The 113,933-nt window shown below is 69.9% G+C and carries 106 protein-coding genes, 1 tRNA gene and 1 pseudogene (2 of these 108 only partly in view); 76 read left to right on the top strand and 32 right to left on the bottom strand.

The window, feature by feature from the left end; genetic code table 11:
* Nucleotides 1-507, bottom strand: the 5' portion of a protein-coding gene (locus ACZ39I_RS22300; RefSeq protein ID WP_467246064.1) for a carbon-nitrogen hydrolase family protein. Its footprint begins 369 nt before the window's first position; the window shows 507 of its 876 coding nt (coding positions 1-507); its start codon is at nt 505-507; the stop codon falls past the left edge of the window.
* Between the two features lie 869 nt (nt 508-1,376).
* Between ACZ39I_RS22300 and ACZ39I_RS22305 the strand changes: the two genes are divergently transcribed.
* The 3 genes from ACZ39I_RS22305 (at nt 1,377) to ACZ39I_RS22315 (ending at nt 3,305) form a co-directional block, all read left to right on the top strand.
* The gene (locus tag ACZ39I_RS22305) at nt 1,377-2,264 is read left to right on the top strand and encodes a hypothetical protein (RefSeq protein ID WP_467246065.1); all 888 of its coding nucleotides are present in this window, start codon (nt 1,377-1,379) and stop codon (nt 2,262-2,264) included.
* Nucleotides 2,265-2,349: 85 nt separating this feature from the next.
* Nucleotides 2,350-3,006: a DUF433 domain-containing protein gene (locus tag ACZ39I_RS22310; RefSeq protein ID WP_467246066.1), complete on the top strand. Its 657-nt coding sequence runs from the start codon at nt 2,350-2,352 to the stop codon at nt 3,004-3,006.
* Between the two features lie 29 nt (nt 3,007-3,035).
* A complete protein-coding gene (locus ACZ39I_RS22315) occupies nt 3,036-3,305 on the top strand; it encodes a hypothetical protein (RefSeq protein WP_467246067.1) in 270 nt (89 codons plus the stop codon).
* A 289-nt stretch (nt 3,306-3,594) separates the two neighbouring features.
* Here the strand turns inward: ACZ39I_RS22315 and ACZ39I_RS22320 are convergent, their stop codons facing one another.
* Nucleotides 3,595-4,788 (bottom strand): pyridoxal phosphate-dependent aminotransferase, encoded by a 1,194-nt coding sequence (locus ACZ39I_RS22320; RefSeq protein WP_467246068.1) that lies wholly within the window; start codon nt 4,786-4,788, stop codon nt 3,595-3,597.
* A gap of 130 nt (nt 4,789-4,918) precedes the next feature.
* On the opposite strand from ACZ39I_RS22320, the gene ACZ39I_RS22325 reads away from it, so the two are divergent.
* The 18 genes from ACZ39I_RS22325 to ACZ39I_RS22410 all read left to right on the top strand — a co-directional run bounded on the left by ACZ39I_RS22325 (nt 4,919) and on the right by ACZ39I_RS22410 (nt 23,392).
* Nucleotides 4,919-5,221 carry a hypothetical protein gene (locus ACZ39I_RS22325; protein ID WP_467246069.1) on the top strand — a complete coding sequence of 101 codons (303 nt, stop codon included), beginning with the start codon at nt 4,919-4,921 and terminating at the stop codon, nt 5,219-5,221.
* A gap of 401 nt (nt 5,222-5,622) precedes the next feature.
* Nucleotides 5,623-6,147 carry a DUF2617 family protein gene (locus ACZ39I_RS22330; RefSeq protein WP_467246070.1) on the top strand — a complete coding sequence of 175 codons (525 nt, stop codon included), beginning with the start codon at nt 5,623-5,625 and terminating at the stop codon, nt 6,145-6,147.
* A 129-nt stretch (nt 6,148-6,276) separates the two neighbouring features.
* Nucleotides 6,277-7,917, top strand: a complete 1,641-nt coding sequence (locus tag ACZ39I_RS22335) for a polyamine aminopropyltransferase (RefSeq protein ID WP_467246071.1) — start codon at nt 6,277-6,279, stop codon at nt 7,915-7,917.
* An 82-nt stretch (nt 7,918-7,999) separates the two neighbouring features.
* Nucleotides 8,000-8,758, top strand: coding sequence for an SRPBCC domain-containing protein (locus ACZ39I_RS22340; protein ID WP_467246072.1), 759 nt, complete (start codon nt 8,000-8,002; stop codon nt 8,756-8,758).
* A 13-nt stretch (nt 8,759-8,771) separates the two neighbouring features.
* The gene (locus ACZ39I_RS22345; protein WP_467246073.1) at nt 8,772-9,563 is read left to right on the top strand and encodes an aldose epimerase family protein; all 792 of its coding nucleotides are present in this window, start codon (nt 8,772-8,774) and stop codon (nt 9,561-9,563) included.
* A gap of 10 nt (nt 9,564-9,573) precedes the next feature.
* Nucleotides 9,574-10,122, top strand: a complete 549-nt coding sequence (pyrE, locus tag ACZ39I_RS22350) for an orotate phosphoribosyltransferase (protein ID WP_467246074.1) — start codon at nt 9,574-9,576, stop codon at nt 10,120-10,122.
* A 139-nt stretch (nt 10,123-10,261) separates the two neighbouring features.
* Nucleotides 10,262-11,293: a class II fructose-bisphosphate aldolase gene (gene fbaA, locus ACZ39I_RS22355; RefSeq protein WP_403656010.1), complete on the top strand. Its 1,032-nt coding sequence runs from the start codon at nt 10,262-10,264 to the stop codon at nt 11,291-11,293.
* A 66-nt stretch (nt 11,294-11,359) separates the two neighbouring features.
* Nucleotides 11,360-12,829 (top strand): MFS transporter, encoded by a 1,470-nt coding sequence (locus tag ACZ39I_RS22360; protein ID WP_467246075.1) that lies wholly within the window; start codon nt 11,360-11,362, stop codon nt 12,827-12,829.
* Nucleotides 12,830-13,020: 191 nt separating this feature from the next.
* The gene (locus ACZ39I_RS22365; RefSeq protein WP_352387627.1) at nt 13,021-13,434 is read left to right on the top strand and encodes a DUF3151 domain-containing protein; all 414 of its coding nucleotides are present in this window, start codon (nt 13,021-13,023) and stop codon (nt 13,432-13,434) included.
* Nucleotides 13,435-13,580: 146 nt separating this feature from the next.
* A complete protein-coding gene (locus tag ACZ39I_RS22370; protein ID WP_467246076.1) occupies nt 13,581-14,423 on the top strand; it encodes a tryptophan 2,3-dioxygenase family protein in 843 nt (280 codons plus the stop codon).
* Entirely contained in the window at nt 14,416-15,624 is a 1,209-nt protein-coding gene (gene kynU, locus ACZ39I_RS22375; protein ID WP_467246077.1) for a kynureninase, read from the top strand. Before ACZ39I_RS22370 ends, kynU begins: the two co-directional genes overlap by 8 nt.
* A 169-nt stretch (nt 15,625-15,793) precedes the next feature.
* A complete protein-coding gene (locus ACZ39I_RS22380) occupies nt 15,794-16,720 on the top strand; it encodes an alpha/beta hydrolase (protein ID WP_467246078.1) in 927 nt (308 codons plus the stop codon).
* A 192-nt stretch (nt 16,721-16,912) separates the two neighbouring features.
* A complete protein-coding gene (locus tag ACZ39I_RS22385) occupies nt 16,913-17,941 on the top strand; it encodes an alpha/beta hydrolase (protein ID WP_467246079.1) in 1,029 nt (342 codons plus the stop codon).
* A 97-nt stretch (nt 17,942-18,038) separates the two neighbouring features.
* Nucleotides 18,039-19,217, top strand: coding sequence for an acyltransferase family protein (locus ACZ39I_RS22390; RefSeq protein ID WP_467246265.1), 1,179 nt, complete (start codon nt 18,039-18,041; stop codon nt 19,215-19,217).
* A gap of 10 nt (nt 19,218-19,227) precedes the next feature.
* Complete coding sequence (locus ACZ39I_RS22395) at nt 19,228-20,580, top strand: sensor histidine kinase (RefSeq protein ID WP_467246080.1); 1,353 nt, start codon at nt 19,228-19,230, stop codon at nt 20,578-20,580.
* A complete protein-coding gene (locus ACZ39I_RS22400) occupies nt 20,577-21,260 on the top strand; it encodes a response regulator (protein WP_467246081.1) in 684 nt (227 codons plus the stop codon). The genes ACZ39I_RS22395 and ACZ39I_RS22400 overlap by 4 nt, the downstream gene beginning before the upstream one ends.
* A 99-nt stretch (nt 21,261-21,359) precedes the next feature.
* Nucleotides 21,360-22,730, top strand: a complete 1,371-nt coding sequence (locus ACZ39I_RS22405; protein WP_467246082.1) for a sensor histidine kinase — start codon at nt 21,360-21,362, stop codon at nt 22,728-22,730.
* A complete protein-coding gene (locus tag ACZ39I_RS22410; protein ID WP_467246083.1) occupies nt 22,727-23,392 on the top strand; it encodes a response regulator transcription factor in 666 nt (221 codons plus the stop codon). Before ACZ39I_RS22405 ends, ACZ39I_RS22410 begins: the two co-directional genes overlap by 4 nt.
* Before the next feature lie 38 nt (nt 23,393-23,430).
* Here ACZ39I_RS22410 and ACZ39I_RS22415 read toward each other — a convergent pair whose 3' ends face one another.
* A complete protein-coding gene (locus tag ACZ39I_RS22415; protein ID WP_467246084.1) occupies nt 23,431-24,528 on the bottom strand; it encodes a DNA polymerase III subunit beta family protein in 1,098 nt (365 codons plus the stop codon).
* A gap of 135 nt (nt 24,529-24,663) precedes the next feature.
* The gene (locus ACZ39I_RS22420) at nt 24,664-25,164 is read right to left on the bottom strand and encodes a hypothetical protein (RefSeq protein ID WP_467246085.1); all 501 of its coding nucleotides are present in this window, start codon (nt 25,162-25,164) and stop codon (nt 24,664-24,666) included.
* A gap of 699 nt (nt 25,165-25,863) precedes the next feature.
* On the opposite strand from ACZ39I_RS22420, the gene ACZ39I_RS22425 reads away from it, so the two are divergent.
* From ACZ39I_RS22425 to ACZ39I_RS22440, 4 genes are all read left to right on the top strand, one after another.
* Complete coding sequence (locus tag ACZ39I_RS22425) at nt 25,864-26,250, top strand: type II toxin-antitoxin system RelE/ParE family toxin (protein WP_467246086.1); 387 nt, start codon at nt 25,864-25,866, stop codon at nt 26,248-26,250.
* Nucleotides 26,247-26,561 (top strand): helix-turn-helix domain-containing protein, encoded by a 315-nt coding sequence (locus ACZ39I_RS22430; protein WP_467246087.1) that lies wholly within the window; start codon nt 26,247-26,249, stop codon nt 26,559-26,561. The genes ACZ39I_RS22425 and ACZ39I_RS22430 overlap by 4 nt, the downstream gene beginning before the upstream one ends.
* 207 nt (nt 26,562-26,768) lie before the next feature.
* On the top strand, nt 26,769-27,983 hold the full coding sequence (locus ACZ39I_RS22435; RefSeq protein ID WP_467246088.1) for a cytochrome P450: 1,215 nt from the start codon (nt 26,769-26,771) through the stop codon (nt 27,981-27,983).
* A 133-nt stretch (nt 27,984-28,116) separates the two neighbouring features.
* Nucleotides 28,117-28,572: a DUF5707 domain-containing protein gene (locus ACZ39I_RS22440; protein ID WP_467246089.1), complete on the top strand. Its 456-nt coding sequence runs from the start codon at nt 28,117-28,119 to the stop codon at nt 28,570-28,572.
* 77 nt (nt 28,573-28,649) lie between these two features.
* On the opposite strand, the gene ACZ39I_RS22445 is transcribed toward ACZ39I_RS22440, so the two are convergent.
* From ACZ39I_RS22445 to ACZ39I_RS22455, 3 genes are read right to left on the bottom strand one after another with little or no spacing between them, the layout of a single operon-like run.
* Nucleotides 28,650-28,895, bottom strand: coding sequence for a hypothetical protein (locus ACZ39I_RS22445; RefSeq protein ID WP_467246090.1), 246 nt, complete (start codon nt 28,893-28,895; stop codon nt 28,650-28,652).
* Between the two features lie 45 nt (nt 28,896-28,940).
* A complete protein-coding gene (locus ACZ39I_RS22450) occupies nt 28,941-30,509 on the bottom strand; it encodes an ABC transporter permease (RefSeq protein WP_467246091.1) in 1,569 nt (522 codons plus the stop codon).
* Complete coding sequence (locus ACZ39I_RS22455) at nt 30,506-31,402, bottom strand: ABC transporter ATP-binding protein (protein ID WP_467246092.1); 897 nt, start codon at nt 31,400-31,402, stop codon at nt 30,506-30,508. The genes ACZ39I_RS22450 and ACZ39I_RS22455 overlap by 4 nt, the downstream gene beginning before the upstream one ends.
* 74 nt (nt 31,403-31,476) lie before the next feature.
* On the opposite strand from ACZ39I_RS22455, the gene ACZ39I_RS22460 reads away from it, so the two are divergent.
* The gene (locus tag ACZ39I_RS22460; protein ID WP_467246093.1) at nt 31,477-31,971 is read left to right on the top strand and encodes a GbsR/MarR family transcriptional regulator; all 495 of its coding nucleotides are present in this window, start codon (nt 31,477-31,479) and stop codon (nt 31,969-31,971) included.
* Between the two features lie 132 nt (nt 31,972-32,103).
* Here the strand turns inward: ACZ39I_RS22460 and ACZ39I_RS22465 are convergent, their stop codons facing one another.
* The gene (locus ACZ39I_RS22465) at nt 32,104-33,612 is read right to left on the bottom strand and encodes an APC family permease (RefSeq protein ID WP_467246094.1); all 1,509 of its coding nucleotides are present in this window, start codon (nt 33,610-33,612) and stop codon (nt 32,104-32,106) included.
* Nucleotides 33,613-33,761: 149 nt separating this feature from the next.
* On the opposite strand from ACZ39I_RS22465, the gene ACZ39I_RS22470 reads away from it, so the two are divergent.
* The 5 genes from ACZ39I_RS22470 to ACZ39I_RS22490 all read left to right on the top strand — a co-directional run bounded on the left by ACZ39I_RS22470 (nt 33,762) and on the right by ACZ39I_RS22490 (nt 39,618).
* The gene (locus tag ACZ39I_RS22470; protein WP_467246095.1) at nt 33,762-35,153 is read left to right on the top strand and encodes an ethanolamine ammonia-lyase subunit EutB; all 1,392 of its coding nucleotides are present in this window, start codon (nt 33,762-33,764) and stop codon (nt 35,151-35,153) included.
* Entirely contained in the window at nt 35,150-35,923 is a 774-nt protein-coding gene (gene eutC / locus ACZ39I_RS22475) for an ethanolamine ammonia-lyase subunit EutC (RefSeq protein WP_467246096.1), read from the top strand. The genes ACZ39I_RS22470 and eutC overlap by 4 nt, the downstream gene beginning before the upstream one ends.
* Nucleotides 35,924-36,075: 152 nt before the next feature.
* Nucleotides 36,076-36,324 (top strand): hypothetical protein, encoded by a 249-nt coding sequence (locus ACZ39I_RS22480; RefSeq protein ID WP_467246097.1) that lies wholly within the window; start codon nt 36,076-36,078, stop codon nt 36,322-36,324.
* Complete coding sequence (locus tag ACZ39I_RS22485; RefSeq protein ID WP_467246098.1) at nt 36,321-37,073, top strand: ABC transporter ATP-binding protein; 753 nt, start codon at nt 36,321-36,323, stop codon at nt 37,071-37,073. The genes ACZ39I_RS22480 and ACZ39I_RS22485 overlap by 4 nt, the downstream gene beginning before the upstream one ends.
* Nucleotides 37,074-37,077: 4 nt before the next feature.
* Nucleotides 37,078-39,618, top strand: coding sequence for an ABC transporter permease (locus tag ACZ39I_RS22490; RefSeq protein ID WP_467246099.1), 2,541 nt, complete (start codon nt 37,078-37,080; stop codon nt 39,616-39,618).
* A 39-nt stretch (nt 39,619-39,657) separates the two neighbouring features.
* Here the strand turns inward: ACZ39I_RS22490 and ACZ39I_RS22495 are convergent, their stop codons facing one another.
* Nucleotides 39,658-40,506: a diacylglycerol kinase family protein gene (locus ACZ39I_RS22495; RefSeq protein WP_467246100.1), complete on the bottom strand. Its 849-nt coding sequence runs from the start codon at nt 40,504-40,506 to the stop codon at nt 39,658-39,660.
* Nucleotides 40,507-40,694: 188 nt separating this feature from the next.
* Here ACZ39I_RS22495 and ACZ39I_RS22500 point away from each other — a divergent pair, with 188 nt between their 5' ends.
* The 4 genes from ACZ39I_RS22500 to ACZ39I_RS22515 all read left to right on the top strand — a co-directional run bounded on the left by ACZ39I_RS22500 (nt 40,695) and on the right by ACZ39I_RS22515 (nt 46,743).
* Nucleotides 40,695-41,978: an adenylosuccinate synthase gene (locus ACZ39I_RS22500; protein WP_467246101.1), complete on the top strand. Its 1,284-nt coding sequence runs from the start codon at nt 40,695-40,697 to the stop codon at nt 41,976-41,978.
* 149 nt (nt 41,979-42,127) lie between these two features.
* A complete protein-coding gene (locus ACZ39I_RS22505) occupies nt 42,128-43,942 on the top strand; it encodes a bifunctional metallophosphatase/5'-nucleotidase (protein WP_467246102.1) in 1,815 nt (604 codons plus the stop codon).
* A 198-nt stretch (nt 43,943-44,140) separates the two neighbouring features.
* Nucleotides 44,141-45,403: a DUF3500 domain-containing protein gene (locus ACZ39I_RS22510; RefSeq protein WP_467246103.1), complete on the top strand. Its 1,263-nt coding sequence runs from the start codon at nt 44,141-44,143 to the stop codon at nt 45,401-45,403.
* Nucleotides 45,400-46,743, top strand: coding sequence for a HupE/UreJ family protein (locus ACZ39I_RS22515; protein WP_467246104.1), 1,344 nt, complete (start codon nt 45,400-45,402; stop codon nt 46,741-46,743). The genes ACZ39I_RS22510 and ACZ39I_RS22515 overlap by 4 nt, the downstream gene beginning before the upstream one ends.
* Before the next feature lie 15 nt (nt 46,744-46,758).
* On the opposite strand, the gene ACZ39I_RS22520 is transcribed toward ACZ39I_RS22515, so the two are convergent.
* Together ACZ39I_RS22520 and ACZ39I_RS22525 are read right to left on the bottom strand one after the other, a co-directional pair.
* Nucleotides 46,759-47,052, bottom strand: a complete 294-nt coding sequence (locus tag ACZ39I_RS22520) for an SCO4225 family membrane protein (protein WP_467246105.1) — start codon at nt 47,050-47,052, stop codon at nt 46,759-46,761.
* 122 nt (nt 47,053-47,174) lie between these two features.
* Nucleotides 47,175-47,324: a hypothetical protein gene (locus tag ACZ39I_RS22525; protein WP_467246106.1), complete on the bottom strand. Its 150-nt coding sequence runs from the start codon at nt 47,322-47,324 to the stop codon at nt 47,175-47,177.
* 117 nt (nt 47,325-47,441) lie between these two features.
* Here ACZ39I_RS22525 and ACZ39I_RS22530 point away from each other — a divergent pair, with 117 nt between their 5' ends.
* A complete protein-coding gene (locus ACZ39I_RS22530) occupies nt 47,442-47,735 on the top strand; it encodes a hypothetical protein (protein ID WP_467246107.1) in 294 nt (97 codons plus the stop codon).
* A 3-nt stretch (nt 47,736-47,738) separates the two neighbouring features.
* On the opposite strand, the gene ACZ39I_RS22535 is transcribed toward ACZ39I_RS22530, so the two are convergent.
* The 3 genes from ACZ39I_RS22535 to ACZ39I_RS22545 all read right to left on the bottom strand — a co-directional run bounded on the left by ACZ39I_RS22535 (nt 47,739) and on the right by ACZ39I_RS22545 (nt 50,680).
* Nucleotides 47,739-48,389, bottom strand: a complete 651-nt coding sequence (locus tag ACZ39I_RS22535; protein WP_020124023.1) for a hypothetical protein — start codon at nt 48,387-48,389, stop codon at nt 47,739-47,741.
* A 143-nt stretch (nt 48,390-48,532) separates the two neighbouring features.
* Nucleotides 48,533-49,234: a GntR family transcriptional regulator gene (locus ACZ39I_RS22540; protein ID WP_467246108.1), complete on the bottom strand. Its 702-nt coding sequence runs from the start codon at nt 49,232-49,234 to the stop codon at nt 48,533-48,535.
* Between the two features lie 90 nt (nt 49,235-49,324).
* On the bottom strand, nt 49,325-50,680 hold the full coding sequence (locus ACZ39I_RS22545) for an aminotransferase class III-fold pyridoxal phosphate-dependent enzyme (protein WP_467246109.1): 1,356 nt from the start codon (nt 50,678-50,680) through the stop codon (nt 49,325-49,327).
* A gap of 140 nt (nt 50,681-50,820) precedes the next feature.
* Between ACZ39I_RS22545 and ACZ39I_RS22550 the strand changes: the two genes are divergently transcribed.
* From ACZ39I_RS22550 to ACZ39I_RS22560, 3 genes are read left to right on the top strand one after another with little or no spacing between them, the layout of a single operon-like run.
* Nucleotides 50,821-51,426, top strand: coding sequence for a type 1 glutamine amidotransferase family protein (locus ACZ39I_RS22550; protein WP_467246110.1), 606 nt, complete (start codon nt 50,821-50,823; stop codon nt 51,424-51,426).
* Nucleotides 51,423-51,881: a MarR family winged helix-turn-helix transcriptional regulator gene (locus ACZ39I_RS22555; protein ID WP_467246111.1), complete on the top strand. Its 459-nt coding sequence runs from the start codon at nt 51,423-51,425 to the stop codon at nt 51,879-51,881. Before ACZ39I_RS22550 ends, ACZ39I_RS22555 begins: the two co-directional genes overlap by 4 nt.
* 47 nt (nt 51,882-51,928) lie before the next feature.
* Nucleotides 51,929-52,180 (top strand): hypothetical protein, encoded by a 252-nt coding sequence (locus ACZ39I_RS22560; RefSeq protein ID WP_467246112.1) that lies wholly within the window; start codon nt 51,929-51,931, stop codon nt 52,178-52,180.
* Between the two features lie 25 nt (nt 52,181-52,205).
* Here the strand turns inward: ACZ39I_RS22560 and ACZ39I_RS22565 are convergent, their stop codons facing one another.
* A complete protein-coding gene (locus ACZ39I_RS22565) occupies nt 52,206-52,931 on the bottom strand; it encodes an SLATT domain-containing protein (RefSeq protein WP_467246113.1) in 726 nt (241 codons plus the stop codon).
* A gap of 241 nt (nt 52,932-53,172) precedes the next feature.
* Between ACZ39I_RS22565 and ACZ39I_RS22570 the strand changes: the two genes are divergently transcribed.
* The 4 genes from ACZ39I_RS22570 (at nt 53,173) to ACZ39I_RS22585 (ending at nt 55,408) form a co-directional block, all read left to right on the top strand.
* Nucleotides 53,173-53,520: a YbaB/EbfC family nucleoid-associated protein gene (locus ACZ39I_RS22570; RefSeq protein WP_352387694.1), complete on the top strand. Its 348-nt coding sequence runs from the start codon at nt 53,173-53,175 to the stop codon at nt 53,518-53,520.
* 95 nt (nt 53,521-53,615) lie between these two features.
* Entirely contained in the window at nt 53,616-54,215 is a 600-nt protein-coding gene (gene recR / locus ACZ39I_RS22575) for a recombination mediator RecR (protein ID WP_351419838.1), read from the top strand.
* Nucleotides 54,208-54,861, top strand: a complete 654-nt coding sequence (locus ACZ39I_RS22580) for a DUF5063 domain-containing protein (RefSeq protein WP_467246114.1) — start codon at nt 54,208-54,210, stop codon at nt 54,859-54,861. The genes recR and ACZ39I_RS22580 overlap by 8 nt, the downstream gene beginning before the upstream one ends.
* A 130-nt stretch (nt 54,862-54,991) precedes the next feature.
* Complete coding sequence (locus tag ACZ39I_RS22585; protein WP_467246115.1) at nt 54,992-55,408, top strand: SsgA family sporulation/cell division regulator; 417 nt, start codon at nt 54,992-54,994, stop codon at nt 55,406-55,408.
* 22 nt (nt 55,409-55,430) lie between these two features.
* Here the strand turns inward: ACZ39I_RS22585 and ACZ39I_RS22590 are convergent, their stop codons facing one another.
* Nucleotides 55,431-56,150, bottom strand: a complete 720-nt coding sequence (locus tag ACZ39I_RS22590; RefSeq protein WP_467246116.1) for a TSUP family transporter — start codon at nt 56,148-56,150, stop codon at nt 55,431-55,433.
* A gap of 117 nt (nt 56,151-56,267) precedes the next feature.
* Between ACZ39I_RS22590 and ACZ39I_RS22595 the strand changes: the two genes are divergently transcribed.
* Both ACZ39I_RS22595 and ACZ39I_RS22600 read left to right on the top strand, forming a co-directional pair.
* Entirely contained in the window at nt 56,268-56,459 is a 192-nt protein-coding gene (locus ACZ39I_RS22595) for a hypothetical protein (protein WP_467246117.1), read from the top strand.
* A gap of 111 nt (nt 56,460-56,570) precedes the next feature.
* Entirely contained in the window at nt 56,571-57,071 is a 501-nt protein-coding gene (locus ACZ39I_RS22600; RefSeq protein WP_467246118.1) for an SgcJ/EcaC family oxidoreductase, read from the top strand.
* On the opposite strand, the gene ACZ39I_RS22605 is transcribed toward ACZ39I_RS22600, so the two are convergent.
* Nucleotides 57,037-58,377 (bottom strand): sensor histidine kinase, encoded by a 1,341-nt coding sequence (locus ACZ39I_RS22605; protein ID WP_467246119.1) that lies wholly within the window; start codon nt 58,375-58,377, stop codon nt 57,037-57,039. The genes ACZ39I_RS22600 and ACZ39I_RS22605 overlap by 35 nt on opposite strands.
* Nucleotides 58,374-59,057, bottom strand: coding sequence for a response regulator transcription factor (locus ACZ39I_RS22610; RefSeq protein ID WP_352387716.1), 684 nt, complete (start codon nt 59,055-59,057; stop codon nt 58,374-58,376). The genes ACZ39I_RS22605 and ACZ39I_RS22610 overlap by 4 nt, the downstream gene beginning before the upstream one ends.
* 203 nt (nt 59,058-59,260) lie before the next feature.
* Between ACZ39I_RS22610 and ACZ39I_RS22615 the strand changes: the two genes are divergently transcribed.
* From ACZ39I_RS22615 to ACZ39I_RS22630, 4 genes are all read left to right on the top strand, one after another.
* Entirely contained in the window at nt 59,261-60,538 is a 1,278-nt protein-coding gene (locus ACZ39I_RS22615; protein WP_352387718.1) for an aspartate kinase, read from the top strand.
* Nucleotides 60,535-61,587: an aspartate-semialdehyde dehydrogenase gene (locus tag ACZ39I_RS22620; protein WP_467246120.1), complete on the top strand. Its 1,053-nt coding sequence runs from the start codon at nt 60,535-60,537 to the stop codon at nt 61,585-61,587. The genes ACZ39I_RS22615 and ACZ39I_RS22620 overlap by 4 nt, the downstream gene beginning before the upstream one ends.
* Nucleotides 61,588-61,961: 374 nt before the next feature.
* The gene (locus tag ACZ39I_RS22625) at nt 61,962-62,618 is read left to right on the top strand and encodes a SigE family RNA polymerase sigma factor (protein WP_467246121.1); all 657 of its coding nucleotides are present in this window, start codon (nt 61,962-61,964) and stop codon (nt 62,616-62,618) included.
* A gap of 131 nt (nt 62,619-62,749) precedes the next feature.
* On the top strand, nt 62,750-63,781 hold the full coding sequence (locus tag ACZ39I_RS22630; RefSeq protein ID WP_467246122.1) for a hypothetical protein: 1,032 nt from the start codon (nt 62,750-62,752) through the stop codon (nt 63,779-63,781).
* Nucleotides 63,782-63,831: 50 nt separating this feature from the next.
* Here the strand turns inward: ACZ39I_RS22630 and ACZ39I_RS22635 are convergent, their stop codons facing one another.
* Together ACZ39I_RS22635 and ACZ39I_RS22640 are read right to left on the bottom strand one after the other, a co-directional pair.
* On the bottom strand, nt 63,832-64,641 hold the full coding sequence (locus tag ACZ39I_RS22635; RefSeq protein WP_467246123.1) for an SURF1 family protein: 810 nt from the start codon (nt 64,639-64,641) through the stop codon (nt 63,832-63,834).
* A gap of 43 nt (nt 64,642-64,684) precedes the next feature.
* The gene (locus tag ACZ39I_RS22640; RefSeq protein ID WP_467246124.1) at nt 64,685-65,059 is read right to left on the bottom strand and encodes a nuclear transport factor 2 family protein; all 375 of its coding nucleotides are present in this window, start codon (nt 65,057-65,059) and stop codon (nt 64,685-64,687) included.
* A 151-nt stretch (nt 65,060-65,210) separates the two neighbouring features.
* On the opposite strand from ACZ39I_RS22640, the gene ACZ39I_RS22645 reads away from it, so the two are divergent.
* The gene (locus tag ACZ39I_RS22645) at nt 65,211-67,025 is read left to right on the top strand and encodes a S9 family peptidase (RefSeq protein WP_467246125.1); all 1,815 of its coding nucleotides are present in this window, start codon (nt 65,211-65,213) and stop codon (nt 67,023-67,025) included.
* Nucleotides 67,026-67,229: 204 nt separating this feature from the next.
* On the opposite strand, the gene ACZ39I_RS22650 is transcribed toward ACZ39I_RS22645, so the two are convergent.
* Entirely contained in the window at nt 67,230-69,089 is a 1,860-nt protein-coding gene (locus ACZ39I_RS22650) for an NAD-binding protein (RefSeq protein ID WP_467246266.1), read from the bottom strand.
* 223 nt (nt 69,090-69,312) lie between these two features.
* On the opposite strand from ACZ39I_RS22650, the gene ACZ39I_RS22655 reads away from it, so the two are divergent.
* The 3 genes from ACZ39I_RS22655 to ACZ39I_RS22665 all read left to right on the top strand — a co-directional run bounded on the left by ACZ39I_RS22655 (nt 69,313) and on the right by ACZ39I_RS22665 (nt 72,410).
* Nucleotides 69,313-70,338 (top strand): permease, encoded by a 1,026-nt coding sequence (locus tag ACZ39I_RS22655; RefSeq protein ID WP_467246126.1) that lies wholly within the window; start codon nt 69,313-69,315, stop codon nt 70,336-70,338.
* Entirely contained in the window at nt 70,335-71,045 is a 711-nt protein-coding gene (locus tag ACZ39I_RS22660) for a TIGR03943 family putative permease subunit (protein WP_467246127.1), read from the top strand. The genes ACZ39I_RS22655 and ACZ39I_RS22660 overlap by 4 nt, the downstream gene beginning before the upstream one ends.
* Nucleotides 71,046-71,174: 129 nt before the next feature.
* Entirely contained in the window at nt 71,175-72,410 is a 1,236-nt protein-coding gene (locus tag ACZ39I_RS22665) for an amidohydrolase family protein (RefSeq protein ID WP_467246128.1), read from the top strand.
* A gap of 150 nt (nt 72,411-72,560) precedes the next feature.
* Here ACZ39I_RS22665 and ACZ39I_RS22670 read toward each other — a convergent pair whose 3' ends face one another.
* On the bottom strand, nt 72,561-76,514 hold the full coding sequence (locus tag ACZ39I_RS22670) for an nSTAND1 domain-containing NTPase (RefSeq protein WP_467246129.1): 3,954 nt from the start codon (nt 76,512-76,514) through the stop codon (nt 72,561-72,563).
* Nucleotides 76,515-76,868: 354 nt separating this feature from the next.
* Between ACZ39I_RS22670 and ACZ39I_RS22675 the strand changes: the two genes are divergently transcribed.
* Entirely contained in the window at nt 76,869-77,228 is a 360-nt protein-coding gene (locus tag ACZ39I_RS22675) for an ArsR/SmtB family transcription factor (protein WP_352387738.1), read from the top strand.
* A 37-nt stretch (nt 77,229-77,265) separates the two neighbouring features.
* On the top strand, nt 77,266-79,884 hold the full coding sequence (gene mgtA, locus ACZ39I_RS22680; protein WP_467246130.1) for a magnesium-translocating P-type ATPase: 2,619 nt from the start codon (nt 77,266-77,268) through the stop codon (nt 79,882-79,884).
* Nucleotides 79,885-79,889: 5 nt separating this feature from the next.
* On the opposite strand, the gene ACZ39I_RS22685 is transcribed toward mgtA, so the two are convergent.
* Together ACZ39I_RS22685 and ACZ39I_RS22690 are read right to left on the bottom strand one after the other, a co-directional pair.
* Nucleotides 79,890-80,120, bottom strand: a complete 231-nt coding sequence (locus ACZ39I_RS22685) for a hypothetical protein (protein ID WP_451473085.1) — start codon at nt 80,118-80,120, stop codon at nt 79,890-79,892.
* 299 nt (nt 80,121-80,419) lie between these two features.
* The gene (locus ACZ39I_RS22690) at nt 80,420-81,439 is read right to left on the bottom strand and encodes a DMT family transporter (RefSeq protein ID WP_467246131.1); all 1,020 of its coding nucleotides are present in this window, start codon (nt 81,437-81,439) and stop codon (nt 80,420-80,422) included.
* A 98-nt stretch (nt 81,440-81,537) separates the two neighbouring features.
* Between ACZ39I_RS22690 and ACZ39I_RS22695 the strand changes: the two genes are divergently transcribed.
* The 3 genes from ACZ39I_RS22695 (at nt 81,538) to ACZ39I_RS22705 (ending at nt 85,073) form a co-directional block, all read left to right on the top strand.
* Entirely contained in the window at nt 81,538-82,455 is a 918-nt protein-coding gene (locus ACZ39I_RS22695; protein ID WP_467246132.1) for a LysR family transcriptional regulator, read from the top strand.
* A 184-nt stretch (nt 82,456-82,639) separates the two neighbouring features.
* Nucleotides 82,640-84,076, top strand: a complete 1,437-nt coding sequence (locus ACZ39I_RS22700; protein ID WP_467246133.1) for an MFS transporter — start codon at nt 82,640-82,642, stop codon at nt 84,074-84,076.
* A 127-nt stretch (nt 84,077-84,203) separates the two neighbouring features.
* On the top strand, nt 84,204-85,073 hold the full coding sequence (locus ACZ39I_RS22705) for a helix-turn-helix transcriptional regulator (RefSeq protein WP_352387746.1): 870 nt from the start codon (nt 84,204-84,206) through the stop codon (nt 85,071-85,073).
* An 87-nt stretch (nt 85,074-85,160) separates the two neighbouring features.
* On the opposite strand, the gene ACZ39I_RS22710 is transcribed toward ACZ39I_RS22705, so the two are convergent.
* The 4 genes from ACZ39I_RS22710 to ACZ39I_RS22725 all read right to left on the bottom strand — a co-directional run bounded on the left by ACZ39I_RS22710 (nt 85,161) and on the right by ACZ39I_RS22725 (nt 89,576).
* Complete coding sequence (locus ACZ39I_RS22710) at nt 85,161-86,090, bottom strand: 3-oxoacyl-ACP synthase III family protein (RefSeq protein WP_467246134.1); 930 nt, start codon at nt 86,088-86,090, stop codon at nt 85,161-85,163.
* 22 nt (nt 86,091-86,112) lie between these two features.
* Nucleotides 86,113-87,081, bottom strand: a complete 969-nt coding sequence (locus ACZ39I_RS22715) for an aldo/keto reductase (protein ID WP_467246135.1) — start codon at nt 87,079-87,081, stop codon at nt 86,113-86,115.
* A 34-nt stretch (nt 87,082-87,115) separates the two neighbouring features.
* A complete protein-coding gene (locus tag ACZ39I_RS22720; protein ID WP_467246136.1) occupies nt 87,116-87,412 on the bottom strand; it encodes a carboxymuconolactone decarboxylase family protein in 297 nt (98 codons plus the stop codon).
* A 517-nt stretch (nt 87,413-87,929) separates the two neighbouring features.
* Nucleotides 87,930-89,576 carry a PIN-like domain-containing protein gene (locus ACZ39I_RS22725; protein ID WP_467246137.1) on the bottom strand — a complete coding sequence of 549 codons (1,647 nt, stop codon included), beginning with the start codon at nt 89,574-89,576 and terminating at the stop codon, nt 87,930-87,932.
* 473 nt (nt 89,577-90,049) lie between these two features.
* Between ACZ39I_RS22725 and ACZ39I_RS22730 the strand changes: the two genes are divergently transcribed.
* A complete protein-coding gene (locus ACZ39I_RS22730; protein ID WP_467246138.1) occupies nt 90,050-91,726 on the top strand; it encodes an SRA domain-containing endonuclease in 1,677 nt (558 codons plus the stop codon).
* 3,186 nt (nt 91,727-94,912) lie between these two features.
* Nucleotides 94,913-96,025 (top strand): hypothetical protein, encoded by a 1,113-nt coding sequence (locus ACZ39I_RS22735; protein ID WP_467246139.1) that lies wholly within the window; start codon nt 94,913-94,915, stop codon nt 96,023-96,025.
* On the opposite strand, the pseudogene ACZ39I_RS22740 reads toward ACZ39I_RS22735, so the two are convergent.
* Nucleotides 96,022-96,222: pseudogene (locus ACZ39I_RS22740) on the bottom strand (methyltransferase); the annotation flags it as partial. The gene ACZ39I_RS22735 and the pseudogene ACZ39I_RS22740 overlap by 4 nt on opposite strands.
* Before the next feature lie 94 nt (nt 96,223-96,316).
* On the opposite strand from ACZ39I_RS22740, the gene ACZ39I_RS22745 reads away from it, so the two are divergent.
* From ACZ39I_RS22745 to ACZ39I_RS22755, 3 genes are all read left to right on the top strand, one after another.
* The gene (locus ACZ39I_RS22745; RefSeq protein ID WP_467246140.1) at nt 96,317-97,363 is read left to right on the top strand and encodes a hypothetical protein; all 1,047 of its coding nucleotides are present in this window, start codon (nt 96,317-96,319) and stop codon (nt 97,361-97,363) included.
* Nucleotides 97,364-97,479: 116 nt separating this feature from the next.
* Nucleotides 97,480-97,932 carry a GntR family transcriptional regulator gene (locus ACZ39I_RS22750; RefSeq protein WP_467246141.1) on the top strand — a complete coding sequence of 151 codons (453 nt, stop codon included), beginning with the start codon at nt 97,480-97,482 and terminating at the stop codon, nt 97,930-97,932.
* A complete protein-coding gene (locus ACZ39I_RS22755) occupies nt 97,929-98,831 on the top strand; it encodes a phosphotransferase enzyme family protein (RefSeq protein ID WP_467246142.1) in 903 nt (300 codons plus the stop codon). Before ACZ39I_RS22750 ends, ACZ39I_RS22755 begins: the two co-directional genes overlap by 4 nt.
* Here the strand turns inward: ACZ39I_RS22755 and ACZ39I_RS22760 are convergent.
* Nucleotides 98,828-100,210: a hypothetical protein gene (locus tag ACZ39I_RS22760; protein WP_467246143.1), complete on the bottom strand. Its 1,383-nt coding sequence runs from the start codon at nt 100,208-100,210 to the stop codon at nt 98,828-98,830. The genes ACZ39I_RS22755 and ACZ39I_RS22760 overlap by 4 nt on opposite strands.
* Before the next feature lie 815 nt (nt 100,211-101,025).
* Here ACZ39I_RS22760 and ACZ39I_RS22765 point away from each other — a divergent pair.
* The 13 genes from ACZ39I_RS22765 (at nt 101,026) to ACZ39I_RS22825 (ending at nt 112,992) form a co-directional block, all read left to right on the top strand.
* Nucleotides 101,026-101,319 carry a hypothetical protein gene (locus tag ACZ39I_RS22765; protein WP_467246144.1) on the top strand — a complete coding sequence of 98 codons (294 nt, stop codon included), beginning with the start codon at nt 101,026-101,028 and terminating at the stop codon, nt 101,317-101,319.
* A complete protein-coding gene (locus tag ACZ39I_RS22770; protein WP_467246145.1) occupies nt 101,316-101,645 on the top strand; it encodes a hypothetical protein in 330 nt (109 codons plus the stop codon). Before ACZ39I_RS22765 ends, ACZ39I_RS22770 begins: the two co-directional genes overlap by 4 nt.
* Nucleotides 101,645-102,025: an RRQRL motif-containing zinc-binding protein gene (locus ACZ39I_RS22775; protein ID WP_467246146.1), complete on the top strand. Its 381-nt coding sequence runs from the start codon at nt 101,645-101,647 to the stop codon at nt 102,023-102,025. The genes ACZ39I_RS22770 and ACZ39I_RS22775 overlap by 1 nt, the downstream gene beginning before the upstream one ends.
* Nucleotides 102,026-102,029: 4 nt before the next feature.
* Complete coding sequence (locus ACZ39I_RS22780; RefSeq protein WP_467246147.1) at nt 102,030-103,040, top strand: hypothetical protein; 1,011 nt, start codon at nt 102,030-102,032, stop codon at nt 103,038-103,040.
* Nucleotides 103,041-103,242: 202 nt separating this feature from the next.
* Nucleotides 103,243-103,560 carry a hypothetical protein gene (locus ACZ39I_RS22785; protein ID WP_467246148.1) on the top strand — a complete coding sequence of 106 codons (318 nt, stop codon included), beginning with the start codon at nt 103,243-103,245 and terminating at the stop codon, nt 103,558-103,560.
* Nucleotides 103,561-103,574: 14 nt separating this feature from the next.
* Entirely contained in the window at nt 103,575-103,805 is a 231-nt protein-coding gene (locus ACZ39I_RS22790) for a hypothetical protein (RefSeq protein ID WP_467246149.1), read from the top strand.
* A 268-nt stretch (nt 103,806-104,073) separates the two neighbouring features.
* Nucleotides 104,074-105,462 carry a hypothetical protein gene (locus ACZ39I_RS22795; protein WP_467246150.1) on the top strand — a complete coding sequence of 463 codons (1,389 nt, stop codon included), beginning with the start codon at nt 104,074-104,076 and terminating at the stop codon, nt 105,460-105,462.
* Between the two features lie 2 nt (nt 105,463-105,464).
* Nucleotides 105,465-107,639 (top strand): hypothetical protein, encoded by a 2,175-nt coding sequence (locus ACZ39I_RS22800; RefSeq protein ID WP_467246151.1) that lies wholly within the window; start codon nt 105,465-105,467, stop codon nt 107,637-107,639.
* A 234-nt stretch (nt 107,640-107,873) separates the two neighbouring features.
* A complete protein-coding gene (locus tag ACZ39I_RS22805; RefSeq protein WP_467246152.1) occupies nt 107,874-108,179 on the top strand; it encodes a hypothetical protein in 306 nt (101 codons plus the stop codon).
* Nucleotides 108,180-108,336: 157 nt separating this feature from the next.
* Entirely contained in the window at nt 108,337-109,164 is an 828-nt protein-coding gene (locus ACZ39I_RS22810; protein ID WP_467246153.1) for a bifunctional DNA primase/polymerase, read from the top strand.
* 2 nt (nt 109,165-109,166) lie between these two features.
* Nucleotides 109,167-110,642, top strand: a complete 1,476-nt coding sequence (locus ACZ39I_RS22815; RefSeq protein WP_467246154.1) for an ATP-binding protein — start codon at nt 109,167-109,169, stop codon at nt 110,640-110,642.
* Nucleotides 110,643-111,089: 447 nt separating this feature from the next.
* A complete protein-coding gene (locus tag ACZ39I_RS22820; RefSeq protein ID WP_467246155.1) occupies nt 111,090-111,425 on the top strand; it encodes a helix-turn-helix domain-containing protein in 336 nt (111 codons plus the stop codon).
* 58 nt (nt 111,426-111,483) lie between these two features.
* On the top strand, nt 111,484-112,992 hold the full coding sequence (locus ACZ39I_RS22825; RefSeq protein WP_467246156.1) for a tyrosine-type recombinase/integrase: 1,509 nt from the start codon (nt 111,484-111,486) through the stop codon (nt 112,990-112,992).
* A gap of 120 nt (nt 112,993-113,112) precedes the next feature.
* Here the strand turns inward: ACZ39I_RS22825 and ACZ39I_RS22830 are convergent.
* Nucleotides 113,113-113,186, bottom strand: a tRNA-Pro gene (locus ACZ39I_RS22830).
* Nucleotides 113,187-113,220: 34 nt separating this feature from the next.
* Nucleotides 113,221-113,933, bottom strand: partial view of a Pr6Pr family membrane protein gene (locus tag ACZ39I_RS22835; protein WP_467246157.1) — the 3' portion only. 73 nt of this gene lie beyond the right edge of the window; the window shows 713 of its 786 coding nt (coding positions 74-786); the start codon falls outside the window, past its right edge; it ends in the stop codon at nt 113,221-113,223.

Below are 113,933 nucleotides of genomic sequence, written 5' to 3' on the forward strand. Positions count from 1 at the left end.
CTCCGGGTAATGGATCTCCATGCCGAGCAGGCAGCCGAAGCGCACACCGTCGACCTCGAAGGTCACCGGTGAGACGCCCGGCGAGTACATGTACGACACCTTCGTCTTCGACAGCAGGCGCTCGTCGTACCGCGTGACGACACCGCCGCGATCGGAGATGACGTACAGGCTGTTGTGTGGACGGTTCGGGCCGGTCAAGCGGTGCACCGAGGCGATCACCGTCCACAGCCGCAGCTCGCGGGCCAGCTCGGCGATCGCCGCCAACTCCGATTGGAGCACCGACCACCGGCACCGGCCCCAGTCCGCGGGGCCGACCGCGTCCGGGCCGTCGACGGACATGACGTGCTTGCCGGGAAAGCAGATCGCGCCTTCCGGGAAATGCACGATCCTCGCCCCCTGAGCACTGGCCTCGCGCATCAGAGCACGGACCTCACGCCCGCTTTCGCACAGCGCTTCAACATCTCGGGGGTCTTCGCGTACGGGGGTCTGCGCCACGGCGAGCCGCACGCTTTTGGGAGTCCTTGCTTCCGACATGACGTCTCCTGAGGGAGTCGGACGGAAGTGCCGGAGGGCGGACGTGTAGGACTCGCCGGTCTTGGCGGCGCGGGCACGGACCTGGTGCTTGAAGTTCCTACGGGCTGTCATCGCGGCCTTCCACGCCTTGAGCGACGGCTCCCCAGCAACCTCGCCCGAGGCGATCGGGCTGCGACAACGACCTGAGACGCTGGTCCCTTTGCCTCCGCTGGGAGACCGCGCTGGGGTCGGTCGCGGGAGGTTCGGCGTAGGCCACGCAGTCGGTCATCATGCCGTCGCGCACATCCTCCGTCAACATCCTCCGACCTGTTCCGCGCACGGTCGAGCGGCCGACCGCTGGGGCGATCCGACCCTTGAATGACCCGGTCAAGAAGGTGGAGCCGCCGTCGCCGAGCGGACCCTGAGGCCGGAGGAGCGGGAGTCACCGTGATCCAGGAAGTTGAGGTGGCCCATCGGCGGTCACAGCGTGAAGCGCACTGCGTGGAGGTGGCCGACGGATTCCAGGAGGACGTCTTCCCGACCCGTGAAGCGAGTTGAAGGCCGGGCAGCACCGTCACTGAGGCGGCCGGGCCCCGGTCGCCGGCCGTCTTCCGCGCTCACCGGGCCCTTGTCCGCGAGGGTCCGGCGGGCCGCTGACCTCCTGAAAGGACCGGGGGAAAGAACTTCCCACCCACCCACCCTCCCCGGTCGGGAAGCCCGCGTCACCCGTCCGAGTGACCAGCTTGCAGGGGCGGGATGCGGACGGTTACGTTCGCCGCGACAACCGCAAACAGATACGGCCCCCGGCCGGGACGGCAATCCCGATCGAGGGCCTCACCGATCAGGAAGTGAACCCCTTCCCGATGGCTGACCCGCAGTCTAACGCGCGTCTGCGCGCCGACGCCGGAGCTCCGACCTCCGGCGTGATCCACGTCCGCACCCGCCTCACGGCCGACTTCACCGTGATCTCCAACGCCCTCGCCCAGCGACGCGGCAGCGCGGTCACGGTCGGCGTCGCGGCCTACATCTCCTCCCTGCCGGACAGCTCGTCCGTGACCATCTCAGCCCTGTGCGAGCACTTCGACGAGGGCGAGATCCTCATCTCGAGGGCACTCAGGGAGTTGGAGGCGGCCGGTTACCTGGAGCGCCGCCGCGAGCGAACGTCCACCGGGCAGGTCCGTACCCGGACGTACTTCTACGACGTTCCCGGCGGTGATGTCGACCCGGACCCGGATGGGCCTCCCGAGCCGCCGAAGTCGCGTACCACCCGAAAGCAGACCCCCTCCACTGCGGTCACACCCGCGTCCACGCCTGCGGAGGAAACGGTGGCCGCGCCCGCACCGGCCGAGGCGGAGGTACCGACCCCGCCGGCCGGCGCCGACCCACGGGCCGTCGCCGTACTCACCGCCCTGCGCCGGGTGGACCCCCGCCTCATCCTGTCCGCGCAGGAGGCCGCCCGCCTCGCCCCCGCCGTCACCCGGTGGCTCGCGGCAGGTCTCCTGCCCACGCAGATCACGGACCACCTCACCGCACGACTCCCCGACCACTTCCTGACCCGCCCGGCAGGCATCCTCGCCTACAGGCTCAAGGAGACTCCGCTGCCGGTGCCGGCCAGAAGCGCGGAACCCCCCGGACGTCCGGCCGTCGTACCCATGCAGAACTGCGACGGCTGTGACCGGGGATTCCGATCGGCAGAACCCGGGCGTTGCGGGGACTGCCGAGCCGGGGACCAACTCCGTGCGGCCGGCTGAGCCAATGACCGGGTGTGCGGTCCACCCCCAGGTGGGAGGCTTGATGTGGCACGATGCGAAATCGGGCGCCAGGAGGAGGTGGGGCATGGCCGACAGGTTCAAGGACGGGCTGCTGACGCCCGCGGAGACCGCCTCCTACCTTGAGATTCCGCAGTCGACTCTCACCTCGTGGCTGAAGGCCAAGGCCGCCGGAGCACCCCTTGTCCACCAGGTCGAGCCGGCACGGAGGGGGCAGCCGTCGGTGCCGTTCATCGCGGTGGCCGAGGCGCACGTCCTTCGTTCTCTGCGCTCCTTGGGGCTCCGCATGAGCGAGATCAGGGAGGCGGCCGCTGCCGTCCGGGATGCCTTCGACACCCCCTACGGCCTCGTGTCCGAACGGATCGCCACGGACGGCGTGGACATCTTCATCGCGCACGGTTGGGGGGATCTCCGCAGAGCTCGCGACGGCCAGGTGCCCATCCAGGAAGTGGTCTCGGACTATCTCCGCTACCTGACCTGGGAGCCGGGCGACGACTTCCCGTCCAGCCTGCGGCTGAGGCAGTACCCGGACTCCGTGCCGGTCGTGATCGATCCACGGTTCGGCCACGGTCTCCCCGTGGTGGCCGCCAACCGCGTCACGGTCCAGGCCATCACCGACCTGTGGGAGGCCGGGGAGACCGTCGAGGACATCGCGTACGACTACGACATGACGCCTGAGCAGGTGGACGCCCTCTGCCGGGCCGTGGTGCACCTTGCCGCCTGAGTTCTTCCTCGACCGGAACCTCGGTCGCCGTGTCGCGGAAGGACTCAGGGCCTGCGGGATGGATCACTTACGGTCTTGCCCGGTCCTGGGTTCCGCTGTCGAAGGACGGGCGGATCAAGACCCGGGACCTGGAGATCCGTGAGGCGGTGCTGTTCTACCTGGACAACCAGCAGCTTCGCAGCGTCGAGATGGTCGGACGTCGCGTTGCACTCCGTGATGCGATCCACCAGGCCGTCGAGAAGGGCGGCCCGGCGGCCTACGCCGTTCGACACGACCGCGTCGAGCGCACCTGGCCATGACGGGAGGGCGTTCTTGGCAGCGCCCAGCAAGGGCGTGAGCGAGCGCATTGCCCCCTGTTGCGGTGTAGGACGCGGGCTTGCCATGGACCGCGGTGGCGGCCGGTCTGTTGACCGGACCCGGAAACGAGAGGCGGAGCGCAGACGATGGACTCCGAATCAGTGTCAAGAACCTCACCCCTCGTCCCAAGGAGTGGAAAGCCCGTCTACGTCGGCGAGGGTGCAGCGGACGCCGAAGGGGGCAACTACCAGCACGACAGCGTGCTGCGGCGGGTCGGCAACGGCGACCTGGTCAGCGGGCGAATGCCTTGCGGAGTCGTTCCGTCGCGTCCGTCAGGACTTCCGTGCGCTTGCAGAACGCGAACCGTACGAATGGCGCCCCCTCCTCGCGGTGGTCGTAGAAGACCGCGTTCGGGATGGCGACGACGCCCGCGCGTTCCGGCAGGGCGCGGCAGAAGGCGAAGCCGTCGCTCTCGCCGAGGGGGCGGATGTCGGTGGTGACGAAGTACGTGCCGGCCGGCTTGAAGACCTTGAAGCCCGCGTCCGCGAGGCCCGCCGCCAGCAGGTCACGCTTGGCCAGCATGTCCTCGCGGAAGGCGGCGAAGTAGCTGTCGGGGAGGGCGAGCGCCTCGGCGACCGCGTACTGGAAGGGGCCGGAGGACACGTACGTCAGGAACTGCTTCGCCGAGCGGACCGCGGAGACCAGGCCGGGCGTCGACGTGATCCAGCCGACCTTCCAGCCGGTGAAGGAGAACGTCTTGCCGGCGGAGCCGATGGAGACCGTGCGCTCCCGCATCCCCGGGAAGGTCGCGAGGGGGAGGTGCTCGGCGTCGTCGAACACCAGGTGCTCGTACACCTCGTCCGTGACCACCAGCAGGTCCCGCTCCACGGCCAGCTCGGCGATCGCCGTCAGCTCCTCGCGGGTGAGGACCGTGCCGGTGGGGTTGTGCGGGGTGTTGATGAGGAGCAGGCGGGTCCGGTCGGTGACCGCGGCGCGCAGTTCGTCGAGGTCCAGGCGGAAGCTGCCGTCGTGCGGCCGCAGGGTGACCGGGACCCTGGTCCCGCCCGCCATCGCGATGCAGGCCGCGTAGGAGTCGTAGTACGGCTCGAACGCGACGACCTCGTCACCCGGCTCCACCAGCGCGAGCAGGGCGGCGGCGATGGCCTCCGTGGCGCCGACCGTGACCAGCACCTCGGTGTCGGGGTCGTAGGCCAGGCCGTAGCGGTGCTCCTGGTGCGCGGCGACCGCCGTGCGCAGCTCCGGGACGCCCGGGCCCGGCGGGTACTGGTTGCCGCGTCCGTCGCGCAGCGCCCGCACGGCCGCCTCCCTGACCTCCTCGGGGCCGTCCGTGTCGGGGAACCCCTGCCCCAGGTTGATCGAGCCGGTCCGCAGAGCAAGGGCGGACATCTCGGCGAAGATCGTCGTCCCGAACTCGGCGAGGCGGCGGTTGAGCAGGGGGCGCGCGCTGGAAGTCATGCCGGTCATCCTGCGCCCAAGCTCTGGAGTTCCTCAACTCTGCTTTGGCCCGTGAGACGGAAGGGCATCTCCAGCTCACGCAACCGGCGAGGCGCCCACGGGGGGTCGCTTCGAGGGGGTAACGGAAGGAGGGTGAGCCATGGTCTTCGGCTTCATCCTGGTGGTGTTCCTGGTCGTGGTCCTGTGCCTTGCGGGTGTGGTGGCCACGGTGTTCCGGAACGGCTCGACGCGTCGGCGTATGCGGGCCCACAGCGGCGGCGGCAGTGCGGGGGCGGCCGGCGGCAGCTGGTGGGCCGGGGGAGACGGCGGCGGATCGGACTCCGGTGGCGGCGGCCACCACGGCGGTCACTCCTGCGGCGGCGGGTCGTCCTGCAGCAGCGGGTCGTCCTGTGGTGGCGGGTCGTCCTGCGGCGGCGGGGGCGGATGCGGGGGAGGCAGCTGACACGGGGCAGCTGAGCTCCGCAGGGGGAACCGCATCCGAAACCGGGGGAGCGGGGGAACGCGGGGGCGTGGGGCCGGACCTGGGTCGGGCCGCCCGCCCCCGCTTGTCGTTTTTTCAACTCCGGTGCTCCGGCGCACGCTCCGGCCGCCGTGGCGTGCGCCGTGGTTGAACAGTTGAGCTGGGGAGCCCACGCAGGGATGGAAACCCCCCGAAGTTGGGTAAAAACCCTGTGACGGCACCGCCGTTCATGATTCCCTCTACACCACCAACGCAGCCCCTCGGACGTCCTGCGGACACCTCCTGACCTCCCGACTGGGCTGACCGGGCCGATCCCCCCACAGTCGCCCGGGTGCGCCGGTACCCCACACCACCCTTTCTTTGCGTGCTAGCGGAGCCGACCCATGCTCACGACCCTGAACACCTCGTACACCGACACGCGCGCGGCCGACCTCGCCTGGGCCCTGGGGCGTGAACCGCTGCCCGCCCTCGCCGAGCTCGACCTCGAGATCGGCGGGACAAAGCTGCAGTTGAGACTCCTCGGCGCGTCCCACCAAGTGCTCCTGGAGGAGGACCGGGGCACCTGCTCGGAGACGGTGGCGTGCATCGCCGGCAGCAGTACGCCGCTGCCGCTGGGCGTGGCCAAGCGGGTGGGGAACTGGGAGTACGAGTTCGCCGCGCGCGTGGAGGTCCTGTCACCGGGCGAGTTCGCGGGCCGGGCACAGGAGTTGCTCGCGCTGGTGTCCGACCATCCGCACGGCCTCGCCGGCGTCTTTCCCGGCAGCCCCCACGCGTTCACCGCGCTGCTGGCCCAGTGGCACGAGGGGCAGGTGCACTGGCGGACCTGGCACGCGTATCCGCAGGACGGACAGTTGGTGGCCACGCGGACCCGCGTCGGGGTCAGGGTCCCGGTGGGGACGACGGGTTGAGCGACGGGACGACGGGTTGAGCGACGGGACGTCGGGTTGAGCGACACAAACCCCTGTTTCCCCGGTTCACTCCCGGTTCCACACGTGTGGGTGACGAAGCGTGCCGGAGCCGTGACGTAACGTCGCATCGTGATCGAGCCGCACGCCCCCGCCCCACCCGGCGCTCCGCCCTCCTGGGCCGGGCCCGCGCGGCTGCCGGTCCGGCAGCGCACCGGGCGGTTTTTCGTGCTCGCGTGCGTCTTCGTCTGTGCGGCCTGCGGACTGGTGTACGAGCTCGAACTGGTCGCTCTCGCCTCGTACTTGACCGGCGACTCGGTCACCCAGGCGTCCGTGGTGCTGTCCGTCATGGTCTTCGCGATGGGCATCGGCTCGCTGCTCGCCAAGCGGCTGCGCCGGCACGCGGCGGCCGCCTTCGGCGCGATCGAGGCGCTCCTCGCACTGGTCGGCGGGTGCAGCGCGATGGCGCTGTACGCCGTGTTCGCGTGGACCGGTGACTGGGGCGGGCTGTGGGCGAGCGGCCCGCGCTGGCTCCTGGTCGCCTTCTCCCTGGCCATCGGGCTGCTCATCGGCGCCGAGGTCCCCCTGCTGATGGAGCTGATCCAGCGCATCCGCCGCCAGGACGCCGGCGGCGCGGTGGCCGACCTGTTCGCCGCGGACTACGTCGGCGCCCTGGTCGGCGGCCTGGCCTTCCCGTTCCTCCTGCTGCCCCTGCTGGGCCAGTTGACCGGCGCGATGCTCACCGGCGCGGTCAACGCGGTCGCGGGCGGCGCCCTGGTCCTCGGCCTGTTCCGCCGCGACCTGACCCGCCGGGCCCGCTGGCTGCTGCTGGTCGCCAACCTCGCCGTGCTCGGCGTCCTCGCCACCGCCACCGTCCTCGTCGACGACTTCGAGCGGGCCGCGCGGGAGGCGGTCTACGGCAAGGACGTGCGCGTCGCCCTGCAGACCGGCGTCCGGGAGATCGCCCTCACCGGCGGCACCGGCGGCCGCCCCCTCGACCTCTACGTCGACGGCCGTCTGAGGGTCGGCGGCCGCGACGAGGACCGCTATCACGAGGCCCTCGTCCACCCCGCGATGGACGGCCCCCACGCGCGCGTGCTCGTCCTCGGCGGCGACGACGGCCTCGCCGCCCGCGAGGTGCTCAGGTACTCCGGGGTGCGGCGGGTCGACATCGTGGCACTGGACCCCGCGGTGGTCGACCTGGCCCGCCACGACCCGGCGCTCTCCCGGCTCAATAGCCACGTCTACGGCGACGCCCGCCTCCACGTCAGTACGGCGGACGCCTTCCGCCGGCTGCGGACGCCGGCGCCCGTGCCCTCGTACGACGTGGTGATCGCCGACCTGCCCGACCCCGGTGGCACCGCGAGCGCCAAGCTGTACTCGGAGGAGTTCTACGGCCTCGTCCGCCGCGTCCTGGCCCCCCGCGGCCGTCTCGTCGTGCACGCCGGGCCGGTCGCCTCCCGCCCCCGTGTCTTCTGGACGGTGGAGGCCACCGTGCGCGCGGCGGGCCTGCGCACCACGCCCTACCGCGTCGGTGGCCGCGACTCCGGCTTGGCCGCGGGACCCGCCCGCACGGCCGGGGCGTCCCGCGCCCCCCGCGACTGGGGCTTCGTGCTGGCGTCGCGGGGACCGCGCCCGGCACTGGCCCTTGCCCCCCGGGGGCCCCGGCCGACGACCCTGACGGAGGAGTCCCTGCGGGCGGCGGTGCGGGCGGCACAGGCGACCAGGATCCGGGGCCTCGGGGCGTCCACATTGGTGCATCCGCGCTACTGATCCGCGCCGCGGGACGGAACGGCGCTGTCACTTTCCACCAACGGGGGTGCAGGACCGTCGCCCCTGGGTAGGCTCGGCAACCATGGAGCATGAGGTGTTCGTTCCGGTTCCGGTCGAGCGGCTGAGGCAGACCCTGGGGGACCCCGTCAGGGTGGCCCGAGCGGTCCCCGGGCTCCAGCAGGACGCCGGCGCGGACCCCGTCACCGGGCGCCTGAAGGTGCGGGTCGGCAGCCACTCCATCACCTACCGGGGCACGGCACACGTCGTGGCCCGGGACGACGGTTCCTACGCCGTCGAGGGCGAGGCCGGCGAGACCCGCGGCACCGGCTCGGTCAAGCTCGCCCTCACTCTGCGCCTGCGCGAAACGGACGGCGGCACGACCCTCACCTTCGACGGCACGGCCACGGCGGACGGGCGCGTCACCGAACTTCCCCAGGACGCGGTGGGCTCCGCGGTCGTACGCCTGCTGAACCGTTTCGCGGAGGCGCTGGGCGAGACGACGGAGGAACCGGAGCGGGCGGCGCCGGCGGAGCCGGTGGAAACCGAGGAGGCTTCCGAGACGCCGGAGGCCGTGGACACCCCCGAAGAGCCCCCCGCCCCCCTCGTCGAGGACTTCACGGAGCCCGTCCATCCCCCGGCCGAGGCCGCCCACGCCCGCCGCACGATGATCGGCCGCAGCGCGGAAGAGGTCGACCACGCGCCCCCGAGAGGCCGCTACGCCCCCGTCCCCGCTCCACAGACGGTCGCCTCGAGCCTGCCCCTGCGCTGGGCGGCCCCCGCGGCGGCGGTGGCCCTGGCATCGGCGATCGTGGTGGGAAGGGCCCTGAGAAAACGCCGTTGAGTAGGGTCGTCCCGTGAGCCAAGAAGACATCACACTGACCGCGGGCGACGCGGAAGTGACCTTGCAGCCGGGAAACGGCGGACGGGTCGGGGGACTTCGAGTCGGAGGCGTCCAACTGCTGCGCCAGGGCGAGCGGTTCGGCTGTTTCCCGATGGTCCCCTGGTGCGGTCGCACCCGGGACGGACGGTTCCGTGACGGGGCCGACGTCCGCCAGCTGCCGCTCAACTCCCCGCCGCACGCCATCCACGGCACGGCCCGCGACGGCGCCTGGACCGTCGCCCGCAGCAGCGCCGACGAGGCGGTCCTCACGTACGACCTCGTCGAGCCCTGGCCCTACGCGGGCCGCGTCACCCAGATCGCGGCACTCACCCCGGACGCCCTGACCCTGACGATGTCCGTGGAGACGTACGACTCCTCCTTCCCGGCCCAGATCGGCTGGCACCCCTGGTTCAACCGCACCCTCGACGGCGGCGAGCCCGTGCGGCTCGACTTCACCGCCGCCTGGCAGGAGGAGCGCGGCGACGACCACCTGCCCACCGGCAACCGCCTCGAGCCGAAGCCGGGCCCCTGGGACGACTGCTTCGGCATGCCCGGCGGTGTCGACGTCACGCTCACCTGGCCCGGACAGCTGGAGCTGAAGGTCGCCAGCCGCGAGGAATGGGTCGTGGTCTACGACGAGCAGGAGGCCGCCGTCTGCGTGGAGCCGCAGACCGGGCCGCCCAACGGCCTGAACACCCTGCCGCGCCTGGTCACACCCCTGGAGCCGCTGGAGGCCTCGACGACCTGGAGCTGGCGCCGCCTCTAAGCTGACAGGCATGACTGACGCACGCGCCGCCCTGAAGCAGCAGATTCTCGACAAGGCCGTGGTGCACGGCAAGGTGACCCTGTCCTCGGGCCTGGAGGCCGACTACTACGTCGACCTGCGCCGCGTCACCCTCGACGGCGCGGCGGCCCCGCTGGTCGGACAGGTGCTGCTGGACCTGACCGCGGACCTGGAGTTCGACGCGGTCGGCGGCCTGACGATGGGCGCCGACCCGGTCGCCGGCGCCATGCTGCACGCGGCCGCCGCGCGCGGGAAGCGCCTGGACGCGTTCGTCGTGCGCAAGGCGGCCAAGGCGCACGGCATGCAGCGGCGCGTGGAGGGCCCCGACATCGCGGGCCGCCGGGTCGTGGTCGTCGAGGACACCTCCACTACCGGTGGCTCCCCGCTCGAAGCGGTCGCGGCCGTGCGCGAGGCGGGCGCGGAGGTCGTCGCGGTCGCGACGATCGTGGACCGGGCGACGGGCGCCGCGGAGAAGATCGAGCAGGGCGCGGGAGTGCCGTACCTCTTCGCGTACTCGAAGGACGAGCTGGGCCTGGACTGACCACGGACCGATCGCGGGATGGACCATCCGGCCAAGTCTGGAAAGATGAGGCCGACGATGACGTCGAACCCCCACACAAGGTCTAGGTCAGGGCCGTAAGCACCCAGTACGCCAACCCGCAGATACAAGGAGCGGACAGATGCCCATCGCAACCCCCGAGGTCTACAACGAGATGCTCGACCGGGCGAAGGCAGGCAAGTTCGCCTACCCGGCCATCAACGTGACCTCGACCCAGACCCTGCACGCTGCGCTGCGCGGCTTCGCTGAGGCCGAGAGCGACGGCATCATCCAGATCTCGACCGGCGGGGCCGAGTTCCTGGGCGGCCAGTACAGCAAGGAGATGGTCACGGGTTCCGTGGCCCTCGCCGAGTTCGCGCACATCGTCGCCGAGAAGTACCCGGTCACCGTCGCCCTGCACACCGACCACTGCCCCAAGGACAAGCTCGACGGGTACGTACGCCCGCTGCTCGCCGTGTCCGAGGAGCGCGTCAAGGCCGGCCGCAACCCGCTGTTCCAGTCGCACATGTGGGACGGCTCGGCGGAGACCCTCGCCGACAACCTCTCCATCGCCCAGGAGCTCCTGGAGCGCGCCCGCGCCGCGAAGATCATCCTCGAGGTCGAGATCACCCCGACCGGCGGCGAGGAGGACGGCGTCACCCACGAGATCAACGACTCCCTCTACACGACGGTCGACGACGCGATCCGTACCGCGGAGGCGCTCGGTCTCGGTGAGAAGGGCCGCTACCTGCTGGCCGCGTCCTTCGGCAACGTCCACGGCGTGTACAAGCCGGGCAACGTCGTGCTCCGCCCCGACCTGCTGAAGGAGCTGAACGACGGCGTGGCCGCCAAGTTCGGCAAGCCGGCCGGGTCCCAGCCGTTCGACTTCGTCTTCCACGGCGGCTCCGGCTCCACGGAGGAGGAGATCCGCACCGCGCTGGAGAACGGCGTCGTCAAGATGAACATCGACACCGACACCCAGTACGCCTTCACGCGTCCGGTCGCCGATCACATGTTCCGCAACTACGACGGCGTCCTGAAGGTCGACGGCGAGGTCGGCTCCAAGAAGACCTACGACCCGCGGACCTGGGGCAAGCTGGCCGAGGCTTCGATGGCCGCCCGTGTCGTCGAGGCGACGCAGAACCTGCGCTCGGCGGGCACGAAGATCAAGTAAGGCCCGCTGAGGCCGATTGCGGTGAGCCCGGTGCCACGGCACCGGGCTCGCTGTATACCTGGGGTCATGTCCGACGTCCGGCTGGCCTCGCCGCAAGGCAAGTGGATCCTGCTCACCACCGTCCTCGGCTCCAGCATGGCGCTGCTGGACTCGACCGTCGTCAACGTCGCCCTGCCGGCCATCGGCCGTGACCTGGACGCCGACCTCGCCTCCCTCCAGTGGACGGTCAACGCGTACATGCTGACGCTGGCCGGGCTGATCCTGCTCGGGGGTTCCCTCGGGGACCGGTACGGCCGCCGCAGGGTCTTCGTGGTCGGGGTGGTGTGGTTCGCGGCCGCCTCCCTGCTGTGCGGCCTCGCCCCGAACGTGGGCGTCCTCGTCGCCGCCCGGGCCCTCCAGGGGGTGGGCGGCGCCCTGCTCACACCGGGGTCCCTGGCCCTGATCCAGGCCTCCTTCCACCCCGACGACCGGGGCCGGGCCGTCGGCCTGTGGTCCGGGTTCGGCGGTGTCGGGGCGGCCGTCGGCCCCTTCGTGGGCGGCTGGCTGGTGGACGGGCCGGGCTGGCGCTGGGTGTTCCTGCTCAACGTCCCGCTGGCCCTGCTGTGCGCGCCGATCGCCGTACGGCACGTGCCGGAGTCGGCGGACGGCCGGTCCGACCACGGGCGCTTCGACGTGCTCGGCGCGGTCCTGGGCGCGCTGGCGCTCGCGCTGGTGACGTATGCGCTGATCGAGGCGCGTTCCGGGTTCGTGTTGGTCGCCGTCACGGCGGTCGCGGGCGTGGCCGCAGGGGTGGCCTTCGTCGCCGTGGAGAAGCGGCGCCCCGATCCGATGATGCCGCTCGGGATCTTCGCGTCCCGGCAGTTCACCGCGGTCAACCTGGTGACCCTGTGCGTGTACGGGGCCTTCGGCGGGTTCTTCTTCCTGGGTGCCGTCCAGCTCCAGGTGGTGGTCGGCTACTCGGCCCTCCAGGCCGGTACGGCCCTGCTGCCGACGACCGTCCTGATGCTGCTGTTCTCCGCCCGCTCGGGCGCCCTGGCCGACCGCATCGGGCCGCGCATCCCGCTCACCGTGGGCCCGCTGCTGTGCGCGGCGGGGATGCTGCTGATGCTGCGGGTCGGGCCGGGGGCGTCGTACCTGCTGGATGTGGTCCCGGCCCTCCTGGTCCTCGGCACCGGCATGGTCACGCTGGTCGCCCCGTTGACGGCGACCGTGCTGGGCTCGGTGGACGCCTCGCGGGCCGGGCTGGCCAGCGGCATCAACAACGCGGCCGCCCGGGCGGCGGGCCTGATCGCGGTGGCCGCACTGCCGCTGGTCACGGGGATGGGGGAGGAGGCGTACCGGTCGCCCACGGCGTTCGACAGTGCGTTCGAGCGGGCGATGGCGGTGTGCGCGGGGGTGCTCGTGGTGGGGTCTGTGGTGGCCTTCGCGACGGTACGGTCGCTGCCGCCGGGGTGTCGTCGGCCGGAGTGCCGTACGTACGGGGCCGTGCTGTCGCCGCCGCTGGAGGGGGAGAGGACACGGGGGCGACTGTCGTAGAGCGGCTGCAGGTGTGTTGTGGCTGGTCGCCCGTGCGGAGCCGCATATCGATACGGTCCCGCGCCCCTGGGCGGGTGCAGTGAGGCATGTCGAGCTGTACCCACGGTTCGGGGCGGCTCCGCCGCGTCTGCGCCACCGGCCCCCACGGACCCGTAGCGGGCAAGCCGTCCCCGGCGAGGGACACTGGACCCATGTCCATTCACGAGAACCTTCTCGGGGGCCCGCCCCCGACTCACCTCCCCGACGACCCGGAGCCGCGTGAGCTCCTGGCGAACGGCACCGCCCCCGCGGACGTCGCCGCGAAGTACCCGACCTCCTCGCTGGCCTGGGCGCAGCTGGCCGACGAGGCGTTCGACCGGGGCAGCGTCGTGGAGTCGTACGCCTATGCCCGTACGGGCTACCACCGCGGCCTGGACTCGCTGCGCCGCAGCGGCTGGAAGGGGCACGGCCCGGTGCCCTGGGAGCACGAGCCGAACCGCGGCTTCCTGCGCGCCCTGCACGCCCTCGCCCGTGCCGCGGGTGCCATCGGCGAGCAGGAGGAGTACGAGCGCTGCACGCAGTTCCTGAAGGACTCCTCGCTCACGGCGGCCGAGACGCTGGGCTGATCCGTCACCGTTCTCCGGGCCCGCCTGTGTGACCAGGCGGGCCTTGCCATTTCCGGGGAGCATGGAAGAGGATGCCCGGCGGGGACCGGGGCCCCGTGTCGGTAACGGCAGGGCGGACCGCTACCCGGAGTACACAGGAGACAGCGATGTCGTCCCACGAGGCTCAGGAAACGTACGAGCCGGAGACCCCGCATCTCGACTTCCAAGGCACGACGCCGTACGAGGACTACGTCAAGGCGGACGTGCTCACCCACCTCCAGCACACCCTCTCCGACGATCCCGGAGAGATGGTCTTCCTGGTCACGACCCAGGTCATGGAGCTGTGGTTCACCGTCATCGTGCACGAGTGGGAGACCGCGGCGGCCGCGCTGCGCTCCGACGACGTGCCCACGGCCGTTGCCGCGCTGAAGCGTTCCGTGCGGGAGCTGGAGGCGCTGAACGCGTCCTGGAAGCCGCTCGGCCAGCTGACGCCCGCGCAGTTCAACTCCTACCGCTCGGCGCTCGGCGAGGGCTCCGGCTTCCAGTCGGCGATGTACCGGCGCATGGAGTTCCTGCTCGGCGACAAGTCCGCGTCCATGCTCGTCCCGCACCGGGGCGCGCCCCGCGTCCACGCCGAGCTGGAGAAGGCGCTGCACGAGCCGAGCCTGTACGACGAGGTGCTGCGGCTGCTCGCCCGGCGCGGGCACGCGATCCCCTCCGCTGTCCTGAACCGGGACGTCTCACGCCGGTACGAGCCGTCGCAGGAGGTCGAGGCCGCCTGGACGGCTCTCTACTCCGGCCCCGAGCACGACGAACTCGCCCGCCTGGGCGAGGCGTTGACGGATGTCGCCGAGCTGGTGTGGCGCTGGCGCAACGACCATCTCGTCGCCACCCGCCGCGCGATGGGCTCCAAGACCGGCACCGGCGGCTCCGCCGGGGTGGCCTGGCTGGAGAAGCGCGCGCAGAAGAACGTGTTCCCGGAGCTGTGGACGGCGCGGTCCCATGTCTGAACTCGCCTTTAAGGCACAGGAGTTGGATGCAGGCGACGAACTGGCGCGCCTGCGCGCGCAGTTCGTCCTCGACGACGTGGTGTACCTGGACGGCAACTCGCTGGGCGCGCTCCCGGCCGCCGTCCCAAGGCGCGTCGAGGATGTCGTACGCCGCCAGTGGGGGTCCTTGCGGATCCGGTCCTGGGACGAGAGCGGCTGGTGGAGTGCACCCGAGCGGATCGGCGACCGGATCGCCCCGCTGGTCGGGGCGGAGGCCGGGCAGATCGTGGTCGGCGACTCGACCAGTGTCAACGTCTTCAAGGCACTCGTGGGTGCGGTGCGGCTCGCGGGCGGCCCGGCTGCCGGTCGTGACGAGGTGGTCGTCGACGCGACCACCTTCCCCACGGACGGCTACATCGCCGAGTCCGCGGCCCGGATGACGGGTTGCACCCTGCGGGCGGTGACCCCGGCCGAGGTGCCGGGCGCGCTGAGCGGCCGTACGGCGGCCGTCCTGCTCAACCACGTCGACTACCGCACCGGACGCCTGCACGACCTGCCCGGTCTCACGGCCGCCGTGCACGCGGCGGGCGCGATCGCCGTCTGGGACCTGTGCCACAGCGCGGGCGCCCTGCCGGTCGGTCTCGACGCGCACGGCGTCGACCTCGCCGTCGGCTGCACCTACAAGTACCTGAACGGCGGCCCCGGTTCACCGGCGTACCTCTATGTGCGCCGCGAACACCAGGACCGCTTCGACTCCCCGCTGCCGGGATGGACCTCGCACGCCGACCCCTTCGGCATGAGCCCGTCCTACGTTCCCGCCGAGGGTGCGCTGCGGGGCCGCGTCGGCACTCCCGACATCCTCTCCATGCTCGCGCTGGAGGCGGCGCTGGAGGTCTGGGACGGGGTCTCGGTCGAGTCGGTGCGCGCCAAGTCCCTCGCCCTGACGGACTTCTTCCTGGAGTGCGTCTCGTCGTACGTCGACGAGGGCCGCGTCGAGTGCGTGACCCCGCTGGCCCACGGGCAGCGGGGCAGCCAGGTCGCGCTGCGCTGCGCGGACGCGGGCGAGGTGATGAAGCGGCTCGTCGAGCGGGGTGTGGTGGGCGACTTCCGGCACCCGGACGTGCTGCGGTTCGGCTTCACGCCGTTGTACGTCGGGTTCGCGGACGTGGAGCGGGCGGCGCGGGTGCTGGCTCGGGTGCTGGGGGAGACGCTCGTCCGCTGACAGGTGTGTCGTGGTGTCGGGCCGGGGTGACGTACACCCCGGCCTTCGTCGCCGCCACCGCCGCGTCCGGGCACGTCATCGGCCTGATAGCGTCCCGGCCAACGGCCGGATTCTCCTCCAGGATGCTTCACGGTCCGTCAGATACGTTTCAGCGCTGAGAGGTTGGAGCATGCCGGACGACGCCGCAGAAGCCCGTGCCGTGGCCGAAGCCCGTGCCGTGGCCGAGGAGGAGTCGGCCTTCTCGCACCCGGCGGTCGACCCCGACGCCACCGCGGCGTACGGCGACGATCCCGACCAGGTGATCGACTTCTACGCCCCGCGCGTGGCGGTGTCCCCCGGGGGCGGTCTCGCGCCACTGGTGGTCGTCCTGCACGGCGGGGCGTGGCGGGCGCCGTACGACCGGCGGCATGTGACACCGTTCGCGGACTTCCTGGCCCGGCGGGGATTCGCGGTGGCCAATGTGGAGTACCGGCGGGGCGGGGTCTCCCTTCCGGGGCAGGACGCTGCCGCCGGCGCTGGTGACGGCGGCCCCGTCGCCGGGCGCTGGCCCGAGACCTTCGACGACGTGGCCGCCGCGATGGACGCGCTTCCCGGGTTCGTGCGGGAGTTCCTCCCGCAGGCCGATCCGCGCCGCATGGTGGTCACCGGTCACTCCGCGGGCGGCCACCTCGCGCTGTGGGCCGCGGCCCGGCACCTCCTGCCGGCCGACGCCGCGTGGCGCATCGACCGGCCGGCACCCCTGCGCGGGGTCGTCGCCCTCGCCCCGATCGCCGACTTCACGGTCGCCGACAAGCTGGACGTGTGCGGCGGGGCGTGCCGTCAACTCCTGGGCGGTGAGGAGGGGTTCAGCGCGCGCGTGCCGTACGCCGACCCGGCTCTGCTGCTGCCCACCGGCATCGCGACGACCCTCGTCCAGGGCCGCAGCGACACGGTCGTCCCGCAGGCGGTCGCCGAGGCGTACGCGGACGCGGCGGCCAAGGCGGGCGAGGTGGTCGGTCTGACCCTGCTGGAGGACGTCGGCCACTTCCCGCTGATCGACCCGGCGGCGGACGCGTGCGCGGTGGTGGCGGAGGAGATCGCGCAGTTGGCGTGGTGACGGCGGGCCCCGGCAGCCGTTTCCGCCCCTCCTGGGTGCTGTGTCCGCCCCTCCCGGTGATACCCGTAATACCTGAGAGCTACGGCGCCAAAGAGCTCCCTGGCGTGACGCGGACGACAGCCGTGGCTCCGTAACTTCCTTTGCAGGCAGGCCCGATGGCCGGGCGTGTCCGCAGGGGAAGGGGCGGGGACCGTGGGGAGCAGCTGGAGGGGCCGGCTCGAGCGCCGCCGCCGTGACGCGCGGCAGGACAGGGGAGAGGACCGGCGCTCCCCTCGTTGGCGCCGGGCCCTCCTCGCCACCGTCATCACCGCCGCGGTGGTGGTCCCGCTCTCCGCCGCCGCCCGCCCGGAGATCCCGGCCCCGCTCCCCGCGACCCTCCCGAAGCCCACCGCCACCAACCTCGACGAGATCTACGCCGCCAACAGCGCCGTCGCCGCCGAGGCCGCCCGCATGGCCGCGGCCCACGGCGACAGCCACCGCGCCGCGGCGGACCGGGAGCTGGCCGCCCCGAACCGCCACCTGCTGACCTTCGACGGCCGGGGCACCGGAAGGGCGACGGAGGTCTTCGGCGACCTCGCCCGCGCCGACCATGTGGCCGTCCTGGTCCCCGGCTCCGACACCTCCCTGGACACCTACGACCGCTTCCGGGCGACGGCGGCGTCCCTGCGGCGGCAGCTCACCGGCACCGCTGCCCACGGCACCCGGACCGCGGTGGTCGCCTGGCTCGGCTACCGCACCCCGGACACCGTCAGCACCACGGTCCTGACCACCGGCAGGGCCGACGAAGCGGCCCCCGACCTGCGCGCGTTCATAGGCCGGCTCCGGGGTGTCGTCGCCGGCGACACCACCGTCTCCCTCGTCTGCCATTCCTACGGCACGGTCGTCTGCGCGAGGGCCGCCGCCCACCTGGACATCGACGACCTGGCCCTCGTCGGCAGCCCCGGCACGGGCACCGGCACCGCCCCGGCCCTGCACACCCCCGCCCGGGTCTGGGCGGCCAGGGGCAAGGACGACTGGGTCGGCGAGGTCCCCCACGTCAGGAGCAATCTTTTCGGCGTCACCGTCGGCTTCGGCACCGACCCGGTCTCCCCGGCCTTCGGCGCCCGGGTCTTCGCCGCCGGAAAGGGCGGCCACAGCGACTACTTCAGCCCGGGCTCGGTCTCCCTGACCAACCTCGCCCGGATCGTCCTCGGCGACACCACGGAGGTGACCCGTGCCTGAGACCCACCACACCCGGGGCGGCGTACGCGCCGGCATACGTCACAGAGGTGACGGCATAGGCAGGGGTGCTCACGGCATACGCCAGGGCGTTCACGGCATACGCCGGGCCGCCGACCGGATCGACGAGGTGACACCTCCCGAGCGGGACCGTGCCGTCGACGCCCTGCGCGCCTTCGCGATCCTCGGTGTGGTCCTCGGCCACTGGCTGGTGACCGCCCTGGTCGCCGACGGGGGCGCCCTGCACACCGCGAGCCCGCTGCAGCACATGCCGTGGCTGGCCCCGATCTCCTGGGCGTTCCAGACGCTGGCCGTGTTCTTCCTGGTCGGCGGCCATGTGGCGGCGCGCGGCTACATCTCGGCACGGGCCCGCGGGACGACGTACGGCGAGTGGCTGACGAGCCGTCTGTCACGGCTGTTCAAGCCGGTGGTCGCGGTCCTCGCCCTGTGGACGGTGGCGGCGACGGCCCTGCTGCTGACGGGAGCCGAATTCGAGACGGTCCGCACGCTGGTCAAACTCGCCCTGTCCCCGATGTGGTTCCTCCTGGTCTTCAGCGCGCTGACGGCCGCGACCCCGCTGCTGCTGCGGCTCCATCCGCTGTGGCCGCTGGCCGTCGTCCTGCACGTGGACATCGTGCGCTTCGGGCTGGGTGGGCCCGACTGGCTCGGCTGGGTGAACCTGGCGGCCGGCTGGCTGGTGCCGTACACCCTCGGCGCGGCCTGGACGCGGGGCGAGCTGGAGGGACGGCACGTGGGATGGGTGCTGTTCGGGGGCGGTGCGGTGGCGACCGCGGTGCTCGTCGGGTGGGCGGGGTATCCGGCGCCGATGGTCGGCGTGCCCGGCGCCCAGGTCTCCAACCTGAACCCGCCGACGCTGGCCGCCGTCACCTTCGGTCTGGCCCAGTGCGGTCTGGCCCTGCTGCTGCGCGACCCGTTGCGCGGCGGCATGCGACGCCCCGTGGCCTGGGCGGCGGTGGCGCTGGTCAATCTCTCCGCGATGACGGTCTTCCTGTGGCACCAGACGGCGCTGATGGCCACCACGGCCACCGGCCTCGTCCTCGGCAGGCTCCCCGGTCTGCACACCGTGCCCGACTCACTGGGCTGGGTGCCGGCCCGGCTCGCCTGGCTGCCGGTGTTCGCCCTCGTCCTGGCGGTGTGCCGGTCGGCCTTCCGGTCCCTGGAGCAGGGACCGCGCCGGGCCGCGGACCGTCCGTCACGGGTGATCCGGGTTCACCGCCGTACCGATCGGGTGGCAACGGAGGAGGCGCGTCGTGCCTAGGGTGGTCGGCGTGAGGGAGACGGGGGTCCAGCAGGTGGTCGTGGGTCGGGTGCAGCGCTGGCTGCGGGTGCTGCGCGCCGACCTGTGCACGCTCCGGGCCGATCCGCTGCCGCCGTCCGTCTGGCTGCGCTGGCTGCCGCACGGTGTGCTGTGCATGGTGGCCTTCGGGGTCACGTTCGGCGCCGTGGCGCAACTCTCGGACAACGGCGGGGTGGGACACACACTCGCGTTCGCGATCGGTCTCGCACAGGGCGGCGCCGTCGTGTTCGCGCTGTGGCGGCCCGTCCCGGCGTGGTGGTTCTCGAACATGGCCATGGTGGTCGGCGCCATCGAGGTGCGCCGGCAGTTGCTGGCCGGTGGCGCCCACGACTTCACCTGGTCCTGGACCACCGGTGGACTCATCGGACACATGGCCGTGCTGCTGCTGCTCGCCCTGCGGGTGCCCACCCGTGTGGCCTTCGAGGCACTGGCGGTGACCCTGCTTCTCACGTACTTCATCGAGGGAGTGCTGGGCGCGGCCGACTTCCAGCCCACCGGGGTACTCGCGGCCACCCTGTTCGCCGTCGTGGTGGTGCTCGGCACCGCCCTGCGCGGTCGCCGTGAGGCCAGCAAGGCGCTCGTCGAGCAGACCACGCTCACCGCCGAGGAGCGGGCCCGCCGCACCCTGCTGGAGGAGCGCAGCCGGATCGCGCGCGAGCTGCACGACGTCGTCGCCCACCACATGTCCGTGATCTCGATCCAGGCGCAGGTCGCCCCGCACCTCGTCGAGAACCCGTCCGATGAGTTCCGCGAGAACCTCGACGGCATCCGGCAGAACGCGCTGGAGGCACTGACCGAACTGCGCCGGGTGCTCGGTGTGCTGCGGGCCGAGCACCCCGAGACGCCCGAGCAGGCCGCCGACCCCGCCACCGGCACCGCCCCGCACGCGCCGCAGCCCACGCTCGACCGGCTCGACGCGCTCGTGGAGAACACCCGGGCGGCCGGAACGGCCGTCGAGGTCGATGTGCAAGGTGCCCGGCGGCCGCTGCCGCCCGGCGTGGATCTGTCGGCGTACCGGATCGTGCAGGAGGCGCTGAGCAACGTCCTGCGCCACGCGCCCGGCGCGACCGCCTCCGTCGCGCTCGTCCACTACGTGCATGGGGTGGACGTGCGGGTCGTCAACTCGCGGCCCACCCGCAGCGTGCCGTCCTCCCCGGGCGCGGGGCACGGCCTGCTCGGCATGCGGGAGCGGGCCGCGATGCTCGGCGGCACCCTGCGCGCCGGCCCCCGCCCTGACGGCGGCTACGAGGTGGCCGCGTATCTTCCGACGGCACCCCCGGGCGCGCCCGACCAGCTCACCGACCCGAAGGACACCACCGCATGACGAGCGGCACGAGCGGCAGCATCCGCGTACTCATCGCCGACGACCAGCAGATGGTCCGGCAGGGCTTCAGCGTGCTGCTGGGCGCCCAGCCCGGCATCGACGTGGTCGGGCAGGCGGTCGACGGACTGGACGCGATCGCCAAGGTCGACGAACTCGTCCCGGACGTCGTCCTGATGGACATCCGCATGCCCGAGCTGGGCGGCATCGAGGCCACCCGCCGCATCACCGGGGAGCGCCCGGAGATCCGGGTCCTGGTGCTGACCACGTTCGACCTCGACGAGTACGTCTACGAGGCGCTGCGGGCCGGCGCCTCCGGGTTCCTGCTGAAGGACGCCTCCGCGGAGCAGCTCGCCGAGGCCGTGCGGGTGGTGGCGGCCGGGGACGCGCTGCTCGCGCCCGGCATCACCCGGCGCCTGATCGCCGAGTTCTCCCGTCTCGACAACCGGCCCCGCGCCCCCCTCAAGAGGCGGGTCGGCGAGCTGACCGAGCGGGAGACGGAGGTCCTCGCCCTGATCGCGCAGGGCCTGTCGAACGCGGAGATCGCCGAGCGGCTGGTCGTGGCCGAGCAGACGGTGAAGACCCACGTGGGGCGCATCCTGGTGAAGCTGGGCCTGAGGGACCGTACGCAGGCGGCGGTGTTCGCGTACGAGTCGGGGCTGGTGCGGCCGTCGGGCTACTGATCAGCGACCCTCCGGTACCCGTAGTACCTGAGAGGGATGCCGAAGGACCCGTCTCGTTGGTGACGACGGTGACAGCCGCCCACGCCTACCTTTTTGACTGTGACCGAGACGACCGAGACATACATGACACCCCCGCACGGCGACAGCGGCGAGTTCGACGCGTACCAGCCCCGCAGCCCGGAGTTCAGGGCCGCCGTGGACGCCCTGCGTGGCCTGCGGCAGGACTTGATCAGCAATGCCCTCGCCTATCGCCCGCTGCCCCCGATGCGCGTCGACAGGGGGCTCTCCCGCAGGTTGCCCGGCCGAGCGCGGGAGTACGCGGCCTGGACACCGCACGTGCTGATCACCGCGGCCGGCCTGCTCGCGATGCTCATCGGCTCGGCCAACAGTGACACCGGCGAGGTCACCAGTCTCTTCGTCGGCGTGCTCGCCCTGGCCCCGGTACTGCTGACCATGGTGCGGCCGGTCCTGGCCTTCTGGGTCTCGATGGGCGCGACCGCGGTCACCTACGCGGTGGCTTTCACCGCCTGGGACGAGTGGCCCTGGCTGGAGGGCAGCTTCGCCTGCCACCTCATGGTGCTCACGCTGGTGGCCATACGCACCAGGCCGCGCACAGCGGCGTGGATGTGGCTGCTGACCGGGGTCTACGGCCTGATGTGGGAGGGAGTCTTCAGCGGCGAGCACTACAACAGCTCCGACACGGTGCAGCTGCTGTTCGTCTCCGCCCTGTCCCTGCTCGCCGTCAGCGTCTGGCACATACGCCGTGACGCCCAGGAGACGGTGACCGCCCAGCAGACGGTGACCGCGCACGAGCGCTCCCGCCGCACCCTCCTGGAGGAGCGCACGACCATCGCCCGCGAGCTGCACGACGTGGTCGCCCACCACATGTCGGTCGTCGCCATCCAGGCGGAGGCCGCGCCCTACCGGGTGGAGAACCCGCCCCCGGAGCTGGAGAAGGCGTTCGCCACGATCCGGGAGAACGCGGTGGCGGCCCTGACCGAGCTGCGCCGGGTCCTCGGAGTGGTCCGCGCCGAGGACTACGAGGCACCGGACGCCCCGCAGCCCACCCTCGCCGACCTGGACGCCCTGCTCGGCAACGTGCGGGAGGCTGGCCTGAGCGTCGACAAGGCGGTCACCGGGGCGGTGCGCGAACTCCCGCAGGGCGTCGAGCTGTCGGCGTACCGGATCGTGCAGGAGGCACTGAGCAACACCTTGCGGCACGCCCCGGGGGCGAGCGCACGGGTCGAGATCGGATACGTCCTGGGCGGCCTGGGCCTGCGCATAGTCAACGGCCCGCGGCCCGAGCTGTCGCTGCTGAAGCCCTCGCCCGGCGCGGGCCACGGCATCACCGGCATGCGGGAGCGGGTCTCCATGCTGAACGGCGAGATGACGGCGGGCGCCACGGACGAGGGCGGGTACGAGGTGGCGGTGTTCCTCCCGGTGCCGCTCAGGGACGAGGGTGAAGCATGACGATCCGGGTCCTGGTCGCGGACGACCAGATGATGGTCCGTGAGGGCTTCTCCGTCCTCCTGAACGCGATGCCGGGCATCGAGGTGGTCGGCGAGGCCGTCAACGGCCGTGAGGCGGTGGACCGGGTCCGTGAACTCGCCCCCGACGTGGTCCTGATGGACATCCGGATGCCTGAGCTGAACGGCATCGAGGCGACCAGGGAGATCGTCGCGGCGGACGGCACGGCGAAGGTCCTGGTCCTGACGACCTTCGACCTCGACGAGTACGTCTACCAGGCCCTGCGCGCGGGAGCCTCGGGCTTCCTCCTCAAGGATGCCTCGGCCCGTCAACTCGCCGAGGGGGTAAGGGTGGTGGCCTCCGGGGAGGCCCTCCTCGCCCCCTCCGTCACCAGACGCCTGATCACGGAGTTCTCCAAACTCGCCGAGTCCCCGAGGCTCATGGCCTCGGCCCACACGGCCTACGGCGACCTCACCGACCGCGAGACGGAGGTCCTGATCCTCATCGCCCAGGGCCTGTCGAACTCGGAGATGGCCGAGCGCCTGATGGTCGCCGAGTCGACGATCAAGACCCACGTCAGCCGCATCCTGGTGAAGCTGGGGTTGCGGGACCGCACCCAGGCGGCGGTGTTCGCGTACGAGGCGCGGCTGGTGACGCCGGGATAGCGGGCGCGCAGAGGTCCTCTTGGCGACGTGGTGCGGCGTCAGTCCTCCAGGCGGACCGGCATCAGCATCGAGAAGCCGCTCTCGTCGTCGGGTCGGCGGATCGCGATCGGGGCCGTGGGGGCCGTGAACTCCAGGACCAGCCGGTCGCGGCCACCGGCGGCCAGCGCGTCCAGCAGGAACTCGCGGTTGACCGCGACGCGGTCCGGGCCGCCGGCGTCGGCGTCGGAGCAGAGGGCCACCGTGCCGTGGTCCGTCACCCTGAGCACGCTGAGGTCATGCGTTCCGGTCTCGTCGCGGCGGACAGGGCCTGTCTCCAGGGCCTCCCGGAAGTCCGCGACCTCGACGAGGGCGCGGCGGTCACCGGCCTGGGGGAGGAGACGACGGTAGTCGGGGAAGTCGTGGTCGAGACACTGGCCGGCCGCCTGCCTGTCCCCGGCCTCCAGCGTCACGCGGTCCCCGTCGAGGGAGAGCCGCACGGACCCCTCTCCGTGCGCCAGCGCCCGCATCGCGTCGGCGAGCGGGGTGGGCACGATGACCTGTACCCGGCTCCCGTCATGCCCGTCATGCCCGTCATGCCCGTCGTGCCCGTCGACGCTGGCCCGCGCGACGGCCATGCGGTACCGGTCGGTGGCCACGAGATGCAGGGCCTTGCCCTCGATGTCGAACAGAACCCCGCCGAGCATGGGCAGTTCCGGGTCGGTGCTCGCCGCGAAACGGACGGTGTCCAGCGCGGCCGCCAGCTCGGACGCGGCGAAGGTCAGCCGGACGGTGCCGGCACGGAGCGACGTCATGAGGTTCTCCCGTTGATCGAGTAGGGCGCGGAGTGCGGAGAACTCGGTGCGGGCATCGGACAGCCCCAGTTCGAGGCGGTGCAGATGGGCCGTGAGCAGTTTCCGGACCAGATCGGTGTCCGCCCCGGACCAACTGGCCAGCACCAGCCTGATGTCCGCCAGCGGCATCCCGGCCCGGCGCAACCCGGCCAGCAACCGGGCCTCTTCGAGCTGCTCGGGCTCGTACCAGCGGTACCCGCTCACCGGATCCACCCAGGCCGGCACGAGCACACCGGCACGGTCGTAGAACCGCAGGGCGCTCACCCCCAGCCCGCTGTCGCGAGCCATCTCGCCAATGCTGCGCATGTCGTTCTCCACGGCCTGAACTCTGGGCCCTGCACAAGGTCGAGGGTCAACCCGGCTCAGTGGGGACCGGCGGGCGAGGTGCCACCGCTGCTCGTTCAATCGCGGGTGGGGTCTGTTTCCTGGACCAGGCGGAGTTCAGGCGAGCTTCTTCAGCTGCGCCTCGATGACGTCCTGGGGGACGGTCGGGGGCCCGAAGGGGCTCAGGGACATGAAGGTGGCAACGGTGGACTCGCGGCGGACGACCAGGACGGTGACGGGGATGCTGGGTCCCCCGCTGACGACCACCTGGGTGGCGTCGAAAGCCAGGGTTTCGTCCCCGTAGCCGGAAACCGACCGGGCCTGAGTATCGGAATAGCCCAGACCAGGACCAGGGTGGGCAGGGGACGGGCGCATCTCGGCGGTGGCGCACTTCGGCAGAGCCGTACGCAGATCGGTCATAACCGTGCGGGCGTCGGCAAGGGTGTAGGACGTCAGGCTGACACTGGCGTGCTGCCCGAGATCGTCGGAGTCGGACACGACGTCCTGGCTGACCTGGGCCGTGAAATCCCGCAGGCCACCCAGTTGTGCGGCCGCGTACACGGCTTGGCAGGGTGCGGGCGTGACGGCGCGGTAATCCGTGAGCACGTCACGGTCCACCGGCCTGCCCTGGCCCGTGACGGTTGTGACGGTGTAGCCGGGGACGTCGTCTGCGGTGAGCGCCAGGCGGTCGAGGCTCTTTTGATCGAGCCTGCTCCCGGAGGCGGAGGATCCGGCTGACCGTGGCGGCGCCGAGCTCGCCGGGGATGTGGACCCGGCAGCCGCAGACTCCTTGGGTCCCCCGGCGTGACCTCCGCTGTCCGTACCGCACGCGCCGGCCAGTGCCAGCACTGACACGACACCCACCGCCGCGACGAAGGATCTCCCTGCCGTAGAAGCGTTCACCATTGCCCCCGTCCCCGGGCGCCCATCCGGAGCACCCACACAAGAAACCCCGGCGTGCGCCGGGGCCGAAACTCTCCGGAGCCTAGCGGGGGAAGTGGTGAAATGGCCTTCGGCCGACTCGATTTGAGATCGGGAGGCAAGCCGGCGGCTGGCGTGCCGTGCGCTTACCGCACGGGCGACTTCAAGGCCACGTCCCTGGCGGCCTCATCGACCTGGAACTCCGATCTGAGTAGCGGCTCCCCCTCAAGGGAACGACGGCCGGGCGCCCGGATTCATCGAGTGCAAGTACAAAAGCACTACCGGCCCCACACCGGGCAGGACCCCGACCCAACCTCCCCCAACCCCCGCGTGGGCATCCTCGGGCTTCGCGGGGATCTCTCGCATATAACACCTGAGCCATATAGCATCGACGCTATGGCCGGTGAGCGGTACACGATCGAGATCGAGCCAGAGGTCCGCCTCTGGCTGGAGAACCTACCCGCCCACCACTACGTGATAGCCGAGCAGAAGGTCGATCGCCCTGCCGAGAACGCGACCACCCTCGGTGAGCCCTACAGTCGCCATCTCGGCGGCAAGCTCCGAGAGCTGCGTTTCGACCTCGGCGACAACGCTCAGCGCATCACCTACTGGCTCGCCCCGGACCATCGTGTCGTCCTGCTGACCGTCTTCCGTAAGACGAAGATGCGCGAAACGGCGGAGGTGGACCGCGCCCGCGCTGTCCAGGCCACATGCGAAGCCAGCCACGCACCGGCCACCGAGCACGACATCTACAGCCGCCCGATCAAGGAGGAACTGCCGTGAACCACGCTGAGTGGAAGACCCGCCGCCACCGCAAGCTCCTCGGTGAAACAGTGGAGGAGAACACCGAGTACGACCGCCTGTACGAGGAGGCCGAACTGGCCCATGACCTCGGTCAGCTGGTCTACGACCGGCGAACAGGCTTGGGCCTGTCGCAGACCGAACTCGCTGAACGCTGCGGGATGAAGCAGCCCCAGATCTCCCGGATCGAGGGCGGCGGCACCGTCCCCACCATCCCGCTGCTGCGACGTCTGGCACGCGCCCTCGACGCCGACCTGACCATCGAACTCACGCCGCACCACCATGCGGCCTGATCGACCCGCCAAGACCGGCGCCCCGGAGATGTGACCTGGTCAGTGACGGATCGGCAGGCAGCTGGGAGACATCAGGCAGTGCGGTGGTCCACCTGATCACCGTGGTAGCCCCTGTGCTCTGCTACGACCCCCGCCTTCACCGCCCTCATCGACCACCTGAAAGAACACCCCTGGTCAGAAGCCCGTCTCCCGGGCTAGCGTCCGCGTATGACCGCCTTCGATCCCTGGGACCCGGCGTTTCTCGCCGACCCCTACCCCGCCTACGCAGAGCTCCGCGCCAAGGGCCGGGTGCAGTACTACGAGCCCACCGACCAGTGGCTCGTCCCGCACCACGCCGACGTCTCCGCGCTGCTCAGGGACCGCAGGCTCGGGCGGACGTACCAGCACCGGTTCACGCACGAGGACTTCGGGCGTACCGCACCGCCGGCGGAACACGAGCCGTTCCACACGCTCAACGATCACGGGATGCTCGACCTGGAGCCCCCGGACCACACCCGGATCCGGCGTCTGGTGTCGAAGGCGTTCACGCCGCGTACCGTCGAGCAGCTGCGGCCGTATGTGACCGACCTGGCCGGTGAGCTGGTGGACCGGCTCGTCGCGAAGGGCGGCGGTGATCTGCTGACCGATGTCGCCGAGCCGCTTCCCGTCGCCGTGATCGCCGAGATGCTGGGGATCCCGGAGGTGGACCGGGGGCCGCTGCGGCCCTGGTCGGCGGACATCTGCGGGATGTACGAGCTCAATCCGCCGGAGGACGTGGCGGCGCGGGCCGTACGGGCGTCGGTCGAGTTCTCCGACTACCTGCGCGACCTGATCGCCGAACGGCGCAAGGAGCCCGGGGACGACCTGGTCTCGGGGCTCATCGCCGCGTACGACGAGGGTGACCGGCTCACCGAGCAGGAGATGATCTCCACCTGCGTCCTGCTGCTCAACGCCGGTCACGAAGCCACCGTGAACGCCACGGTCAACGGCTGGTACGCCCTGTTCCGGAACCCGGAGCAGCTGGCCGCCCTGCGCGCGGACCACTCCCTCGTCCCGCGGGCCGTCGAAGAGCTCATGCGCTACGACACCCCCCTCCAGCTCTTCGAACGCTGGGTCCTGGACGAGATAGAGATCGACGGGACGACCATCCCGAGGGGCGCCGAGATCGCCCTGCTCTTCGGCTCCGCCAACCACGACCCGGCCACCTTCCCGGACCCGGAGCGCCTCGACCTCACCCGCGCCGACAACCCGCACATCTCCTTCAGCGCCGGCATCCACTACTGCATCGGCGCCCCCCTGGCCCGTATCGAACTGGCCGCCTCCATGACGGCCCTGCTGGAGAAGGCCCCGGCGCTGACCCTGGCCGCGGAGCCGCGGCGCAAGCCGAACTTCGTGATCCGGGGGCTGGAGGGACTGAGCGTCCACACCGGTACACGCGGCTGAGGCAACAGCCGTTACTCAGGCCGCAGTTGAGTACGCGCGCTCATACCCGGCGCTCGCCGCGCGACCAGTATGGGGTGCACGGCGCCGACGAGGGCGCCGGTGGGATCCAACTGAGCCTGTAGGAGAATTTCTCATGTCGCGTCGCATCGTCGTCTCCGTCGCTGCCGGTGTCGTCGTCCTCGGAGGTGCCGGTGCCTTCGCCCTCGCCTACGCCGGGGACCAGTCGCCGACGCTGGCGCACAGCACCGCCCGCTACACCGCTCCCGCCGCCGACCGCGACGGCTCGTTGACCTTCACCACCGACGTCACGGCGTCCTCCGATGTCAAGAGCGTGAAGGTGCTGGCCTGGCCGGCGAACTCGGAGTTCGCGAAGAAGGGGCTGACGGCCAAGGACATGGCCGGTGTCGAGTCGGCCGTCTGCAAGTCCTCGGGCGGGGACGTCGAGCGGTGCACCTACAAGGTCGCCGTCACCCGCGCCGATGCCGAGGGCTCCCCGAAGGGCCAGTGGCACGTGGCCGTCCTGGTCACCGCCAAGGACGGCGACACGACCCTGGACACCAAGGCGGCCGACTTCAAGAAGGTGGCCTGAGCCGGACGCACTGATCCGGACGTACCGCGTCCCGTCTGTGATCGGGCCCCGTGCCCCGCACGCACAGGGCCGCCCGGTCAGTCCTCCTGGGGCCGTCGCCGGCCTGTCAGCCGCACCAGCAGAGTGAGGACCAGGAGGGGCAGAAACGCTCCCCCCAGCAACACGAACGGCAGTTCCGTGAAAAGGACCGAGAGGTCCATACCCTCGTTCTCGAAGGCATCGCCCAGGTGGCGCCGGGTGCGGGACGTGGACAGCCACAGCAGGGGGGCCGAGGTCGCCCCCGCCGCCGACAGCGCGCAGCCCCCGCAGGTCATTCCGTCCATTCGCCGCTTCATGCCTGAAGGGACGAGCATTGCCCGGCACGTGGTTCAGGTCGTCAGATCCCGGCGCCGCAATCCCACCAGGCCCCCGGCCACCAGTACTCCCGCCAGCCCGAGCAGGACCAGTACCGGCCCCCACTCCATCTCTCCTCCCGGCAGCTTCGGCAGGTGGCCGAAGGGGGAGAGGTCCAGCACCGCCTGCGGGACGTCCAGCGCCGGGCCGACCCAGCCGATCAGCAGCACCGCCCCGGCGACTCCCCAGGCCAGGGGAGCGACGCGCGGGGCCAGGCCGTACAGCAGGACCGCCAGTCCGCCGACAACCCACACCGCGGCCACCTGCACCAGGCACGCGCCGAGGACGGGACCGACCTCCTTGCCGTAGCCCACGGCGAAGCCGAGACCCGCCAGCAGCATGATGAGCGCCGAGCCTCCGAAGGCGATCACCAGGTGGCCCGAGGCCCACCGCAGTCGGCCCACTGCGTTCGCCAGCACCGGTTCCGCCCGCATCGACGTCTCCTCGCCGTGCAGCCGCAGGACCGAGGCGACGACGTACAGCGCGGCCACCAGCCCCAGCATCCCCGTCATCGAAGCGAGGAAGGCATCCGTGATGCCGGACCGCCCGCCCATCCGCTCGAAGACCTCGCGGGCCTTCTCGTTGTCGCCGACCAGGTCGGCCACGCCGTCCGTGAGGCCGCCGTAGACCACCCCGGCGAGGAAGAAGCCGACCGACCAGCCGAGCACGCTGCCTCGCTGGAGCCGCCAGGCCAACGCTCCTGCCGTGCTCAGGCGGCCGACAGAAGGTCCCGGGCGCGTCGGCGCGAAGCTCATGCCCGCGTCTCTGCGGCCCGCGAGGACGTAGGCCAGTGCGCCCTGGCCCGCGCTCGTCGCCGCGAACAGCAGCAGCACCCACCAGCGTTCACCGGCGAAGGGGCGCAACTGCGACAGCCAACCGAGCGGCGACAGCCAGGTCAGGACGGACGACCCGTCGGTGGACGCCGCGTCCCCCGACGCCCTCAGTACGAAGGCCACGCCCAGCACTCCCGCCGTAAGGCCCCGAGCCAGCCGCGCGCTCTCCGTCAGCTGCGCCACGATCGCGGCCGTCGTGGCGAAGAGCATGCCCACGGCCCCCAGCCCCAGGCCGAGCGCCAGGGCACCACCCACTCCCTGGCCCGCCAGGCCCGCCGCGACCAGCAGTGCCAGCACACCGCTCGCGACCGCCGCCGCCAGCAGCGCGGCCGTCAGTGAGGCGCGACGCCCCACCACGCCGGAGGCGATCAGCTCGTGCCGCCCGCTCTCCTCCTCGTCACGGGTGTGGCGTACGACGACCAGGAGACCGGTGACGGCCGCGAGCGCCCCCGCGTAGACGCCGACGCGCCAGGCGGTGAGGGCGCCGAGGGAGTCGTCGAAGGCGGGGCCGATCAGCGCGCGGAAGGAGGAGTTGGTGGCCACCTGGTGCAGCAGGTCGGCGCGCTCGGCCTCGGTGCCGTACATGCCCTTGAGGGTGTTCGGCATGGACAGGACCATCAGGGTGTTCACCGCCACCCACACCGGGATCATCAGCCGGTCGCGGCGCAGGTTGAAGCGGAGCAGGACGCCCGTACCCACGAGGGAGGTCATGACGCCGCCCCCTCGTTCTGGTAGTGCCGCAGGAACAGTTCCTCGAGAGTGGGGGGTGTCGAGGTCAGGGACCGTACACCGGACTCGGTCAACGACCGGAGTACGGCGTCGAGTTTGTCCGTGTCGACCTGGAGCCGGACCCGGCGGTCCTGGACGTCGAGGTCGTGGACGCCGGGCAGATGGGCCAACCCGTTGGGGGGACCGGCCAGTTCAGCCGCCACACTCGTCCGCGTCAGGTGGCGCAGGTCGGCCAACGAACCCGTCTCGACCGTCCGACCGCGCCGGATGATGCTCACCCGGTCGCACAACTCCTCGACCTCGCTGAGGATGTGGGACGACAGCAGGACCGTACGGCCGCGCTCCCGCTCCTCCTCGACACAGCGTTGGAAGACCTCCTCCATCAGCGGATCCAGGCCCGAGGTCGGCTCGTCCAGGATCAGCAGATCCACGTCCGAGGCGAACGCGGCGACCAGGGCGACCTTCTGGCGGTTGCCCTTCGAGTAGGTACGGCCCTTTTTCGTGGGGTCCAGTTCGAAGCGCTCGATCAGCTCGGCACGCCTGTCGGGATCGAGTCCGCCGCGGAGACGGCCGTAGAGATCGATGACCTCGCCGCCGGAGAGGTTGCGCCACAGCGTCACGTCCCCGGGGACGTAGGCGATCCGGCGGTGCACCTCGACCGCGTCGGCCCACGGGTCGAGGCCGAGTACCTGCGCGGCGCCGGAGTCGGCGCGCAGCAGGCCGAGCAGGACGCGGATGGTGGTGGACTTGCCGGCGCCGTTGGGGCCGAGGAAGCCGTGCACCTCGCCGGTGGTCACCTCCAGGTCGAGGCCGTCGAGGGCCCGGGCGCCGCCGAACGACTTGTGGAGACCGGAGACGGTGATTGCCTTCGTCATGCTTCGGAACGTACGCTTCTTTCAGAAATTTGTGAAGTTAAGGAAGCGTGTGAATCCCCGTTAGGCTGGTGGCCATGACGGAGTCCAAGGCGGGGCAACGGGACCCGGAGGCGGTCTCACGGTTCGTGGAGCGGTTCGCGGCGCAGCTCGTCGAGGCGGGGCTGCCGCGGATGCCGGCGCGGGTCTTCTCCGCGCTGCTCGCATCCGACAGCGGTGCGCTGACCTCCGCGGAGCTGGGCGGGCAGCTTCAGATCAGCCCGGCGGCCGTCTCGGGGGCGGTGCGCTACCTGGCGCAGGTGCACATGCTGTCGCGCGAGCGGGAGCCCGGCTCGCGGCGGGAGCGGTACCGGGTCCACTCCGACCAGTGGTACCAGGCGGTCACCAACCGTGAGGCGATCATCAAACGCTGGGAGGACGCCCTGCGCGAGGGGGTGGCCAGCCTGGGTGCCGAGACTCCGGCGGGGCACAGGCTGGCCGAGACCCTGGCGTTCTTCGAGTTCATCGAGAAGGACGTCGCCGAGATGATGGAGCGATGGCTGGCCCACCGCGCCAAGCTCTTCGGGACCTAGGGCCCTTCTGATGGATCTCCGCGGCGTCGCGACGCCCGGCACGCACGCTCACCGCCGCACGCTGATCGCACGCACCGAACGCCGCTCCGTCTTCCACGGAGATCCATCAGAAGGGCCCTGGACCCGGGCCGGCTACCGCTCCTTCGTCTCCTCCAGCACCGTCCGCCCCAGCAGCAGATACCGCTCGGGCGACCGCCGCTTCAGGTACTGCGCGTATCCGATGCCCAGGGCCGCGACCGCCGCCACCAGCCACGGCGTGGCCTTCAGGACCAGGGAACCGGACTCCGTGCCGGCCGCCGCGCTCATGTTGGAGACCAGCAGGACGACCACGGCGAGCATGGCGATGCCGCCGACCAGCGGGGCCGTGAGGGTCCGGAACCAGTGGCGGCTCTCCGGGTGGTGCGTGCGGAAGTACGCCAGCACCGCGAAGGAGCACACGGCCTGCACGATCAGGATGGCCATGGTGCCGAGGATGGCGAGCAGGACGTACGTGCCGCTGTACGGGTCCTTGCCGGCCGCCCAGAACGCCAGCAGGAGTACGGCGGTCACGACTGTCTGGACCAGGCCCGCGACGTGCGGGGAGCCGTGCCGGGGATGGGTGCGGCCGACCGTGTTCTTCAGCGAGGGCAGCACGCCCTCGCGGCCCAGCGCGTACATGTAGCGGGCGGCGCAGTTGTGGAAGGCCATGCCGCAGGCCAGCGAGCCGGTGATCATCAGCCACTGCATGACGTCGACCGCCCAGTGGCCGACGTACTGCTCGGTCGGGCCGAAGAAGAGCTGGAGGGGGTTGTCGGTGGCGACCTTGACGGCGTTCGACTCGCCGGTGCCCGAGATGGCCATCCAGGAGACGAACACGTAGAAGACGCCGACGCCCAGGACGGAGATCATCGTCGCCTTGGGGATGATCTTCTTCGGGTTGCGGGACTCCTCGCCGTACATCGCCGTCGACTCGAAGCCGACCCACGACCAGAAGGCGAAGAACAGACCGAGGCCGGCCGAGGTGCCCTTGAAGGCGTTGACCGGGTTGACCGGGTCGAGGCTGAAGCCGTTCGGGCCGCCGCCGTGGAAGGCGACCGAGACCGCCATCGCGGCGAGGATCGTCACCTCGGTGGCGAGGAGGACGACGAGGAGCTTCTCGGCGACCGAGACACCGAACCAGGTGCCCACCGCGTTGACCGCGAGCATCAGGATCGCGAACGCCCACCAGGGGATGTGCACCCCGGTCTGGTCCTTCAGCGTGCCCGTCGCGAACGTCGAGAAGATGCCGATGAGCGCCGGCTCGAAGACGACGTACGCGAAGGTGGCCAGCAGTCCCGACGCGAGGCCCACCGTGCGGCCCAGGCCGTAGGAGATGAAGCCGTAGAAGGCGCCCGTCGAGGTGATGTGCTTCGCCATCGAGGTGAAGCCGACGGAAAAGATTGCCAGGACGACCATTGCGACGAGATAACTCGCGGGCGCCCCGATGCCGTTGCCCGCCGACACCATGAAGGGCACGTTGCCCGTCATCGCGGTGATCGGCGCGGCGGTCGCCACGGCCATGAACACCACGCCCAGCAGGCCGATGGCGTTGGGCTTCAGCCGGTGAACCGTGCCTTCCTCTTCTGTGTTCGCCGCCGGGGCGACTCCCTCGTCCACTGCCATCGGGTGGCCCCTCTCCTTGTCCGTCCACTACGTTCCGAACCGGAACTCTGTAGACCGAATAAGTCGGGCAAGGGTCTCGGGGCGTTAAATGTTTGTCAACCAGACCTTTAGAAATCTGACCGCAACACGCGGCTCGTAGCGTCCTCGCCATGAGCTACACGTCCGTACTCGGCGGTCGACACCACCGCTTCGACACCCTCGCCCGTCTGCTCGCCGCCGCGAGTCCCGAACGCTCCGGCGACCGGCTGGCCGGACTCGCGGCCGCCTCCGAACAGGAGCGGGTGGCCGCGCGCTGGGCGCTGGCGGACGTACCGCTGGCCACGTTCCTGGCCGAGCCGCTGATCCCGTACGAGACGGACGACGTGACCCGGCTGATCCTCGACACGCACGACGCGGCGGCCTTCGCCCCGGTGGCGGGGCTGACGGTGGGCGAGTTCCGGGAGTGGCTGCTGTCCCCCGGCGCCGACGCGGAGGCGCTGGCCGCCCTCGCGCCCGGGCTCACGCCCGAGATGGTCGCCGCGGTCTCCAAGCTGATGGGCAACGCGGACCTGGTCGCGGTGGCCCGCAAGGTGCGCGTGGTCACCGCGTTCCGCTCGACGATCGGGCTGCCGGGACGGCTGGCGACCCGGCTCCAGCCCAACCACCCGACCGACGACCCGGCGGGCGTGGCCGCGGCCCTCCTCGACGGACTGCTGCTCGGCTCCGGCGATGCGGTGATCGGCATCAACCCGGCCACCGACAGCCCGAAGGCCGTACGGGACCTGCTGGAACTGCTCGACGGCGTGATCCAGCGATACGCCATCCCCACCCAGTCCTGCGTGCTGTCCCATGTGACGACGAGCGTGGACCTCATGGCTCGGGGCGCCCCGGTGGACCTGGTCTTCCAGTCGATCGCGGGGACGCAGGCGGCGAACGCGTCCTTCGGGGTGACGCTGGGGCTGCTCGACGAGGCGTACGAGGCAGCCCTCGCCCTGGAGCGGGGCACGGTCGGCCAGAACGTCATGTACTTCGAGACCGGGCAGGGCAGCGCCCTGTCGGCGGGCGCGCACCACGGGGTGGACCAGCAGACGGTGGAGGCGCGGGCGTACGCGGTGGCGCGGCGCTACGACCCGCTGCTCGTGAACACGGTCGTCGGCTTCATCGGCCCGGAGTACCTCTACGACGGCCGGCAGATCCTGCGCGCCGCCCTGGAGGACCACTTCTGCGGCAAGCTGCTCGGCCTGCCGATGGGCCTCGACATCTGCTACACCAACCACGCCGACGCGGACGACGACGACATCGCCACGATGCTCACCATGCTCGGCGTGGCCGGCGCGTCCTTCGTGATCTGCACCCCGGGCGGCGACGACATCATGCTCAACTACCAGTCCGCCTCCTACCACGACGCGTTGTACCTCCGGGAGGTCCTGGGCCTGCGCCCGGCACCGGAGTTCGAGAGCTGGCTCGACTCGATCGGGCTGCTGGACGAGAAGGGCGGGATCCGGGAGACGACCGGGGCGACCCACCCGCTGACGGCCATCGGGAAGGAGCTGGCGGCATGAGCGAAGTGGCCGTACAGGCAAGTGACGAAGTGGCCGTACAGACAAGCGAGTTGTGGTCGTCGCTGCGGCAGCGCACCCAGGCCCGCATCGGCCTCGGCCGGGCCGGCTCGGCCCTCCCCACCCGGCACCGCCTCGAACTCCAGGCGGCGCACGCGGCCGCCCGGGACGCCGTGCACTCACCGTTCGACCCCGACGTGATCGCGGCGGGTCTGACCGGGACGCCGACCGTACGGGTGCGCAGCTCGGCTCCGGACCGGCTCACCTACCTCCAGCGACCGGACCTGGGCCGCCGCCTCGATGCCACGGACCGGGCCCATCTGCCCGTGGGGGAGTGGGGCGTGGTCTTCGTCGTCGCCGACGGGCTGTCCAGCCGGGCGGTGCACGAGCACGCGGCGGCCGTCGTACGGCGGACGGTGGAGCGTCTGCCGTCGTGGTCCGTCGCTCCCGTCGTCCTCGCCGAGCAGGCCCGCGTGGCGCTGGGTGACGACATCGCCTCCGCGATGGGGGCGGACATGGTGGTGGTGCTGGTCGGGGAACGTCCGGGGATGTCGGCGGCGGACTCGCTGGGCGCGTACCTGACGTACCGGCCGGTGCCGGGCGTGACGACCGACGCCGACCGCAATTGCCTGTCCAACATCCGGCCTCCGATGGGGCTCTCCTACGAGGGGGCGGCGGCAAAGCTGGCGGGACTGATGGCGCGGGCACGGGAACTCGGGGCCACGGGGGTGGCCCTGAAGGACGAGTCGGACGTGGCGGTGCCACTGGCGTAGGGGCGCTCAGCGAGTCGCCGACCAGGCGGGAAGTACAGCCTGCTGTACCCCGAACCGGGCGGACTGCGGGATCGGCCCAGGGGGGTCCTGGTCCATAGCGTCGGTGTGGTGACGGCAGGAGCCGTACGCCTGGCGCGAGTTGAGGAAGCGCGATGACGCACCCGAACCCCTACCGGATGACCGACCCGCCCGCCGACAGCCCGTCCGCCGACGCCCCGAGCGGCGTCTCCCGCGGGGACGTCCTGCGCTCCGTGCTGTGGGCGGTGGTGGTGGTCAGCACCGTCGCCAACATGGCCGCCTCCTTCGGCGGTGCCCGCACCTGGGTGCACCTGCTGTGCGGTGCCGTCACCGTGCTCTGTGCCGGCACCCTGGTCGTGCGCAACCTGCGGGGACACAAGTGAGCGCCCCCGTCGTGCCGCTCACCGCGCGGCAGACGCCCGCCATCGCGCTGGAGCGGGTGAGCAAGACGTACGCGGGCGGCGTACGGGCCCTGGACGACGTGTCGCTCAGCGTGCGGCGCGGCACGTTCCTCGCCGTGATGGGGCCCTCCGGCTCCGGCAAGAGCACCCTGATGCACTGCGCCGCCGGGCTCGACTCCCCGACCACGGGCAGTATCCGCATCGACGGCCACGAGATCGCCGGGCTCAACGAGACCCGCCGCACCGAACTGCGCCGCGAGCGCGTCGGTTTCGTCTTCCAGGCCTACAACCTGATCCCCTCGCTCAGCATCGAGGACAACATCACGCTGCCGCTGCGCCTCGCGGGCCGCCGTCCCGACGCCGACTGGCTGCGCACCCTCGTCGAGCGGGTCGGTCTGGCCGACCGGCTCACCCACCGCCCGGCCGAGCTCTCCGGCGGTCAGCAGCAACGGGCCGCCGTCGTACGGGCGTTGGCGGCCCGCCCGGCCGTCGTGTTCGCGGACGAGCCGACCGGCGCGCTCGACCTGCGCAGCGCCCACCAGGTCCTCGACCTGCTGCGCGCCCTCGTCGACGACCTGGGGCAGACGGTCGTGATGGTCACCCACGACCCCGCCGCCGCGGCCCAGGCCCACCGCACCCTCGTCATGGCCGACGGCTGCGTGGTCGACGCCCTGGACGCGCCCACCGCGCCCGAACTCGCGGACCGGCTCGTCGCGTTGGCGGGGCGGTAGCACGATGTTCCACCTCGCGGTCCGCATGGCCGCCCACCGGATCACCGCCCTGCTCGCCGTGGCCTGCGCGGTCCTCGGCGGCGCCACGCTCATCACGGCCACCGCCGTCCTCGCCGAGTCCGGCCTGCGCTCCCACCTGCCGCCCGGCCGCCTCGCCGGCGCGGACGTCGTGGTGGCGGCCGACCAGGAGTTCCGTCCGAGCGGCGACCTGCCCCTCGCCCTGCCCGAGCGGGCCACCGTCCCGGCCCCGCTCACCGACCGGCTGGCCGGGCTGCCCGGCGTCACCGCCGCGGTCGGCGCCGTCGACTTCCCGGCGGCTCTCGTCGACGCCCACGGCCGTGTCGTACCGGCCGGGGACGACCCCGGGACGGCGGGCCACGGCTGGTCCTCGACGAAGCTGCTGGCCGCGCCGCACGTCGAGGGCCGTGCCCCGGCCGGTTCCGGCGAGATCGCCGTCGACACCGCCACCGCGGCGGCGGCCGGGATCGAGCCGGGCGACCGGGTCGAGGTCGTCGCGGACGGCCGCGCCGCCACGCCCTACCGCGTCTCCGCCGTGGTCGGCACACCGGGCGCGGGCGTCTTCTTCGCCGACGCCACCGCCGTACGGCTCGCCGGCCGGGCCGGCGACGGGCCGCGCGCCGGCACCGTCGACCTGATCGGCCTGACGACCGCGCCCGGTGCCGCCGACCGGGTCGCCGAGGCGGTCCGCGAGCAGGTGGCCGGTACCGGCCTGAAGGTCGTCACCGGAGGGGACCGGGGCAACGCGGTCTCGCCCGGCATCGGCGCGGCCCGCTCGCTGCTCGTGCTCCTGTCCGGTTCGCTCGCCGGGATCGTCCTGCTCATCACCGGGTTCGTCACGGCGGGCGCGCTGGGCGTGGCCGTCGCCGGGCAGCGCCGCGACCTGGCGCTGATGCGGGCGGTGGGCGCGACGCCGAGGCAGATCCGGCGACTGGCCGCCGCGCAGTCGTCCGTCGTGGCGGGCGTGGCCCTCGTCCCCGGCGTGGCGCTCGGCTACTTGCTCGCGGGCCGCTTCCACGACGTACTGGCCCACCGAGGCGTCCTGCCCGCCGAACTCCCCCTGACCATCAGCCCGTTGCCCGCCTTCGCCGCCTTCGTGCTGACCGCCGCCTCCGTGCAGCTGTCCGCCCGGGCCGCGTCCTGGCGCACCTCGCGGATGCCGGCCACCGAGGCGGTCGCCGAGTCCCGCAGCGAACCGCGCACCCCGTCCCGCGTGCGCACCCGCATCGGCCTGCTGCTCGTCGCCGCCGCGAGCACTATGTCGGTCGTCCCGCTGTTCTCGCGCACCGTCATCGGCGCCTCGGCCACGTCCCTCGCGGGCATCCTCGGCGCGATCGGCCTGGCCCTGGCCGGGCCCGCCCTCATCAAGGCGCTCGGCGACGCCGCGGCCCGGCGCACCCGTGCCGGGGCCTCCGCGCCGACCTGGCTCGCGATGGCCAACCTCCGCGCCTACGCCCAGCGCAACGCCGGGATCGTCAGCCCCCTCGCCATGGCGGTCGTCTTCGTCCTGACGTACACCTTCGCCCAGACCACCGTCATGGCCGCCACCTCCCACGACACGGACACCGGCACGCTCGCCCAGTATCGGCTCACCGCGCCGGCGCTCGGCGGTCTGCCCGAGGGCACGCTCACCGCCGTACGGAACACGCCGGGCGTACGGGCGGCCGCGCCGGTCACCACGACCACGGCCGTGTGGCAGTACGAGCAGTTCGGGGAGCCCGAGACCGAGGCCGCGTCCGCGATGATCCTCACGCCGGACGCGACGGACGTCCTCGACCTCGGCGTACGGGACGGCGGCCTCGACCGGCTCACCGGCGCCACCGTGGCCGTGAGCAGTGACGCGGCCCGCACCCGCGGAGCCGGGACCGGGAGCAGGGTGCACCTGGTCCTCGGCGACGGGACGCGGGTCGTCGCCCGGGTCGTCGCCGTCTACTCCCGGGGCCTGGGCTTCGGCCCGATCGTCCTCTCCCACGACCTGGCGACCGGTCGTACGACCACGGATCTGGCCCAGAGCGTCCTCGTGCGCACTGACGGCACCGCCGAGGCCGGACACCGGCTCGCGGCGCTGGCCACCGCACATCCCGGCCTGACCCTGACCACCACGCGGGCCACGCCCGGCGGGAGCGACACCCCGCCCGAGGTGTGGATCAACCTGGTCGTGATCGTGGTGCTGCTCGCCTACCTGCTGCTGAGCATCGCGAACAAGCTGGTCGCGGCGACCGCCCAGCGCCGCACGGAACTCGCGGCCCTGCGTCTGGCCGGCACCACGCCCCGCCAGATCCGCGCGATGATGCGCCGCGAGGCCGCGGTCATCGCCGCCACCGCGCTCGCCGGGGGCCTGCTGCTGTCCGCGCTGCCGCTGGCGCTGCTGGGCCAGGGCTTCCTCGGCCGGCCCTGGCCCGCAGGACCGGTGTGGCTCCTGCCAGCCGCCGCGCTCACGGTCATGGTCACGGCGTTCCTCACCATGGAACTCCCCACCCGCCGCGCGCTGCGCATGCCGCCGGCGGAGGTGATCCGCGCGCAGTGAGTCCAGCGGTCGGGGGTCCGGGGGCGGGGCCCCCACCCCTCACCGCCCCGGCAACATCAACCCCAACGCCCCCTCGCGCACCGTCCAGGTCCGTCTCCGTACCGGTCCGCCCACCCCCGCGTCGGCCCGGTACCGGAAATCCGCGCCGGTGACGGTCACCGTCCTGCCGGTGGCCAGCAGAGGAGAGGCCTCCGCTCCGACCGACAGCCGCCGTACCTCCACCGAGGCCAGGCCGTCGCCGGAGCCGGGGGTCACCGAGACCGCCTCCAGGGGTTGGTCCAGGTCCACCAGGGTCACGCCGTCCACCTCCACCCGCAGCCGCGAGGGCCCGGGGACGGCGGGCGCGGTCTCCCGGGCGGGACGGGCCGGCACCAGGGTCCGTACGAGGGACTGGCAGGTCCGCAGCCAGGGCCGCGCGGCCTCCATGGGCTCCTGCCGGGCGGCGGGGGCAGGTATCCGCAGGGCGCCGAGGACCACCCCGTCGCTGTCGTCCACCAGCATGTCCAGGCGCCGCTCGGCCCCGTCCAGGACCGCCCGCGCGGCCGCCACCGCCCCCGTGGGCACCCCGAGGGCGTGGGCGACCGAGAGCATCGGACCCACCGGTACCACCGACAGCACGCATTCGGCCAGCTCCCGCTGCCGGTGCAGCAGCAGCACCGTCCGCATCAGGGCCCGGTCGTCGCCGACCACCACCAGCCGTCGCGAGCCCCGGCGGGCCAGTGCCCGGGCGAACTCCTCGGGTCCGTCCGGCAGACTCACCTTCGTCGACGCACCCGCGCTGAGCACGTCTTTCACGATCCGTACGGACTCGCTGTCCGTCTGCCGGGCGATCGGGTCGATGACCACCAGCAGCTGATCGGACGTCGCGGAAGTCGCCACCTCGGCCATGCCTCGCTTCCTCGGGTAGCATCTTGGTGCAAGAGCCCCTTGCGCTATTGCGCCAGGGGCTTCGTCTATTCCGGGGCATCCGGGTCCGACGGGCAGCGGCCGACGACGGCCGTGGTGCACGCGACGGAGGAACCGTACGCGTACGCCCCCGACCTTGGACATGCCCCGCCCGGAAGGGGTGTACGCGCGTGCCCGCACTTGTGCTGCTCGGTGCTCAGTGGGGTGACGAAGGCAAGGGAAAGGCGACCGACCTGCTCGGTGGCTCGGTGGACTATGTGGTGCGCTACCAGGGCGGCAACAACGCCGGCCACACGGTAGTCGTGGGCGATCAGAAGTACGCCCTCCACCTCCTCCCTTCCGGAATCCTGTCTCCGGGGTGCACCCCGGTCATCGGTAACGGTGTCGTCGTCGATCCGTCGGTCCTGTTCTCCGAGCTGAACGGACTGAACGACCGAGGCGTCGACACCTCCAAGCTCCTGATCAGCGGTAACGCCCACATCATCACGCCGTACAACGTCACCGTCGACAAGGTGACGGAACGCTTCCTCGGAAAGCGCAAGATCGGCACCACCGGTCGCGGCATCGGACCGACCTACGCGGACAAGATCAACCGTGTGGGCATCCGGATCCAGGACCTGTACGACGAGTCGATCCTGACCCAGAAGGTCGAGGCGGCCCTCGACGGCAAGAACCAGCTCCTCACCAAGGTCTTCAACCGCCGGGCCATCGAGGTCGGCCAGGTCGTCGAGGAACTGCTCAGCTACGCGGACCGGCTCAAGCCGTACGTCGCCGACACGGTCCTGGTCCTCAACCAGGCCCTGGAGCAGGACAAGGTCGTCCTGTTCGAGGGCGGCCAGGGCACGCTCCTGGACATCGACCACGGCACGTACCCCTTCGTCACCTCCAGCAACCCCACCGCGGGCGGGGCGTGCACGGGTGCGGGCGTCGGCCCCACGAAGATCAGCCGGGTCATCGGCATCCTCAAGGCCTACACGACCCGTGTCGGCTCGGGCCCCTTCCCCACGGAACTCTTCGACGCGGACGGCGACGCGCTGCGCCGCATCGGCGGTGAGCGGGGTGTCACCACCGGCCGTGACCGTCGCTGCGGCTGGTTCGACGCGGTGATCGCCCGGTACGCGACCCGCGTCAACGGCCTCACCGACTTCTTCCTCACCAAGCTCGACGTGCTCACCGGCTGGGAGCAGATCCCGGTCTGTGTCGCGTACGAGATCGACGGCGAGCGCGTCGAGGAGCTCCCGTACTCCCAGACCGACTTCCACCACGCGAAGCCGGTCTACGAGTACCTGCCGGGCTGGAGCGAGGACATCACGAAGGCCAAGACCTTCGCCGACCTCCCGAAGAACGCCCAGGACTACGTGAAGGCGCTGGAGGAGATGTCCGGCGCCCCGATCTCCGCGATCGGCGTGGGCCCGGGCCGGGACGAGACGATCGAGATCAACTCGTTCCTGTAAATCCCATTTGTTCGCAGGCTGTTGGGCCGGTCATGGACTTCCTTGACCGGCCCATGGCTTGCTCCTGGTTCCGTGCGCGGTCGGCGGGACGCGACTATCTACGCGGGTAGTTCCGTCTCGCCCTCCTCTCCCCCTCCAGGAGTTCCGCCATGCCCGTCAGTCCCCTGAACCGTCGCGCGTTCGTCAAGAAGTCGGCCGTCACCGGTGCGGCCGTGGCCGTCGCGGGGTCGGTGGGCACGCCCGCCGCCGAGGCCGCCGAACGCGGACCGGTGGCGAAGAAGAACCGCACCTGGTCGTTCTCGATCCTCGGCACCACCGACCTGCACAGCCACGTCTTCGACTGGGACTACTACCTCGACAAGGCGTACTCCGACAGCAAGGGCAACTCCGTCGGCGTCGCCCGGGTCGCCACGCTGATCAAGCAGCAGCGCGCGGCGAAGGGCGAGGAGCACGTCCTGCTCGTCGACGCCGGCGACATCATCCAGGGCACCTCCCTCGCCTACTACTTCGCGCGCGTGCAGCCCATCACCGGCAAGGGCGCCCCGAAGCACCCGATGGCCGTCGCCATGAACCACATGCGCTACGACGCCGCCGCCCTCGGCAACCACGAGTTCAACTACGGCATCGAGATGCTCCGGAAGTTCGAGAGCCAGTGCCGATTCCCGCTCCTCGGCGCCAACGCCCTGGACGCGAAGACGCTGAAGCCCGCCTTCCAGCCGTACACCGTCAAGCGCATCTGCGTCCCCGGCGCCCCCGACATCAAGGTCGGCATCCTCGGCCTCACCAACCCCGGCATCGCGATCTGGGACAAGGACAACGTCAGCGGGAAGATGGTCTTCCCGGGCCTGGTCGAGCAGGCGAAGAAGTACGTGCCCCGGCTGCGCGCCCTCGGCTGTGACGTGGTCTTCCTCACCGACCACTCGGGCCTGGACGGCAGTTCGTCGTACGGCGACGAGCTCCCGTACGTCGAGAACGCCTCCAACCTCGTCGCCCAGCAGGTCCCCGGCATCGACGCGATCCTGGTCGGCCACACCCACGTCGAGGTGCCGTCGTACACCGTCAAGAACGACGAGACCGGCGAGGACGTCCTGCTCTCCGAGCCGTACTGCTGGGGCTACCGGCTGAGCGTCTTCGACTTCGAGCTGGAACTCGTGCGCGGGCAGTGGAAGGTCACCAAGAAGACCGCCCAGACCCTGAACCCCAACACGGTCGACGAGGACCCGGAGATCAGGAAGCTCCTGGAGGCCGACCACGAGCTGGTGGTGAAGTACGTCAACACGTCCGTCGGCACCTGCACCGAGGACCTCTCCGCGGCGGAGTCCTGCTGGAAGGACGTCCCGATCATGGACTTCATCCACCAGGTCCAGATGGACACCGTGAAGGCCGGTCTCTCGACGGCCGACGCCGCCCTGCCCCTCATCTCGGTCGCCGCGCCCTTCTCCCGCACCGCGGACATCCCCGCGGGCAGCGTGACCATCAAGGACATCGCGGGCCTCTACATCTACGACAACACCCTCTACGGCAAGAAGCTCACCGGCGCCCAGCTCAAGGACTACCTGGAGTACGCGGCGAAGTACTACCACCAGGTGCCCGCGGGCACGGCCGTGGACACCGCGACGCTGACCAACGCCAACAGCTTCTGGGACTACATGTACGACACCGCCGCGGGCGTCTCGTACGACATCGACATCGCGGCGGCCGAGGGCTCCCGCATCAAGAACCTGTCCTACAACGGGACGCCGGTCGCCGACGACCAGGTCTTCGTCGTCGCCGTCAACAACTACCGGGCCAACGGCGGCTCCGGCTACCCGCACATCGCCGCCGCCGACATCGCCTACAGCTCCACCAACGAGATCCGCCAGCTGATGATCGACTACGTGACCTCCAAGGGCGCGCTGGACCCCAAGGACTTCGCGGTCACCAACTGGAAGCTGACGCAGGGCGGTACGGCGGTCTTCTCCTGAAGTCGTTGAAGTTTCGCCAACTGAAGGCGCGATAAGCGCAGCCTGTCAGCAGGCCATGCTTATTTCTTCGATATGCGTCGCACTTCCCCCAAAAGGGACGTGGCTCGGACGCGCGCGCATTGAGCTGTCAACAATTTTGCTGATAGTTCTCTCGGCAGCGCGCGCGTCCATCCCAGCCCCAGTCCCCAGGGAGTGTTCGTGAGTAGGGAAAGAACCAGTCAGGCGCGCAGGCGGCGCACATGGCGAGCCGTGGCCGGAGTCGCCGCCGGTGTCGTCCTCGGCGGTGGTGGATTCGTGGCGGCGAACGCCGCGACCACCGACAACACGAAGGCGGCGGCCCACTTCGCGGTCAACAAGAAGGCCACCGGCACCGCTGCCGTGGTCAGCGCCGCCAACGCCTTCCTCAACACCCTCGACTCCGACCAGCAGGCGAAGACGGTCCTGGACTTCACCCAGGCCAACGCGACCGCCTGGTCGAACCTGCCGTGCGGCTCCTCCTGCCGCCCCGGCATCCAGACCGGCTCGCTGTCCGACGACCAACTCGCTGCCCTGCAGAACGTGTTGAAGGTGGCCCTGGGGTCCGGCAAGGACACCGGCTACGAGCACGTCATCCAGACCCTCAAGGCCGACGACGTGCTCGCCTCCGCGCAGGGCACCAGCTCCGCCTCCGCCGCCCCGACGGACGCCACCTCGGCCGACCCGACGGCCAGCCCCACGGCCACGGACGTTCCGACCGACGTCCCGACCGGCACCCCGCCCTCGGGCGGTCCCGGTGGCGGCGGCGGTGGCGGTGGCGGCGGTGGCGGCTACGGCAGCGGCATCTACTTCCTGGCGTTCCTCGGCACTCCCTCGACCACCGGCACCTGGCAGCTGCACTTCGGTGGCCACCACCTCGCCGTCAACATCACGTACAAGAACGGCAAGGTCGCCGGGGCCAGCCCCTTCTTCACCGGCGTCGAGCCCAGCTCCTGGACCGACGACGACGGCACCACGTACTCCCCGATGGCGAAGTTCCGCGACGGCCTGCTCAAGCTGACGGGCAGTCTGACCACCGAGCAGCTTGCCGCCGCCAAGCTGTCGGAGTCCTTCGGAGACGTGCTGCTCGGCCCGAGCGAGGACGGCGACTTCCCGGCGACCAAGGAGGGTGTCAAGGTCAGCTCGCTGTCGGCCAAGCAGAAGAAGCTGGTCCTGGCGGCTATCCACCCCTGGGTCGCCGATGTGGACGACGCCACGGCCAGGCAGCTCATGAAGACGTACGAGCGCGAGCTGAACCAGACCTACGTCAGCTACTCCGGCGGCACCGGGCTCGACACCCAGGGTGACTACGTCCGGATCGACGGCCCCGGCGTGTGGATCGAGTTCGTCTGCCAGGACGGCGTCGTCTACCGGGACCAGATCCACTACCACACCGTGTACCGCGACCACACCCGCGACTACGGCAGCGAGTTCTCCTTCTCATGACCGGACCGCGAAACTGGCTGAACACAGCGCTCCGCTGGGTGGCTGGGATCGCGATCGCGGTACCGGCGGCGCTCCTCGCAGGGGCGTCGCCGGCCGCCGCGCATCCGATGCCGCACTCGGTGGTCCAGCTCGACGTGTACGAGCACTCGGTCTCCGCCCGCCTGGAGATCCCCGTCGGGGAGTTCGCGCGGGCCAGCGGGATCGACGTGTCCGACAAGACGCTGACCGCGAGGACCGGGGCGATCCGCGCCTACCTGGTCGCGCACATCTTTCCCACCGCCACCGACGGCCGGACCTGGCAGGTCACCGTCGGCCGCCTCACCCTGAGCCGGGCCGTCCAGACCGGCACCGGCGAGTACCGCGAGCTGATCGCCCGCGCCGAACTCACCCCGCCGGCCGGCACCGACGTACGGCACTTCACCTTCGGCTACGACGTCGTCGTCCACCAAGTCGTCACGCACACCGTACTGGTGATGGTCCGTCAGGACTGGGCGGCGGGGCAGGTCGACGGTGAGGGCACCACCCAGGTCGGCACGATCCGTGTAGACACCCGGACCCTGAAGGTCCCGGCGCTGAAGGTCGACCTCGGGGCGGGCAGCGCCTGGCGGGGTTTCGTCGCCATGCTCGGACTTGGCGCGGACCACATTCTCACCGGCACCGACCATCTGCTGTTCCTGCTCATCCTGCTGCTGCCGGCACCGCTCGCGGCAAGGGGAGGGCGCTGGAACGGTCTGGTGGGCCCGAGGAAAGCCCTGACCCGCATCGGCCGTATCACGCTCGCCTTCACCGCCGGGCACTCCGTCGCACTGGCCGCGACCGCGCTCGGCCATCTCGACGTCCCGGCCTGGCCGGTCGAGGCGTTCATCGCGGCCAGCATCCTGGTCGGCGCGATCCACGCCGTCCGCCCCCTCTTCCCCGGCAAGGAGGCACTCGTGGCCGGGGTCTTCGGGCTCGGCCACGGCATGGCGTTCTCGTTCGTGCTGGCCGAGATGCACCTGAGCACGGGCCAGTTGGTGACCAGCCTCCTCGGCTTCAACCTCGGCATCGAACTGGTCCAGCTCCTGCTGGTGTGCCTCGCCCTGCCCTCGCTGCTGGTGCTGGCCCGCCTCAGGGTCCAGCCCGCGCTGCGGCTGACCGGCGCGGCGCTCACCGGCACGGCGGCCGTCGGCTGGCTGGCCGACCGCCTCGGCCTCGCCAACCCCGTCGCCCGGGCCGCCGACAGCGCCGGCTCCCACACCACGCTGCTGCTGGCCGGCCTCGCGGTGAGCGCGGCGGCGGCCACGGCCTGGGCCCTGCTCACCCGCCACCGGGCCCCGGCCGGCCCGGTCCCGGCGGTATGACCGCGGGGCGGACCTCTACCGGGCGGCCGTGGGGCGCGGGCGGCGGCCGGAGAGGCTCCGGTACGCCGCCCCGAGCACGGCCGCGTTCACCACGGCCCCCACGACGATCCCGGCCCAGGCCCACGCCCCCGGCAGCATCACGAACAGCAGCGAGGCGGGGGCCGTGACCAGGAACGCCCAGACCCCGGCGAGGCTCGCGTCGGCGTGCTCGACGAACAGGGCATCCACGCCGACCCAGCCGAGGACGGCGGCCACGACGAGCAGGTAGCCGAGAGCGAGCGGGTTGAGGAAGTGGCGCGAGCGGTTCATCGGGATCCCCCAGGAAGTCTTGGCGGAGCGGTGGGCTCCGTCCGTGCCCTCCACGATGCCGGGGCCCGCCGCCCACCGCCTGAGTAGCGGTACTCAACCTCCGCGAGGCGCGTACCCAGAACTCAGAACTCCTCCTGGTGCACCCCGTTCGCCGTCCAGGGGTGCGCCGCTTGATGGTGTCGACGACCTCGGGAGGGAAGCCGTGCCGCGATCTCCGCCAGGTCCGCCGGGTCGACGCTCGCCGCCGGGCGGTCCGCGAAGGGGATCGACATGGTCCAGACGAAACCGCGGGCGCTTCCCACCTGGGCCCGTGGCGGGGAGAAATGCCGCATATAGGCATATTCTTGGAGCGTGCATCCCAGCCTGTCGATCTGAAGAAGGTGAGTGCGATGCGCGTACTGCTCAAGGTGTGCATGGACACCGAGAAAGCGAACGAAGCCATCAGCCACGGCACTCTGTCGAAGCTGATCGAGCAGTCGATGGAACAGATCAAGCCCGAAGCGGCCTACTTCACCACCGACAACGGTCAGCGCACCGCCTACATGGTCTTCGACATGGAGGACAGCTCACTGATGCCGATGCTCAGTGAGCCGTTCTTCATGAACCTCGGTGCCAAGATCAGCTACACCCCGGTGATGAACTACGAGGACGTCCAGAAGGGGCTCTCCCAGCTGGGGCGCTGACCCTCAGCTGAAGATGATCATCGAGCCCTGCGCGAGACTCCGGGTCGCCGCCGCGTGCAGCCCCAGCCAGACATGACGCTCACGGGCGAAGGGACTGGGGTCGTACGGCGCGGGGACCGCCGGCTCCTCCAGTTCCGTGGGGGCGCGCGGAGGCTCGGGGGGCGCCGGCGGATTGGCCGGATCGATGCCGATCACCGGGGCCACGAACTCCAGCTCCCGCAGCAGGGCCTGCGAGGAGCCCAACGGGCCGCCGCCCGCGAGGAGTTCGTCGTTGGCGAGGGGATGCGGGAAGTCGACGGGGACGTACGCGCCCGCGTGGTCGTAGTGCCAGACCAGATGGGACTGCTGGGCCGTCGCCTCGAACATCTCCAGCAACTGCTCGTAGTCACCGCCCAGTTCGTCCACGGGGGTGACCGGGAGCCCGCAGACCTGGAGCAGATAGGCGCGGCGCAGGAAGTGCAGGGCGTCGTAGTCGAAACCGGCCACCGGGGCGACCTCGCCGGACAGTCCCGGCATGTACTGGTACACCGGCACCGGCGGCAATCCGGCCTCGGTGAGCACCTTGTTGTATTGCGCGAGTTCCTCGGCGAACGGGTTGTCCGGGGTGTGGCACAACACGTCGACAAGCGGCACCAGCCACAGGTCACAGGCCAAAAGACAGCTCCTCGGATACTCGCGGTGCGCGGATATCGTCACACGGTGGTCAGGGAAGGGTAGTCGCTTCAGTCCCCGGGCGGGGCCCCTTGTGCGGGTCGTGGAAGCGGGTCGTGCTGGTCCCTTACCCGTGCGGGGGGCCGTCAGTCGGCGGTGAGGCCCTCGATGAGGGTCAGATAGTGGCCGTTGTACGCGGTGAGGAGCTTGCGGGCGGTCGCGGTGTCCCGCTGGTACAGGGCGTCGGCGACCTCGGGGTGCGCGGACCACAGGCTGCCGCGCAGATCGGTGAGCCGGCGCAGGTGCTGGACCGTGCACACCCAGGTCTGCACGCGCAGCCGGTGCAGGAAGTCGGCGAGATAGGGGTTGCCGAACAGGACGCTCAGCTCGCGCCAGAAGCGCAGGTCGTAGCCGATCAGTACGGTCAGGTCGCCCGCGGTGGCGGCCCGCTGGGCCTCCTCGCCGCGCCGCCGCACGCCCGCCACCGCCGCGGCGGTACGGGGTTCGTCCAGCTGCTCGAGGATGCGGTGGCCGGAGTCGAGCGCGTGGAACATGCCGTCGGTGACCAGGCTGCGGGCCTCGATCATGCCGCGGAAGTCGTCGAGGGAGTACTCGTGTACACGGAAGCCGCGGTGCTGGTCGGCCTCCAGGAGCCCCTGCGCGGACAGGTCCACGAGGGCCTCGCGGACCGGGGTCGCTGAGACGCCGTACTGCTCGGCGATCTCCTTCACCGTGAACTCCTGCCCCGGCTGGAGCCGCCCCGCCAGTACCTCGTCCCGCAGCGCGTCCGCGATCTGCTGCCGCAGCGTGCTGCGGGTGACGGCACCGTTACCGCTGCTGCCGGGCATCGTCGGGGCGCCTCCCTCGCGCAGGTTCCATGGCGTGCTCGTACATATCTACGAGCACGCCACCTTACGCGTTCGAAGGCGAGGGGGGTTTTACTCCGTGTACTCGTCCGCCACGTACAGCGCGGTGTCCAGCGCCGCGAGCCCTTCCTTCAGTTCGGCCTCGCCGACGTTGCACGGCGGCACGACATGCGTCCGGTTCATGTTGACGAACGGCCAGATGCCCTGCTGCTTCGCGGCGGCCGCGAACGCGGCCATCGGGGCGTTGGCCTCGCCCGCCGCGTTGTAGGGCACGAGCGGCTCGCGGGTCTCCTTGTTCTTCACGAGCTCGAGGGCCCAGAACATGCCGACACCGCGCACCTCGCCGATGCTCGGGTGCCGCTCGGCGAGCTCCCGCAGCGCGGGCTCCAGGACGGCCGTACCGAGGTGCTTGGCGTTGTCGACGACCCCCTCCTCCGCCATGACGTTGATCGTCGCGACGGCGGCGGCGCAGGCGAGCGGGTGCCCGGAGTAGGTGAGCCCGCCGGGATACGGCCGCTTCCCGAAGGTCTCCGCGATCGCGCCGGAGATCGCGACACCGCCGAGCGGCACGTACCCGCTGTTGACGCCCTTGGCGAAGGTCATGAGGTCGGGCGTGACGTCGAACAGGTCGGCGGCGAACCACTCACCGGTGCGCCCGAACCCGGCCATGACCTCGTCCAGGACGAAGACGATCCCGTACTTGTCGCAGATCTCGCGGACGCCGGCGAGGTAGCCGGGCGGCGGGACCATGATCCCGGCGGTGCCGGGGATGGTCTCCAGGATGATCGCGGCGACGGTGGCGGGCCCCTCGAAGGCGATGGTCGTCTCCAGGTGCTCCAGCGCCCGCGCGGTCTCCTGCTCCTCGGTCTCGGCGTAGAAGCGGGACCGGTACAGGAAGGGCGCCCAGAAGTGCACGACCCCGGCGGAGGCGCTGTCGGAGGCCCAGCGCCGGGGGTCCCCGGTGAGGTTGACGGCCTGCTGCGTACCCCCGTGGTATGAGCGGTAGGCGGAGAGCACCTTGGCCCGCCCGGTGTGCAGCCGGGCCATGCGCACGGCGTGCTCCACCGCGTCCGCGCCGCCGTTGGTGAAGAAGATCTTGTCCAGGTCCCCGGGCGTCCGCTCGGCGATCAGCCGGGCCGCCTCCGACCGGGCCTCGATCGCGAAGGCGGGCGCGAAGGTGGTCATCGTCGCTGCCTGCTCCTGTATCGCGGCGACGACCTTCGGGTGCTGGTACCCGATGTTGGTGTAAACGAGCCCGCTGGTGAAGTCGAGGTAGCGGTTCCCGTCGTAGTCCCAGAAGTACGAGCCCTCCGCACCGGCGACGGCGAGCGGGTCGATGAGCTCCTGCGCGGACCAGGAGTGGAACACATGAGCACGGTCCGCGGCCTTCACGGCGGCGCCGGCCTCGGGGTGTGGCTGAGGAGTCATGCGAGTGAGCGTAAATGTCCGCGATACGGAAGCGGTATCGGCGTCCTGTCTGTGGACGGGGGCATTCCGCGACAGGTTGTCCAGGTCGAGCGATTGACAACATGCTGTCGAAATGACAGTATGTTGTCATGAATGGTGTAGTGAATGCGAAGCCAGTGCATCTCGCCGTTTACGACACCTGGGCCGACTGGGAGACGGGGCACGCCACGGCCTACCTCGCCCGCGCCGGACACGAGATCCGGACCGTCGGCCCGACCCGCGAGCCGGTGACCTCCATCGGTGGCCTGCGGGTCCGGCCCGCGTGCGCCCTGGACGACGTACGCCCCTCCGACAGCTCCCTGCTGATCCTCCCGGGCGCCGATCTCTGGGACACCTCCGACGACCTCGCCCCCTTCGCCCGCAAAGCGCGCGAGTTCCTCGACGCCGGGGTTCCCGTCGCCGCGATCTGCGGGGCCACCGCGGGTCTCGCGCGCGAGGGGCTGCTCGACGACCGCGAGCACACCAGCGCCGTGTCCTTCTATCTGGCGGCCACGGGGTACGGCGGCGGCCCGCGGTACGTCGACGCGGACGCCGTGACCGACGGCGCCCTGATCACCGCCGGACCCACCGAGCCCGTCGCCTTCGCCCGGGAGATCTTCCGGCTGCTCGGGGTGTACGAGGGCGAGGTGCTGGACGCCTGGTACCGGCTGTTCCACGACTCCGACCCGCAGGCCTACGCCGTGCTGCAGAAGGCGGCCGCCGAGTGAGCCGGGAGCGCCAGGACCTGCTCAGTCGCAGCGCCCTCGGCGTGTTCCGGCTCAACGGCCAATTCCTGTCCTTGGCAGAGGAGTTGGCGGGTCCCTCCGGGCTCACCGCCGCCTGGTGGCAGGTGCTCGGCGCGGTGCTCCGGCAGCCGCTGCCGGTCTCCGGGATCGCCCGGGAGATGGGCATCACGCGCCAGAGCGTGCAGCGGATCGCCGATCTGCTGGTGCAGCGGGGACTGGCCGAGTACCGGCCCAACCCCGCCCACCGGCGCGCCAAGCTCCTCACGCCGACCGAGGAGGGACTGGCCGCCATGCGGCGGATCGACCCGGGTCACGCGGCCTTCGCCGACCGGCTCGCGGAGGCCTTCGGGGAAGCCGAACTCGCCGAGGCCGTCGGGGTGCTGGAGCGGCTGTCCAAGGTGCTCGATCAGCTCTCGACGGACGGCGGACGGACGTAGACACTGGGACGTGTCGTGCAGTGCGAGGTCTCGGGGGAGGGCCTGCGATGGAGGAACACGGCTCCGCCGGACCGGCGGACGGCGAGGGGCGGGCCCACGCCCGGGAGCGCTCCACGCCGGGCATCTACCTGACGCCGTATCCGCCGGAGCCGGAGGCCGATCAGCGCAGTCGTGCCGTCACGGTGGCGCTTCTCGCGACGGCGCTCGTGGTGGCACTGGGCGCCGGCGGTGCGGTCTACGGCGTCCTGGCCGAGGAGGGCCCCGCCGTCACACCGACGGCACCTTCGGCATCGCCCTGACCCCGTCCCCCCTCCTCACCACTCCTCACCGAGGCTCCGGCGGCCGTTGCCGGGGCATGTTCGGGCGGGTCGGTGGTCCCGGGGGGAGGGGGAAGCGCCCCTGAGGACCCCCCTGGTCCTGGCGGCCCCCGGAGGTCACCGCGCCCTGGATGCCCATCGGGGTCGAGCCGTTGCGGAACTCCACGATCCAGTCGGCCGTCTCCACCCGGATCAGCTCCGTCACGTCCTCCGAGAAGCGGCGCAGCACGCCCAGGCAGCGTTCGGTGGCCTCGGCGGCCGTGCCCTCCGTGGGGCCGAGCACCTCGCGGACGCTCTCCGAGGCCCAGTCGAACTGGAGGGCCTGGAGGCGGCGCAGCACGGCCTGTGTGGTGGCGACGTCCCTTATCCAGCCGGAGGTCACACCGAAGAAGCGGTCGACGGCCACGCAGGCCACCGCGAGGAGGAGGGCGAGATAGCCCCAGGGCGCGAGCTCGGCGCCCACCACTCCGGTCAGCCCCACCAACGGCAGCACGGCCCCGGTCACCGCTCCCGCCGCGGCCCCGCCCCGCAGGGCCCGCGCACAGCGTCGTTTCCCCACCCGGTCCGCGAGATACCAGGACGCCGTCTCCAGCGCCCCGTGCTCCACCCACCGGTACAGCTCGTCCAGCCGTACGGCCGGCTCGCCCCAGTCGCCGAGCGGAAACGTCCGCCCGGCCAGATCGGCCCGTCCGTCCTGGGGCGGGCCCTCGGGCTGCATCTCCGGCTGACCCACCCGGCGCTCCCTACTGATCGGTCACCCTGCGTGACGCCTGATGCTGATGTGCGGGGATCCTTCCTACCGCCCAATGGGTGGCGAAGGGGGTGCTTTGGTTGCTTTTCCGCTCGGAAGAGGGCCTTGATCAGGTATAGGACTCCAGGTCGACTCACTCGAAAGAGTGCTGGGGCGACGGCCACGTGGAACACGTAGGCTCGTCACAGACGGAAGACCAAGGCGAAAAGCACAGGAGCTGATCGTGATCCCCGGTGGTGGCCAGCCCAACATGCAGCAGCTGCTCCAGCAGGCCCAGAAGATGCAGCAGGACCTGGCGAACGCGCAGGAGGAACTCGCCGGGACCGAGGTCGACGGCCAGGCGGGCGGCGGTCTGGTGAAGGCCACCGTCACCGGCGCCGGCGAGCTGCGCGCGCTGAAGATCGACCCGAAGGCCGTGGACCCCGAAGACACCGAGACCCTCGCCGACCTGATCGTGGCGGCGGTCCAGGCGGCCAACGAGAACGCCCAGACCCTCCAGCAGCAGAAGCTCGGCCCGCTCGCCCAGGGCCTCGGCGGCGGTGGCAGCGGTATCCCAGGGCTGCCTTTCTAGGAGGAGGCCGGTCTTTCCCGGTGCCCGTCTTTCTTTGGCGGGCATCGGCCAACTAGCGTACGTATCGCAAGGAACCCAGGAAGGACGGCAGTCCGTTGTACGAAGGCGTGGTCCAGGACCTCATCGACGAACTGGGGCGGCTGCCCGGCGTCGGTCCCAAGAGCGCGCAGCGGATCGCCTTCCACATCCTCCAGGCGGAGCCGACGGACGTACGGCGTCTCGCGCAGTGCCTGATGGAGGTCAAGGCGAAGGTCCGCTTCTGCGCGACCTGCGGCAATGTCGCGCAGGAAGAGCTGTGCAACATCTGCCGCGACCCCCGGCGCGACCTCACCGTCATCTGCGTGGTGGAGGAGCCGAAGGACGTGGTCGCGATCGAGCGCACCCGGGAGTTCCGCGGCAAGTACCACGTCCTGGGTGGCGCGATCAGCCCCATCGAGGGTGTCGGTCCGGACGACCTGCGGATACGAGAACTTCTCGCGCGGTTGGCCGACGGGACGGTCACGGAGCTCATCCTGGCCACCGACCCGAACCTGGAGGGCGAGGCCACAGCGACGTACCTCGCCCGCATGATCAAGCCCATGGGCCTCAAGGTCACCCGCCTGGCCAGCGGCCTCCCGGTGGGTGGCGACCTGGAATACGCGGACGAGGTGACCCTCGGCCGCGCCTTCGAGGGGAGACGACTCCTAGATGTCTGACGCCACACTGCACGCCCAGGACCCCGACGACTTCGCGGTCCAGATCGCCGACCAGGTCGAGAGCTTCCTGGTGGCCGTCATGGAGGTGGCCAAGGGCGACGAACCCGACTCGGCCGTCCCCTTCCTGCTCCTGGAGGTCTCCCAGCTCCTGCTGGCCGGCGGCCGTCTGGGCGCCCACGAGGACATCGTCCCCGACGAGCGCTACGAGCCCGACACGGGCCCGGACGCCGACGTGGACGACCTCCGCGAGAACCTGGCCCGGCTGCTGGAGCCGATCGACGTCTACTCCGAGGTCTTCGACCCCTACGAGCCCCGCAAGGCGCCGGTGCCGGCCCGGATCTCCGACGACCTGACCGACGTCATCACCGACCTGCGCCACGGCATGGCCCACTACCGAGCGGGCCGCACCTCGGAGGCGCTGTGGTGGTGGCAGTTCTCGTACTTCTCCAACTGGGGCTCCACGGCGTCCGCGACCCTGCGCGCCCTCCAGTCGATCGTGGCCCATGTCCGCCTGAACCAGCCGCTGGCGGAGCTGGACGGCCTCGACACCGACCAGTCGATCGGCGACGAGACGCTGGAGTTCGAGGCGGGCAAGGTGATGGTGGAGGAGATCGCGGGTCCGCTGGGGCTGCACTCCCCGAAGTAGCTCCTCGTGGCTCCTGTGTGACACGAGTCATACGAGTCGGCTTCACGAACGGCGTGATACGCGGGCACTGGGGTGGTCTCACCACAAACGGCCACACCAGGCCCGCGCCCCCGCCGACTTGGAGCTCCTCGTGCACGTGACCCTCCAGCAGCCGACAGGCGCCCGCCTGATCACGGCCGCGGACCAGGAGCTCGCGATCCCCGCGACCCTGCGCTACACCTCCGCCGAACCACCGGCCGTGCACATCGACTTCCCGCCCCACGTCACGGTCGACGGCGAGGCCACGACGTGGACGTTCGCCAGGACGCTGCTGGGGGAGGGGCTGCGAGGCCCGGCCGGCCTCGGCAACGTCCGTGTCCGCCCGACCGGTTCGGGCCACACCTACGTGGAGTTCCACGCCGCGCAGGGCGTCGCCGTCCTCCGCTTCCCCACCGCGGACCTGACCCGCTTCCTGGCCCGCACGTACACGGTCGTCGCTCCGGACGAGGAGACGGTGGGCGCGGAACTGGACCACGGTCTGGTGGCGCTGTTCGGGGGGCGGGTGTGATCCGCATGAGCTCGCGCAGTGGTCACAGGCCCCACAGTCCCTTCCCCACGGCTGTGACCCCGCCCATCAGGGCGAGCGACAGCACCAGCAGGCGGGCCCGGTGCTCCGGGATGCGGGGCGCGAGCCCCCTGCCGATCAGGCCGCCCGCCCCCATCGCCGCGATCACCAGGGCCCAATGCACCCGGTTCAGCCCCGGCACCCCGTTCGACGCCACCGAGAACGCGTTCACGATCACGCCGTAGAACATCGCGTTCGGGACGAACTCCCCTACCGTCCAGCCCGCGTTGACGGCGTAGAGGGAGAAGGGCGGGCCGCCGACCCCCGCAGCGGAGTTCATGAACCCGCCCGCCGCGCCCGCGAACACCGCGCCCCGTGTGCCGCGCAGAGCGGCCGCCCGCGCGCCCCGCATGACGAGGAGTACCGCCGAGGTCACCAGCGCGCCCATCACCAACAGCAGCCATGCCTGCGGGAGTTGACGGGTCATCCAGGTGCCCGCGGGGACCGTGCAGGCCGCTGCCAGGCAGAAGGGGAGCATCGCGCGGGGGCGTACCAGGCGCCATCCGCCCGCCAGGCCGATCAGACAGATCACCCCGGCCGCGCAGTTGGCGAGGAGCACGCCTTCCGCCGGGCCGAGGAGCAGGACCAGGGCCGGTACGGAGACCAGCGCGAAGCCCATCCCGGTGAGCCACTGCACGGAGGAACCCAGCAGCACGATGGCCGTCAGCAGCACGTCACCCGTCACAGGCAAGGTGTATCCCACTACACCCCGGTCCGGGAGCGCACCCCCTCGTGACGGACCCCGCGGAACGGGATCGTTGATCTCGCCAGGTCAACCACTCCGTAACGAAGGAAAACCGCCATGAAGGCCCTGCTCTCCTCCACCCCCGTCCTGTGGTTCCTCTTCCTGTTCAACCTCGCCGTCGCCGCGGCCGCGCCGTTCCTCGTGGACGGGGTCCAGGGCGTCATGACCGCCGTCGGGATGGGCGTGGTGGCGCTCGGCGCCGGGGTCGGGCTGCTGCGCGGACAGCGACCGGACGGGCACCGTGCGTGAGTTGGGCGTTTGCTGTCTCCGCCCTGTACCTGGGCTGCACGGGCTCTAACCGGCGTGAAGAGAGGCTGGAGTCACTTCACAGCACAGCCTCTCACCGCACTGGAGACAGCGATGAACCGTCGGTCCATAACCAAGCGCGCAGCCATCGTCACCGCGACCGCGATCGTCGCTGTGGGAACCGTCGGTACCGTCGTCGCCACCGCCGGGGCGGACGCCGCGAAGAAGCCCACCAACAAGGAGGTCGCGGGCCTGTTCACGACCTGGAACGCGGCCCTGAAGACCGGTGACCCCGACAAGGTGGCGAACCTGTACGCCGAGGACGCCATTCTCCTGCCCACCGTCTCCAACAAGGTCAGAACCAGCCACGCGGAGATCGCCGACTACTTCGAGCACTTCCTTCAGAACAAGCCGGTCGGCAAGAAGGTCCAGACGATCGTCAAGGTCCTCGACACCGACTCCGCGATCGACACCGGCGTCTACGAGTTCACGCTCACCGACCCGAAGAGCGGCGCCAAGCGCGTCGTCGAGGCCCGCTACACGTACGAGTACGAGAAGCGCGACGGCGTCTGGAAGATCGTCAACCACCACTCCTCGGCGATGCCCGAAGGCTGATCTCCACCTTCAGCCCGCCCCCCGGCGCGTCCGCCAGCGTCACCGTCCCGCCGTCGTCGGTCACCAGCTGTTTGACGACGGCGAGGCCGAGACCCGAACCGGAGCGTCCGGTCAGGCCCTGACCGCGCCAGAAGCGGTCGAAGGCACGGGACTTGTCGGCGTCGGACATGCCGGGTCCCTCGTCAAGGACCGACAGCACCACCCTGTCCGCCCGGGACTCGACCTCGACGGTGATCCGCCCGCCGTCCGGCGAGACCTCCAGGGCGTTCGAGAGCACGTTGTCCAGCACCTGGTCGAGATGACCGGGGCCGGCCAACACAGACGGCCGGTCGTCGACAACACTCCCCCTGAGCGCGATGGTGACTCCGCGCTCGTCGGCGGCCGGCCTCCACACCGTCAGTCGCTCGTCCACGATGTCCCTGAGCGGCAACGGCTCCGCGGCGGCCACCTTCGCCTCCGCCCGCGCCAGCACCAGCAGGCCGTTGACCAGGCGGCTCATCCGGACCACCTCCGCCGTCGCCTGCTCCACGTCCTCCCGGACGAACTCGTCGTCCACCGCGTCCGCGATGTTGTCCAGCGACAGGCGCAACGCGGTGAGCGGGGTGCGGAGCTGGTGCGAGGCGTCGGCCACGAAGATGCGCTGCGAGGCCACCAGCGTGTCCAGCCGTTCGGCGCCCTGGTTCAGGGTCCGGGCGAGCGTCTGCGTCTCCGGCGGGCCCGTCACCGGGGAGCGCGCGGTCAGGTCGCCGTCGCTGAACTTGCTTGCCATGGAGTTGAGTTCGCGCAGCGGGGCGGTGATCCGGCGGGCGGCGTAGGCGCCGATCGCGGCGGCCGCCGCGAGGACCAGCACGGCGAGTGCGGCCCTGAAGCCCCAGATCTGCCAGAGCCGTCGGGTCATGTCCGAGGTCGAGTAGACGATCCGTACGGCCGCGTCGCCCTTCGCGGGGACGGTGACCGTCAGATGTCTGCCCCAGACGAAGTCGGAACCCCAGTCGGTGGTCGACTGCTCCTTCTCCACGGCCCGCTTCAGCGCCGCGTCCGCGGCGGGGACCGGCAGCTTCGGGTCGCAGCGCGCGGTCGGGGTCGCCTCGACGTCGCCGTACGCCCTGGCCACCTCGGTCAGGGCCTCGCACGAGGTGCTGCTGCCGTTGCTCAGCAGCAGCGCCATGGTGTTCGCCTCGCGCAGAACCGACTGCCTGGTGTCGTCCCGCAACTGCTTGGTCAGCGTGAAGGCGACCGGGACGGTGAACAGGAAGATGGCCACCGCGACCAGCAGGATGTAGCTCCGGATGAGCTGCCGGTTCATGAGACCCCGTCGTCCTTGGCGATCTCCAGCCGGAAGCCCACGCCCCGGACCGCCTCGATGACGACCGCCCCGGCGAGCTTGCGCCGCAGCGCCGCCACATGCACGTCCAGTGTCTTGGTCGGCCCGAACCAGTTCGCGTCCCAGACCGCCTCCATGATCTGCTCGCGCGACATCAGCGCGCCCGGCTCCTCGGTGAGGAAGGCCAGCAGGTCGTACTCCTTGGGCGCGAGGGGCACCTCCTCGCCGTCGAGACGGACCCGGGCGGCCTTGCGGTCGACGGTGAGGCGGGAGCCGTAGGTGTCGGGGCCGGCCGCGGCTTCGGTACGGGGCTGCGCGCGCCGCATCACGGCCCGTATCCGCGCGATGACCTCCCGGACCCCGAACGGCTTGGTCACGTAGTCGTCGGCGCCGAGCTCCAGGCCGACCACCCGGTCCGTCTCGTCGCTGCGTGCGCTGATCACGATGATCGGCACGTCACCGCGCTCGCGCAGCGCCCTGCACACGTCGAGGCCGTCGGTGTCGGGCAGCCCGAGATCGAGCAGGACGACGTCGTAGGGGCCCTGGTGGCCGAGCGCGGCCCCGCCGGTGGAGACCCACTCGACCTCGAAGCCGTACCGGGTCAGGCCTCGTCTCAGGGACTGGGCCACCGGCTCATCGTCTTCCACCAGGAGTACGCGCACAGGCGCACCCTAATCCTTGAAACTTAATTCACAGTCGTCACATGTGCCCCACCGGTCCGTGTGACGCGGTGCACTTTTCCCCTGGGCCGCGCTTGGGCATGCGCTGACCTGGGCGTGCGAATCTCACGATGCGATACCGCGGAGGTGAAATTCGGGCGCTCGTTAAACTGAGCCGACACACACGGACTGAGCGAGGAGCGCACGTGGGCCTTGTCGTGCAGAAGTACGGAGGCTCCTCCGTAGCCGATGCCGAGGGCATCAAGCGCGTCGCCAAGCGAATCGTCGAAGCGAAGAAGAACGGCCACCAGGTGGTCGTCGTCGTTTCCGCGATGGGCGACACGACGGACGAGCTGATCGATCTCGCCGAGCAGGTATCTCCCATGCCTGCCGGGCGTGAGTTCGACATGCTGCTGACCGCCGGAGAGCGGATCTCCATGGCGCTGCTGGCCATGGCGATCAAAAACCTGGGCCACGAGGCCCAGTCCTTCACCGGCAGCCAGGCCGGCGTCATCACCGACTCGGTCCACAACAAAGCCCGGATCATCGACGTCACGCCGGGCCGTATCCGTACGGCCCTCGACGAGGGCAACATCGCCATCGTCGCCGGCTTCCAGGGCGTCAGCCAGGACAAGAAGGACATCACCACGCTCGGGCGCGGTGGCTCCGACACCACCGCCGTGGCGCTCGCGGCCGCCCTCGACGCCGAGGTCTGCGAGATCTACACCGATGTCGACGGCGTGTTCACCGCCGACCCGCGCGTGGTGAAGAAGGCGAAGAAGATCGACTGGATCTCCTTCGAGGACATGCTGGAGCTCGCCGCCTCCGGTTCGAAGGTGCTGCTCCACCGCTGTGTGGAGTACGCCCGTCGCTACAACATCCCGATCCACGTCCGGTCGTCCTTCAGCGGACTGCAGGGCACGTGGGTCAGCAGTGAGCCGATCGAGCGAGGGGACAAGAAGGTGGAGCAGGCCATCATCTCCGGTGTCGCGCACGACACCTCCGAGGCCAAGATCACGGTCGTCGGCGTGCCGGACAAGCCGGGTGAGGCCGCGGTCATCTTCCGTACGATCGCGGACGCCGAGATCAACATCGACATGATCGTGCAGAACGTCTCCGCCGCCTCCACCGGGCTGACGGACATCTCCTTCACGCTTCCCAAGGCCGAGGGCCGCAAGGCCATCGACGCCCTGGAGAAGAACAAGTCCGGCATCGGCTTCGACTCGCTGCGCTACGACGACCAGATCGGCAAGATCTCGCTCGTGGGCGCGGGCATGAAGACCAACCCGGGCGTCACGGCCGACTTCTTCACCGCCCTGTCCGACGCCGGCGTGAACATCGAGCTGATCTCGACCTCCGAGATCCGCATCTCGGTCGTCACGCGTGCCGACGACGTGACGGAAGCCGTCCGCGCCGTGCACAGCGCCTTCGGGCTCGACTCCGACAGCGACGAGGCCGTCGTCTACGGGGGCACCGGGCGATGACCGTACGACCGACGCTCGCGGTCGTGGGGGCGACCGGAGCCGTCGGCACGGTCATGCTCCAGATCCTGTCCCAGCACGCGGACATCTGGGGCGAGATCCGACTGATCGCCTCCCCCCGCTCGGCCGGCCGCAAGCTGGCCGTGCGCGGGGAGCAGGTCGAGGTGGTGGCCCTGTCGGAGGAGGCCTTCGACGGTGTCGACGTCGCCATGTTCGACGTACCGGACGAGGTGGCCGCGCAGTGGGCGCCGGTCGCCGCCGCCCGCGGTGCCGTCGTCGTGGACAATTCGGGCGCCTTCCGGATGGATCCGGACGTGCCCCTCGTCGTGCCCGAGGTCAACGGGCACATGGCCCGGATGCGGCCGCGCGGGATCATCGCCAACCCCAACTGCACGACCCTTTCCATGATCGTGGCCCTGGGCGCGCTGCACGCCGAGTTCGGGCTGCGGGAGCTGGTGGTGTCCTCGTACCAGGCGGTGAGCGGTGCGGGCCGGGCGGGCGTCGAGACGCTGCGGCAGCAGCTGTCCCTGGTCGCGGGCACCGAGCTCGGCACGCACCCCGGTGACGTACGGCGGGCGGTCGGCGACAACACCGGGCCGTTCCCGGAGCCGGTCGCGCTGAACGTCGTACCGTGGGCCGGGTCGCTGCGCGAGGACGGGTGGTCCTCGGAGGAGATGAAGGTGCGGGACGAGTCCCGCAAGATCCTCGGTCTGCCCAGGCTGCCGGTCGCCGTGACCTGTGTGCGGGTCCCGGTGGTCACCGTGCACTCCCTGACCGTGCACGCCCGCTTCGAGGGCGAGGTCACCGTCCGCAAGGCGCGCGAGATCCTCGCCACCGCCCCCGGGGTCGTCCTCTTCGACGATCCGGCGGCCGGGGAGTTCCCCACCCCCGCCGACGTCGTCGGCACCGATCCCACCTGGGTCGGGCGGGTCCGGCGGGCCCTCGACGACCCCACCGCGCTCGAACTCTTCGTGTGCGGAGACAACCTGCGCAAGGGTGCCGCGCTCAACACCGCGCAGATCGCGGAGCTCGTCGCGGCCGAGTTCGTGTGACGTGTGTCCCGTGGCGGATCTCCCGTACGCACTTGCGCCCACGGGAAAAGCCCTGGCCATGACCGGAACGCTTTGTAGGATCTGTGTGCGACATGTGGTGCGACTAATGGTCCGTACCACTTGATCCCGGCGTCTTGGCGTCCGAAGATTTTCCTCCCCGCTCTCCGCAACCGCGCGAAGGGCGGGGAGCGTCTTTGCGAACGCCCTTTCAGGGGCGCGGGGATGCAGGCGAGGCGTGGGGACGCCTCGGCACTCAGGACACAGGGGAAGAGCGGGTAGGGCATGAGCGCGTTCGACGCACGGTCAGTTGTGCTGCCTGAGAGAAGATGGACGGCCGCGTACAACCCTCACCGGGGTGAGTGTGTCCAACTGTCGTGGCTCAGGTACTCGACTTCCCTGCCGCGCCGAGCGGCGCGGCTGTCCTCAGGCCCCGCAGGCCCGGGGCTCCCGGTGGCATGCCGGTGATCGCCCCCATGCCCGCAGCGCGGCCCGCCCGCATACCCAGTCAGCGTGACGGAGCCGAGGACACTGCGGTAGCCGGAACCACCGTCGACCACCTCACCGAGACCTACCGGGCGCACTACCGCTCCCTGCTGGGTCTCGCCGCCCTCCTGCTCGACGACACCGCCTCCTGCGAGGACGTCGTCCAGGAGGCCTTCATCCGCGTCCACTCGGCACGCAAACGCGTCCGCGACCCGGAGAAGACGCTCGCGTACCTGCGCCAGACGGTCGTCAACCTCTCCCGCTCGGCCCTGCGCCGGCGCATCCTCGGACTCAAGCTGCTGTCCAAGCCGATGCCCGACATGGCGAGCGCCGAGGAGGGGGCCTACGACCTGCTGGAGCGCGACTCGCTCATCAAGGCCATGAAGGGCCTGCAGCGCCGTCAGCGCGAAGTCCTCGTCCTGCGCTACTTCTCGGACATGACCGAGGCCCAGGTCGCCGATACGCTCGGCATCTCGCTGGGCTCCGTGAAGGCGTACGGCTCCCGTGGGATCGCCGCACTGCGGGTCGCGATGGAGGAGCCGGTGTGAGCGGCGAAGGAGATTCAGAGGGACGGCGCCACGAGCCTTACGCGTGGCATGAGCCGACCGGGGAAGGCAAGCACGAGCCGACCTGGGCGGCGCGGCAAGAGCACAAGCAATCGCACGCTGGGAACGGAACTGTGAATCAGGGCCCCGACGATCTGAGCTCCACGGGGGAGTTCGACTCGGACGAGCTGGCACTGCGACGGATGCTGCACCAGGCGGTCCGGGAGATGGAGCCGCGCGACGGCACCCTGGACCATCTGCGCAAGGCGGTGCCCGCCCGGCGGGCACGCAAGAGGCAGGCCCTCGTCGGCATGGCCGCCGCGGCCCTCTTCTGCGGCACCGCCATCCCCGCCGTCGTGCACGTCTCCTCCACCGGCACCAGCGCCAACACCTCCAACGCCGGGCACACCTCCCAGGCGCAGGGCGGCGCGGGCCAGGGCAAGCAGGAGGACGGCGGCGAGTCCACCTCCGGCGGCTCCTCGACCAAGACCGAGGACAAGGGCAAGGGCACGCCGAAGGGCGAGGACAAGGGCAGGAACGCGGGCGCGAGCACCGGCGCGAGCAGCGGCACCGGCCCGTCCGCCACGACCACCGAGAGCGCCCCGGTCTGTACGGCCGCACAGCTCGGCACACCCACGGCGAGCACCGCGGTGCCCGACGCCTCCGGCACGGTCTACGGCACGTTCCACATCACCAACGGCTCCATCGCCGCCTGCACGGTCAACGGTCCCGGCACCGTGACACTGAGCGCGCAGGGCGCGGCCGACAGCGGCAAGATCAGCCCGGCTCGGCACGTGTCCGGCGACGCGGCCTCGGCAGGGCTGCCCGACCCGTCCCAGGAGGTCTCCCAGCTGCTGCTCCAGCCGGGTTCCTCCTACGACGTGAAGTTCGCCTGGGTGCCGTCCGAGACCTGTCCCACCGCGGAACCCTCGACGGACCCCACCCCCGACCCGACGACGTCCCCGGACAGCTCCAGCGGCGACGGTGGTTCCTCCACCGGCGGCGACACCGGCACCTCCACCCAGCTCCTCACGGCGGACGGCACGGCGGACGGCAGCGTCCTGGTGACGAACACGGCGGAGGGCGGCGGACCGTCGGTGTCCACGACGGTGACCAACGCGTGCGCGGGGGTCGTGTACTGGACGGGCGTGCTCGCCTCGTCGTGACGGCGTGAACGGGCCCCGACGGGGCGACGGGCGTCGGGGGACGCCCGGGTTCAGGCGCTCGCCTTCTCCTGCGGCTGCTCCTGGGACCGCTGTGCGTCGTCGTCCGGGAGGATCCCCAGCTCCGCGTCCCGGATGAACTCCACCTCGCGGCGCATCAGACGGAACCACATGAAGAGCACGAAGCCGGCGAAGACGAACCACTCGCCGGTGTAACCGAGGTTCTGGAAGGCCTTGAGGTCGAGCCCGCTGTCGGCGGGCGCGGTCGCCGGTACGGCCTTCATCCCGGAGTCACCGGTGTTGAGGGTGACCCACGCGTCGTACACGTCGTAGGGCACGAGGTTGATCAGGGAGGCCGCGCTGATCGCCGCGGTCTGCCCGGCCGGAAGGCCGCCCTGCGCACTGACGCCGTTGTCCCCCGGGGTCTCCGAGGCCTGCAGCGCACCGGTGACGGTGACCTCGCCCTTCGGCGCGGCGGGGACCTTCGCCGGGTCGGGGGTGCCGGGCAGCCAGCCCCGGACCACGGGCAGGGCCTTGCCGCCGTCGGTGCGCAGCAGCGTCAGGACGTAGTAGCCGTCGTGGTCGTCGAGTTGCCGGTCGGGGACGAGCAGCTGTTTGTCGTACCGGCCGGTCGCGGTGGCCTGCTTGCCTGAGGTCGCCTTGTTCACCGGCAGCAGCTCGGCCAACGGCCGCGCGGCCTCCCGCTCGTCGGTGACGACCGACTGCTGGGCGTCCCGGCTCTCCGTCATCCGGTCCTCGAACCGGCTCAGCTGCCACGACCCCATGAAGAGGCAGAACGGGATGGCGAGCAGCACGAAGATGGTGATGCCGAACCAGCGGGGCGTCAGCAGAAACCGGTACACACCCCCACGGTACGGGGCCGCCCCGGGCCTCGGGGGCGCGGGGTCAGAACCTCTCGGTGAGGTGGTCGCGGCCCGCCGGGGGCTCGTACGGCTCCGGCCAGAAGTCGGTAATGGTGGATATACGGCCGTGCTCGTCCCCGGTGAAGAAGGAGACGGCGTACATCTCCTCCAGGCCCACCGTGGCGTGGATCCAGGTGACGACCTGGCCCGGCTCGGCGACGATCCGCTCGATCCGCAGGTGCCAGTCGCCCGGGTAGTCACGGTTGAACTCGACGAACCGCTCCCGGCCGCTGATCCGCTCGCGGGTCTGCGGCAGGGTGTAGACGACGTCCTCGGCCAGGGTGTCCGCGAACGCGGTCCAGTCGCGGGCCTCGGCGAAGGCCCAGAAACTCTCGACGCTCTTGCGCAGATCGGTCATGGGGACGAGTCTGCACCCCGCCACTGACAACGGGTCCGCGACGGGCTTTCCGAGCTGGTCGTGGGTGGTTCGGGTAAGCGGCTGGTAGAAGTTGTCCACAGGCTGGGGACCTCGTCTACGGATTGTCTGTGAAGGCAGGCAGTATGGGGTCATGACTGAGAGCAACGGGTCCGCCGCGGCCGGGCGGAACAACGAGATGCCGGACTGGGAGAAGCGCTTCCGGGCGCCGCGGGTGTCGCTGCCCGACTGGGCGGAGGACGCCCCCGACCGCTCCCTGTTCGTGTCCAACGCCACGGGGACGTACGAGCTGTACGCCTGGGACCGGGCCACCGGCGTCCAGCGTCAGGTCACGGACCGGCCCAACGGCACCACGGACGGCGTGCTCTCCCCGGACGGCGCGTGGATCTGGTGGTTCGACGACAAGGACGGCGACGAGTTCGGCGTCTGGCGCCGCCAGCCCTTCGAGGGAGGCGCGGACGAGCTCGCCGCGCCGGGCCTGGACGCCTCCTACCCGGCGGGCCTGGCCCTGGGCCGGGACGGCGGTACGGCGGTCGTGGGCCGCTCGACCGACGACGAGGGCACCTCCATCCACCTCGTGCGCAGCGGCGAGGACCCGGTGGAGATCTACCGCCACCGCGAGTCGGCGGGCGTCGGCGACCTCTCCCGCGACGGCTCGCTGATCGCGATCGAGCACACCGAGCACGGCGACGCGATGCACTCGGCGCTGCGCGTGGTGCGCCCCGACGGCAGGGCGGTCGCCGAGCTCGACGACACCGAGGGCGGCACCCGGGAGCTGGGCCTGGAGGTCCTGGGCTTCGCCCCGGTCGACGGCGACTCCCGGCTGCTCATCGGCCATCAGCGGCGGGGCCGTTGGGAGCCGCTGGTGTGGGACGTGGCCACGGGCGAGGAGACCGACCTCGCCCTGGACCTGCCCGGTGACGTGGGCGCCGAGTGGTACCCGGACGGCACGGGCCTGCTCATCGCGCACAGCTTCGAGGCGCGCAGCGAGCTCTTCCGGTACGACCTGGAGAGCGGCAAGCTGGAGAAGGTCCCGACGCCGCCCGGTTCGGTCTCCGGGGCGACGGCCCGCCCCGACGGCAGCGTGGAGTACCTGTGGTCCTCGGCCGCCGAACCGTCGGCGGTGCGCTCGACGACCGGCGAGGTGGTGCTGGACCCGCCGGGTCTGAAGTCGCCCGGTTCGGTGCCGGTGGAGGACGTGTGGGTGGAGGGTCCGGGGGGCCGGATCCACGCCCTGGTCCAGAGGCCGGCGGGGACGACGGGTCCGCTGCCGACGGTCTTCGACATCCACGGCGGCCCGACCTGGCACGACAGCGACTCCTTCGCGGCCGGTCCGGCGGCGTGGGTGGACCACGGGTACGCGGTCGTGCGGGTCAACTACCGCGGTTCCACGGGGTACGGGCGGGAGTGGACCGACGCGCTCAAGCACCGGGTCGGCCTCATCGAGCTGGAGGACATCGCGGCGGTCAGGGAGTGGGCGATCGGCTCGGGCCTCGCCGACCCCGACCGGCTGATTCTCACCGGCGGCTCCTGGGGCGGCTATCTCACGCTCCTGGGCCTCGGCACCCAGCCGGACGCGTGGGCCCTCGGGATCGCGGCGGTGCCGGTCGCCGACTACGTCACGGCGTTCCACGACGAGATGGAGGCGCTGAAGGCGATGGACCGTACGTTGCTGGGCGGCACGCCGGAGGAGGTGCCGGAGCGCTTCGAGGCGTCGTCCCCTTTGACGTACGTGGACCAGGTCAAGGCTCCGGTGTACATCTCGGCGGGCGTCAACGACCCGCGGTGCCCGATCCGTCAGGTCGACAACTATGTGAAGCGGCTGGAGTCGAGGGGGGCGGTGCACGAGGTGTACCGGTACGACGCCGGGCACGGTTCGCTGGTGGTGGACGAGCGGATCAAGCAGGTGAAGCTGGAACTGGACTTCGCGGCGAGGCATTTGGGGTAGCGGGGAGGACTTGTGTCTGCGGGGGGTGGGGGCTGGTCGCGCAGTTCCCCGCGCCCCTTGAGTGGGTACAGCTCGGCCGAGTTCGAGTGCACCGACTCAGGGGCGCGGGGCTGGGTCGATATGCGGCTCCGCTGCGGGGCGCGACCAGCCACAACGAACCCGCAGCCGCGCGACGACCTGACCCGGAACATCCTTCGCGTACGGTTACGCACCCGCCCGCCCCCTGCGCCCCAGCAACTCCGCCAACCCCCGCCGAGTCGCCGCCAGCACCACCCGGTCCGAGGCCTGAAGCACATACGTGTCCGGCAGGTCCCACGCCAGTCCCGGAGAGTCCCCGGACTCCTCACGTGCCAGCACCCGCCAGGACCCCGCCCGAAACGCCTCGCCGACCGTCCGCCCCTCCAGCTGGGGATGTCCGCCCACGTCCACCGCGGCGAACAGCAGCACCCGCCGCTCGACCGGGAACGCCCCCAGGATCTGCCGCCCCATCATCGCCCCGGCGAAGGCGGGGGCGGCCAGGTGGGAGACGCTCCGGCTGCGGGTGGACGCACGGGGGTGCGCGGCCCGCAGGGTGCGGTACACCGCGGTCGCGAAGTCGTCGTCGTACAGCCGCAGCACCACCCGCAGGTCGGGCCGCACGGCCCGGGCGTACAGGACCGCCTCCAGGTTCGTCGTGTCCGCGCTGGTCACCGCGAGCAGTGCGTGCGCGCGGTGGATCTTGGCGGCCTCCAGGACCCCCTCCTGGGTGACGTCCCCGAGCACCACCGGCACCCGCAGCCGCCGCGCCGTGGCCAGTCCGCGGGCGTCGGGGTCGGACTCGACGCACACCACGGGGATGTTCAGTTCCCGCAGCCGGGTCAGCACCCGGGTGCCGATCTTGCCGAGCCCGAGGAGCACGACATGACCACCGAGGCCCCGGGGCGGTTTGCGCAGGGAGGACGCGGTGCGGAAGGTGCCGAGAGCCTCCAGGACCGCCGCGAGGAGCACCGGAAGGAGCAGCAGTCCGGCGAATCCGGAAAGGAGCTGGAGGATCTGGCGCCCCACGGACTCACCGATCGCGGGGTCGTCGATCGCGAACAGGTCGAGCAGCGTCAGATAGAACGCGCGCAGCGGATGGATCCCGGTCACCAGCCACAGCGCGACGGCGAGCGCGACCACGCACCCCACCATCCCGGCCAGCGACCACCGCAGCCGCCGCGAGAACAGCGAGGCGAACCAGGGCATCACCCCCCGCCCGCCGGGCAGCGAGGGCCCGGCGTAGGACACCTGCTCCAGCACGACGGTCGCGCGTCCGCCGCCGTCCCGTACCGCTGCCGCGTCCGGCAGCAGTGTGGGGCCCTGGTCGCCGGCCGCCCCGGTGCTGTCGGTCGGCGAGAGCAGGGCGAGCGTGGCAAGACCCGGATCGGGGCTCACCCCGGCCCCGGCCGGCGGCCGTTCGACCGCCCGCAGCAGCAGGCCGCCGGTCTGCAGGACCTTGCTGGTGCCGGTGAGGGCGGTGGCGGCCAGTGCGGGCGCGGCGGTGTCGGCGTCGGAGAGCACGGTCGTGGAGGCGTCGAAGCCGGTCCCGTCGGCCGGGTCGCCGGAGGCCAACGCGGCGGCCTGGTCGAGGAGTTCCTCGATGTGCTGGCCGAGGCGCCGGTTGTAGAGCCGCAAGACCAGCCGCAGTCGGGGGTTGAGGCGGCGGGCGGTGAGGGCGGCGCGGATGTTGGTCTCGTCGTCGTCGTACACGAGCGCGAGCGCGTCCGCGCGTTCCACGCCCGCCTCGGCGAGCGCCGTCTCGCTCGGCTCGGCGGCCTCCATGAGCCGTATGCCGCCCGGGGGTTCGCCGACGGAAGCGGTACCGCCGTTGCCGTTGCCGGCGCTCGCGCCACCGTTGCCGGTCAGGCCGGCGGCGCGGGTCACCACCCGGTCGAGCAACGCGGACGCAGACCGGGCCCGTACCACCACCGGTGGCCGCACGGACCGTTCGGAGGCCGGCACGACGAGCGTGACCTGCTCGCCGTAGACCCCTCTGAGCTCGGCCGCGAGACGGTGCGCGAGCCCGTCGTCCCCGCACACCACCATGTGCGCGGCCGCGTCGCCCGGCAGCCCTGGACTCTGGTTCGGAACGCTCCCCACGAGGGAGAAGACTGCCTCACCGGGGCGGGTGGTGCCACGGCCGGGTCCCGCGGGCCCGTTCCATGTGCCAAGAATTCCCCAAACCCCCGCGCACTCTGAGCAAACGGACCTTCCCCGCCGTACGCACCAGCAGGGGAACCAGCACCTCACCACCGGAGGGATCCCGGCCGTGGCCGTCATCACCAAAGCGCCTCCGCCCACGCGGGACACCGGCGAGGACCGGCGTCCGGCACCGGACGCGGAAGGGCGGCGCCTCGACTCGCCCCTCGTGCTGACCCTGTTGATGCTGCTGGTGGTGCTGCTCCAGGGGCCGATCCGGGGGGCTCTGGGCGCCCCGGTCATGCAGAGCTGGATGACGGTGTTCGTCGCCGTGCTCGTCCAGGCGTTGCCCTTCCTGGTGCTCGGGGTGCTGCTGTCGGCGGCGATCGCGGTGTTCGTGCCGCCGTCGTTCTTCGCCCGCGCCCTGCCGAAGAACCCCGCTCTCGCGGTGCCGGTGGCCGGGGTGGCGGGCGCGGTGCTGCCGGGCTGCGAGTGCGCGTCGGTGCCGGTGGCGGGCGCGCTGGTCCGGCGCGGTGTCACCCCGGCCGCGGCCCTCGCCTTTCTGCTCTCCGCCCCGGCGATCAACCCGATCGTGCTGACGGCGACCGCCATCGCCTTCCCGCGCGATCCCGAGATGGTCGTGGCCCGGCTGGTCGCGAGCCTGCTGGTGGCGTGCGCGATGGGCTGGCTGTGGCTGCGTCTGGGCCGCACCGACCTGCTGAAACCGCCGGCCCGCCACGCGTACGAGGGCCAGAGCAAGGGTGCCGCCTTCTGGGGTTCGGTCCGGCACGACGTGACGCACGCGGGCGGCTTCCTGGTGGTGGGCGCGATGGCGGCGGCGACCCTGAAGGCCGTCGTCCCGCAGACCTGGTTGCGTACGGCGGCGGAGAACCCGGTGATCGCCGTGCTGGCCCTCGCCGCGCTCGCCGTGGTGCTGTCGATCTGCTCGGAGGCGGACGCGTTCGTGGCGGCCTCGCTCACCCAGTTCTCGCTCACCGCCCGGCTGACCTTCCTGGTCGTCGGCCCGATGATCGACCTGAAGCTGTTCGCGATGCAGACCGGTACCTTCGGCCGCGCCTTCGCCCTGCGCTTCGCCCCCGCCACCCTCGCCCTGGCGATCGTGGTCTCGGTCCTGACCGGGCTGGTGATGCTGTGAACCGGCAGGCACAGTCGGCGGTCCTGTTCCTCCTCGGCGCGGCCCTCCTGCACGCGGGCCTCACCGACCTCTACCTCCGCTATGTCAAGGCGGGGCTGCGCCCGCTGGTCCTGGCGGCCGGCGTCGTCCTCATCGCGACGGCGCTGGCCACGGCCTGGTACGAGTGGCGGGCCAAGGCCGGGGAGCAGGACCACGCGCACCGCGAACCCCGTGTCTCCTGGCTCCTGGTCCTGCCCCTCTTCGCCCTGATCCTCGTCGCCCCGCCCGCCCTCGGCTCCTACAGCGCGATGCGCACGGGTACGGCCCTGCAGCAGTCGTACGGCTATACGAAGCTCCCGGCGAGCGGACCCCTGCGGCTCGGTCTCGCCGACTACGCGGGCCGCGCGGTCTACGAGCACGGCCGGGGCCTGGCCGGACGGCAGATCACCATCACCGGGTTCGTCGCCCTGGACCACTCCGGCACGCCCTACCTGGTCCGCATGGCCCTCAACTGCTGCGCGGCGGACGCCCAGCCGGTCAAGGTCGGCCTCACCGGGCAGGTCCCGCCGGTCCTCGAACCGGACGGCTGGCTCCAGGTCACCGGCACCTACACGGCCAAGCGGACCAAGGACACGGTGAACGGCCGCCCGATCCCGTACCTGGAGATCACGGAGGCCAAGCCGGTCCCGACGCCGCACGACCCGTACGACGAGACCTGGAACAACTAGACCTGGAACAACTGACGGCCGCGGTCCCCGGCCCCGGTGCGCCCGACCCCCTGATGGCCCTTGCCGTGGCAGGGCCCTCCCCCTAGCCTGCATCTGACGACCCATCAGATACCGGCTAGGGGGCAGGCAATGGCCGTCACCACCGAGAGCGGAACCGGAACGGGACCGGGCACCAGGGACATCCCCAAAGTCATCAGCGTGGACGATCACGTGATCGAGCCCGCGCACCTCTTCGAGACCTGGCTTCCGGCGAAGTACCGGGACAGGGGGCCGAAGCCGCTCACCGCCGGCATCGGGGACCTCGCGTACGTCGGCGGGAAGTACCGGTTCACCACCGATCCGGAGGGCCAGCTCACGGACTGGTGGGAGTACGAGGGTGACCTCTTCCCGTACAAGCGGATCATCGCGGCCGTCGGTTTCTCGCGGGACGAGATGACCCTCGACGGGATCACCCGCGAGCAGATGCGGCGGGGCTGCTGGGACCCCAAGGCCCGGGTGGCGGACATGGAGATGAACCATGTCGAGGCCTCCCTGTGCTTCCCCACCTTCCCCCGCTTCTGCGGGCAGACCTTCGCCGAGGCCAAGGACAAGGAGGTCGGGCTCGCCTGTGTGCGCGCCTACAACGACTGGATGGTCGAGGAGTGGTGCGGGGACAGCGCCGGCCGGCTGATCCCGCTGTGCCTGATCCCGCTGTGGGACATCGAGCTCGCGGTCGCGGAGATCCGCCGCAACGCCGAACGGGGCGTGCGGGCCGTCACCTTCAGCGAGATCCCGACCCATCTGGGGTTGCCGTCGATCCACTCCGGCTACTGGGACCCGTTCTTCGCCGTGTGCGAGGAGACCGGGACGGTCGTCAACATGCACATCGGCAGCAGCTCCCAGATGCCGGCCGCCTCCCCCGACGCGCCGCCCGCGGTCCAGGCGTCCCTGTCCTTCAACAACGCCATGGCCTCGATGATGGACTTCCTCTTCTCCGGGGTCCTGGTGAAGTTCCCGCGGCTCAAACTGGCGTACAGCGAGGGCCAGATGGGCTGGATCCCGTACGCCCTGGAACGCGCCGACGACGTTTGGGAGGAGCACCGGGCCTGGGGCGGCGTCAAGGATCTGATCCCGGAGCCGCCGTCGACGTACTACTACCGGCAGATCTTCTGCTGCTTCTTCCGGGACAAGCACGGCATCGAGGCCATCGAGACCGTCGGCGTGGACAACGCGACCTTCGAGACCGACTATCCGCACGTCGACTCGACCTGGCCGCACACCAAGGAGGTCGCGTGGGAGCACGTGGCCGGGCTGTCCGAGGACGTGACCTACAAGCTGCTGCGGGGCAACGCGATCCGGATGCTGGAGCTCGGCTTCGACAAATGAGCCGGTCCCGCGCAGCAAAAGACCCGACCGCTGGCGACGGGGGATGCACCAGCGGTCGGGCTGTGGCCAAGACTAACAAGGCAAAGGGAACAGCGGGAGCGGACTGCTCGGGCAGGTGAAGAAGTTGTGATCGGGATCACGTAAAGGGCGTCAGTCGCAGGGAGGGTCGTACGAGAGTCGCGGGAGGTATTCCTGCCACTCCTGGCGGGTCAGGACGTTCTCGGTGGTGGCGCAGATGCGGCTGATCGCGTCGTCGACGTCCAGGTCCCACAGCCGGATGGTGTCCGCGCCGCTGGAGATCCCGAGCATGCGGCTGTCGGGGCTGAAGGAGAGGAAGCTGCCGGTCTTGGCGCTGGGGCTCATCGACTGCCCGATGGGACCGGCCGCGGACGGGTCGGCCACGTCCCAGAGCCGGACCGTGTTGTCGTTGCCGCCGCTGGCCAGCGTGGAGCCGTCACGGCTGTAGGTCAGCGACACGACCGCCTCGGTGTGCCCGGTGAGCGCCTCGCCCGTCCGCTCGGCGTGCGCGGGGTCGGTCACGTCCCACAGCCGGACCACGTCGTCGTTGCCGCCGCTGGCCAGGGTGTGCCCGTCCGGGCTGAAGACGAGCACGTTGACGGGCCCGGTGTGCCCGGTGAGCGGCTTGCGGAGCAGGGCAGGACGGGCCGGGTCGGTGACCTTCCACAGCCGGATCGTGCCGTCCGCGCTGCCACTGGCCAGGGTGCGGCCGTCCGGGCTGAAGGCGAGGCCGTCGATGTACCCCTTGTGGCCGGCGATCGGGCCGTGGGAGACCGGGTGGGCCGGGTCGGTGACGTCCCACAGCTGAAGGCTGCGGCTGTCGTACGCGGTGGCCAGGGTGCGTCCGTCCGGGCTGAACGCCAGTGCGTCCGGACCCATGAACCGGGTGCGCAGGACGAGCGCCGGACCGTGGGGGACGGGGTGGGCCGGGTCGGTGACGTTCCACAGGTGGACCCGGCCGGTGGTGAGCACCGCGAGGGTGCGGCCGTCGGGGGAGAAGAACACCTGGGAGTCCGGGTCGCGCGCCACGGGGGTGAACGGCTTGCCCAGGGCCACGGGCCGGGCCGGGTCCGTCACGTTCCACAGCCGGATCCGCCCGTCCCGGCCGGCCGTGGCGAGCACCTCGCCGTCCCGCCGGAACGCCCCGCTGCTGCCCACCAGGTCTCCCGCCGGGATCGACCACAGCCGCACCTTGCTGTCGCCGCTGCCGGTCGCGAGGGTCCGGCCGTCGGGGCTGAAGCCCAGCGCGTACATCTCGCCGCTCGCCCCGGCCAAGGGCTCGCCGACCTGTGAGGGGTACGCGGGATCGCTCACGTTCCACAGGCTCGCCGTGCTGTCCGCGCTGGCGGCGGCGAGCATGCGTCCGTCGGGGCTGAAGGCCACGGACCAGACGGGACCGCTGTGGCCGGTGAGCGGTGAGCCGACCGGACCCGGGTGGGCGGGGTCGCTCACGTCCCACAGCCGCACGCTGTCGTCCGCGCTGCCGGTGGCGAGCTCCGTCCCGTCCGGACTGAAGGCCACCGAGTGCACCAGACCGGTGTGCCCCTTCAACACGTTGTCGTACGCCCGGGGCCGGCGCGGATCGGTGGTGTTCCACAGCCGGACCGTGTTGTCGTCCCCGCCGGCCGCCAGGGTGCGCCCGTCGGGGCTCCACGCCACGGAGCGCACGGCGGCGCCGGCTCCGGTCAGGACGGCGGGCGGCTCCTTGGCGTCGCGGGTGTTCCACAGCCGTACGGTGCGGTCCTCGCCGGCGGAGGCCAGCGTGCGCCCGTCCGGGCTGAACGCGATCAGGTAGATGGTGCCGCGGTGACCGGTCAGGGGAGCGCCGAGCGGCTTCGGTCGGCGGGGGTCGGTGAGGTCCCACCGCCTAATCCTCCCGTCGTCCCCGGCACTGGCCAGCGTTCTGCCGTCCGGGCTGAACACCGCGCTGCTCACCCAGCTCGTGCCGCCGGCGAGGGGTTCGCCCAGCGCCTTGGGGTGCCGGCGGTCGCCGACGTCCCACAGCCGGACGGTCCGGTCGTAGCTCGCGGTGGCGAGGAGCTTGCCGTCCGGGCTGAACGAGGTGAGGTAGACGGCGCCGGTGTGCCCGGTGAGCGGGGTGGCCAGCGGCGCGTTGACGACGGAGATCAGCCGGGTGTTGGTGCCCTCGTCGTCGGGCCTGAGGCGGTGTGCGACCAGGTCGATCCGGGCGGACAGCGACGGATCCGTGGAGTGGACGCGGTCCGCCTCCGCGACGACCTGCTCGAACACGGCGTCGTTGCGCTGCTGCCAGGCCACCACCGCCGACCCGACGGCCACCATCGCGAGGACGACCAGCGCCGACACCGCGCCCCGTGCGATCAGGACCGAACGCCGGCGCAGCCGGACCGAGGCGGCCAGGAACTCCACCGCGCTGCGGGTCAGATAGGTGTCCCCGGCGGACTTCGCCCAGGTGCGCGCCTGTTCGAGCCGCGAACCCCGGTACAGCAGCGAGGAGTCACGGTTCGAGCCCTCCCAGGAGCGGCCGTCCTCCTCGATGCGCTGGCGCAGCAGATGGTCGCTGCGGTCCTCGTCGATCCACTCGCGCAGCCGCGGCCACGCCGTCAGCAGCGCCTCGTGGGTGATCTCCACGGTCTCCGCGTCCAGCGTCACCAGCCGGGCCCGCACCAGGGCCTCCAGCGACTCCTCGGTCTTGGCGGGGTCGGTCGACTCCGCGGCCAGCCGGCGCCGGGTGCCGCGCCGGCGGGTGGCCTGGGTGTCCTCGCCGAGCCGCACCAGACGCAGCAGCAGCAACCGGGCCGCCGTACGCGCCGCCGGGTCCAGGCCGGACCAGGCCCGCTCGGCGGTGGCCGCGACCGCGCCCTGGATACCGCCGGCCGCGCGGTAGCCGGCCACGGTCAGCCGGCCCGCCTTGCGGCGCTGCCAGGTCGCGAGCAGGGCGTGCGAGAGCAACGGCAGGACGCCCGCGACGTGCGCCCCGCGCGGACCGTCGGCGCTCACCTCGCGCACGATCAGCTCCGCGAGCCCCGGCTCCAGTTCCAGGCCCACGGCCCGGGCCGGACCCGTCACGGCCTCACGCAGCTCCCCGCCGGTGAGCGGCCCGAGCACCATGTGCCGGTGCTGGAGCGCGTCGGCCAGCTCGGGATGGTCGAGGCAGCGCTCGTAGAAGTCGGCGCGGATGCCGAGCAGGACCAGGGCGGGCGCGGGCGTGTCCGGCCCTGCGGGCGTGCACGCGGCGTGCAGCACCTGGACGAACGTACGCCGGACCGTCTCGTCCGAGCAGAGGGTGAACGCCTCCTCGAACTGGTCGACGATCATCACCGGCCGGGCGGCGGCGGCCTCGCGCTGAGCCCACGAGGCGACCGCTTCCCGCACCGCGTGCGCGAATTCGGGAGGGTGGTCGATGTCGGGACCGCCGGTCCCGGCGGCGGAGACGACCGGTGCCAGCTCGGGTATACGACGGGTCAGTTCCGCGAGCGGATCGGCGCCCGGCACGAACTGGAGGATGGCCCGGCCGCTCGCTTCCCCGGCCTGTTCCCCTTCCTCCAGGGCGGTCACCAGACCGGCGTTGAGCAGCGAGGACTTGCCCGCGCCCGAGGCGCCCACGAGCATCACCAGACCGCCGCCGGTCCCGGCCGCCGAGCGGAGCAGCTCCAGGAGTGCCTCCGTGCTGCGTTCCCGGCCGAAGAACCAGCGGGCGTCCTCCCGCCGGTAGGAGGCGAGACCGCGGTACGGGCAGACCCCGGCGGGAGGCTCGGGCGGGGGGCCTTCGTCCTCGTCCGGGGCCAGCGCGCGCTCCCACAGCCGCTGCCACTGGCCGAGGTCGTACAGACCGGCCGAGACGGGGGTGGGACTGATCCGCCGGGCCTCGGGAATGAGGATGTGCAGCACGGCCGCGAGGGCGGTGAACTGAGCGGGCACGTTCCGGGCCCGGCGCCAGTCGCTGATCCGCTGTGCGGACACCCGGACGGGGCGCCCGCGCTCGTCGACGCGCTGGAGCCGGCCGACTCCCTCGGACACCCGCTTGAGGGGCGGATTCCCTGCCTCCCGGTACAACAGGGCGAGACGCTCCGCGAAGGCCGTGCGTGCTCCTGAGTCGGAGCTCAAGGTCTTCCACCCCTTACTTCCCTCGCGGCTGAATCCGGACCGGAAAACCCACTTTATATGGCTGACCTGCGGTAACGCACTGTCTCCGGCACCGGAACCTCCTCTGTGGGCCCCCTGGCTGGCAGGATCATGACCCTGCGGCGCAGCCATCGGGCGACGCCATGACAGGCCACCAGTCCGGCGCCCCGCACGCCAACCAGCGCGCCGTACGTTCTCGGCCACATTCCGCTCACGGTCACCCGCTTCCTCCGGTACCGGTCCCCACGAGGGGAGGGACCGGTACCGGACGAAGCGGGACGGTCACGGTGCCGCCCCTACACTTGGCCGAACGTTCCGAGGTGACGGGAGAGGGCTGTGGCGAAGGTCGTCGGCGGTTTCCAGGACCCGTCCGTCGAGGTGCTGACCGAGGCGGCCGCGGTGTTCGGACTCCTCGCCTCCTCCGCCCGGCTGCACATCATGTGGGCGCTGTCCCAGGGCGAGAGCGACGTCACCCACCTCGCCGACCGGGTCGGCGGCGCGCTCCCCGCGGTCAGCCAGCACCTGGCGAAACTGAAGCTCGCGGGGCTGGTGCGGTCCCGCCGCGAGGGCCGTAGGCAGATCTATTACATCGACGACCCCGACATCGTGACCGTGGTCCGGGTCATGGTCGGCCAGCTGACCGCCCGGGAGACCTCCCCGGGCCCGTCGGACCGACTGCGCGAGGCCGGTGTCTGAGCAGTCGGGGGGGCGAGGGGAGGACGAGACCTCGTCCGTGGCCGCGCTTCCCCATGCCTCCGGCACTCCTGCCGGTGCTCCCCCGCCCGGTCTTCCCGTCCTACGGGTGCTGCCTTCTGCGGCCGATGGTGGCGGGAGTCTTCACGAGGTGTTCCGGGGGCTCGGTGCCGGGCCGCGGGGGCTGACCGAGGCGCAGGCCGAGGAGCGGGGGGCGCGGTTCGGTGAGAACGCGGTTCCGGACGCCCGGGACCCCTCCTGGCCCCGCCTGTTCGCACGGAGCCTGCGCGACCCCTTCACCGCGGTGCTGCTCTGTCTGGGACTGGTGTCGGCCGCCGTCTTCGCCTGGGGCACCGCCTCGGTGATCCTGCTGCTGGTCGTGGTGAGCTGTGTCCTGCGGGCCTCCGGCGAGCACCGGGCCGGCCGCTCCACGGCGGGACTGCGCCGCCTGGTGGCGACCACCGTCACCGTTCAGCGCCGGGCCGGCCAGGACACGCCCCCGGTCACCCGTGAGATCCCGGTCGAGGAGTTGGTCCCCGGAGACGTCGTACGGCTCGGGCCGGGCGACCTGGTCCCCGCGGACGTACGACTGCTGCGGTCGAGCGGGCTCGCCGTCCACCAGGCCGCGCTCACCGGAGAGTCCGCGCCGGTGGAGAAGTCCGCGGAGGACGGGCCGGGGGACGGCGGTGTCCTCCAGGACCCGCGGTACTGCTTCCAGGGCAGCAGTGTCGCCTCCGGCAGCGCCACCGCCGTGGTCGTCGCGACCGGCGGCGACACCCGTTTCGCCGCCGCCCACCGCCGTACCGGAAAACCCCCGGCGACCAGCTTCGAACGCTCCGTCCAGGGCGTCTCCTGGATCCTGATCCGGTTCGCGCTGCTGACCCCGCCCCTGGTGCTGATGGCCAACGCCGCCCTGCGCGGCCGGGGTCTGGAGACCCTCCCCTTCGCCGTCGCGGTGGCGGTCGGCCTGACCCCGGAGATGCTGCCGCTCCTCGTCACCACCTGCCTGGCCCGCGGCGCCGCCCTCCTGGCCCGCACCCACGGCGTCATCGTCGGACGGCTCCCCGCCCTGCACGACATCGGCGCCATGGACGTGCTGTGCGTGGACAAGACCGGCACCCTCACCCGGGACCGCCCGGTCGTCCACCGGGCCCTGGACGCCGAGGGCCACGACGAGCCCGAGGTACTGCGCTGGGCGGCGGCCGCCGCCTGGTGGTCGCTCCAGCTCGCCGACCTGCCCGCCCCCGACGCCCTGGACGAGGCCCTGCTCACCGCCGCCGACGAGGACACCCTCATGGCGTACGACGGCGTCACGGCCCTCCCCTTCGACCCGGCCCGCCGCCTGGCCACCGTTGTCGTCCGCACCCCCGGCCGGTTCGGCACGCACACCCTGATCACCAAGGGGGCCGTGGACGCCGTACTGCCACGCTGTTCCCTGTCCGACGACGAGCGCTCCCGGCTGCGCGACCTGGCCGACGCGCAGGCCGCGGACGGGCTGCGCGTCCTCGCGGTCGCCACCACCGAACTCCCCGCCGGAGACCGCCCCCGCGAACACGGCCTCGCCTTCCGCGGCCTGGTCACCCTCCGGGACGACCTCGCCCCCACCGCCGCCGAGGCCCTCGCCCAGCTCGCCGGGCGGGGCGTCACCGTCAAGGTCCTCACCGGCGACCACCCGGGCACCGCGGTCCGGGCCTGCTGTGACCTGGGGGTCCCGGTGGCCGGCGTCCTCACCGCCGAACGCCTCGACACCCTCACCGATCCGGAACTGACCGAACTGGCCCGCCGTACCACCGTCTTCGCCCGCTGCACCCCCGAGCACAAGACCCGCGTCACCCGGGCCCTGCAGACCGGTGGCCACACGGTCGGATTCCTCGGCGACGGCGTCAACGACCTGCCCGCCCTGCGCACCGCCGACGTGGGCATCGCCCCACACGACGCGGCCGGGGTGACCAGACAGAACGCGGACCTCGTCCTCGCCGGGAAGGACCTCACCGCGATCGGCCACGCGGTCGCCGCCGGCCGTCACGCGGGCGGCAACATCGCCACGTATCTGCGCATCACGCTCTCCTCCAACCTCGGCAACGTGATCGCGATGCTCTCCGCGGGCCTCCTCCTGCCCTTCCTGCCGATGCTCCCGGCCCAGGTCCTCGTCCAGAACCTGTGCTTCGACGCGGCCCAACTGGCCTTCGCCCACGACCGTCCCGCCCCGTCGGCGCTGCGCCGGCCGACCGTCCTGGACCCCAGGGAGCTGCTCCGGTTCATCGTCGGATTCGGTGCCCTGAACGCCGTGGCGGACCTGGCGACCTTCGGGGTCCTGGCCTTCGCCCTGCGGGGGCCGGGCGACGACGAGGCACTGTTCCACTCGGGCTGGTTCACGGAGAACCTGCTGACGCAGGCCGTGGTGATGGTGCTGCTGTCCCTGGGGTCACTCGGCAGGGGCGGTCGGCGGCCGGGCCCGGTGACCTGGTCGGCCGCCGCACTGGCCGCGACCGGTCTGCTCCTGCCCGCGTCCCCGCCGGGCGCGGCCCTGGGCCTGGGCCCCCTGCCCGGCGTGTACTACGGACTGCTCGGGGCCGTCCTCGCCCTGTACGCCGTGGGCCTGCTGGTGGCGAGGAGGCGCCACGAGCGCCACCGCGCGGGTGTGCTCTCCAGCGACTGAGCGAGTCAGGGGCAGGCGATGTCGAAGCCGTACCGCAGGGGTTCGTCCGTCACGCCGTGATCGAGCCGGTAGACGTAGACGCCGTCCACCCGCACCCCGGACGGGGCGCCCTCCGTGCGGCAGGGGTACGACACCTGCACGACCCGGGGCCGGTCGGCCACCTTGACCCGCATCCCGTCGGCCGGTCCGCCGTCGAGGACGGCGACCTCCCAGCCGGTCACCTCGGCCGTCTCCACTGTCTCCGCTGCGTCCACGGCGACAGTTTAGAGCTTGCGCAATCGTCCCGGGGGGCGATGTCCGATGCTCGACGGCGGTGGTTCTTCAGGTCGCCGGCACATCGTCCAGGGTCGGCGTGGCGTCGGGGTCGGCCTCGGCCCGGGCGGTGATGTCGAGCACCGTCGGCGGGAGGATCATCTCCTCGACCGGGATCAGGTACGGGGTGCGGGCCCCGGCCGGAAGTCGTGGGTGAGGTCCGTGCGGACCGTGCCCTCGACCGGCTCGCGGTACGCGGACCACAGCCGGGGCTCGCCGGAGGTCATCCCGCGTCCTCCAGCGCGGGGCGACGGGTGGCCGGGGCGTGGGCGTGCGGGTGCTCGGTGGGCGCGCGCTCATCGGGCGCGTCCTCGGTTGTTTCCTCGACGGCCCCGGCCGGAGCCGTGGGCGCCGACGTGTCCTTGCGGCGGGTCATCCCGACGCCCACGAGGACCACGGCCATGCCCAGCACGACCCGGACGCTCAGGCCCTCGCCCAGGACGACCGCGCCGAGGAGCACGGAGACCACGGGCAGCAGATAGCCGACCACCGCGGCGTTGGTGGCGCCCTCGTCGTTGATGATCCGGTAGGTGAGGTGGAAGGTGATCGCGGTGCAGAAGACGCTGAGGACCAGGGCCGCGGCCACGACCGCCGGGCCGGGGTCGATCGACTCCAGGCCGCCGATCGGCAGCGCGACGGCGGTCAGCCCGCTCGCGGCGACGAGCTGGGCGGCGGAGAGCGAGATGGTGGGGGTGCCCCTGCGCACCAGGGTGCGGCCCATGTAGGTGAAGGCGACGGCGTAGCTGGCGGCCGCGCCGAGAATGGCGAGGGTTCCCCAGCCGGTGGCCCCGGCCGACTGCCACGGGGCGAGGATGACGATCGTGCCCGTGAAGCCCAGCAGCAGGCCCGCCAGGCGGACCGGACGCAGTCCGCGCTCCGAGCCGAGGGCCAGGCCGAGGGCGATCGACCACAGCGGGGTCGTGGCGTTCAGGACCCCCGCGAGGCCGGAGTCGACGGTCTGCTGGCCCAGGCTGAACAGGGCGAAGGGCAGCGCGTTGCAGAAGAAGGCCGCGACGACGATGTGACGCCAGACGGTGCGGCCGCGGGGCATGCGCCGGCCCGACGCGTAGCAGGCGACGGTGAGGACGAGCGCGCCGAGGAGACAGCGGACGAACGTGACCTGGAGCGGGGAGAGCCCGCGCAGCGCCAGTTCGATCCAGAGGAAGGTCGAACCCCACAGCAGGGCCAGCACGGCGACCCGCAGTCCGCCCCGCAGACTCCGTGGCCCACTGTCACTGTTCACGATGCTTCCTCCATCCGGTGGTGCCCTTCTTCGACAATGCCCCAGCCAACCTGTGAGGACAAGCAAATGGTTCTACCTGGTTTGTTAAGCTGTGCTACATGCTTGATGTGAGGCGCCTCCAGGTCCTGCGTGCGGTGGTCACCAGCGGGACGGTCACCGCGGCCGCGGCCCACCTCGGCTACACACCGTCCGCCGTCAGCCAGCAGGTGGCGGCGCTCGAGAAGCAGGCCGGTACCGCACTGCTCGAACGGGTCGGGCGCGGGGTGCGGCCCACTCCGGCCGGTCTGCTGCTCACCGAGCACGCGGAGCTGATCAGCTCCGCGGTCGCCCAGGCGGAGAGCGCCCTCGCCGACCTGCGCGCCGGACGCATCGGCACGCTGTCGGTCCGTTACTTCGCCACGGCCGGCTCCACGCTGGTCGCCCCGGCCCTGGCCCGGCTCCGCACGGAACACCCCGGTGTACGGATCGACCTCGAACTCGCCGACCCCGAGGACCCGTTGCAGGAGGTCGTGCGGGGGCGGGCCGACCTGGCGGTGGTCGTGCACGCGCCGGGCCGGGTGGCGGACGGCTTCCGCCTGGTCCACCTGCTCGACGACCCGTACGCCGCCGTCCTGCCCCTGGGGCATCCGCTCGCGGACCAGGAGGTCATCGACCTGAACGAGATGGCCGGGGAGCAGTGGGTCGGCAGCGAACCGCCCGGCCCCTGTCTGGAGCCGGTGATCGACTCCTGCGCGGCGGCCGGTTTCAGCCCCGACTTCGTCATCCGCAGCGAGGACTACGCCACCGCGCAGGGCTTCGTCGCGGCCGGACTCGGTGTCGGTCTGATGCCGGGACTGGGGCTGCGCGGCCGCCACCCCGGTGTCGTCGTACGCCCGGTCCGCAACCCCGAACCGGTCCGGGTGATCTCGGCGGTCGCCCGGGAAACCGCCCTCGACCAGCCCGCCCTGCGCTGCCTCCTGTCGGCCCTGAAGGACGCGGCCACCACCGACCCGCCCACCGGTCCGGCAGCGCACTGACCCCGGTCGGGGGTGAGAGCGCGGCCCTGCGCGAGGCCCGAAAGGGTGTGCCCCTTGGCCGGCCTGCGGGGGATGTCCGGCTCCGGGTGCCTTCGGTGAGGGTGACACTGCCAGTGACAGTCTCCCCAGGAGTGCTGTCAAGGGGGATCTGGCTGGGGTGGGCCGTGCACCGGAGCCTGGGAGCATGACTACCGCTGATACCACCGCGACGGCCACCGCCGCGCAGCCAACCGCCGTACACATGAACGGACGCCAGGTCGCCGCTCTGGTCGTGCTGCTGGCGTCGCAGTTCATGATGGCCGCCGACTTCTCCGTGTTGAACGTGGCGCTGCCGGAGGTCGGCACGTCCCTCGGGTTCTCCACGGGGAGCCTGCAGTGGATCACCACGACGTTCGCACTGTGCGCCGCCGGATGCACGCTGGTGTTCGGACGTGTCGGTGACTACGTGGGACGGCGGCGCATCTTCACCGCCGGGATGGTCGTCCTGGCCGTCTCTTCGCTGATCGGCGGCGTCGCGGACTCGGCCGCGATGCTGCTGATCGCCCGTACCCTCCAGGGCCTGGCCACCGCCGCCGTCACGCCCGCCGCGCTCGCCCTGCTCACCACCACCTTCACCGAGCCCGGCCTGCGCACCCGCGCGCTCGGCCTCAACAGCGTGATGATGAGCTCCGGCTTCAGTGTCGGTGCGATCCTCGGCGGTGTCCTCACGGACGTGTTCTCCTGGCGCTGGGCCTTCTTCATCAACATCCCCGTGGCCATCGCGGCCATCGTCGTCGTGCCGATCGTCGTCGGCGAGAGCCGCGCCGAACAGCGCAGCCGGATCGATCTGCCCGGCGCGGTGCTGATCACCCTGGGCCTGTTCGCCGGGATCTACGGTGTCACCCGCGTCGGCGAGGACGGTCTCGATCTGGTGGCGGGCGTCGCCCTCATCGCCTCCGCTGCCCTGCTCGCCGCCTTCTGGGCGGTGGAGAGCCGTACCGCCGACGCCCTGGTACCGGTGAAGATCCTGAAGAAGCCCGACATCGCCTTCGGCAACGTCGCCGCCCTGTTCATCTTCGGCGGCGAGACCGCGCTGATCTTCTTCACCGGCCTGTACGTCCAGAACGTGCTCGGCCTGTCGTCCCTGGTCGCCGGTCTGGTGCTGCTCGGCATCGGTGTGGGCCAGATCATCGCCGGTACGGTCGGTCCGCGCATCCTCCAGCGGGTCTCGCCGCGCACGATGCTCGGAGTCTCCCTCTTCCTCCAGGGCGCGTTCATGCTGCCGGCGATGTGGGCGACCTCGGACTCGTACTGGCTGGTCCCGCTGATCGTCACCCAGTTCGTGAACGCCTTCTTCTCCATGCTGGCGGCCCTGTGCTTCATGGTCATCGCCACCTCGTCCGTCGACGCCGATGCCCAGGGCATGGCGACCGGTATGGCCACCCAGAGCCAGCAGGTCGGTATCGCCATCGGCATTCCGCTGATCAGCGCGGTCTTCGCCGCCGTCATCGGTCAGGGCACCGTGACCGGGGCCGAGGAACTCACCGGCATCCACACGGCGATCGGTGTGGCCGGCTTCTCCCAGGTCGCGGTCGGTCTCCTGCTGTGGCTGGTGCTGCGCCGCAAGCAGGCACAGAAGTAGAGGCCCACGGCACGCAGCACCGGCGGCCGGTACGGCCGGGAGGGCGGCGAGACGTCGCCCTCCCGGCCGTTGTGGCACCGGTCACCGTGCACGAGGCGCCATTGCCCCTGCCGTACGGGACTTCATAATGAGAAGGGTGGACCAGATAGTGAACACGGACCTGGGCAGCTACCTGCGACAGATGCGCGAGCGCGTCCGGCCCGAGCAGATGGGCCTGCGGACCAGCGGCTCACGCCGGGTCCCGGGGCTGCGCCGCGAGGAGGTGGCCGCGCTCGCCGGGGTGAGTCAGACGTACTACACGCGTCTCGAGCAGTCCCAGACCGCGCACGCATCCCCGCAGGTTCTGCTCTCCATCGCCCGCGCCCTGGATCTGGGCGCCGACGAGCGGGACTACCTGCTCAAGATCGGTACGCCGGTGCAGGATCCACATCAGTCGGCGCCCCAGGACGACCAGCTCAGCGCCAGTACGAAAATGCTGATGGCCTCGCTCGGCCAAGTGGCGGCGGCCGTGCTGAACTACCGCTGCGACATCCTGGCCTGGAACTCGCTGTACCACCGGCTGTTCGCCCCGCACCTCGATTTCGGCGTCCCCGACGACGCCGGACGGCGGCCCAACATCATCAAGATGAACTTCCTCGACGACAACGTCCAGGCGCTGTACGCGGACTGGGCGGCGGAGTCCGAGTCGAACGTGACGTACCTGCGGTTCATCTCCGGGAACCACCGCCACGATCCGCGGCTGGCCGAGCTGATCGGGGAACTGACCATCCAGAGCGAGGAGTTCGCGGCGCTCTGGTGCCGTCAGCGGGTGTCCAACTGCATCGAGGGGACGAAGCTCTTCGACCACCCGGTCGTCGGTGAGCTGGAGTTGATGTACCAGTCCGCTGATCTTCAGGACGGCAACATCCTGAAGTTCTACCACGCGGAGCCCGACTCCCCGCACGAGGCCGCGCTGCAGCTCCTCACGGTGGATCTGGACTCGGTGCACCAACGCTGAGCAGCACGGACACGAAGAACGCCCCCGGTCCTCGAAGACCGGGGGCGTTCTCATGGCCGCACGCGAGCTACGTCCGCCGGATCGCCGTCACCCCCCCCACGTGAAGCCCGACCCTGCCGTCGCCACGACCACGAGGTCGCCGGAGGAGATCCGGCCGTCCCGCTCCAGCTCCTCCAGGGCGAGGAACGGGTCAGCGCCGCCCAGGCGTCCGTCGAGCTCGTACTGGAAGACGCTGCGGGAGGGATCCACGCCCAGTTCCGTCAGGTACGTGCGGTGAGTGTCCTGGTTGCCGTGAGTGACCAGGAAGTACGCCACGTCGGCCACCTCCCGTCCGGCCTGGGCCAGGACCCGGTGGGTCAGCGTGGTGAAGTTGTCGATGAAAGCGGTGCCGAGCCCGTCGAGCTTCTCGCCCCGCTCGACCTTGATCTCGCCGTCCTTGATCTCGCCGCAGTACGAGTCCACCCACTGCGGATCGGTGTGGTGGGCCGAGCCGAGCACCTCGTACTTGGCGTCGGCCGAGACCAGGACGGCGGCCGCGCCGTCGGCGAAGTTGAACAGCTCGATGTACCCGGTGCCGTACTCGACCAGCTCGCTCAGCCGGTCCGCGATGATCACCAGGGCGTACTTGTGCGTGCCCGCGCGCACCTGGTCGTCCGCGAGTTTCACGGCCACCATGCCCGCGTTGCAGAAGTTGGAGACCTCGTAGCAGTGCGCCTGCCGGATCCCCAGCTCCAGCGCGATCTTGGCGGCGGGCGACCAGAAGGGCGTACCCCATTCGCTGGAGCCCGCGTACAGAACCAGCCCGATGTCGTCGAGCGGTACCGGGTTCCTGGCCAGGAGCCGGGCCGCGGCGTCGCGGCCCAGGCCCCAGGAGGTCTCTCCCTCCGCGAGCACCGAGAACTTCCCCGACGGCAGGATCTGTCCGAGCTTCTCGACGCTGTAACCGGACTCCTGGCTGACCTCGGTGACACTTTTCTTCCCGCTCGGCATCGCCAGAGCGAAGTCTGCTATTCCCACTGTTCCTCCACCTGCCTGTCGGTCAGACGTATTCCACGACGGCGTGCGGCACATAGGGCGCCTCGAGCCGGGCCACTTCGTCGTCGTCGAGCACCACGTCCAGGGCCGCCACCGCGTCCTCGAGGTGGTGGTTCCTGGTCGCGCCGACGACGGGCGCGGTGACGGCCGGCTGCCGCAGCAGCCAGGCGAGGGCCACCTGAGCCATCGGGATGCCCCGGGCGTCGGCGATCTCGGCGACCGCCCGGGCGACCGCCCGGTCGGCCCGCTCGGTCGGGCCGTAGAAGCGCTCCTGGATCGGGTCGCCCGCGGTGCGCGCCGACTGCGTGTCCCAGTCGCGGGTCAGCCTGCCGCGGGCCAGCGGGCTCCACGGGGTGACGCCGATGCCCTCCGCGAGGCAGTACGGCAACATCTCCCGCTCTTCCTCGCTGTAGTGGTTCTGCATGCTGACGAACCGGGTCCACCCGTGCAGGTCGGCGACGTACTGCGCCTTCACGAACTGCCAGGTGTGCATGGACGAGGCACCGATATAGCGGATCTTGCCCGCGCGCACCATGTCGTGCAGTGCCTCCATCGTCTCCTCGACAGGCGTCTCGTAGTCCCAGCGGTGGACGATGTAGAGGTCGATGTAGTCGGTGTCCAGCCGACGCAGGCTGGCGTCGACCTCGCGCAGGATCGCCGACCTGGACAGGCCCCCGGACAGCGGGTTGTCGGTGAGCTTCTCGTACACCTTGGTGGCGATGACGACGTTCTCGCGCCGGGTCAGCTTGCGCACCGCGCGGCCCAGGAACTCCTCGCTGGTGCCGAGGGAGTAGATGTTCGCGGTGTCGAAGAAGTTCACGCCGAGGTCGAGAGCCTGGGCGAGGAACGGGAGGCTCTCCTCCTCCGGCAGCGACCAGGGGTGGGTGCCGAGCCCGGGCTCGCCGTAGCTCATGCAGCCCAGCGCCAGCCGGGACACCTTCAGGCCGGACGAGCCCAGCCGCACATACTGCAAGGTTCTTCCTCTCGGGTCGGGCGGTGGGCGCGGGTCAGCTCTTGACCTCGTCCTGCACCTCGGTCAGCCGGCCCCAGGAGGCGATGCCCTCGTCGAGCGGGATGTCCAGGCTGGCCAGGTACATGGCGGTCATGGCGCTGTGGCCGGCGAGGTGGGTGATCTCGGCGATCTCGTTCTGCGAGTAGTGCTCGCGCAGCGCCCAGAACGCCTCGTCGCTCGCCTTGTGGTCGACCATGCAGTTGGTGACATAGCGGACCAGGGCGGCCCGGGCGGGCGGCTCACCCTCGACCGAGGCGTCCCGCTGGAGCGCATCGCGCTCTTGGTGGATCACAGCAGTCAGGCAACCACAGAGGCGCCCTACCGCATTCGGTTGACCCCGGGTACGACAGAGGCCCATTCGCGATCCAGCGAATGGGCCTCTGACCAGCGTCGGGGTGGCGGGATTTGAACCCACGACCTCTTCGTCCCGAATTAGGCCCTGGAAGATCGCCCATCTGTGCTCTAGGTCAAATGTGCAGGTCAGGGCATCGGGGAGCATCGGTCTCCGTTGGTGTTTCAGGGATCCTGACGCAAGATCATCTCCAAGAATTCTCCAAGGCTCGCTCACGCTCACAGCCCGCAATGCATGAGCCGGCGCGTGGTCCGCTGGCTGCACCCGCCCGCCTCGGCATGAGGCACCGCGAGCCTCGGAGGCTAGGCCCCTCTACGCGGGACTGGAACGGCGATGTAGAGCTGCCGGAGTCCCTGCAGGGTGGCATGGAAAGCCGCGCTTTGGCGGGCCTTCTGCTCGCTCTCGATCGCCCGCTCATGTTGGAGTGGGCGAACTTGATGCCCACTGCCTTGCATCGTCATCCGCCAGCCTTTTCTTGACCCGTACGCCTCTCGCGCTCGGTTTGGCTTCGAAGCACAAATTGCGCCCCAGGAACTTGCTTGACGTGACTATCGATCGTTACCAAACCCGGCATGACCGTGATTTGCCAGAGTGCTGGAAGGGAATCCGCCAGCGCCCGGAGCGCACTGGCGACAGTGCCGTCTAGCTCACTTTTATTCACGGGTAGATCGTGAACCCTATACTCGGTTCGGAAATTCGGCCGAATTCGATACGGAACCTCCACTTTAAGTACGTCTAGCAGATCACCAATCGTTTCGACGTCCGTAATGCCGGCCGCCTCGTAAGATAGATCAATTGGGTGGAGCGCATCAAAATGATCAGCCGACAGTTCGGCATGGACACGGAGGTTGCCAGGGTCATGATTCCCGAACCCGTTAGTGTGCCATGGCGGTCGCACTTCGGTGATCAAACTGCGCAACAGGTCACCGTCCTTCACTTGATCCTCAGACAGTCGTGCGACAACGAAGGACATCTCCTCTGGACTAATATTTTTCCGTCCAGAGACTTTCTTCTGCCAGCGTCTGAGCATCCTATCAATCGAGTGATGAAACCCGAGATACACCAGCGACTCTCCACGAAATAGAGCCGCCATTGCCGGACGGCCTGCAAATGTGTCGATTACCACAGGCTCTAGCGGTAGGCGAGGCTCACTGTAAACGTACGCCAAGAGCTCTTCACGAAGTGATGCCAAGACGTGCGAAGCGTCATGCATTGCCTGCTCAACACGACTAGCATCGTCAATAGAATCGTTCGCAACCGATACATTCAATGCTTCCCTGGCAAGCTCCAGAAACCTCGGCGGCCGAAGCATAAAAACGCGACAGCCAACGGCAGAGTAAAATTCTTCGGCGAGCTCCAAGCGAGGTCCCTTCGTTTCGCCCGACTCCCTCCGCCACCAATCTTCTTTTACGTCACCTGTAACTATCAGCACTTCACAGCTTCGAACTTTCGCTTCCCGCATAGTCTGCGCCCATACTAGATAGTCGCCCGTGGCATCAATGTCGCCCTTCCTCTTATCCTTGTAGCCTGGAGGGATTTTCTCCTCTACGCGACGCAGGCCTTCGGCTACTGCGTCCTCGTATTCTTTGGCAGCCATGGGGGCGCCAACTCTATTCGCCAGGATGTTTTGCAACTCCAATAGGACAGGATCTTCGAATGTATTTCTAGAGCGTCCTTTTGATCTTTCGCCAGCAATGTCTTGCACTTTCATGGAGGCCCCATCAAAGGCGCCTCTGAGCACGTCAAGAATTTCACCAAGCTGCTCTTGCTTCAGTGCAACCCTATTGGCCCAGGTTCGCAACGATCGCTCAATTCCTCCGTGCGCATCTCTTAGCTCGTCAATGACTGTGTCACCGAAGAAGTCTAGATCCGATGCAGCAGACTCCCTATTTCTCCAAAACTCTACTGCTACCTGATTGGGGATCCACAGTCGATCGCCCAAGCCGCGAAGCACTGAGAACAGATCGGTGCGCGCTTCATCCGTGTAGCGATAGAGATTCAATACGGCATTGGTGTCCAAAACCACCATACCGTTCTTAAGAACTCGATCATAGTCTGCATTCGATGCGCTGAGATAATGCTCGAAACCGTCAGTCAGGCTCATGTGCAGCGAATTTAGTTCGCTCCTGGAGTTAGCTTTGCGTGAGCTCATAGGACGGTCTCCATGTCACGGTTTGAGAGTTCTACGGCGAGCAGGCTAGCTGAGTGTTCATCACCCACGTAGCGGATTGAGATTTCTAGCCAGCGCTTTATCGTGCGATCGGCTATGAGAAGGTGACCTTCCAGCGCGGACGACCGCGGTGACGCCGGACGCACTCCAGGTCGATCGTGTGCTGGAGGCTGGTCCTCAGAGTGCCGGCAGACTTCCCGCCGTGGGTCACCGGTGTACCCGTGTGCCACGTGCAGGACCCTAAGGCGGACAGGCAAACCGTTACGCGCTGGGTCCGGTGTCCGGTAAGTGTCGTTGGGTTGCCCTCCTTGGGGCATCAGTGGCCCGCCGCCCGAGGCGCCATGAAGGCCCAAAGCCAGCCGCTGGGGCGACTTCTGATGTCAGTGGCGTGATCTACGGTGTCGCGCATGGCAGCTTCTGAGATCACTCGTGCAGGCATCTTGCAGGCGATTGCGGAGCATGACCGGATCGGCCAGGAGGCGTTCCGGGACATCTACGGCTTCCGTGCCGCGGCTACCTATCTCTTGGAGCACGAGGGGAACCTGTACGACTCGAAGGCGATAGCTGGCGTTGCCCACAAGTACGACTTCGGCGTAGCGCTCAAGCCCTCTTCCCCGGGGCTCAGTGGGGGCCTCAAGCATGCCGTGGCATGGCTTCGGAGGGAGGGTTTCACCGTGGTGGAGCCCCCCAAAACCTTTCACCGGCGCGTGGGAGACGTCCGGCCGGCCCGACGTGACACGGGGCCCGCTCTCCACCGTCCCGTCCTTCTGCTCTGGGCCATCGGCCAGGCTCTGGCCGGAGCACGCCGCATGCAGCCATGGGCGGCCACGCGTGATGCTGTCGCGCCGCTGCTGGTGAAGCACGGCCAGGTGGAAGACGGGGTGGACGGAGCCCGTTACCCGTTCTGGGCACTTATTCGCGATGAGCTGTGGACCATCGAGCAAGGGCAGGAACTCAACCTGACCAGCCGTGGGCGGCGCCCAACCCTGGAGTCTCTGAACGAGGTCAACCCCCTTGGCGGTTTGCGCGAGGAGGACTACGACCTGCTCCGCTCGCACCCGGACGCCGCGGCATCCGCAGCTGCGGGGCTGATCCTGCGCTACTTCCATCCCCTTCCAGCCGACTTGCTCGAAGACTTCGGCCTCCACGCGCTGCTTGCTGGCAGGTGGCCAGATGCCTTGCGCCCGCTGCTCGGGGAAACCTTCAAGGATCGGGACGCTATTTGGCAGGCCTACGGTGGCCAGAAGATGGCAGGGATCGGCTGCCTTGCCGACGGCATCCTGAGCGTCTTCTCGGACGACAAGGGCCCCTACGCCGATGGGCGCATCCCCGACACCAACTGGATCGCCTACGTGGGCGATGGTCTGTCTGGCGATCAGCAGCTAACTGCCGGGAACGAGCTCATGGCCGAACATCAGGCGGCCGGCCGCCCGCTGCGCTACTGGCACAAGCCGTTCCAGGGACAGTTCAGCTTCGAAACCTGGGCGGTGATCGTGCAACGCCGACTGCGGTGGGGCGTGGGAGAGGACAAGCTGCCCCGCCGCGAGTTCCTTTGGGTGCTGGCGCCTGTTCCTTCCCCGGAGCGGGAGACCTGGCCTTCTGAGGTGCTTGAAGCACTGGATGCCGATACAGGGGAGCTCCACGACGAGACCGGCGACTACCGTCCCAGCGACCTCCACCTTGAAGCCCCCGCCACCGGGGAGAGCGACGAGGATGCGTATCGGCGTCTGGCGCAGAAGGCCGAGGCGAACGCCGAGCGGCGCCGCGGGATGAAGAGGCCGACGCTGGCCGACAAGTACGTCCGCGACCCCAGCGCGCGAGCTGCCGTCATCAAGCGCTGCCGCGGCAGGTGCGAAAACCCTGAATGTGCAGGCCATCCCACCGAGCTGACCACAGCCGGCCTGCCAATCTTGCAGGTCGACCACGTCAGAGACCTCGCCAAGGAGGGACTCGATGTCCCGTGGAACATGATCGCCTTGTGCCCCAACTGCCACGCCCTTAAGACCTACGGCAAGAACAGGGAGAAGCTTCGGCGGCTGCTCGCTTCTACTGCGCGCCGCCTCCACGAGGCCAAGTTCCAGTGACTTACGTGGGCCGGTGCCTACTCGTGAAGTGGACACCGGCCCACCACGGGAACGGCTTTCAAGACCGGCCGGATCCGCAGGGCCCAAGGTGGCTTGACCTGCGCAAGCGTCCAGTTACTAGGCCTCGTCTGCACCTAATTGGCCGGAGGTTGGCCGCGCCACCATTGCGTTGGCGCCTCGCCCTCCGCCAGCAGTGTTTCCTGACAGGGGGCATGACCTCTTCGCTCGCCCACTCTCCCCAACTGCCTACCTCGCCGTCCGGAGGGGCCTGCACCAGATCCGTCGGTTACCTACTTGTCCCGCTGGGGGCCAGCCTGCAGGGATTCGGCACCCACGATGGCCGTAGCGCTGGCAGCGAGTCCCAGCAGTTGGGCGAGGTTGTGGTCAAGAGTCGCGATGATCACGACCAACACCACAACCCACCACCGGCTCGTGATGGCGCTTGACGATGGAGCTAGGCACTGAGCGACACTCATGATGGCTCTCCTAAGAGTCAGGCGCCTGCTCCTGACCGCATCGCAAGTGAGCAGGAGCAGGCGTCGTCGAGTTGGTTAAGAGGGTGGCCCAAGCCCCAACCGTCTCGCATCTCCGCCTAGTGGAGCTGTTTTTGCGACAGCAATGGTTGTCATATTCGCTAAAAATCCATTGGTCTGCGGTTTCGCAAACAGATCAGGCACCCTTACTTTGCAAAGTCAGGTTGCTTAGTGGTGCACGTTCCCCCAGTTCGGGAGCCTGTCGTGCGAGATGCTCGCCCTACTCGCGACGCTGAGGCTCCCGTTAAGAGCGGGAGCGTGCGGGGCTGCGCTCGCTCGGGAGTCATCGTTGCCGGCAGCAGCGATTGCCACTGCGGCGTCCCGGTCGGCTAGAACCGCATATGTGAAGGTTTGGTGGTGATTTTTTTGCTCGGTGGGTCAGGTCGAGGCTGACTTGGGCGAGCCGTAGCCGGATGCGGTGCGCTGCATGGGGGCGCCCTGTTGTTGCCACGCCGCTGCTGCACACCGGCGAACGGTGGTGCCGCCAGTGAACTGAACGAGGACCAGGTCTGTTCGCTCCCACACTCTTTCCAACTGTCCGCGTGGCCGTGCAGGGCGGTTCGTAGGCGTTCGTGGTGCAGGTCAGCCGGGGTGCACGTACGGCGGTGAACGGTGGTGACCGCCGGTGCACAGGACAAAGACCAGGACAACGAGCGCTCCCAAAACCTCAGCTCAGAGCCGACTTGGGATGGTTGCAGCCTCTTCGCCAATGAGCTCCGCTAGGACAGCGATAGCTCCGAGATCAATGTGATCTCGGAGCTATCGTCATACATCATTCAGTCAAATGTTCTGACATGTGGTCACGAGTCGCTTGATTTCGGTTGTTCGATTTGTCCAGAGCGTGACACACATCTGTCCGTGCCTGGCCAGAAGGGGCATGTCGCCTGACCTGCGGCCGTGGCCAGAGTGGCCGTGTTCAGGGCACCCGCGCACGAGTTGACCCTGACTGTGGTAATACCGCTCGCGCGTCGCTCCGTCATAGAAGTCGAAATCGACCCACCAGTTGCATGTCTCACCGTACGATGTCCAGCTGTACCTCAACTGGTTGATGACTAGCCCATCCCTTGAGAGGGCGCCGCAGATGTTTCCGTTATAGACGGGAATGCCGTGAGATGAGCCCAACTTTCCCCACCACGCACAGGACTGCGTTACCGAAGCGCTAGCTGTTGGAGCGCTAGCAATTCCGCTTCCCAAAGCCAACGCTAACGCTGCCCCCACAACTTTTGCGCGCCCCATTTTGACAGATTTAAACAAAGTCCCCCACCATCCCTCGCGTCGGGTGGTCCTAGAGGAATGGTGACTTCAGTTGCAAGCAGTTGCAAGGCCGGGCCGGTGAAGAACCGATTCTGTACAAGAATTGCTCTATTCTGTCCACATCGCCTGAGGCGTGATGGGTGCAGTGATGCTTAGGGGCACAGAAGTCTGCATCACGCTTGCGGGACAGAGGCAAAATTGTGCTTTCGCAGCAGATTGGTGCCACGACGGCTTTCAAGACCGACGCACAGTTACAGACCTCACTAGCTCTGACCTGCATCGATGCGGTAGCCGCTCAAGGGATCAGGTGCGTTGGCCCATACATGGCCCACGGAGCACGGAACCAGCCCGGTCCACTACTCCTGTGAAGCCGTGTGGTCCCGGATCGCCGAGGCGACTTCCAGCAGCGCGTACGCGATTGCCGCCAGTCCCTCACCAGTGGCCTCCACCTGCTTGTCCTCCCCCATCGCCCAGCCGCCAACTCTGCACAACGGTCCGCCTGTTGTCCGTACGTGATCAGGTCCGTGGGACAACGCCGACGAACTCAGCCCCCTTGTGGTTGCTGATGATGAAGTCGCACCCGTGACCGGCTGCGCAGGTCAGCTCTTCACTCACGAATCCGCCTCTGGTTCCGAGGGGACTACCGTGACTGTCGCGGTCAGGGTGGACCGTGACCGCCTCGTGGTCGGGACCTCCCCCCTGCTCCACTTCTTCGATGCCGCACGCGGGGCACTTGACTTGCCACTCCATGCTCCACGCTCCGCCCTCGTGCGGCACTGGAACGAGGATTCCTTCGTGCCTCTGAGGCACGGTTCCCTCCAGATAGGTCGGTTCCATCCATGACAACCGACGGGCGGCCGGCAGGCAGGACTTTCCCCTGATCCGTAGGCGTCTTAGGGCTGTCCTGGTCCTTCTAGGTGGCCATGTTGGGGCCGTACGCAGCAGTCCCGGTCCTCAGTAGCTCGCTGATGCACGTCACTGTTGATGTCAGGGTCCTCTCGCAGCTAGGAACGCAACGCTGTGATCAGGGCAGCGAGAGCCCCGAGTAGGCCAGCCAAAGGCGTCGCCACCGCCAGAAGTGAGCGAGCCCAGCGCGGCATGCCACCGTCCGTCTCCGAAGCAGAAGGGCTCTCAGGGCACATTGAGTCAGTTCTCCTATCGGTCTACACGCCTGTGCCAGCAGGATTGGCTGGCCGGAGCCGCAACCTGTGCCATACCAGCACCGGTGCGAGGTTCCTCGTTCCATGAAGCCTGTCCGTGACTGGGAAGGCGGTCCTTCCGGCCATTTCCGGCAACCTCCGGACTGGCAAGATCCGTCTGACCTAGCCTTTTGTCAGCGTCATCGGACGGCACCGGACAGAGGTAGACAGTGCCGGAAACTCACGGACTGGAGCCACTGATGGACCTGGCAGCCCAACTTCGACAACTCCGAGAACTGGCGGGGACACCATCCATTCGCACCATCGAGCGTTTAATCGCCCGGCAGGGAAGGCAACACGGGATGAGGAGATCCACCATCCAGGACAAACTCTCGGGACGCAGCGCGCTGAAATTCCCTGAGATTCTATCTATCGTCGAGGCATTAGGAGAACACGCAAGACTAAAAGATGCCCCGCTACCTCAATCGGATATCGACCAAATGGTATGGAGGGAAAGGTTCGTAAGATTCTCGGAAAAAACACATCGACCGACCCATCTAAGCAATCCCCTCAATCCATCTTCAGAAAATAAAATCGAGTGGAACATGGAACCACTCAGGCAAGCACAAATGGTCGACCTGGTGACCATCGTCACAGAGTCGGAATCTAGTTCAATCGCTACCTGGCTCCCTACAGTGCTGCGTGAAATGTATCGTGCTGAAATGGATTTCACTGACTACATAAAAACTGCAGCAAAAGACAGTCCGCACGGGTTGGCGCAGACGATTGTCGCATTGGACGAAGAGTTTCCAAAGACCGAGCCAGTGGGGTGGTCAGGTGGAACGTGGGAGAACGACCTCACTGTAGGTCGTCTATTGCAGTTCGCCGCGGAGATACACGGTCCGACCGCATCTCCCGGAGTTGCGGCAGCATTACGGAGGTCAGACCTCGGCCCTCAAGTCAATACTTATCTGGAATGTGTGGCTGAATGGCATCTCGCGAAGGATATCGAAAAGGCAACCGCCCACCTACGCGCGGCCGGTATGGATAGAGACGCCAGAAGGCTACTGAGTTTCGTAGGCTCTCACCGTAGCAGCGATCGCGTGGTCGAAGTTGTAGTGCACTTCGAAAACGTGAACAAAATTGCAGACAGGAACGTTATCCTCGAAGGTGTAGCCAAGCAGGATCTACAGCGCATCGGATACGTTGTTCCGAAACTCCAAAAGGCGGCGGCACCCGAAGAGGTGCTTATGGAAGTAGCGCGAGGCGTGCCTTACGGAAAGCATGCCGAGTACGCTCAGCATCTCGAAGAAGCTGGCCTGCAGGAGTTCGCGCACCTAGTAAAAGTGGCGGCAGACGAGTTGCCGTTCTAATAGGGGTCCCTACCCACGGCCAATAGGTGCGAACTGGCAGCGAGCAATTCCGGGTAAGACTCTGCCATGCGCGCCGCCTCCATGGCTGAGGCAATCAACTCGTCCGTGGGCTCCCCGCCCGGCTGCTGCTCGACCGCCTTCAAGAGCGACCATGCGGGCCCCTCGATGCCGAAGACCTGCACGTCCGTCAACCTGGAGGCCGCGCTTCACAGCATCGACGGCCCCTCTAGGCCGAGGGGAGGACGTCAGAAACGGCCTGCGCCGCTCTGGGGGCTGTGCGACGATGCGTGCATGTCGTGGCAGCTTGCGCTCGAATACATTAAATCCCTCATTTGGCCAGTCATCGTCATTACTCTCATTCTGACCTTCAAGAAACAAGTGGGGGGACTGATTGGTAGATTGAACTCTCTGGAAACGCCAGTCGGCTCAGCGAATTTTGGAGAGAAAGCCGACGCTGTGGGGCAGGTTGCTGCTGAAATCGGGGATGAAATCTCCTCGCAGTTGGCTAGCGCGGAGCCCAGTGACAGTGACGACAGTGAAGGACCTGAAAGAATTTCCCCTTCGGGAGATTCTCACGGTGATCGCTTGAATGTTGACAATGATGTTGAAGTTCGCATCAGGTCTCTAATTTCTAGAGAAGGTTCTGATCCTACATCCGTTGTGCTTAACTCGTGGCGCGCTGTTGAGCAAGCCATGGCGAAATCGATACGAGACGATGTCGGGAAAAATGTCCCGATCGGCTATCTGATTAATACGGTAGCCAACCAAGGGCTCCTGTCTTCTCAGCTAATCGCATTGGTGAACGATCTATTTGAGTTGCGCAATCAGGTAGTTCACGGCGCTGGAGTGGTAATCACGACAGAAGATGCCGAGTCCTATCAGAAAGCAGCTACGAATGTAATTGATGCTCTGGCGCTCACGGAATCTCCTGGGTACCGGGCCATGAAGTATGAGGAGAAGGTTTATTGGGCCTTGCATGCCTTGGCGGGAGGCTCGATTGATTCGATTGAGCGACCCTTTGGCGGTGATGCTGGGTATGACTTCTTGATCACGCTTGCCGGGGGTGGCATTGTCGCAATCGAAACTACGTATCGAATGCGGCAGCCGCTTCGCGCCAGAGAGGCTGAGCAAAGAATTGATAGAGTGTGGGAGAAGATGCGATTGAAGGTGGGGAGGGATGTTCCCGTTCTTATCGTCACCAATTCTGCGTTGAGGCCTGATGTTGAGGAACTCAATCGAGTGCGCTCTGTAGATGTACCGTCTGCCGAGGTAATCCAATGGAACGGACGGGAAGACGATGATTACCTGCTCCGTGCCTTGGGCCGAGCTATGGGGTAGCGGGTATCCAGCCGACTCGGTTTCTCGGGAGGCAGCGCGGTGCGGTCCTGGCGTGGGATGGTAGAGGGGAGGGCGACACCGGAAGATGCTGGCATGTTTGCAGAAGGGGTGGACGCGTGCCGCAGGGCAGTCCGCGAGGTACCTACCTAGAGGTCTCGGAATCTCTCCGCGAGAAGATCCGGATGGGCGAGATCACTGAGGCCCTGCCGTCTCAGTCGGCACTCGTGAGCGAGTACATCGTGAGCCGCAGCACCATCGAGCGCGCGCTTGCCGCGCTCAAGGCTGAGGGCGTCATCGAGTCGGTACAGGGTGCCGGCTGGTTCGTGTCGGGGACCGGCGACCGCCGGCCGTTGGTCGAGAAGGTGACCGACTTGTTGCGGGCTGACGGGGTCAAGGTCGGTGACCGCTTCCCCACCGAGAAGGAACTGTGCGAGCGGTTCGGAGCGTCGCGGACGGCTGTCCGTTCCGCCATCGCACAGATGGAGGGGCAAGGTCTCATCGGCAAGGGTGTCGCGCGAGGTCGAGAAGTACGTGCGTTGCCAGCCGGACGGGGGACTGAGACGGCATGACGACGACCGAACGAACTGAGTTCGACGCTGACGCGGCAGGCGTCATCCTGCGCAAGGCGTGCAAGGTCGCGAACGTTGACCCGGACGGAATCGAGATGCTGAGGTTCGGGGACCATGCGGTGTTCCGTGTAGACGGCGGCCGTATCGTCTCCCGGGTCGGCCGCAGTCCCGATCGGGTCTCCTCCGTACGGAGGGAAGTGGCTGTAGCAGAATGGCTTGCGGCCGAGGGATACCCGGCGGCACGACTCGTCACGGCGGCCGAACAGCCGGTCGTTGTTCAGGGCCACCCGGTGACGTTCTGGGAGAGTCTCTCCGACGGAGACACGTACGCGAGTACGGGCGAAATGGGTGCGCTTCTGCGGCGGCTTCACGAGTTGGATGAGCCGCCTTTTTCGCTCCCGCCCCTCCAGCCTTTTGACAAGGTTGCACAGCGCTTGAAGCGGGCCGCCATCCCGGACATCACTCGCGCGTTTCTCCAGTCCCTGGCCGATGAATTGGCGGCAGACTATGGCCGTCTCCAGTTCGCTCTGCCGGCGGGTCATCTGCACGGTGACTTCAATGTCGGCAACGTCCTGCGCGACGCGGCCGGCCACCCGAAGGTCATCGACTTGGATGGGTTCGTCATGGGCCCCCGAGAGTGGGACCTCATGCAGACCGCCATGTACTACGACAGCTTCGGTTGGCACACAGAATCCGAGTACGCCGACTTCATTGCCGAATATGGTTTCGACGTGCGGAAATGGTCCGGGTATACCGTTCTCCGGAGCATCCGCGAACTACTGATGGTTACGTGGCTCTCGCAGAATGCCGGTTCCAATCCGCGTGCAGCCGAAGAAGTTGAGAAGCGGGTGGCGACTCTCAGGTCAGGAGGATCACGCCGCGACTGGGCGCCCTTCTAGGACGTCAAGCTGCATTGCTGCCATAGGCGAAAGGTGCGTGCTTCTTCCGCGAAGGTGCGGAATTCCACGGCGCCCCGCATGGTGGGGGCAACGCGTTCGCGGAACTCCCGGACGTACTGCACGCAACGCGCTGACTTCAACCCCTCGCCCAGTTGTAGCGCAGTCTTGGCGATTTCGCAGCCGCGTCCGATTTCACCTTGGTTGATAAAGGCTTCGGCTTGCACCATTGTGGCGAAGAAATCGCTTCGATTGTTCAAGCCGTCGCCGAAGATTGATCCCGCACCCCGCTCTGCCGCTTCTGCGGACCGGCCCAAATCGCGGAAGCAATGGCCGATCTCGGCCGCAAGTTCCACGTCATCGAAATACGCGATGTACGGCGGGTCGCTGTCCGGGGTCCGCTGGCTTAGCTTGCGCTCTGCCTCTACCAAGGCGAGGTCGCACCCTCGTTTGTCGCCGAGACGGGCCAGGGCCCGCGCCTCCATGGCGCGGAACTGCGCGGACATCGTGGGGCCCAGCCCGCCGGCCGGTCCGGTATAGGCCGCCCGCGCAAGGGTGGCAGCGTCCTGATAGCGCCCGAGGAATGTGGCCTGGTGGCTCATCGCGGAAAGGATGCTGCCGCCAAGGAGCCGGTCCCCTGCTGCTTGCGTCATGCGCAGTGCCTGGATGAAGTACCGCTGAGCGATGCCGTGCAGGCCGCTGTCGTACGACATCCACCCGGCAAGCAAGAGCGCCTCCGCCACGGCCGAGTAGAGCTGTTTGCCCACGGAGTCGGAGTACTTCCCGTCCAGCATCGGCCGGACGTCCGTGTGCAGGTACTGGATAAGCGCGCGTCGGGCATGGCCACCGCCGAACTTGCCATCGAGCATGCTGAACGCGTCAGCGGTGGAACGGATCATCTCCACGTCCACTGTGCCGATCGCACGGTTGCCCACGCGCGTCAACTCCCCGTCTGGCGGGGCGACGATCCAGCGTAGGGAAGCGGTGTTCCAGGCCGCTGAATCCGGCTGCGCCCTGACCAGTACCTCAGTTTCAGCAAGGTCGGCACGCCATAGGTCCGTGATGGTCTTAGTCGTCGTCTCGGGTCCGTCCGCGAACTCGAGTCCGAGGTCAGGCTGTACGGAGGAAACGGCCGCGTCACCCATGCCGATGTCGTCCAGGGTGAGCCGGCGCCCCACCTTCTGCCCGACAGCATTCGCGATGAACTGCGGCATGTTGCCGCGCGGGATCGCTCCCCTGAGCCATCGCGAGACGTACGTGTGATCGCAGGTGATGTCTTCACCTGACCGAGCGGCAGCGGCGACCACCGCGCGAGCAAGGGACTTGTGCGAGAAGTCGCCTTCCTGCATAAGCGCGGCCAGTCTGGCGTTCCGGTCTGCCATGGGACCCCCAGAGTTCGGCCGTGGTAGCAGCTTGACTCATCGTCACTCTACGCAGGTCAGGCCCGGGGTGTAGAGGGTTTGCACCCAGGAGTGCACGAGTGCACCCCCAAGTACTCGCTCCCGAACAAGGCCCCGGCTGGCGACAGTTGAATCACCACCGCACGAGACGGGCCAGCGGTTCCGAGTCGAAAGCCACGGGTTGACGGCGCGGAATCCTTCTGCCAACGTGAGTGGTAGGTAATACACACCACGCTTCACGGCGTGTGGACCGATACACGCCTGCCGCAGGCAGGCAGCACCACCCTTTGGCCAACAGGCCGGAGGGGCGCGGCAGACAGCCCGTCGGCTGTTAGACCCGGTGCGAACAACCTGGACAGCGGTCCACGAGCGCGGAACCGAACTTCGCAGGCTCGTGAGTGCTTGGCACTGAGACACCGAATCCCGAGCGGGGGCGACTCCCCGCGATGACCGGTCGGTGGATAGGACCGCGGCGACACAGCCTCCGAGTGTCGCCACGAACGGACTAGGCACTCCCTCACGTTGCGCGTGAGAGCCGAAACGGGCGATGTCAGAGGAAGGAGCCGCCGCGTCACAGACGTCTAGGTGGCCGTACACAGCACGAGGACGGGCCTCTTGCAGGGCCCGTCTCTCGTCATGCGGGCAGGACACCGGCCTCACGTCGGTGCCCTGCCCGTTTGATGAGCACGTTGAAGGTTCCACCCGCACCGCTTCCGGTGCAGTCCCTTTCCCGCGGCGCATGCCTGTCGAGGCACCTCCAGGCGCATGCGACCGCTCCCCAGTGAGGAGAGACCTCCATGAAGTACATCGTTGCTGGTCATCAGGCTGTCTCCGACGCGGAGTTCGCGGAGTTGGCGCTCGGTACCCCGGTTGAGCTGTGGCTCGGGGTGGAGGGCGAGAGCGAGATGGAGCGCGCGGCCCGCCTGGACGCGGCCCGGGACATCCTCGCCGACCCCGAGTACCGGGAGCTCCCGGACGACCTGATCCGCCTGGCCGCGCGGGTGGTTGACGAGAACCCCGATCTGTTCAACGTGGTCCCGCTCGCTCGCCCCGCCCGCCGCCGCATCGCCCGGCGGGGGGTTGCGGCATGAGCGAGGCCCTGACGCTCGATGACCTGGCAGTGCCGCTGCGGGTGCTGCGCCTGCTGACGACGGACTTCGGGCACCTGCCGGCGCCCGCTGTACGGGTGACCACGGTGTGGCCGGACCGGCTGGAGCTGGAGTTCCACGACGACCTGGCCGGCTTCGAGGCGTGGCGGGACGTGTTGGGCATCGCCCCGGACGCGGTCACCCACAGCACGCAGAGCGCGGGCCGCACCCGCGTTCTGCACACCCACATCGAGTACGCGGGCGCCCGGCTGGAGTTGGTCGGCTACGGCCGTATCCCCGCTGCGGTGGCGGCCGGAGCGGCGGCCTGATGTCTGTCACCTGGGGCAAGTGCTTCGACCCGAACGGCGCGCGGCACGGCATCCCCACCTGGCCGTGGCGGTACGCCCCCGACGGACTGGCGACGAGACGGCAGTTACGGGCCCGCGGCTTGCGCCCCGGCGGTCAGCCGATCGCCGGCCAGATACTCCGGCCCCGGTACCGGCGCGGGCCGCTGGTCGCGTACCTCTACCGCCTCGACAAGGCACTGCCCGTGCGCCCGATGACGCCGGCCAAGCGCCGGGCGCTGGCCTACGCGATGCGAGCGCGCCGGACCTGCCCGCAGTGCCGCCAGGACGCCGGATACGTCATCCCCGCATCCCTCGGGGTCTGCGTTCCCTGCGCCTACCCCGACGACGAGAACAAGGAGTGATCGCATGGACTGGAAGAAGGCCGCCCACCGGGCGGTGCACTGGAGTCTGCCAGCGGGGCTGACCGGCCTGTCGCTGGGCTGGACGGTCTATGCGGTGGGGCAGATCCTCTCCCACCAGGCCCCGGGACCGCTCGCCTACACGGTGGCCGGGATCTACGACGCGGTGTGGCTGTACGCGCTGGCCATGGAGACCGCGCATCGCCGCCAGGGCTCCAAGGCGACGCTGCCCACCGCGCTGGGCTGGCTGTTCCTCGTGACCTCGGTCGGTGTGCTGTTCACCCACGGCCTGCTCTACGCCACCGCGGTCGTCGCTGTCATCGGGGCCGTGGTCCCGGCCGCCGCCAAGGCCACGCTGATCATGGCGGTGGAGCGGGACGCCACCCGGATCTCTCCCGCGGCGCAAGCGCAGATCGATGCGGTGCGCAGCGCGACGCGGGACCAGGTGGCGATCGGCCGCGCGGTCACCCGCGCCAAGACCGACCGGCAGACCACCGCGGCCGTGCTGGAGCGCGAGGAGCACCGGGCCCGCGGCCAGGCACAGAAGGTGCGCCACGAGGCAGCCGAGAAGCTGACCAAGCTGACCGCCGAACACCCGGTCGACGGCACCCCGCAGGAGATTCCTGAGCTGTTCTCTGACGAGGACCTGGCCCGGGTGCTGGGTCAGTGGTCGGACGGGGGCGTGTCCCCGGGTGTGTCCCCTGTGTCCCCCCAGGTCAGGCCCGTGTCCCGCGTGCCCGAACTTCCCGCCTCGCAGGGCGGGGGACACACTCCCCTGGACTGGTCGGCACTGGCGCAGGTGGCGGCCGTGGCAGGGGTGGACACCCCCGCGCCGGGTGAGCCGCTGAGCGAGGAACAGCTCACCGTCGTGCTGCGGTGGCTGCGCCACTCCGAGAACCCCCCGCTGTCCTACCGCAAGGCGCTGGCCGCGTACCGCGCGGCGGGGTTCTCCGCGAAGGAAGAGCGGGTGCGCAAGGCGTACGCCGCGCTGATCGACGCGGAGGACGCGCAGCCGTAAAGCAGCGTCCGGCAAACATCAATGAGGACCAGCCCACGCCAATTGGGCTGGCCCTCGTTGCGACTGCCGGAAGCAGTCGAGCACCAGTGAAGCAGACCCGATGAGCCCCGGCGAGCGGCACGTTCGCAGACCCGGTGCAGACCCGGCGAGCTGACCCCAGCACACCACCCTGAACCCTCCTGTCTGGAAGGGAACTTCCCTGGTGAACACCTCATCCATCCGCCGCCGGCGCCTCGCCGTGTCGGCGGCCGTCGCCGTCAGTACGGCCCTGTCCGTCGCCATCGGCGTGCGGCTGGCCGGCTACAGCGTGCCGCTCGCGCTGTTGCTGGCCTGCTGCCTGTCGTGTCTGACCACCTTCTCCAGCCTGCTGTTCCGCCTGGTGGATGCGTGGTCGACGACCACCCACCGCTGCACGCAGGCGGGCTGTGACTTCCAGGTACGGCTGACGCACGCGGGAGCTGCGGAAAGCCGCCGCTGGCAGGAGATAGCCACCCACCACCCCGACCACCGCACCAGGTGAGCCAGGAGGCCGACATGAGCACCGTCCACCCCACCGGCGCCAGCGGGCCGGGCCCGCTGTTTTGGGTGCTGTCCGTGGACAAGCCCGGTGTGGTCTCCACGACCCGCAGCGGCACCTACACCCCTCGCCCCGGCGCTACCCGCGAGGACGCCTACCAGGAGATCTACCAGGAGGTCACCGCCGGCCACCCCGCGCTGCGGGGCGCCACGGTCGTCTTCTTCTCCCTCGAGCCCAACCGGCTCTGACCAGCCCATTTCCCCCATGCGCAGGGCCCGGACGCTCAGCCCTGGAAAGCACGCGTCCGGGCCCTGCTCTCCTCCATGAAGGAGTGCTCTCAGCATGACCGAGACCACCACCGAACCGGTAGCCCACCCGGCTATCACCCAACCCCCACCCCAACCCACCACCCCACCCACCCAACAGAGCCAAACCCCTTCTACTGAGCGGGAGTTGGCGCACACGCCTGGCGGTATCCCGGTCCTGCCGTTGACTCTGGCCGGTACAAACGGCGCGGTGGGCGCGGTCAGTACCGTCGCCCTGGTGGGCGGCGGGCCGGTCGCGCTCGCGGTGGCCGCGGGCGGCGCCGCCGTCGTGGGCACCACGGCTGCGATCCGTGCCCGCCGCCGCACCAACACCGGAAACGGTGGTGGCCGTGGTTCGGCCGGCTCCGGCCACCGGCGCAACGCCTCGCGCACGTCCGCTTCGCGCTCCGGCGGTGGCTCCGGCCTGTTCTCCGGGGGGCGCGGTCGTGGGCGCGGCTCCGGCGGCAAGTCCCGCACCGGTAGCGGCACGGGGGGCTTGGGCCTGCGGTCCGGCGGCCGTGGCGGCGCAGGCCGTCAGGGCGGGGGCGGTCGTCCCACGCCCCGCTCAAGTGCGTCCGGCTCCGGTGCGGCCGGTTCCGGGGCCGGGCGGTTGGGGCAGGTACGCGCGCTGCGCAACAGCAGCCGCAAGCAGTCGCCGACCCGGGCCGCGGCCCGGCAGCAGACCACCGCCGCGCGGCGCCAGGTCGCCGACGCCCGCCGTAACGCACGGGCCACCAACCGCGCCAACAAGGCCGCCTCGCGTGGCCTGTTGGGGCGTGCGGGCGGCTGGGCCGCGGGAAAGGCCGCCGCCGGCAGCCGCGCCCTGGTCAACAAGGCCCGCGCCGCTCGTGACCGAGCCACCGGGACGCAGGTCGCCGCCAAGCGCGATCAGGTGCGTAAGGCCCCTGCCCGCCGTAAGGCGCGCTGGGGGTTGCTGAAGTCGGCGGCCCGCTTTCAGGGACGGCGCCTGCTCGCCGCCCTGGCTGGCGGTGCCGCCGGAGTGCTGGGCTGCCTGACCACACCGATCGGCAAGAAGCTCGGGTGGCGGGCGCTCATCCACCCCGGGCGGCGCCTGTACGCGCGGCTCGTTGCGGCCGCACGCGCCAAGCGGGCGGCCCGTGACGAACAGATCCGCGCCACCCGGGCAGCGGAAGAAGCCGCCGCGGACGGCAACCCGCAGGAGATCGGGGACCGCGTCGAGCGTCCCGCCTCGCTCATCCCGACGATTCTTTCGGCTGTTCAGGAGGCCATCAGCGTGTCTGGTTTCAAGTTCGAAGAGGCCGCGGCGGAGATGGAGAACGCGGCCCGCACCTACGACCCCGACGGGAACATGGAAGTTCTCGCGATGATCGACAACCTGCCCACGGCCATGCTGTCGATCGCCAACACCTTCCGCATCCTGGCCGAACGCTCCGACGAGGAGTTCGCCTTCGAGAAGGACGTGGCCGCCGGGTTCGACGACATCCACCGCACCCTGCTCAACGCCGTCGACGCCGCCGAAACCCTCGTCCCGCTGTTCCGGCGGGTCCACGAGCAGGACATCGCCCGCCACGAGGAACCCCGCAACGGCACCGAGGCCGAGAAGGGCTGGAACGTCTAACCATGACCACCGAGGCCACCATGACCAAACAGACCAACAACGACGGCAAGACGGATGCGGCTCAGGGTGGCCCGGTGTGGGACTGGGCAGCCGGCCACGGACCCATCACCGGCGCCCTGTCCGCCACCACCGGCATGTTCGCCGTCGCCACCACCGGCGCCGCCACCAGCATGCCGCCCGGCTGGGCGCTGGCGGTGGGCGCGACCGGAGCCATCGGCCACACCGCCGCCGGCATCCGCCTCAAGAACGCGGGCCGCACCATCGCCGCCCGCGCCGCCTCCTGGCTCATCGGCGCCGGATGGACCACATGGGCCGTCACCAACGGGCCCCTGACCTGGCAAGCACTGGGCTCGCTGGCCGCCATCGGGGTCGGCATGGCCACCGCCACCCGGTCCACGAACCTGTACGAGGAAGCCCGCGAAAGCGAGGCGCTCGCCGCAGAACAGCGGGCCGTGGCAGCGGAGTTGTCCGCCGAACGGCGGGCGATCGCGGAGGAGTGGGCGGAGCGGATCCAAAGGATCTGCGGCATCCGCCTGCACATCCTCGCCGTGGAGAAGTGGGCCGCAGGCACCGGGTTCACCATCGACGCCGAACTGCCCGGCGGCGCCACCTACGACCAGATCAGCAAGCGGTCAGCAGTGTTGTCGGCGGATGCGCATCTGCCGCACGGCTGCACTGCCACCGCCTCTCCCGGCGTCCACCAGGGCCGGGCCCTGATCGACGTGGCCACGGTCAACGTCCTCATGGAGGAACGCACCTATCCCACCGACTACGGGCCGCTCTCGGTGCTGACCGGCATCCCGTGGGGATACCGCACCAACGCCGACGAGATCCTCGCGTTCCTGCGCGAGCAGTGCGCGCTGGTGGTCGGGCCGACCGGGTCGGGCAAGACGAACATGGTCCACGCCATCCTGGCCGGGTTCGCCCGTGCCACGGACATCCTGCCGTGGGTGATCGACCTCAACGCCGGATCGGCCGGACTGCCCTGGGTCCTGCCCGCCCTCAACCACCAACCGGAGCAGGGCGAGCGGCGCTGGCGGCCCGGGATCGACTGGTTGGCGTCCACGTATGAGGAGGCGCTGTTGATGCTGGACACCGCTTTGGCGGTGGCCCGGTATCGCAAGACCGCCTACCAGGAACTCATGCACCGCAACAACACCGACCTGCTGCCGGTCAGCGCGGGCATCCCGCAGATCATGCTGCTGATCGACGAGGGTGCGGAGATCCTGGTCTCCACCGACCGGCGGATGCGCAAGCTCGCGGAGAAGATCCTGGAAGTCATCCGCATCGCCCGCTCCATGGGCGTCCGCACCGTGCTCACCGCACTCGGGGCCACCGGCAGTGTGCTGGGCAACCTGATGATCCGCCGCGAGGCCAAGGTGCGCGTCGCCCTGACCGGCGGCGAGACCGAGGGCATGGACCTGTCCAAGATGTTCCCCGGCACCCGCGGCCTGCGCACCGAACAGGCCCCCTACAAGGGGGCCGGGTTCATGAGCACACCCGAATCGCCGGCCGCGTTGTTCAAGACGTGGCGGGTCCTGCCCCACCAGATCCGCGAGATCGTCGCCGCCACCTCGGAGCGTCATCCCACCCTCGACACGGTGTCCGCCAAGGCTGCCGGCGAGGCATACGCGCGGCGTTGGGACGGCGACCGCATCGCCTGGATGGGCAACCCCGACACCACCCCCATCCCCACCGGTCGAAGCGGCGGTGAGGGCGGGCGGTCCGGGCTCAACCTGTCCGCCCTGCGCGACGAACAGGACGACACTCCCGCCACGCAGGCGGGGGCCGGCTCGGAGGTGGATCGGCTCGCGGATGCACTCATGCGCGAGATCGACGCACAGTTCGGCACCACCGACGAACCCGGCCAGTCCGCCCCGGCACCGCGCCCGGAGCGGGAACGGCCGGAGCGGCGGGGGCTGAACCTGTCCGCGCTGCGGGCCGACGACAGTGCGCCCGCACCGCAGGGCGGGGCGGGGCCGGAATGGCTCGCGGACGCGATCGCGGCGATCGCCGACGCCGGCGCGGTGGGCATGAAGCCGTCCGCCGTCGCGGATCTGGTCGGCAAGGACCGCAAGACCGTTCGTGCTGGGCTTCAGCAAGCCGTCGAACGGGGCGAGTTGGTCTACCGGGACAACGGACCGCACTCGGTCTACGTCCACCCCGACCACACCTGACAGCCGGTCACGCACAGCTACCGGATAGTGGGTAGTGGGGCACACCCCACTACCCACTAGACCACCCCAGTAGATGCCCCAGTAGCGCCAACAGCGCTTTTCTACTGAGGACCCCACTACCCAGTACCCAGTAACGACACCCCACTACAACCACACACCGTCACCACGTGGGCGCCCGCCGGAACCCTCCCGGCGGGCGCTCGCCTGTCCCGGCACACCGGAAGGACACACCTGATGGAGCACCGTGAACCGCCCGGAGTCTTAGCCCCGCACATCCCCGCCGACGCCTACCACCGCGCACAGGCCACCGGACAACCCGTCGTCTTCGTCGTCCAGGACAACACCACCGCGGCGTTCCCGTGGCGGCGCCTGGCCTACCCGTTCGCGATCGCCGGCGCGGTCGTCATCGGTGGCTGGGGACTGGTCGCCGCCCTCGCATGGCTGCTCGACATCGCCGCCCACACCGCCACCGTCATCGCCGGCGCCGCCGGACCCGTCGGCGTCGGCGGCATCACGCTCAAGCTCTTTTCGAAGAAGTAGCTACGCCAAGGGCGGCCCCCCACTCTCGCCAAAGAAGCGGGGCCGCCCTTGTCCAGCCAGTCACCATCAAGGAACTGGAGACAACCAGCATGACCCAACCCACCGACATCCGCCGAGCCCTCGCCCTACTCGCTTCCCGGACGTCGGAGGTGGCAGCGTGAACAACCACCTGCGCACCGCCCTCCAGCTCGCGGCCGAGGGGCTGCCCGTCCTGCCCCTGCGCAAGGGCAAGGTGCCCTTCGCCAACTGCCCCGCGTGCCTGTACACCTCGTGCGGCGGGCGCCCACACATGAAAACCCCCGGCCCCTGCACCTGTCGCGCCCCCTGCCACGGCTGGGCCGCCGCCACCACCGACACCAGCGTCATCACCTCGCCGGCATGGGCGAGCGCATGGCAAGGCGCCGCGGCGATCGCCTACCACCCCGGCGGCGCCGGCCTGACGGTCGTGGACTGCGACAACGCCGACGCCATCGCGTGGGCCCGCGAGACCCTGCCCGCCACGCGGATCGTGCTCACGACCCGCGGCGAGCACTGGCTCTACCTCGGGACGATGCCGTCGGCCAACGGCGTGCGGCCCGGCGTGGACATCAAGTCCACGATGGCCTACGCCCGCTGGCTCGGGTCCGGTACCGGCACCCTGGCGGCGCTGCCCGACGTGGTGCGCTTGCTCACCGCAGCCAAGCCCGAGGCCCCCGTGCCCGTCAGGGTTGTCGCGCCGGTCGGGGGAGGGGAATGCCGCCACCGCACCCCCGCCTACCTGGAGCGTGGCATTGCCATGGCGGAGCAGCGCATCACCGAGGCCCGTAGCGCAATCCACGCCACCGTCTATCGCACCTTCCTGGCCGTGCTCTCGACGCACAGCCGGTGCGGCTGCCTCACCGAGGATCACATCGCCCGCCTGTTCACCGCCGCTCAGGCCAAGGGCGAGACGCCTCGGCACTGCACCGAGGCGTGGACCAACGCACGCACCCGGTTGGGGCTTTGAGCATGGAAGACGACGACAAGAACCCGGCCCGGAAGGTCATCGCGGACTACGCGCAAGAGCGCTTCCGCTACTTCCGCACCGCGGAGGGCACCGTCTACGCCCAGCGCAAGGGCCACCCCGTGGCCCGCCCGATCCGCTCCCAGGGCACCACCGGAAGCCACCGCCAAGAACTCATGGTCGGCCTGTTCAGGGACGGGCTCGGCACGTTCAACGGCACCGCGATGAAGGAGGCACTCGACTTGATCGAAGCACTCGCCCTCACCGAGCAGGTCCAGCCCGTCCACATCCGCGTCGCCCCCGGCTTTGACGGGGCCACCTGGCTGGACCTGGGCCGCAACGACGGCCAGTCCGTGCGCATCCACCCCACCGGCTGGGACATCGCCGTCCCCGACCCGGCAGAGGTGTGCTGGCGGCGCACCCAGCTCACCGGCGAACTGCCCCTGCCCGTCAAGGACACCAACGGCAAAGGCATCGACGCGCTGTTTCGGCTGTGCAACTTCGCCAATGCTGAGACGGAGTGCCTGGCCATGGCCTGGCTGGTCGGCTGCCTGGAACCCTCCGTGCCGGTCCCCGCCCCCTTCCTGACCGGGCCCCAGGGCGCGGGCAAGTCCACCGGGGGGCGGATGCTGATCCGGCTCATCGAGGGCATGACCGGCGACCTGCGCCGGGCCCCGAAGGACGAGGACAACCTGATCGCGGCCGTGGCCGCGGGATGGGTCACCGCGCTGGACAACCTCTCCCACATGACCCCGGACCTGTCCGACGCCATGTGCTGCATCGTCACCGGAGCCGAGAGCGTCAAGCGCGCCCTGTTCACCGACGGAGACGTCTTCCGCGCCCGCTACCGCCGACCCCTGCTCCTGACCGGCATCGACGTCGGCGTCATCCGCCCCGACCTCGCCGAACGCCTCCTCCCGCTCCGCCTCGAACGCCCGAAGGTGCGGCGCACCGAAGCGGAGCTGTGGACGGAGTACGCCGAAGCCCTGCCCGTCATGCTCGGCTCCCTGCTCGATTTGACCGTCAAGGTCCGCGCCGCCACCGCCGTAACGCCGACCGACCTGCGGATGGCGGACTTCGCCCACCTGTGCGCACAGCTCGACGCGGCGATGGGCCTCGGAGCTCTGGCGGCCTACCGGGCCGGGCTGGACGACCTCAACGACGACGTCATCGAGGGCGACCTGCTCGCGCAGACCGTCCTCCAGTACGCGGCCGGCATGCCCGCCGGGACACAGGAGCGGATGACGTCCGCGGAGTGGCTGCACCTCCTCACTCGGCTCTACAGCGGCGAGGACTGCCGCCCGCTGCCCAAGGGCTGGCCGACCACCGGCAAGGTCCTCTCCGACCGGCTCAAGCGCCTTCAGCCCACCCTCGCCGCCCGCGGCCTGATGGTGGACTGGGGACGCACCCGCGAGGCCCGCTACATCGAGCTCACCGAACCCGCACCGGCACCCGGGCCGCAACAGGAGCCCGCGTTCTGAACGCGAGGTCACCCCACAGCAGCAAGAAGAGCACCCGCCCCGACGCGGCGACGGGTGCTCCTCTTGCTGTTCGGTGCGCAGCACCGCCCGAAGGACGCGCCGCGCAGCGGCTCCTTCTTCGCGCTCTGAGCCGCGCACAACAACAGACCCCACCCCCTCTCTTTTCCTAAGTAGGGGAGCGCTGCGTCACCTGCGTCACACGAGACGGAAAACGGCCCCTGACCAGCCGGAAAGAGCGTGACGCAGAGCCAATCCGTCTGCGTCACCTGCGTCACCTGCGTCACGCCACCGTGACGCAGGTGACGCAGGTGACGCACCCCCGCACTGGTGTGTCACGGATTCCCCCAGGTCAGAAGCCTGAATGACGCACGTGACGCTGTGACGCAGAAATCCCAACCTCGGACAGGTCCAAGCGTCGGAACCCTCGAAGCCAGCCCAAGAGGAGACATGAAAGTGCGTCAGAAAATCACTGACTTGCCTCAGCTCTACTCCGCTGCGGATGTTGCCCAAGCTCTCCGTTGCTCCGAGTGGTGGGTGAAGGAACAGGCCCGCAGGGGACGCATTCCCTTTACCAAGCCCGGAGGCAGCTACCGGTTCACGGCTGAGCACGTTGCAGAGATAACGCGCATCTTCGAGAGCCGTCCCACCGGAAGCAGCAGCGCTGCCGTACCAGTCTCACAAGCAGCGCACCGCCGGGCGGCCACCGCGGTGTCCGTTACCCCGCTGAAGGCAAGGCCCCCCCGCAGGGCACGACACGGCCAATCGCAGTCCACCGCAGCCTGATTCCGTATGCCGCCCGGCTCTCCAGCCGGGCGGCAACCCCGCCGATAGGGAGAGCAAGTTGGGTTACGCCGAGAACCTTGGCAGCTACTGGCGCGGCCGGTACAAGCTCGCGCCCGGCAAGTACGCCACTGTGCGCGATGCCGATGGTGACGCCATTCGCTTCCGGACCAAGGCAGCGGCAAAGAAGGCGGCGGACGCCGAAGAAGCGAAGCTGCTGGCCGGAACGAAGAAGGCGCCTCCCGAGCGGATCACTTTCGGTGCCTACGTGAACCGCTGGTACGCCGCGCAGGACTTGGCGGCGTCCACCATGCAGAACTACCGGCGGCACATCGAAGAGCACTTGCTCCCCGCGTTCGAGGATTTCGCCATCGCGGACATCCTGAGCACCGACATTGCCGCTTGGGAGAAGCGCGAACGCGCCGTTCCCTATGCGGCTACCAGCGTCAAGACATGGCGGGCGACCCTGCACCTGATCCTTGCCGACGCCGTTGACGAGGGACTGCGGGATTCCAACCCGGCAACCAAGCGGCGCGGACGAGGGAAGCGCGCCGGCCGCTCCCGCAACCGCGGCCCGGAGAAGGCGGTCACCACAGCGCTCGGCATTTTGCTGCTTGCCGAGCGGATGGCGCTGCTATCCGGCCGGGACGATGAGTTCGTTGGCGGCATCCTCAAGGGCTACACGGGCATGCGCTGGGGCGAGATCGTTGGCCTTCAGACCGAGTTCGTCCGGCCGAAGAGCATTCGCGTGGAGTGGCAGCTCTACGAGCTGGATACCGGCGAACTGCATCGTTGCCCGCCCAAGGACGACTCCTACCGGGACATCGACGCTCCGGACTTCCTCGCCGCGCTGGTTGCGAGCCACATCGCCCGGACGAAACCGAAGCCTTGCGAGTGTCACGGACTGGCCTACGTCTTCCGTGGTCACGGCGCCGCCAACGGCTCTGCGAGCCGCCCGGGAGCGAAACTGGTCGACGTGGCTCGCCGCGCCGGCGTCTCGACCGGCACGGTCTCCAACGTCCTCAGCCGCCCGGACGCGGTGGCGGAGCCGACTCGACTGAACGTGCTGGAGGCCATGACCGATCTCGGCTACGTCCGTAACGCGGGATCGGGGGAGTTGGCCCCACACTGGCGGCGCTCGGGCTTCGCCACGTGGCTCTTTCGACCTGCCGCCACGGGACGGTACCCCGGACGCGGCAATCAGGAAGAGCACCCTGTGCCGGTGGTCGCTGAGCCATGGCCCGGGATTCCCGCACGTGGACGAGGAGCCTCCAAGCGGGCTGAGGCGTGCTGGGTGCCGATCGCTCCGGGGCTGACGCCGCACGGGCTGCGCCATACGCACAAGACCCTGATGAGAGAGGTGGGGACCCCGCCGAAGCTGATGGACGAACGCATGGGGCACGAGGACGGCTCGGTGCAGTCCCGCTATGACCACATCACCGCCGGGATGCGGCAGGCGCTCATGACCGCGCTCACCGGGATGTGGGAGGAGGCGTTGGGCGCGCGCCGAGCGATGAACCCCGGCTCGCCCGTGGCTGCTCTGGATGCGCTGCTGAGGGCTCGCGGGTAGGGCACCGGTCTGGAGACGATTTCCAAGATCTTCTCCAGGATTTCTCCAGAGAGTCCCTGGAGAATAGTTCAGGGCCGATGCTGATCTCTCAGCATCGGCCCTGACCTGGTGTTTCAGCTGTCGGGGTGGCGGGATTTGAACCCACGACCTCTTCGTCCCGAACGAAGCGCGCTGCCAAGCTGCGCTACACCCCGATCGTCGCTGCTCATCGCGGCGACGTCGTTTACTTTAGCCCACCGGTGGCTGGAGACGAAATCCGGTTTTGCCGCGGTGGCGGGTGGGGTTCGGGCGGGCGTGGTCCAGGGCTACCAGGAGGATCGCGAGGGCGTAGAAGGAGAGGCCGAGGAGGAGGGCGTTGCCGAGGACGTTCTTGTAGCCGTGGTGGTCCACGTCCAGGAAGGGGTAGAGGTAGCGGCCGCCGGTGCCTGGAGGGATCAGTTCGCCTCGGGTGAAGGAGAACAGCAGGTACGCCAGCGGGTACAGCAGCCACGTCGCTGCCTGGCGCAGGTGCAGGCGACGGCCCGGCGTCAGCAGGAGCCAGTCCGCCAGCGCCGCCGCGGGGATCGCCGTGTTCAGGAGGTGGGCGGTCACCGCGTGCCAGCCCGTCGGGTTCGCCGCCTCGCCCGTCAGGGAGAAGGGGCTTGCCGCGTTCGCCAGCAGCAGGTGGTGCACCAGGGCCGTGATCGTGACGTAGAGGAGGGCCGCACCCGTCAGGGCGGACGGCAGGGGGCGGCGGGCGCTCCACGCTCTGCGGGCCGACAGCAGGAGCACCATCGCCAGCAGGATCGTGCTCTGGATCGAGAAATAGCTCAGGGTGCGGACCACGCTGCTCAGGAGCAGTTCGACGGTCACGGCCCCCGCGGCCACCAGTGCCACCAGCACGCGGAAGGCGGCGGCCACGGGATGGCGTACGGGAGCCACCACCGCCGTGGCGGGGACGG

The sequence above is a fragment of the Streptomyces sp. NPDC024687 genome (genome assembly GCF_055559055.1).

Excerpts from the sequence above, each read along its gene's own strand:
- ACZ39I_RS22305 (WP_467246065.1), top strand. The coding sequence starts at position 1,377 with ATGGCTGACCCGCAGTCTAACGCGCGTCTGCGCGCCGACGCCGGAGCT.
- ACZ39I_RS22310 (WP_467246066.1), top strand. The coding sequence starts at position 2,350 with ATGGCCGACAGGTTCAAGGACGGGCTGCTGACGCCCGCGGAGACCGCC.
- ACZ39I_RS22320 (WP_467246068.1), bottom strand. The coding sequence starts at position 4,788 with ATGACCGGCATGACTTCCAGCGCGCGCCCCCTGCTCAACCGCCGCCTC.
- ACZ39I_RS22325 (WP_467246069.1), top strand. The coding sequence starts at position 4,919 with ATGGTCTTCGGCTTCATCCTGGTGGTGTTCCTGGTCGTGGTCCTGTGC.
- ACZ39I_RS22330 (WP_467246070.1), top strand. The coding sequence starts at position 5,623 with ATGCTCACGACCCTGAACACCTCGTACACCGACACGCGCGCGGCCGAC.
- ACZ39I_RS22340 (WP_467246072.1), top strand. The coding sequence starts at position 8,000 with ATGGAGCATGAGGTGTTCGTTCCGGTTCCGGTCGAGCGGCTGAGGCAG.
- pyrE (WP_467246074.1), top strand. The coding sequence starts at position 9,574 with ATGACTGACGCACGCGCCGCCCTGAAGCAGCAGATTCTCGACAAGGCC.
- fbaA (WP_403656010.1), top strand. The coding sequence starts at position 10,262 with ATGCCCATCGCAACCCCCGAGGTCTACAACGAGATGCTCGACCGGGCG.
- ACZ39I_RS22360 (WP_467246075.1), top strand. The coding sequence starts at position 11,360 with ATGTCCGACGTCCGGCTGGCCTCGCCGCAAGGCAAGTGGATCCTGCTC.
- ACZ39I_RS22365 (WP_352387627.1), top strand. The coding sequence starts at position 13,021 with ATGTCCATTCACGAGAACCTTCTCGGGGGCCCGCCCCCGACTCACCTC.
- ACZ39I_RS22370 (WP_467246076.1), top strand. The coding sequence starts at position 13,581 with ATGTCGTCCCACGAGGCTCAGGAAACGTACGAGCCGGAGACCCCGCAT.
- kynU (WP_467246077.1), top strand. The coding sequence starts at position 14,416 with ATGTCTGAACTCGCCTTTAAGGCACAGGAGTTGGATGCAGGCGACGAA.
- ACZ39I_RS22380 (WP_467246078.1), top strand. The coding sequence starts at position 15,794 with ATGCCGGACGACGCCGCAGAAGCCCGTGCCGTGGCCGAAGCCCGTGCC.
- ACZ39I_RS22400 (WP_467246081.1), top strand. The coding sequence starts at position 20,577 with ATGACGAGCGGCACGAGCGGCAGCATCCGCGTACTCATCGCCGACGAC.
- ACZ39I_RS22410 (WP_467246083.1), top strand. The coding sequence starts at position 22,727 with ATGACGATCCGGGTCCTGGTCGCGGACGACCAGATGATGGTCCGTGAG.
- ACZ39I_RS22415 (WP_467246084.1), bottom strand. The coding sequence starts at position 24,528 with ATGCGCAGCATTGGCGAGATGGCTCGCGACAGCGGGCTGGGGGTGAGC.
- ACZ39I_RS22425 (WP_467246086.1), top strand. The coding sequence starts at position 25,864 with ATGGCCGGTGAGCGGTACACGATCGAGATCGAGCCAGAGGTCCGCCTC.
- ACZ39I_RS22435 (WP_467246088.1), top strand. The coding sequence starts at position 26,769 with ATGACCGCCTTCGATCCCTGGGACCCGGCGTTTCTCGCCGACCCCTAC.
- ACZ39I_RS22440 (WP_467246089.1), top strand. The coding sequence starts at position 28,117 with ATGTCGCGTCGCATCGTCGTCTCCGTCGCTGCCGGTGTCGTCGTCCTC.
- ACZ39I_RS22445 (WP_467246090.1), bottom strand. The coding sequence starts at position 28,895 with ATGGACGGAATGACCTGCGGGGGCTGCGCGCTGTCGGCGGCGGGGGCG.
- ACZ39I_RS22450 (WP_467246091.1), bottom strand. The coding sequence starts at position 30,509 with ATGACCTCCCTCGTGGGTACGGGCGTCCTGCTCCGCTTCAACCTGCGC.
- ACZ39I_RS22455 (WP_467246092.1), bottom strand. The coding sequence starts at position 31,402 with ATGACGAAGGCAATCACCGTCTCCGGTCTCCACAAGTCGTTCGGCGGC.
- ACZ39I_RS22460 (WP_467246093.1), top strand. The coding sequence starts at position 31,477 with ATGACGGAGTCCAAGGCGGGGCAACGGGACCCGGAGGCGGTCTCACGG.
- ACZ39I_RS22465 (WP_467246094.1), bottom strand. The coding sequence starts at position 33,612 with ATGGCAGTGGACGAGGGAGTCGCCCCGGCGGCGAACACAGAAGAGGAA.
- ACZ39I_RS22470 (WP_467246095.1), top strand. The coding sequence starts at position 33,762 with ATGAGCTACACGTCCGTACTCGGCGGTCGACACCACCGCTTCGACACC.
- eutC (WP_467246096.1), top strand. The coding sequence starts at position 35,150 with ATGAGCGAAGTGGCCGTACAGGCAAGTGACGAAGTGGCCGTACAGACA.
- ACZ39I_RS22480 (WP_467246097.1), top strand. The coding sequence starts at position 36,076 with ATGACGCACCCGAACCCCTACCGGATGACCGACCCGCCCGCCGACAGC.
- ACZ39I_RS22490 (WP_467246099.1), top strand. The coding sequence starts at position 37,078 with ATGTTCCACCTCGCGGTCCGCATGGCCGCCCACCGGATCACCGCCCTG.
- ACZ39I_RS22495 (WP_467246100.1), bottom strand. The coding sequence starts at position 40,506 with ATGGCCGAGGTGGCGACTTCCGCGACGTCCGATCAGCTGCTGGTGGTC.
- ACZ39I_RS22505 (WP_467246102.1), top strand. The coding sequence starts at position 42,128 with ATGCCCGTCAGTCCCCTGAACCGTCGCGCGTTCGTCAAGAAGTCGGCC.
- ACZ39I_RS22515 (WP_467246104.1), top strand. The coding sequence starts at position 45,400 with ATGACCGGACCGCGAAACTGGCTGAACACAGCGCTCCGCTGGGTGGCT.
- ACZ39I_RS22520 (WP_467246105.1), bottom strand. The coding sequence starts at position 47,052 with ATGAACCGCTCGCGCCACTTCCTCAACCCGCTCGCTCTCGGCTACCTG.
- ACZ39I_RS22525 (WP_467246106.1), bottom strand. The coding sequence starts at position 47,324 with ATGTCGATCCCCTTCGCGGACCGCCCGGCGGCGAGCGTCGACCCGGCG.
- ACZ39I_RS22530 (WP_467246107.1), top strand. The coding sequence starts at position 47,442 with ATGCGCGTACTGCTCAAGGTGTGCATGGACACCGAGAAAGCGAACGAA.
- ACZ39I_RS22540 (WP_467246108.1), bottom strand. The coding sequence starts at position 49,234 with ATGCCCGGCAGCAGCGGTAACGGTGCCGTCACCCGCAGCACGCTGCGG.
- ACZ39I_RS22545 (WP_467246109.1), bottom strand. The coding sequence starts at position 50,680 with ATGACTCCTCAGCCACACCCCGAGGCCGGCGCCGCCGTGAAGGCCGCG.
- ACZ39I_RS22560 (WP_467246112.1), top strand. The coding sequence starts at position 51,929 with ATGGAGGAACACGGCTCCGCCGGACCGGCGGACGGCGAGGGGCGGGCC.
- ACZ39I_RS22580 (WP_467246114.1), top strand. The coding sequence starts at position 54,208 with ATGTCTGACGCCACACTGCACGCCCAGGACCCCGACGACTTCGCGGTC.
- ACZ39I_RS22595 (WP_467246117.1), top strand. The coding sequence starts at position 56,268 with ATGAAGGCCCTGCTCTCCTCCACCCCCGTCCTGTGGTTCCTCTTCCTG.
- ACZ39I_RS22600 (WP_467246118.1), top strand. The coding sequence starts at position 56,571 with ATGAACCGTCGGTCCATAACCAAGCGCGCAGCCATCGTCACCGCGACC.
- ACZ39I_RS22605 (WP_467246119.1), bottom strand. The coding sequence starts at position 58,377 with ATGAACCGGCAGCTCATCCGGAGCTACATCCTGCTGGTCGCGGTGGCC.
- ACZ39I_RS22620 (WP_467246120.1), top strand. The coding sequence starts at position 60,535 with ATGACCGTACGACCGACGCTCGCGGTCGTGGGGGCGACCGGAGCCGTC.
- ACZ39I_RS22640 (WP_467246124.1), bottom strand. The coding sequence starts at position 65,059 with ATGACCGATCTGCGCAAGAGCGTCGAGAGTTTCTGGGCCTTCGCCGAG.
- ACZ39I_RS22645 (WP_467246125.1), top strand. The coding sequence starts at position 65,211 with ATGACTGAGAGCAACGGGTCCGCCGCGGCCGGGCGGAACAACGAGATG.
- ACZ39I_RS22650 (WP_467246266.1), bottom strand. The coding sequence starts at position 69,089 with ATGGTGGTGTGCGGGGACGACGGGCTCGCGCACCGTCTCGCGGCCGAG.
- ACZ39I_RS22665 (WP_467246128.1), top strand. The coding sequence starts at position 71,175 with ATGGCCGTCACCACCGAGAGCGGAACCGGAACGGGACCGGGCACCAGG.
- ACZ39I_RS22695 (WP_467246132.1), top strand. The coding sequence starts at position 81,538 with ATGCTTGATGTGAGGCGCCTCCAGGTCCTGCGTGCGGTGGTCACCAGC.
- ACZ39I_RS22700 (WP_467246133.1), top strand. The coding sequence starts at position 82,640 with ATGACTACCGCTGATACCACCGCGACGGCCACCGCCGCGCAGCCAACC.
- ACZ39I_RS22705 (WP_352387746.1), top strand. The coding sequence starts at position 84,204 with ATGAGAAGGGTGGACCAGATAGTGAACACGGACCTGGGCAGCTACCTG.
- ACZ39I_RS22725 (WP_467246137.1), bottom strand. The coding sequence starts at position 89,576 with ATGAGCCTGACTGACGGTTTCGAGCATTATCTCAGCGCATCGAATGCA.
- ACZ39I_RS22730 (WP_467246138.1), top strand. The coding sequence starts at position 90,050 with ATGGCAGCTTCTGAGATCACTCGTGCAGGCATCTTGCAGGCGATTGCG.
- ACZ39I_RS22735 (WP_467246139.1), top strand. The coding sequence starts at position 94,913 with ATGGACCTGGCAGCCCAACTTCGACAACTCCGAGAACTGGCGGGGACA.
- ACZ39I_RS22745 (WP_467246140.1), top strand. The coding sequence starts at position 96,317 with ATGTCGTGGCAGCTTGCGCTCGAATACATTAAATCCCTCATTTGGCCA.
- ACZ39I_RS22755 (WP_467246142.1), top strand. The coding sequence starts at position 97,929 with ATGACGACGACCGAACGAACTGAGTTCGACGCTGACGCGGCAGGCGTC.
- ACZ39I_RS22760 (WP_467246143.1), bottom strand. The coding sequence starts at position 100,210 with ATGGCAGACCGGAACGCCAGACTGGCCGCGCTTATGCAGGAAGGCGAC.
- ACZ39I_RS22765 (WP_467246144.1), top strand. The coding sequence starts at position 101,026 with ATGAAGTACATCGTTGCTGGTCATCAGGCTGTCTCCGACGCGGAGTTC.
- ACZ39I_RS22770 (WP_467246145.1), top strand. The coding sequence starts at position 101,316 with ATGAGCGAGGCCCTGACGCTCGATGACCTGGCAGTGCCGCTGCGGGTG.
- ACZ39I_RS22775 (WP_467246146.1), top strand. The coding sequence starts at position 101,645 with ATGTCTGTCACCTGGGGCAAGTGCTTCGACCCGAACGGCGCGCGGCAC.
- ACZ39I_RS22780 (WP_467246147.1), top strand. The coding sequence starts at position 102,030 with ATGGACTGGAAGAAGGCCGCCCACCGGGCGGTGCACTGGAGTCTGCCA.
- ACZ39I_RS22790 (WP_467246149.1), top strand. The coding sequence starts at position 103,575 with ATGAGCACCGTCCACCCCACCGGCGCCAGCGGGCCGGGCCCGCTGTTT.
- ACZ39I_RS22800 (WP_467246151.1), top strand. The coding sequence starts at position 105,465 with ATGACCACCGAGGCCACCATGACCAAACAGACCAACAACGACGGCAAG.
- ACZ39I_RS22805 (WP_467246152.1), top strand. The coding sequence starts at position 107,874 with ATGGAGCACCGTGAACCGCCCGGAGTCTTAGCCCCGCACATCCCCGCC.
- ACZ39I_RS22815 (WP_467246154.1), top strand. The coding sequence starts at position 109,167 with ATGGAAGACGACGACAAGAACCCGGCCCGGAAGGTCATCGCGGACTAC.
- ACZ39I_RS22820 (WP_467246155.1), top strand. The coding sequence starts at position 111,090 with ATGAAAGTGCGTCAGAAAATCACTGACTTGCCTCAGCTCTACTCCGCT.